The 112,582-nt window shown below is 41.9% G+C and carries 105 protein-coding genes and 1 other RNA gene; 69 read left to right on the top strand and 37 right to left on the bottom strand.

Going from position 1 to position 112,582, the window contains the following annotated elements:
* The first annotated feature begins 250 nt into the window (after window positions 1–250).
* Window positions 251–1,459 carry a hypothetical protein gene (locus tag PSU78_RS09495; RefSeq protein ID WP_300387393.1) on the top strand — a complete coding sequence of 403 codons (1,209 nt, stop codon included), beginning with the start codon at window positions 251–253 and terminating at the stop codon, window positions 1,457–1,459.
* A gap of 437 nt (window positions 1,460–1,896) precedes the next feature.
* Here PSU78_RS09495 and fabF read toward each other — a convergent pair whose 3' ends face one another.
* From fabF to PSU78_RS09510, 3 genes are all read right to left on the bottom strand, one after another.
* Window positions 1,897–3,168, bottom strand: coding sequence for a beta-ketoacyl-ACP synthase II (fabF, locus tag PSU78_RS09500; RefSeq protein ID WP_300387395.1), 1,272 nt, complete (start codon window positions 3,166–3,168; stop codon window positions 1,897–1,899).
* A 16-nt stretch (window positions 3,169–3,184) separates the two neighbouring features.
* Entirely contained in the window at window positions 3,185–4,600 is a 1,416-nt protein-coding gene (locus tag PSU78_RS09505; RefSeq protein WP_300387396.1) for a DHA2 family efflux MFS transporter permease subunit, read from the bottom strand.
* 86 nt (window positions 4,601–4,686) lie between these two features.
* Complete coding sequence (locus tag PSU78_RS09510; protein ID WP_300387398.1) at window positions 4,687–5,592, bottom strand: alpha/beta hydrolase; 906 nt, start codon at window positions 5,590–5,592, stop codon at window positions 4,687–4,689.
* Window positions 5,593–5,725: 133 nt separating this feature from the next.
* Here PSU78_RS09510 and PSU78_RS09515 point away from each other — a divergent pair, with 133 nt between their 5' ends.
* Window positions 5,726–6,331 carry a TetR/AcrR family transcriptional regulator gene (locus tag PSU78_RS09515; RefSeq protein ID WP_300387399.1) on the top strand — a complete coding sequence of 202 codons (606 nt, stop codon included), beginning with the start codon at window positions 5,726–5,728 and terminating at the stop codon, window positions 6,329–6,331.
* Between the two features lie 166 nt (window positions 6,332–6,497).
* On the opposite strand, the gene PSU78_RS09520 is transcribed toward PSU78_RS09515, so the two are convergent.
* Entirely contained in the window at window positions 6,498–7,130 is a 633-nt protein-coding gene (locus PSU78_RS09520; RefSeq protein WP_300387400.1) for an AAA family ATPase, read from the bottom strand.
* A 266-nt stretch (window positions 7,131–7,396) separates the two neighbouring features.
* Between PSU78_RS09520 and PSU78_RS09525 the strand changes: the two genes are divergently transcribed.
* The gene (locus tag PSU78_RS09525) at window positions 7,397–7,612 is read left to right on the top strand and encodes a hypothetical protein (protein ID WP_300387402.1); all 216 of its coding nucleotides are present in this window, start codon (window positions 7,397–7,399) and stop codon (window positions 7,610–7,612) included.
* Window positions 7,613–7,688: 76 nt separating this feature from the next.
* Here PSU78_RS09525 and PSU78_RS09530 read toward each other — a convergent pair whose 3' ends face one another.
* Complete coding sequence (locus PSU78_RS09530) at window positions 7,689–9,599, bottom strand: ATP-binding cassette domain-containing protein (protein WP_300387404.1); 1,911 nt, start codon at window positions 9,597–9,599, stop codon at window positions 7,689–7,691.
* Between the two features lie 253 nt (window positions 9,600–9,852).
* Here PSU78_RS09530 and PSU78_RS09535 point away from each other — a divergent pair, with 253 nt between their 5' ends.
* Together PSU78_RS09535 and PSU78_RS09540 are read left to right on the top strand one after the other, a co-directional pair.
* Window positions 9,853–10,329, top strand: coding sequence for a MarR family winged helix-turn-helix transcriptional regulator (locus PSU78_RS09535; protein ID WP_300387406.1), 477 nt, complete (start codon window positions 9,853–9,855; stop codon window positions 10,327–10,329).
* Between the two features lie 60 nt (window positions 10,330–10,389).
* A complete protein-coding gene (locus tag PSU78_RS09540) occupies window positions 10,390–11,415 on the top strand; it encodes a catalase family peroxidase (protein ID WP_300387408.1) in 1,026 nt (341 codons plus the stop codon).
* 124 nt (window positions 11,416–11,539) lie between these two features.
* Here the strand turns inward: PSU78_RS09540 and PSU78_RS09545 are convergent, their stop codons facing one another.
* Together PSU78_RS09545 and PSU78_RS09550 are read right to left on the bottom strand one after the other, a co-directional pair.
* Window positions 11,540–13,627 (bottom strand): AsmA family protein, encoded by a 2,088-nt coding sequence (locus PSU78_RS09545; protein WP_300387410.1) that lies wholly within the window; start codon window positions 13,625–13,627, stop codon window positions 11,540–11,542.
* Between the two features lie 209 nt (window positions 13,628–13,836).
* Window positions 13,837–15,876 carry a UvrD-helicase domain-containing protein gene (locus PSU78_RS09550; protein ID WP_300387412.1) on the bottom strand — a complete coding sequence of 680 codons (2,040 nt, stop codon included), beginning with the start codon at window positions 15,874–15,876 and terminating at the stop codon, window positions 13,837–13,839.
* Between the two features lie 141 nt (window positions 15,877–16,017).
* Here PSU78_RS09550 and PSU78_RS09555 point away from each other — a divergent pair, with 141 nt between their 5' ends.
* Together PSU78_RS09555 and PSU78_RS09560 are read left to right on the top strand one after the other, a co-directional pair.
* On the top strand, window positions 16,018–16,290 hold the full coding sequence (locus PSU78_RS09555) for a hypothetical protein (protein ID WP_300387414.1): 273 nt from the start codon (window positions 16,018–16,020) through the stop codon (window positions 16,288–16,290).
* Between the two features lie 80 nt (window positions 16,291–16,370).
* On the top strand, window positions 16,371–17,906 hold the full coding sequence (locus PSU78_RS09560) for a hypothetical protein (protein WP_300387416.1): 1,536 nt from the start codon (window positions 16,371–16,373) through the stop codon (window positions 17,904–17,906).
* A 220-nt stretch (window positions 17,907–18,126) separates the two neighbouring features.
* On the opposite strand, the gene PSU78_RS09565 is transcribed toward PSU78_RS09560, so the two are convergent.
* The 4 genes from PSU78_RS09565 to ylqF form a co-directional block, all read right to left on the bottom strand.
* Window positions 18,127–20,004, bottom strand: a complete 1,878-nt coding sequence (locus tag PSU78_RS09565) for a potassium transporter Kup (protein ID WP_300387418.1) — start codon at window positions 20,002–20,004, stop codon at window positions 18,127–18,129.
* Between the two features lie 232 nt (window positions 20,005–20,236).
* On the bottom strand, window positions 20,237–20,923 hold the full coding sequence (locus tag PSU78_RS09570; protein WP_300387420.1) for a winged helix-turn-helix domain-containing protein: 687 nt from the start codon (window positions 20,921–20,923) through the stop codon (window positions 20,237–20,239).
* The gene (locus tag PSU78_RS09575) at window positions 20,913–22,418 is read right to left on the bottom strand and encodes a DUF4118 domain-containing protein (RefSeq protein ID WP_300387422.1); all 1,506 of its coding nucleotides are present in this window, start codon (window positions 22,416–22,418) and stop codon (window positions 20,913–20,915) included. The genes PSU78_RS09570 and PSU78_RS09575 overlap by 11 nt, the downstream gene beginning before the upstream one ends.
* Before the next feature lie 86 nt (window positions 22,419–22,504).
* Window positions 22,505–23,449 (bottom strand): ribosome biogenesis GTPase YlqF, encoded by a 945-nt coding sequence (gene ylqF, locus PSU78_RS09580; protein ID WP_300387424.1) that lies wholly within the window; start codon window positions 23,447–23,449, stop codon window positions 22,505–22,507.
* A 239-nt stretch (window positions 23,450–23,688) separates the two neighbouring features.
* On the opposite strand from ylqF, the gene PSU78_RS09585 reads away from it, so the two are divergent.
* Window positions 23,689–24,507, top strand: coding sequence for an SAM-dependent methyltransferase (locus PSU78_RS09585; RefSeq protein ID WP_300387426.1), 819 nt, complete (start codon window positions 23,689–23,691; stop codon window positions 24,505–24,507).
* Here PSU78_RS09585 and PSU78_RS09590 read toward each other — a convergent pair.
* Genes PSU78_RS09590 through dhaL form a run of 3 tightly spaced genes read right to left on the bottom strand, consistent with a single transcriptional unit; the run spans window position 24,504 to window position 26,596 of the window.
* Window positions 24,504–24,959, bottom strand: coding sequence for a hypothetical protein (locus tag PSU78_RS09590; protein WP_300387428.1), 456 nt, complete (start codon window positions 24,957–24,959; stop codon window positions 24,504–24,506). The two genes, PSU78_RS09585 and PSU78_RS09590, sit on opposite strands and share 4 nt — an antisense overlap.
* The gene (gene dhaK, locus PSU78_RS09595) at window positions 24,947–25,951 is read right to left on the bottom strand and encodes a dihydroxyacetone kinase subunit DhaK (protein ID WP_300387430.1); all 1,005 of its coding nucleotides are present in this window, start codon (window positions 25,949–25,951) and stop codon (window positions 24,947–24,949) included. The genes PSU78_RS09590 and dhaK overlap by 13 nt, the downstream gene beginning before the upstream one ends.
* A 15-nt stretch (window positions 25,952–25,966) precedes the next feature.
* On the bottom strand, window positions 25,967–26,596 hold the full coding sequence (gene dhaL / locus PSU78_RS09600) for a dihydroxyacetone kinase subunit DhaL (protein WP_300387431.1): 630 nt from the start codon (window positions 26,594–26,596) through the stop codon (window positions 25,967–25,969).
* Between the two features lie 137 nt (window positions 26,597–26,733).
* On the opposite strand from dhaL, the gene PSU78_RS09605 reads away from it, so the two are divergent.
* Together PSU78_RS09605 and PSU78_RS09610 are read left to right on the top strand one after the other, a co-directional pair.
* Entirely contained in the window at window positions 26,734–28,095 is a 1,362-nt protein-coding gene (locus PSU78_RS09605) for an ATP-binding protein (RefSeq protein ID WP_300387433.1), read from the top strand.
* A gap of 43 nt (window positions 28,096–28,138) precedes the next feature.
* Window positions 28,139–28,777, top strand: coding sequence for a response regulator transcription factor (locus PSU78_RS09610; protein ID WP_300387435.1), 639 nt, complete (start codon window positions 28,139–28,141; stop codon window positions 28,775–28,777).
* A 64-nt stretch (window positions 28,778–28,841) separates the two neighbouring features.
* Here PSU78_RS09610 and PSU78_RS09615 read toward each other — a convergent pair whose 3' ends face one another.
* Together PSU78_RS09615 and PSU78_RS09620 are read right to left on the bottom strand one after the other, a co-directional pair.
* On the bottom strand, window positions 28,842–29,465 hold the full coding sequence (locus PSU78_RS09615; protein WP_300387436.1) for a hypothetical protein: 624 nt from the start codon (window positions 29,463–29,465) through the stop codon (window positions 28,842–28,844).
* A gap of 97 nt (window positions 29,466–29,562) precedes the next feature.
* Window positions 29,563–30,477 (bottom strand): DMT family transporter, encoded by a 915-nt coding sequence (locus tag PSU78_RS09620; RefSeq protein WP_300387578.1) that lies wholly within the window; start codon window positions 30,475–30,477, stop codon window positions 29,563–29,565.
* Between the two features lie 308 nt (window positions 30,478–30,785).
* On the opposite strand from PSU78_RS09620, the gene PSU78_RS09625 reads away from it, so the two are divergent.
* The 11 genes from PSU78_RS09625 to PSU78_RS09675 all read left to right on the top strand — a co-directional run bounded on the left by PSU78_RS09625 (window position 30,786) and on the right by PSU78_RS09675 (window position 42,401).
* Complete coding sequence (locus PSU78_RS09625; RefSeq protein WP_300387438.1) at window positions 30,786–31,967, top strand: aspartate aminotransferase family protein; 1,182 nt, start codon at window positions 30,786–30,788, stop codon at window positions 31,965–31,967.
* 44 nt (window positions 31,968–32,011) lie between these two features.
* The gene (argF, locus tag PSU78_RS09630) at window positions 32,012–32,932 is read left to right on the top strand and encodes an ornithine carbamoyltransferase (protein WP_300387440.1); all 921 of its coding nucleotides are present in this window, start codon (window positions 32,012–32,014) and stop codon (window positions 32,930–32,932) included.
* Between the two features lie 69 nt (window positions 32,933–33,001).
* Window positions 33,002–33,241 (top strand): hypothetical protein, encoded by a 240-nt coding sequence (locus PSU78_RS09635; protein WP_300387442.1) that lies wholly within the window; start codon window positions 33,002–33,004, stop codon window positions 33,239–33,241.
* A gap of 12 nt (window positions 33,242–33,253) precedes the next feature.
* Window positions 33,254–34,474 (top strand): argininosuccinate synthase, encoded by a 1,221-nt coding sequence (locus PSU78_RS09640; protein ID WP_300387444.1) that lies wholly within the window; start codon window positions 33,254–33,256, stop codon window positions 34,472–34,474.
* Between the two features lie 433 nt (window positions 34,475–34,907).
* The gene (fae, locus tag PSU78_RS09645; RefSeq protein WP_300387445.1) at window positions 34,908–35,597 is read left to right on the top strand and encodes a formaldehyde-activating enzyme; all 690 of its coding nucleotides are present in this window, start codon (window positions 34,908–34,910) and stop codon (window positions 35,595–35,597) included.
* A 103-nt stretch (window positions 35,598–35,700) separates the two neighbouring features.
* Window positions 35,701–36,594: a CheR family methyltransferase gene (locus PSU78_RS09650; RefSeq protein ID WP_300387447.1), complete on the top strand. Its 894-nt coding sequence runs from the start codon at window positions 35,701–35,703 to the stop codon at window positions 36,592–36,594.
* A complete protein-coding gene (gene cheD, locus PSU78_RS09655; RefSeq protein ID WP_300387449.1) occupies window positions 36,591–37,199 on the top strand; it encodes a chemoreceptor glutamine deamidase CheD in 609 nt (202 codons plus the stop codon). Before PSU78_RS09650 ends, cheD begins: the two co-directional genes overlap by 4 nt.
* A 64-nt stretch (window positions 37,200–37,263) precedes the next feature.
* Window positions 37,264–38,334 (top strand): chemotaxis response regulator protein-glutamate methylesterase, encoded by a 1,071-nt coding sequence (locus PSU78_RS09660; protein WP_300387451.1) that lies wholly within the window; start codon window positions 37,264–37,266, stop codon window positions 38,332–38,334.
* A 183-nt stretch (window positions 38,335–38,517) separates the two neighbouring features.
* Window positions 38,518–38,916, top strand: coding sequence for a chemotaxis response regulator CheY (gene cheY, locus PSU78_RS09665; protein ID WP_300387452.1), 399 nt, complete (start codon window positions 38,518–38,520; stop codon window positions 38,914–38,916).
* A gap of 2 nt (window positions 38,917–38,918) precedes the next feature.
* Complete coding sequence (gene cheZ, locus PSU78_RS09670) at window positions 38,919–39,593, top strand: protein phosphatase CheZ (RefSeq protein ID WP_300387454.1); 675 nt, start codon at window positions 38,919–38,921, stop codon at window positions 39,591–39,593.
* A 108-nt stretch (window positions 39,594–39,701) separates the two neighbouring features.
* Window positions 39,702–42,401 (top strand): EAL domain-containing protein, encoded by a 2,700-nt coding sequence (locus PSU78_RS09675; RefSeq protein WP_300387456.1) that lies wholly within the window; start codon window positions 39,702–39,704, stop codon window positions 42,399–42,401.
* A gap of 70 nt (window positions 42,402–42,471) precedes the next feature.
* Here the strand turns inward: PSU78_RS09675 and PSU78_RS09680 are convergent, their stop codons facing one another.
* The 3 genes from PSU78_RS09680 to PSU78_RS09690 form a co-directional block, all read right to left on the bottom strand.
* Complete coding sequence (locus tag PSU78_RS09680; protein ID WP_300387458.1) at window positions 42,472–42,894, bottom strand: DUF779 domain-containing protein; 423 nt, start codon at window positions 42,892–42,894, stop codon at window positions 42,472–42,474.
* Window positions 42,895–42,995: 101 nt separating this feature from the next.
* Entirely contained in the window at window positions 42,996–44,516 is a 1,521-nt protein-coding gene (locus PSU78_RS09685) for an aldehyde dehydrogenase family protein (protein WP_300387460.1), read from the bottom strand.
* 246 nt (window positions 44,517–44,762) lie between these two features.
* Window positions 44,763–45,365 (bottom strand): cysteine hydrolase family protein, encoded by a 603-nt coding sequence (locus PSU78_RS09690; protein WP_300387462.1) that lies wholly within the window; start codon window positions 45,363–45,365, stop codon window positions 44,763–44,765.
* A gap of 259 nt (window positions 45,366–45,624) precedes the next feature.
* Between PSU78_RS09690 and PSU78_RS09695 the strand changes: the two genes are divergently transcribed.
* A complete protein-coding gene (locus PSU78_RS09695; protein ID WP_300387464.1) occupies window positions 45,625–46,875 on the top strand; it encodes an adenylate/guanylate cyclase domain-containing protein in 1,251 nt (416 codons plus the stop codon).
* A 20-nt stretch (window positions 46,876–46,895) separates the two neighbouring features.
* Here PSU78_RS09695 and PSU78_RS09700 read toward each other — a convergent pair whose 3' ends face one another.
* From PSU78_RS09700 to PSU78_RS09730, 7 genes are all read right to left on the bottom strand, one after another.
* Window positions 46,896–47,564, bottom strand: a complete 669-nt coding sequence (locus PSU78_RS09700; protein WP_300387466.1) for a hypothetical protein — start codon at window positions 47,562–47,564, stop codon at window positions 46,896–46,898.
* A 3-nt stretch (window positions 47,565–47,567) separates the two neighbouring features.
* Window positions 47,568–48,503: a rhodanese-related sulfurtransferase gene (locus PSU78_RS09705; RefSeq protein WP_300387468.1), complete on the bottom strand. Its 936-nt coding sequence runs from the start codon at window positions 48,501–48,503 to the stop codon at window positions 47,568–47,570.
* A 68-nt stretch (window positions 48,504–48,571) separates the two neighbouring features.
* Complete coding sequence (locus PSU78_RS09710) at window positions 48,572–49,375, bottom strand: formylmethanofuran dehydrogenase subunit C (RefSeq protein WP_300387470.1); 804 nt, start codon at window positions 49,373–49,375, stop codon at window positions 48,572–48,574.
* Between the two features lie 13 nt (window positions 49,376–49,388).
* Window positions 49,389–50,297 (bottom strand): formylmethanofuran--tetrahydromethanopterin N-formyltransferase, encoded by a 909-nt coding sequence (gene fhcD, locus PSU78_RS09715; RefSeq protein ID WP_300387472.1) that lies wholly within the window; start codon window positions 50,295–50,297, stop codon window positions 49,389–49,391.
* 34 nt (window positions 50,298–50,331) lie between these two features.
* A complete protein-coding gene (locus PSU78_RS09720; RefSeq protein WP_300387473.1) occupies window positions 50,332–50,991 on the bottom strand; it encodes a pyridoxamine 5'-phosphate oxidase family protein in 660 nt (219 codons plus the stop codon).
* A 20-nt stretch (window positions 50,992–51,011) separates the two neighbouring features.
* A complete protein-coding gene (locus PSU78_RS09725) occupies window positions 51,012–52,688 on the bottom strand; it encodes a formylmethanofuran dehydrogenase subunit A (RefSeq protein ID WP_300387475.1) in 1,677 nt (558 codons plus the stop codon).
* A complete protein-coding gene (locus PSU78_RS09730; protein ID WP_300387477.1) occupies window positions 52,685–53,908 on the bottom strand; it encodes a formylmethanofuran dehydrogenase in 1,224 nt (407 codons plus the stop codon). The genes PSU78_RS09725 and PSU78_RS09730 overlap by 4 nt, the downstream gene beginning before the upstream one ends.
* A gap of 365 nt (window positions 53,909–54,273) precedes the next feature.
* Between PSU78_RS09730 and ndk the strand changes: the two genes are divergently transcribed.
* The 14 genes from ndk to PSU78_RS09800 all read left to right on the top strand — a co-directional run bounded on the left by ndk (window position 54,274) and on the right by PSU78_RS09800 (window position 66,742).
* Window positions 54,274–54,678, top strand: a complete 405-nt coding sequence (ndk, locus tag PSU78_RS09735; RefSeq protein WP_300387479.1) for a nucleoside-diphosphate kinase — start codon at window positions 54,274–54,276, stop codon at window positions 54,676–54,678.
* A 16-nt stretch (window positions 54,679–54,694) separates the two neighbouring features.
* Window positions 54,695–55,798: a 23S rRNA (adenine(2503)-C(2))-methyltransferase RlmN gene (rlmN, locus tag PSU78_RS09740; RefSeq protein WP_300387481.1), complete on the top strand. Its 1,104-nt coding sequence runs from the start codon at window positions 54,695–54,697 to the stop codon at window positions 55,796–55,798.
* Complete coding sequence (gene pilW / locus PSU78_RS09745) at window positions 55,795–56,568, top strand: type IV pilus biogenesis/stability protein PilW (RefSeq protein WP_300387482.1); 774 nt, start codon at window positions 55,795–55,797, stop codon at window positions 56,566–56,568. Before rlmN ends, pilW begins: the two co-directional genes overlap by 4 nt.
* A gap of 2 nt (window positions 56,569–56,570) precedes the next feature.
* Window positions 56,571–57,683, top strand: coding sequence for a RodZ domain-containing protein (locus tag PSU78_RS09750; RefSeq protein ID WP_300387484.1), 1,113 nt, complete (start codon window positions 56,571–56,573; stop codon window positions 57,681–57,683).
* 3 nt (window positions 57,684–57,686) lie between these two features.
* The gene (gene ispG, locus PSU78_RS09755; protein WP_300387486.1) at window positions 57,687–59,003 is read left to right on the top strand and encodes a flavodoxin-dependent (E)-4-hydroxy-3-methylbut-2-enyl-diphosphate synthase; all 1,317 of its coding nucleotides are present in this window, start codon (window positions 57,687–57,689) and stop codon (window positions 59,001–59,003) included.
* A 38-nt stretch (window positions 59,004–59,041) separates the two neighbouring features.
* On the top strand, window positions 59,042–60,352 hold the full coding sequence (gene hisS / locus PSU78_RS09760) for a histidine--tRNA ligase (RefSeq protein ID WP_300387488.1): 1,311 nt from the start codon (window positions 59,042–59,044) through the stop codon (window positions 60,350–60,352).
* An 84-nt stretch (window positions 60,353–60,436) separates the two neighbouring features.
* Window positions 60,437–61,324, top strand: a complete 888-nt coding sequence (locus PSU78_RS09765; protein ID WP_300387490.1) for an ABC transporter ATP-binding protein — start codon at window positions 60,437–60,439, stop codon at window positions 61,322–61,324.
* Window positions 61,321–62,124 (top strand): ABC transporter ATP-binding protein, encoded by an 804-nt coding sequence (locus tag PSU78_RS09770; protein ID WP_300387492.1) that lies wholly within the window; start codon window positions 61,321–61,323, stop codon window positions 62,122–62,124. The genes PSU78_RS09765 and PSU78_RS09770 overlap by 4 nt, the downstream gene beginning before the upstream one ends.
* Window positions 62,125–62,169: 45 nt before the next feature.
* A complete protein-coding gene (locus PSU78_RS09775; RefSeq protein WP_300387494.1) occupies window positions 62,170–62,793 on the top strand; it encodes a tetratricopeptide repeat protein in 624 nt (207 codons plus the stop codon).
* Between the two features lie 67 nt (window positions 62,794–62,860).
* Window positions 62,861–64,051: an outer membrane protein assembly factor BamB gene (bamB, locus tag PSU78_RS09780; RefSeq protein WP_300387496.1), complete on the top strand. Its 1,191-nt coding sequence runs from the start codon at window positions 62,861–62,863 to the stop codon at window positions 64,049–64,051.
* 82 nt (window positions 64,052–64,133) lie between these two features.
* On the top strand, window positions 64,134–65,588 hold the full coding sequence (der, locus tag PSU78_RS09785; RefSeq protein WP_300387497.1) for a ribosome biogenesis GTPase Der: 1,455 nt from the start codon (window positions 64,134–64,136) through the stop codon (window positions 65,586–65,588).
* A 56-nt stretch (window positions 65,589–65,644) separates the two neighbouring features.
* Entirely contained in the window at window positions 65,645–65,893 is a 249-nt protein-coding gene (locus PSU78_RS09790; RefSeq protein ID WP_300387498.1) for a hypothetical protein, read from the top strand.
* Between the two features lie 21 nt (window positions 65,894–65,914).
* The gene (locus PSU78_RS09795; protein ID WP_300387499.1) at window positions 65,915–66,112 is read left to right on the top strand and encodes a hypothetical protein; all 198 of its coding nucleotides are present in this window, start codon (window positions 65,915–65,917) and stop codon (window positions 66,110–66,112) included.
* A gap of 168 nt (window positions 66,113–66,280) precedes the next feature.
* The gene (locus tag PSU78_RS09800; RefSeq protein WP_300387500.1) at window positions 66,281–66,742 is read left to right on the top strand and encodes a ferritin-like domain-containing protein; all 462 of its coding nucleotides are present in this window, start codon (window positions 66,281–66,283) and stop codon (window positions 66,740–66,742) included.
* A 387-nt stretch (window positions 66,743–67,129) separates the two neighbouring features.
* Here PSU78_RS09800 and PSU78_RS09805 read toward each other — a convergent pair whose 3' ends face one another.
* Window positions 67,130–67,939 (bottom strand): outer membrane protein assembly factor BamD, encoded by an 810-nt coding sequence (locus PSU78_RS09805; protein ID WP_300387502.1) that lies wholly within the window; start codon window positions 67,937–67,939, stop codon window positions 67,130–67,132.
* A 40-nt stretch (window positions 67,940–67,979) separates the two neighbouring features.
* Between PSU78_RS09805 and rluD the strand changes: the two genes are divergently transcribed.
* Window positions 67,980–69,071, top strand: a complete 1,092-nt coding sequence (gene rluD / locus PSU78_RS09810) for a 23S rRNA pseudouridine(1911/1915/1917) synthase RluD (protein WP_300387504.1) — start codon at window positions 67,980–67,982, stop codon at window positions 69,069–69,071.
* Window positions 69,072–69,076: 5 nt separating this feature from the next.
* Window positions 69,077–69,850: a peptidoglycan editing factor PgeF gene (pgeF, locus tag PSU78_RS09815; RefSeq protein ID WP_300387506.1), complete on the top strand. Its 774-nt coding sequence runs from the start codon at window positions 69,077–69,079 to the stop codon at window positions 69,848–69,850.
* Here the strand turns inward: pgeF and ygiD are convergent.
* Window positions 69,847–70,638, bottom strand: a complete 792-nt coding sequence (gene ygiD, locus PSU78_RS09820) for a 4,5-DOPA dioxygenase extradiol (protein ID WP_300387508.1) — start codon at window positions 70,636–70,638, stop codon at window positions 69,847–69,849. The two genes, pgeF and ygiD, sit on opposite strands and share 4 nt — an antisense overlap.
* A gap of 163 nt (window positions 70,639–70,801) precedes the next feature.
* Between ygiD and PSU78_RS09825 the strand changes: the two genes are divergently transcribed.
* Window positions 70,802–71,707 carry a ZIP family metal transporter gene (locus PSU78_RS09825; protein ID WP_300387510.1) on the top strand — a complete coding sequence of 302 codons (906 nt, stop codon included), beginning with the start codon at window positions 70,802–70,804 and terminating at the stop codon, window positions 71,705–71,707.
* On the opposite strand, the gene PSU78_RS09830 is transcribed toward PSU78_RS09825, so the two are convergent.
* Entirely contained in the window at window positions 71,651–71,893 is a 243-nt protein-coding gene (locus PSU78_RS09830) for a hypothetical protein (protein ID WP_300387512.1), read from the bottom strand. The genes PSU78_RS09825 and PSU78_RS09830 overlap by 57 nt on opposite strands.
* 103 nt (window positions 71,894–71,996) lie before the next feature.
* On the opposite strand from PSU78_RS09830, the gene rimO reads away from it, so the two are divergent.
* From rimO to PSU78_RS09845, 3 genes are all read left to right on the top strand, one after another.
* Window positions 71,997–73,334, top strand: coding sequence for a 30S ribosomal protein S12 methylthiotransferase RimO (rimO, locus tag PSU78_RS09835; protein ID WP_300387514.1), 1,338 nt, complete (start codon window positions 71,997–71,999; stop codon window positions 73,332–73,334).
* 60 nt (window positions 73,335–73,394) lie between these two features.
* Complete coding sequence (locus PSU78_RS09840; RefSeq protein WP_300387516.1) at window positions 73,395–73,703, top strand: hypothetical protein; 309 nt, start codon at window positions 73,395–73,397, stop codon at window positions 73,701–73,703.
* A 335-nt stretch (window positions 73,704–74,038) separates the two neighbouring features.
* Window positions 74,039–74,269 (top strand): hypothetical protein, encoded by a 231-nt coding sequence (locus tag PSU78_RS09845; RefSeq protein WP_300387518.1) that lies wholly within the window; start codon window positions 74,039–74,041, stop codon window positions 74,267–74,269.
* Between the two features lie 158 nt (window positions 74,270–74,427).
* Here PSU78_RS09845 and PSU78_RS09850 read toward each other — a convergent pair whose 3' ends face one another.
* A complete protein-coding gene (locus PSU78_RS09850) occupies window positions 74,428–74,820 on the bottom strand; it encodes a helix-turn-helix domain-containing protein (RefSeq protein WP_300387520.1) in 393 nt (130 codons plus the stop codon).
* 186 nt (window positions 74,821–75,006) lie between these two features.
* Here PSU78_RS09850 and PSU78_RS09855 point away from each other — a divergent pair, with 186 nt between their 5' ends.
* The gene (locus PSU78_RS09855; RefSeq protein WP_300387521.1) at window positions 75,007–75,555 is read left to right on the top strand and encodes a flavodoxin family protein; all 549 of its coding nucleotides are present in this window, start codon (window positions 75,007–75,009) and stop codon (window positions 75,553–75,555) included.
* 1 nt (window position 75,556) lies between these two features.
* On the opposite strand, the gene PSU78_RS09860 is transcribed toward PSU78_RS09855, so the two are convergent.
* Together PSU78_RS09860 and PSU78_RS09865 are read right to left on the bottom strand one after the other, a co-directional pair.
* Window positions 75,557–75,880, bottom strand: coding sequence for a hypothetical protein (locus tag PSU78_RS09860; RefSeq protein ID WP_300387580.1), 324 nt, complete (start codon window positions 75,878–75,880; stop codon window positions 75,557–75,559).
* A gap of 103 nt (window positions 75,881–75,983) precedes the next feature.
* Window positions 75,984–76,604 (bottom strand): TetR family transcriptional regulator, encoded by a 621-nt coding sequence (locus PSU78_RS09865; RefSeq protein ID WP_300387523.1) that lies wholly within the window; start codon window positions 76,602–76,604, stop codon window positions 75,984–75,986.
* A gap of 302 nt (window positions 76,605–76,906) precedes the next feature.
* Here PSU78_RS09865 and PSU78_RS09870 point away from each other — a divergent pair, with 302 nt between their 5' ends.
* The 3 genes from PSU78_RS09870 (at window position 76,907) to PSU78_RS09880 (ending at window position 82,830) form a co-directional block, all read left to right on the top strand.
* The gene (locus PSU78_RS09870) at window positions 76,907–78,124 is read left to right on the top strand and encodes an efflux RND transporter periplasmic adaptor subunit (RefSeq protein WP_300387525.1); all 1,218 of its coding nucleotides are present in this window, start codon (window positions 76,907–76,909) and stop codon (window positions 78,122–78,124) included.
* Window positions 78,125–78,250: 126 nt separating this feature from the next.
* Window positions 78,251–81,376: an efflux RND transporter permease subunit gene (locus PSU78_RS09875; RefSeq protein ID WP_300387527.1), complete on the top strand. Its 3,126-nt coding sequence runs from the start codon at window positions 78,251–78,253 to the stop codon at window positions 81,374–81,376.
* 53 nt (window positions 81,377–81,429) lie between these two features.
* Window positions 81,430–82,830 (top strand): efflux transporter outer membrane subunit, encoded by a 1,401-nt coding sequence (locus PSU78_RS09880; RefSeq protein ID WP_300387529.1) that lies wholly within the window; start codon window positions 81,430–81,432, stop codon window positions 82,828–82,830.
* A 41-nt stretch (window positions 82,831–82,871) separates the two neighbouring features.
* Here the strand turns inward: PSU78_RS09880 and PSU78_RS09885 are convergent, their stop codons facing one another.
* A complete protein-coding gene (locus PSU78_RS09885) occupies window positions 82,872–84,611 on the bottom strand; it encodes a hypothetical protein (RefSeq protein WP_300387531.1) in 1,740 nt (579 codons plus the stop codon).
* Between the two features lie 222 nt (window positions 84,612–84,833).
* Here PSU78_RS09885 and gltX point away from each other — a divergent pair, with 222 nt between their 5' ends.
* The 17 genes from gltX (at window position 84,834) to PSU78_RS09970 (ending at window position 100,649) form a co-directional block, all read left to right on the top strand.
* The gene (gene gltX, locus PSU78_RS09890) at window positions 84,834–86,243 is read left to right on the top strand and encodes a glutamate--tRNA ligase (RefSeq protein ID WP_300387533.1); all 1,410 of its coding nucleotides are present in this window, start codon (window positions 84,834–84,836) and stop codon (window positions 86,241–86,243) included.
* Window positions 86,244–86,445: 202 nt separating this feature from the next.
* Window positions 86,446–86,682: an RNA chaperone Hfq gene (hfq, locus tag PSU78_RS09895; RefSeq protein ID WP_300387535.1), complete on the top strand. Its 237-nt coding sequence runs from the start codon at window positions 86,446–86,448 to the stop codon at window positions 86,680–86,682.
* Window positions 86,683–86,712: 30 nt separating this feature from the next.
* Window positions 86,713–87,840, top strand: coding sequence for a GTPase HflX (gene hflX, locus PSU78_RS09900; protein WP_300387537.1), 1,128 nt, complete (start codon window positions 86,713–86,715; stop codon window positions 87,838–87,840).
* A 105-nt stretch (window positions 87,841–87,945) separates the two neighbouring features.
* Entirely contained in the window at window positions 87,946–89,118 is a 1,173-nt protein-coding gene (gene hflK, locus PSU78_RS09905; protein WP_300387539.1) for an FtsH protease activity modulator HflK, read from the top strand.
* Between the two features lie 9 nt (window positions 89,119–89,127).
* On the top strand, window positions 89,128–90,000 hold the full coding sequence (gene hflC, locus PSU78_RS09910; protein WP_300387581.1) for a protease modulator HflC: 873 nt from the start codon (window positions 89,128–89,130) through the stop codon (window positions 89,998–90,000).
* Between the two features lie 10 nt (window positions 90,001–90,010).
* The gene (locus tag PSU78_RS09915; RefSeq protein ID WP_300387541.1) at window positions 90,011–90,196 is read left to right on the top strand and encodes a DUF2065 domain-containing protein; all 186 of its coding nucleotides are present in this window, start codon (window positions 90,011–90,013) and stop codon (window positions 90,194–90,196) included.
* Between the two features lie 79 nt (window positions 90,197–90,275).
* Complete coding sequence (locus tag PSU78_RS09920; RefSeq protein ID WP_300387543.1) at window positions 90,276–91,439, top strand: ATP phosphoribosyltransferase regulatory subunit; 1,164 nt, start codon at window positions 90,276–90,278, stop codon at window positions 91,437–91,439.
* A gap of 80 nt (window positions 91,440–91,519) precedes the next feature.
* Window positions 91,520–92,869: an adenylosuccinate synthase gene (locus PSU78_RS09925; RefSeq protein WP_300387544.1), complete on the top strand. Its 1,350-nt coding sequence runs from the start codon at window positions 91,520–91,522 to the stop codon at window positions 92,867–92,869.
* A 29-nt stretch (window positions 92,870–92,898) separates the two neighbouring features.
* Window positions 92,899–93,123 carry a hypothetical protein gene (locus PSU78_RS09930; RefSeq protein ID WP_300387546.1) on the top strand — a complete coding sequence of 75 codons (225 nt, stop codon included), beginning with the start codon at window positions 92,899–92,901 and terminating at the stop codon, window positions 93,121–93,123.
* 47 nt (window positions 93,124–93,170) lie between these two features.
* The gene (locus tag PSU78_RS09935) at window positions 93,171–93,722 is read left to right on the top strand and encodes a flavoprotein (protein WP_300387548.1); all 552 of its coding nucleotides are present in this window, start codon (window positions 93,171–93,173) and stop codon (window positions 93,720–93,722) included.
* Complete coding sequence (locus PSU78_RS09940; protein ID WP_300387550.1) at window positions 93,706–95,163, top strand: DUF6513 domain-containing protein; 1,458 nt, start codon at window positions 93,706–93,708, stop codon at window positions 95,161–95,163. Before PSU78_RS09935 ends, PSU78_RS09940 begins: the two co-directional genes overlap by 17 nt.
* On the top strand, window positions 95,153–95,728 hold the full coding sequence (locus PSU78_RS09945) for a DUF447 domain-containing protein (RefSeq protein WP_300387552.1): 576 nt from the start codon (window positions 95,153–95,155) through the stop codon (window positions 95,726–95,728). Before PSU78_RS09940 ends, PSU78_RS09945 begins: the two co-directional genes overlap by 11 nt.
* The gene (locus PSU78_RS09950; RefSeq protein WP_300387553.1) at window positions 95,725–96,480 is read left to right on the top strand and encodes a (5-formylfuran-3-yl)methyl phosphate synthase; all 756 of its coding nucleotides are present in this window, start codon (window positions 95,725–95,727) and stop codon (window positions 96,478–96,480) included. The genes PSU78_RS09945 and PSU78_RS09950 overlap by 4 nt, the downstream gene beginning before the upstream one ends.
* A 150-nt stretch (window positions 96,481–96,630) precedes the next feature.
* Complete coding sequence (locus PSU78_RS09955; RefSeq protein ID WP_300387555.1) at window positions 96,631–97,740, top strand: OmpA family protein; 1,110 nt, start codon at window positions 96,631–96,633, stop codon at window positions 97,738–97,740.
* 131 nt (window positions 97,741–97,871) lie between these two features.
* Window positions 97,872–99,197 (top strand): TRZ/ATZ family hydrolase, encoded by a 1,326-nt coding sequence (locus PSU78_RS09960; RefSeq protein WP_300387557.1) that lies wholly within the window; start codon window positions 97,872–97,874, stop codon window positions 99,195–99,197.
* A gap of 40 nt (window positions 99,198–99,237) precedes the next feature.
* The gene (gene ubiG, locus PSU78_RS09965) at window positions 99,238–99,990 is read left to right on the top strand and encodes a bifunctional 2-polyprenyl-6-hydroxyphenol methylase/3-demethylubiquinol 3-O-methyltransferase UbiG (protein ID WP_300387559.1); all 753 of its coding nucleotides are present in this window, start codon (window positions 99,238–99,240) and stop codon (window positions 99,988–99,990) included.
* Window positions 99,987–100,649 (top strand): HAD-IA family hydrolase, encoded by a 663-nt coding sequence (locus tag PSU78_RS09970; RefSeq protein WP_300387561.1) that lies wholly within the window; start codon window positions 99,987–99,989, stop codon window positions 100,647–100,649. Before ubiG ends, PSU78_RS09970 begins: the two co-directional genes overlap by 4 nt.
* 19 nt (window positions 100,650–100,668) lie before the next feature.
* Here the strand turns inward: PSU78_RS09970 and recR are convergent, their stop codons facing one another.
* From recR to ffs, 4 genes are all read right to left on the bottom strand, one after another.
* The gene (gene recR, locus PSU78_RS09975) at window positions 100,669–101,268 is read right to left on the bottom strand and encodes a recombination mediator RecR (protein ID WP_300387563.1); all 600 of its coding nucleotides are present in this window, start codon (window positions 101,266–101,268) and stop codon (window positions 100,669–100,671) included.
* Between the two features lie 51 nt (window positions 101,269–101,319).
* Window positions 101,320–101,628: a YbaB/EbfC family nucleoid-associated protein gene (locus PSU78_RS09980; RefSeq protein WP_300387564.1), complete on the bottom strand. Its 309-nt coding sequence runs from the start codon at window positions 101,626–101,628 to the stop codon at window positions 101,320–101,322.
* A gap of 54 nt (window positions 101,629–101,682) precedes the next feature.
* Window positions 101,683–103,407: a DNA polymerase III subunit gamma/tau gene (dnaX, locus tag PSU78_RS09985; RefSeq protein WP_300387566.1), complete on the bottom strand. Its 1,725-nt coding sequence runs from the start codon at window positions 103,405–103,407 to the stop codon at window positions 101,683–101,685.
* Window positions 103,408–103,517: 110 nt separating this feature from the next.
* Window positions 103,518–103,614: signal recognition particle sRNA small type (ffs, locus tag PSU78_RS09990), an RNA gene on the bottom strand.
* A gap of 201 nt (window positions 103,615–103,815) precedes the next feature.
* Here ffs and PSU78_RS09995 point away from each other — a divergent pair.
* From PSU78_RS09995 to PSU78_RS10020, 6 genes are all read left to right on the top strand, one after another.
* Entirely contained in the window at window positions 103,816–105,741 is a 1,926-nt protein-coding gene (locus tag PSU78_RS09995; RefSeq protein WP_300387568.1) for a GGDEF domain-containing protein, read from the top strand.
* A 206-nt stretch (window positions 105,742–105,947) separates the two neighbouring features.
* A complete protein-coding gene (locus tag PSU78_RS10000; RefSeq protein ID WP_300387570.1) occupies window positions 105,948–107,408 on the top strand; it encodes a PAS domain-containing sensor histidine kinase in 1,461 nt (486 codons plus the stop codon).
* Window positions 107,409–107,898: 490 nt separating this feature from the next.
* Window positions 107,899–108,546: a response regulator transcription factor gene (locus tag PSU78_RS10005; protein ID WP_300387572.1), complete on the top strand. Its 648-nt coding sequence runs from the start codon at window positions 107,899–107,901 to the stop codon at window positions 108,544–108,546.
* 369 nt (window positions 108,547–108,915) lie between these two features.
* Window positions 108,916–109,098, top strand: coding sequence for a hypothetical protein (locus tag PSU78_RS10010; protein WP_300387574.1), 183 nt, complete (start codon window positions 108,916–108,918; stop codon window positions 109,096–109,098).
* A gap of 222 nt (window positions 109,099–109,320) precedes the next feature.
* Window positions 109,321–111,951: a PAS domain S-box protein gene (locus PSU78_RS10015; RefSeq protein ID WP_300387576.1), complete on the top strand. Its 2,631-nt coding sequence runs from the start codon at window positions 109,321–109,323 to the stop codon at window positions 111,949–111,951.
* Window positions 111,952–111,967: 16 nt separating this feature from the next.
* Entirely contained in the window at window positions 111,968–112,543 is a 576-nt protein-coding gene (locus PSU78_RS10020) for a response regulator (protein ID WP_367186344.1), read from the top strand.
* Window positions 112,544–112,582 lie beyond the last annotated feature (39 nt).

The raw sequence follows: 112,582 nt of genomic DNA on the forward strand, positions 1-112,582 counted from the left end.
GCAACTGGTCACGATAGTCCGTTTTGATCGGTCACGATAGCCGTAATACGCAACACTTTTAAGTGTCAATCTATTATCTCTATAAAGCTGTATGCTAACACCCGCGCCAATTTTACTTTAATTTACATAAGAATATTATGTGTTGGCATACTGCTTGCTTTGAATCTATAGAGTGTCAAGATTAGTGGTGGCAACAAAGTAGTAAAAACAAAAATTAAGAACATTACTGAAAACATCTAAGGAGTTTAAATTGAACAACAAACCAGTCGTACGTACATCATCATCAGTTGCTTTAGCAGTTGCTGTAGCACTAAGTCAATTAATGGTAAGCAATATTGCGCAAGCGGATTCTGTACATGAGTGGGGCTATTGGGATGCCGCTACAGCAGCAGGCCCATCAAGTGGTGGAGATGCTGGCATAGGCAACATCTCGGTGCAAAACTTTAACACTGCGCAAAATAATACAGGTAAAAGCATCCCAACAGACCAAAGGCTTGTAGGTATTGATAATGGTCAGTTTGTGACTGCTAACGCTGCTGATACTGGCGGTTATGTAGGCTATACGCTTTGTTATTACAATTGCAACGGTGGTAGTGGCTATTACAATGCGACGACCGCGGGTACTATACATTTTGATGTAACTCAGGGCCCAGAACGCTTAGATGAGCACAGCCATTATGTGGGCGAGGTTTATCCTTGGTCAGATGGAAAGCCTTACTATGTTCAAGATACAAACCATTACAATGGCAAGCTGGTGGTCACCGGTACTTACGATGGTGCAGCGTTTAATATTAACGATAGTGCCCCAGACTTAAGTACCAATGTTACTTCTTATTATTGGGGAGATACTTATGGTAATTCTTATGTTAACAGTGAAAATGACAATACATCTTTTAATGCTTACCTAGGTAGTACATATAATGGTGTTGCAAATAATAACTCTTATAGTACAAGTTCAATTGGCAATAATACTAGCAACGGTCAGTATTTCTATGGTAAACCTGTTTCGGCAACACAAATTGCAGAGCAAGTGCGTTTAGGTCAAACCTATAACTTTAGCGGCGGTAGCTTTATGGGCTCTCGGGTAGCGATTGCGGTTAACTTCCAAAACGCTACTTGGAATGGTACATGGTCATCATCTAATGATTACAGTCATTACAATAATGAAACTGGATATGCAAAAGCTCAAAATGGCTTTGCAGCAGCTGGAAATATTTCTGGCAGCACACTTGCAAGCAACAGCGTAACAGGCGCAGGCGTAGCGGGTGTAGGCTTTGTAACAGGCGGCAAGGTGGATGCTACGCTTGTAGGTGTAATTAAGGGTACGGATGCCTCAGCCGCAGCGATTATTGGTAAAACAGTGGTTACAGTGCAGCAGGCCATTGGTACAAAAACTGTGGGTGATATTTTCAGCGCAACTACGGGTTTGCCTTGTAAAGGAGGCTGTAATCTGGAATAGTTAGTTAGCATTAAGTTAAACTCAGCTTTAAAAAAAGGGCCACTAGAATTAGTGGCTTTTTTTATAAGCAGTTTACTAAATATCGAAGGTGTAAACGTGAGTTCACTTTAAATGCATCTTTGCATAGGCTTTACATTGTAAGACTCTTGATTGTGCTGCCGCTTTGATAAATAGTAGGCAGAGTAAATCAACAATACCGAAATTAATGTACTTTCATTTTTCAACTTTGGGATTAGTTTGTGCCATTCGACTAATTTCCGTACAGTTATTGAAAGAACTCCAAGGGGCTAAGGGGTACCCAACTGCTGAAATTGCCTAATGCCCCATATGGAACCCGATGTGCTAATGCGTTTGGCTGCATCTTTAGCATCCTAATAAGCTAACATTTTCATTACACAAATTAACCTCAGGTACTACCTAACTTTTGATATGTTATTTCAAGAATTAAATCGTTTGAAAATCACCGAAGCATTCACTCCACCAAAACCAAATCCATTTGATAATGCATATTCAATCTTTTGAGGGAGTGGATTTTTACCGACTATCTTGAGTCCATCAGCACGTTCATCTGCCTGATCTAAATTAATCGTAGGCGGGCAGCACTGCGTTTGTATGGCTTTAATGGTAAATATCGCTTCAAGCCCACCTGCAGCACCTAGTAAATGCCCTGTTGAAGATTTAGTTGCGCTGATTGCAGGCTTTGACTGGTGAGTGCCAAAAACACGTTTGATAGCCGCCAACTCGCCCGCATCGCCTACAGGAGTAGAGGTTGCATGTGCATTAATATGGTTAATCGCATCAGGATTTAACCCTGCTTGATTGAGTGCTATAGACATAGCCCGTGCTGCTCCAGAGCCATCCTCAGGGCTTGAGGTAATATGATAGGCATCTGAGGTTGTTCCATAGCCAACTAGCTCAGCCAATGGTGTTGCACCTCTTGCCATCGCATGTTCATACGATTCAATCACCAAGATACCAGCGCCTTCGCCCATTACAAAGCCATCACGATTCACATCAAAGGGTCTGGAAGCCAACTCTGGAGAATTAAGATAATTGGTGCTGAGTGCCTTGGCCGCTGCAAAACCACCAAGACTCACTTTGTCGATACAGGCTTCTGCTCCGCCGCAAATCACAATATCGGCTTCACCTGACTGTATTAGTCTGGCTGCATCGCCAATGGCTTGAACACCTGCTGCACATGCTGTTACAGGTGCGCCAAGTGGTCCTTTAAATTGATATTTAAGCGCTACTTGACCCGCCGCAAGGTTGACTAAAAATGAGGGAATAGTAAAAGGCGATAACCTTTCAACCCCTTCTTGCTCAGTTTTTCGCACGGCATTTGCAATGGCGGGGAATCCGCCTATTCCAGAAGCAATAATGGTAGCGGTTCGCTCACTTTGCAGTGTATTTTGTGGCTTCCAGCCAGCTTGGTTGATGGCTTCTTCTGAGGCTATCAACGCAAATTGGATAAACCTATCAATTCTACGTAGCTCTTTGGGGCTAATGGTTTTTAATAAATCAACGCCAAACACAGGATCTTCTTCGCTGGACTTTACCCAGCCAGCGATAGTCACAGGGCTGCCTATAGCTAATGCATCAGGCAGTGTTGAAATGCCTGATTTACCTTCTAGCAGGTGTTTCCAAGCTAAATCAACACCCGTCCCCAAAGGGCTCACGGCGCCCATACCAGTAACAACAATTCTTTTCATATGATGATCCTTTTAATTATTTAGCTTTATCTGATAACTGTTTAGGGTGCGTGTTTATAGGTATGCACAACATCGCTGTCATCAACGCTAAAGCAATATGAATGGAATATGTAGGTTTGAAATCTGCTATTTGTAGCGGTGACTTTGCCAGTAAAAGCACGGTAATTGAGACGCCAATCACTGCGCCAATTTGGCGCACTGCATTGTTGATAGCAGAGCCTACGGCGTAGTCTTTTGGCGGTAAGCCAAAGACAGCCGCTGCGGATAACGAAGGCATTACCAAGCCCACTGAAATGCCACTCAATAGCAAACCTGGCAACCACTCGCTGATATAGTCGGGGCTTTGATCAGGGATTAACAAATACCATAATCCACTTAAGGCATAGGTTATGGCCCCAGTGATTAAAAGCGGCCTGTGACCAATTTTGGATGCAATTTTTCCCGATATTATGGCGGTTGGTACCACCATCAGTGGCCCTGGCATAATAGCGGTACCTGCCATAGTGAGGCTGTAATGCCATATATTTTTCATCCAAAAAAAGAAAGAGAAAAACATAATGGAGAATGCAATGCCAAAAGAAATGCCAGCTAGATTTGCAAATAAAAAGGTTTTATTTTTAAATAAACTGAGATCAAACAATGGCTCAGGGTTGATTTTTGCCCAAGGGATATAACTTAAAATGATGACTAGTCCCAGCACGATGATGCCAATCAATTCGGATTGACTCCAATTGGCTGACTTCATTTCAACAATGCCAAAGGCTATGGCACCAACCCCAATAATTAATTGAAGCATGCCGACTAAATCCAAGCGCATCTTTTCTCTGGGTTGTACCGACTCATGCAGAATTGTAAAACTTTGCCATATGCAAAATAAGCCAATAGGGATATTGATGAAAAATGCCCACTCCCAGCCGCCAACATCAATGATAAATGACCCAATACCAGGGCCTAACGCGGCAGCTAAAGCACCCACTGCACCCCATGCGCCCATGGCAACCATGCGTTTTTCTCTAGGGAATGCCTCTAGCACCAAAGCCAATGCTGCGGGGGTGAGTAAGCACGCGCCTATTGATTGAAATACTCTGGCGACGATTAACCAAAAAACTGAGGGCGATACGCCACATGCTAATGAGGCGGTAATAAACAGCATGGTACCGAACATAAATACTTTTTTTCTACCGTATTTATCCGCAATGCCACCCGCAGGAATCAGCATGGCCGCATAAACAATTGAATAGCCGCTCATTGCCCAAGATAAGTCAGCTGCTGACGATGAAGGGAAACTGCGCAGAATATTATTGAAACCAGCATAAAGAATGGTGGTGTCGAGTGACGACATGAAAATAGCAATGCTTGCAATGGCAAATACGCGCCATGCCGTTGGCATTTGTTTAACTGTAGGTGCATATGTTTGCGCTGTTGATTTCATGAGTTATCTCAATGCTAAATTTAAATAGTTGGTGAAACTAGCCACAGCTCATACGAGAGTGGCTATGTTAAATGCCATGTTAAATGTTAGTGATTTAAGAAAAAGTTTGCTGTGTTAACAAACGAGTCGTGATACTGAAAAATAGAACCATGGTTTGAGTCAGGGTAAAGTACTAATTGGGCATTTTTAAGATGTTTATACATGGTGATTGAACCTTCAGTCGGCAACATGGTGTCGTTATTACCAGTGACAACCAACACTGGTTGATTGATTGCTTTTAATGTGTTGAATTCAGGATCTGGTGTACTAGTAAACACAATCAGCGCTTTACCATGTGCATCAGCAATTGCTTTGCCACTCTCAGGGTCACGACCTTCTTTTCTTGCGTATACTCTAGACAAGAATTCTGCTGCCGCTTTTTTACCTACCTCAGACTGAGAGAAAAATAGATAATCTCGTGGATCTGGTGCATTTTGTCTTGAAAATGCTTCGCCCAATACTTTCATTAAATTATTTCCACCACCTTGATGAGTCGTGCCAGCTAAGATGACTTTACGCACTAATTCAGGATGTTTAGCTGCTAGTTGTTGCGCGATAAAGCCACCCATAGAGAAGCCAAGTAAATCCACTTGCTTGTAGCCTAATGCTTGAATAAATGCATAGGCATCAGTAGTCATTTGTTCAACATTATCTGCCACTACGCCATCGGTAGCGCCAACACCTCTATTGTTAAATACAATGACTGGTCGTGTCTTAGCAAATGCATTCACGACCGCAGGATCCCAAGCATCCATATTGCCAGTAAAGTGCTGCAGAAATACCAATGGCGTTCCTGACTTTGGGCCCAGCGTACGATATGAAAACTTAACGCCATTCGCTTCTATGTATTTAGTCGCAGTAGTTTCAAGCTTATCTTCAGCCAAGGCGATGCTAGGTTCTATGACAGAAAATGTCGCAGCTATTAGCATTAGTGATTTTAAGAGTTTATTCATGATTTTCTCCTTTAATTTTAATGGTATTTATTATTTAAATACCAATTGGTATTTAAATATAATTCAGTAGCGCTTGCCTTGTCAATCTTTTTTTGTAACAATTGGTATATTAATTAAATTGAAAGTATTAATAATGGAAGCTGATGTAAAAAAAATGCGAGGTCGCCCTAGGATTTTTGATCAAGATGAAGCGTTAGGTAAGGCGATGCAGATCTTCTGGAATAGAGGCTATGAAGGTGCCTCTATTGCTGAGTTGACAGAAACACTAGGTATCAATAAGCCCAGTCTTTATTCTGCATTTGGAAATAAAGAGGAGCTATTTAAAAAGGCGCTTTCTAAATACGCTGCTGGTCCAGTCTCTTTTGTGCGAGACGTTGTTAACGAACCTACTGCCCGAAAAGTGGCTGAGAGTTTTTTATTGAAAGCTGCTGAATTTTTAACTGAACCGTCTCACCCAAAAGGTTGCATGATTGTACAAGCTGCATTATCAAGTGGTGAGAGCGCAGATTTAGTCAAAGATATACTCATTAACTACAGAAATTCATATGAAAATTTATTAGCGGAGCGTTTTGAAAAAGCCAGATTAGCAGGTGATTTACCTGAAAATGCAGTAGCAAAAGATTTAGCCAAATATCTTGCGATACTACACCAAGGTATGTCAGTGCAAGCAACGAGCGGCGCAACTAAAGAAGATCTCGTAAAAGTAGTCAATATAGCCCTAAATGTTTGGCCAAAATAGGGGCAGATTAATGCAATGAATAAGACGCTGATCATTACATGCCAATATTAATTGAGAGTATTGCTCCAATGATGTGCAACATAAATTATGAGCGTGCTACAGGCCCGAAGTTGCCTGATGACATATTTTGATAATTACGGCTTAAAGACATTTAGATTAACTTGGCTTATCTTTCATTGGCAGTCGTTTCATTTACCCAATCAAGCAATGGCGCCCATTGCTCAATATCTTGAGCGACAAGTGAAGGGCGCATATCAAAAAGGCTGGCGCCTTGTTCAGCTGCTGTGGCGTACACCTGTGCGTTACGAAGATAGGTAAGTATTGGAAAACCTGTTTGTTCCATAAACTCTGCCAGTGTGGCAGCGGCATTTGTGCGGCTATTAACACGCATGCCGACTAATGCTACAAAAGTTTTGTTCTTGCGTATGGCTTTTTCTTCTGCGAGTAAATCTAAAAAATCAGTGGTAGCGCCAATGTCAAAGGCTGATGGCTGAATGGGAACGATAATGCAATCGGCTTGCTTCACTGCGTCAGATAGCTTTTCATCACGAAAACCTCCTGGGGAGTCGGTAATAATCCAATCAGGGGCTATTGATAATGGCTTGCTGCGCGGGTTACTTGTATGAATGATGGGTAACTCTGCTGCTCTACGCTGCACCCAATGAGTAGATGATTGTTGACGATCTAAATCGGATAGCAGCACTAGTCCACCTACAGAGGCGAAATAACCAGCTAGATTTGTAGCGATGGTCGTTTTACCACTACCGCCTTTTGAGTTGGCGATTAAGATATTTCTCATGCATAAGCTCCAAATTTTTGAAATTTAAGTTATCAAATCATACTGCATTTAGACCATTAATGGCTGACTTGTTTATTACGAGAGGTATACTTGAAATCCGCACACAGCCTTTATTATAGAGCTGTGAAGTTAATATGAAATCTTCATAAATATGTCACAAAAGTAAGCGGTTGGTTAATTATACTATTTTGGCTGTTGCTGTTATATTTGAGTATTAAAAATCTGGGGAGTACGACTTGAAAATTAAATACGCTAGTGAAGAATACATGGAAAAAGCAAAAAACTTATCTCAGGAAGAAGTTGAAAGATTACAAAGTAGAATGCGCACTAAGTTAACGCGTAGGGAAGAGGAAAAGAAACTTAGCTTAATAGAGGTGTTAGCGATACAGCTTGAGCTTGATGATGAGCAGTTAACCGAATGGCGTGAAAAGCGCATTGAGATGAACCAAAAAGATAAAAAAGATAAAAAATCATCAAGCTAATAATATGTTTTCAAGCAGTGACATTTTAAAAATGCCACTGCGTTGATAGCTTCAAACTCTTTATAGCATCTAAATGTTACAGATTTTTAGCGTCTAGCTCTTCCCAACGAGCAAGTGATTTTTCTAAGAAACCTTCAATTTCAATAAGTCTAGCTTGCAATGTTTTAACTAACACAGCTTGTGACTTATAGAGTTCACCATCAGCCAGTTGCTTATTGATGCTTGCTTGCTCTAACTCTAGCTTCTCAATTTCTGCTGGAATTGCCGCGAGTTCTTTTTCCTCTTTAAAACTTAGTTTTGCGCTTGGTTTAGTTTGTGTCGTGTTAGCAGGCTTAGCATTTGATTTAGCAGCTTGAGCTTGTTGTGATTTTTTCTCTTCTAAGCGCTGTTGCGTGTAACGTTGCCAATCATCATAGCCACCACCAAATTCAGTGAGCACCGCGTTGCCTTCAAAAGCAATCACTTGCGTCACGGTATTTTCTAAAAATGCACGATCATGGCTGACTAAGAATAGAGTGCCTGCAAACTCTTGTAGCAAGCTTTCGAGCAGTTCTAGCGTGTCAATATCTAAGTCATTCGTTGGCTCATCTAGGACCAATACATTGGCAGGGCGGGCAAACAAACGGGCCAGTAATAAGCGGTTACGTTCGCCACCAGACAGCGATTTTACAGGTGAGCGTGAGCGTTGTGGCGGAAATAGAAAGTCTTCTAAATAGCTAATCACATGTTTACGTTCGTTGCCGATTTCTACGAAATCTGAACCCGGGCTAATGGTATCTGCGAGTGTTGCCTCTTCATCCAACTGTTCGCGCATTTGGTCAAAATACGCGACGTTGATTTTGGTGCCACGTTCCACATTGCCGCTATCGGCTTCAATATCACCTAAAATAAGCTTGAGTAGGGTGGTTTTACCAATACCGTTCGGACCGAGTAGGCCGATTTTGTCACCACGTAAAATACGCGTGCTAAAATTGCTAATCAACGTTCTATTGCCGTAAGCTTTGCTTACATTGTCTAGTTCGGCTACCAATTTACCGCTGCGTTCACCCGCATCTAGATTCAGTTTTACATTGCCTTGGCGCTCACGACGAGCTGCTCGATCTAAGCGCAAGGCTTCTAAACGGCGTACACGGCCTTCATTTCGGGTGCGGCGCGCTTTAATGCCTTGGCGTATCCACACTTCTTCTTGCGCTAAAAACTTATCAAACTTAGCTGCGTGAACTTCTTCTACCGCGACCAACTCTTCTTTTTTAATTTGATAATCTGCAAAATTACCAACAAAGTCTGTGAGAATGCCACGGTCTAATTCAGTAATGCGCGTCGCAAGCCTATTCAAAAAGCGACGGTCATGGGTGATGAATAACACGCAACCGTTAAAGCTCAGCAATAACTCTTCAAGCCATTCAATCGCTTCTAAATCAAGGTGATTGGTTGGCTCATCCAGCAATAACACTTCAGGCTCAGCTACTAGTGCGCGGCCTAAAGCAACACGTTTACGCCAACCGCCTGATAAGGTGGACACTAGCGCATCGGCATCTAAGTTCAGGCGACTCAGCACGGTTTCAACGCGTGACTGCGCTGCCCAGCCATTTTGCGTATCTAAATCATGCTGTAGATGTTGCATTTTCGTCATCAAAGCATCAATGTCTGCATCTGGCATACCCATATCATGGGTCACTTGATGATAGTCAATAATGGTTTGTTGCAGGCCGCCCAAACCTTCAGCGACCGCTTCAAATACTGTGTGTGTGGTATCTAACTCAGGCTCTTGCGGCACATAGACTACTCGTGCGCTGGGTGAGCGCCATACGGTGCCTTCATCTAGCTTAATGGTGCCTGCGATGGCTTTTAATAAGCTGGATTTACCTGCGCCATTGCGACCAATCAGGCCTACACGCTCGCCAGCATCCAATTGAAATGAGGCTTTGTCTAAAAGTGCATGATGCCCAAAGGCGAGTGAAGCGTTATCTAATGTAATGTAAGGCATGATTCTGTTACTTTCAGTGCTGTGGTCTTTATTAAGACATTCAGGATTGTTTTGTTAAATGTGTGACGAATGCGACTGTAATTTAATCTGTGTTGCTTGAATCTATAAGATTTTCTAAATATCAGCATTATACATTGCTTGCTTATATATAAATTCAAGCTTATTTTTTAATATATCACAATTATATTGTACACAATTTAATTGTGATATATGATTTGCTTCATGGAAATTAAATGTAATGAAAAGTAAAGCAATGGAAAATATAACGTCACCTCAAGATAGCGACTCAACTGCTAAAGTTTTAAATGTAGATTTGCAACTGTGCTTTGCGCTTTATTCTGCCTCATTGAGTATGACAAAAACCTATAAACCTTTGTTAGCAAAGCTCAAGCTGACGTATCCGCAATATTTGGTGTTATTGGTGCTATGGGAAAAAGATGGTGTGACCGTTAATAGTATCGGCGAGCGATTATTTTCTGACTCTGGCACGCTAACACCATTGCTTAAGCGCTTGGAGAAGCAGGGTTTAATTCAACGTCAACGCGCAACTGAAGATGAGCGCAGAGTGATTATTACACTGACTGAGCAGGGTCAGTTATTACAAGCTCAGGCAGCAGATGTTCACACACACATTGCTTGCAGCACAGGTTGCACACTCACCGAGCTAAAAGAGCTCAATAGCCAACTCATTTTATTAAGAACTAGTTTGATTAATAAATTAGCAACATAGTCATTAGAATATATTCATTAGCTTTATACATTTCACTTTATTAAAATCTAGGAGAACATCATGAACACCAAACGCTCGTTATTAAATATCAAAGGCTTAGCACTCTCAATGCTCGTGTTGAGCATTTCAAATGCTTATGCGGAAGAAGCTAGTACAGCTGAAAGCGACAAACCTGTTGTGGAGCAGATTGTAAACACACTCACTAAATTATCAGGTGGTCCATACAAAGGTTATCGTGCTAATCATGCAAAAGGCATTGTTGTGCAAGGTGAGTTTGTCCCTGCCAAGTCAGCTGCCAGTCTAAGTAAAGCGGTGCATTTGCAAGCAAAACCTAGCCCAGTGACTGTCCGTTTTTCAGATGCCACAGGTTTACCAACCATTCCAGATGCAGATGGCAATGCTTTTCCTAAAGGCATCGCGATTCGTTTTCAGCTAGCAGATGGCGCATATACGGATATTGTGAGCATTTCTACCAACGGCTTTCCAGCCGCAAAACCTGAAGACTTTTTAGGGTTACTTAACTCAATAGCGTCGAGCGGCCCAGACGCTGCAAAACCAACACCCGTTGAACAATTTTTAGGATCACACCCAGCAGCACTGGCTTTTGTGCAAATGCCGAAGCCAGCGCCTGTTAGTTTTGCTACAGAAAGTTTTTATGGCGTAAATGCGTTTAAATTTACTAATGCAAAAGGTGAGACACAGTATGGCCGTTATCGCATTACTCCAATTAACGGCGCAGAGTTTTTAACAAAAGAACAGGCAGCTAAAGAATCGCCAAACTATTTGATGGACGAACTGCCAGTGCGTTTAAGCAAAGCCCCAGCTAAATTTAAAATTGCGGTGCAATTGGCTGATAAAGGGGATGTTGTGAACGACCCTACAGTGGTATGGCCAGAAACAAGAAAGCAAGTTGAGTTAGGAACGCTTACACTTAAAAATGTAGATGCTAATGGCGTAAAATTTGAAAAGGCGACGATGTTTAATCCGCTGGTGTTAGTGGATGGTATCGATGCTTCTGATGATCCAATATTGTTAGCTCGTCCTTCAGCTTACGCAGTGAGTTATGGTAGACGCCTAGGTCAGTAATCTTTAGGTCAATAATAATTTAGCTTAGTAGCGAGCATTTATTCGAAGTGCCATGTCAAATAAATGCTCAATTAGCCTTAATCAATTGTTATTGCTGAAGCAAGTCGCTAAGTAAGAGTTTAAGTTAAGGCTTTTCGTTAAACTCCGCCAAGCTTTGATCACAAGGTGATTTTTTGCCAGAACCAGCATCTAAAAACGGCAAAATAGCAGCGGGAGGCGCAATCAAAGCCAACGCAACACTACCTAATATACGCGCCACAATCGGTGTTTTCTCAATTGAAACATCTGGATTCTTAAAAGTACCCTTCACATGAATCGGCGAACGTACTGTGAACGGCGAAATATTTTTAGGTTTTGCTACCATGCGCAAATCCAATGCTTCTTTGGCAATATTCACATTACCATCTATTAGAATTAAGGTCACGGGTGTATCCACCAATGCCATTTTAGGCGTAGCAAGGCCATTTTTAGTACTTAAATCCATCACCGCACAGTTCATTGGTAAGGCGTTGTCTTTGGTCAGTAAAATACCTAATCCTTGCGCAATATCTAATCCAACTGCCTCAATAATTAAGTGTGAAATTGTGCCTTTATTGATAAAGATAGACACGTCGCCATCTAGTGAGCTCAGCATCTCGGCGGTTGAGTTACCTCTCCCCGTTAGTTTGGTTTTACCATTGAGCGTACCTGTGACATAAGAGGGTGGGGTTTCTTTTTTCCCTTCTGATTTCGCTTGTTTTTTCGGGTCGGTAGAGACCGTTAACCATTTTTCTACGTCAATATCTTTCCAGCGCAGATTAATATTCCACGTGGGCAACGATACGGCTTTACTTTCAGCTTTTAATACATCAGCGGTACTTGCTAATGTTGTAGCCTTCGCAAGATGTGTATCTATCGAGATTAAGCCAGCAATGCTGCCATCAGCAGTACGCGCATCGATTTTCGAGAGTGATAACTTTCCGTTTTCTAGTAGCAGATCTGCTTTTAATGGTGAAATTGGTCGCGAAAACGCATTGCCTAAGTCTACATAAGTCAGATTTACATCAATTTGCGCATCCATTTTATTCAATGAAGGCAAATCTAGCGGGCGATCAGGCAGTACTTTGCCATTGCTTGGAGTGGCCATAGACCCATCAGCATTTTTTGTACCAAAGGCGGGCGCCAAGTCAGCAAGAAAAAAATGTTTTCCGCTTATATTTCCTTTAAGTAAAGGCCTCGCTGGTCTAGGGTCATAACTAAAATTGCCGTTTAAATCACTTTTACCTACGTGGGCAGAAACTGCATTAGCAAGCCATACTTCACCATCATTTTCAAGTAAGGTATTAAGCGAGAATTTATCGGTTGTCGGTAAAACCACATTCACTAAATTACCGAGTATCGATAGCGAAGGGCCTTTAACAGACAGTTTACCTTTAACATTATGTTTGCCTAGTAAGTCAGAAACAGTACCAGCAAAATCTGCGCGCAAGGTTGAATATTCAAGCCAAGCTTTAGATGCGATGGGTGAAGCGTCGCTATCATTCGTCGCAATTGGAAGAAAACCATCTGTGATTAATTTACCTTTTATGGATTTCTTTAGCAGCTTGCCTTCTATCTCAATAGTAGAGTTAGCCACTTTATTGGATAAGCCTTCATCTGTATGAAATTTTGCAACTAGATCGACTTGTGTTTGAGGGTCAGTAATTTTCGCGGCGCCGTTTTGTACGATTAAGATTTCAATAATAGGGAAGGGACTATCTGGCTTAGTCTTATCATCACTAAACTGCCAAGTGGTAGAACCATCTTCACGGCGCAAAAGCTGGGCATCGATTTGATTAACACGTAGAGACTTAATGCGTAATTGATTAGAGTTTTTGAATTTGAATAAATCGCTATAGCGTAAATTCAGAGTGATATTTTTAGTTTCAATAAAATGGGGTATATCAAACGCTTTGGGGGCAGATATAAATAAACCACCCACCTCTAACTTAACGCCACCCAGTAACTTAAGCTTGAATGGCGCATCGATTCTTACCGTACGTTCTAATTGCTTACTTGCAAATCGCTCGACAGGCTCTTTTAAGAAAGGCCAACCCAAAACCTCGCAAACCACGATTGAAAGAATAAATAAGCCAACAAAAACTAACGAAAATTTAGCGAAAGTAAACTTTTTACTAATAACCGTTGAGTTTGAATGATTGTCTGCTACTTCTGTTTGAAGTTCATCGGTCATATTAAATACCTTTATTATTCTTAAAGTCATTGATGCAGTTTATATCGCTAAACACCACACCCTACAAGAAAATTGGGTGTGTGAGGTTTATAAGTAAATCTACATTATTACAGCACTATAAGGTCTAGTTATACTTGACTTCTAGACTTGGTACAGTCGAAATAAAGATGATATTCATGTCAGAAATGGCTTACAGCGTCACTAGACAGTTAATAGGTTTTATTGCCCAGCATGGCTTTAATATTTGCCATTTTAGATTTACCAAATTCTTTACTGGCTTCAGGATCTTTATTAAATGGGTTACCAAAATGACGCACATCATCTTTGGGTAGTTCCGCGATAAAACGGCTAGGTTCGCACATTTGCATCTCACCTGCGCGCTTGCGTTTTTTACACCATGAAATATTCAGTGATTTTTGTGCGCGGGTGATGCCCACATACATCAGACGACGCTCTTCTTCAATTTTTGTGGGGTCTGCAACGCCTAAATCTATACTTTCGCGGTGCGGCAATATGCCTTCTTCAACGCCAATTAAAAACACATGACCAAACTCCAAACCTTTAGCGGCGTGCAGGGTTGATAACTTAACTGCATCAGGTTCACCATCTTCACGGCCCTCCAACATGCTCATCAGCGATACCATTTGGGTGAGTTCTAGTAAATTTTTACCTTCGGTCTCGTTGCCAAATTCAGTACTTGCTTCCCCTTTTTTGGTTAGCCAGCCAATAAAATCCAGTACATTCTTCCATTTGCTTTCAGCAGCGCGAGGCTCATCGCTGTCATACAAAAATGCTTCATATTGTATGGTGGTGAGTAAGTCATTCAATACTTCGCCAGCTGGGTCACGCACAGCACGTTCTTGAATTTTCTGAATGTAGGTGCAAAAGTTGAGTAAGTCTTCTAATTGCTTATTGCCAATGTCATTTTGAAAGTCACCCTCAAACGCCGCAGCAAACAGTGATATTTTGTGCAAGCTGGCAAATTCGCCTAAACGTTCAAGTGTAGTGTTACCAATGCCTTTTTTCGGTGTGGTTGCCGCGCGGATGAAAGCAGGGTCATCATCTTCATTTGCTACTAAACGTAAGTAACTGATTAAATCTTTAATCTCGGTTTTATCGAAAAATGATTGACCACCTGAAATGGTGTAAGGGATTTTGTGATTACGCAGGTATTGCTCAAAGATACGCGCTTGGTGATTGCCGCGGTAAAGAATAGCGTAGTCCAAAAACTTGGTGCGGTTTTCAAACTTGTGCGCTTGCAGCTTCATAATTACAGATTCGGCTTCTGCCTCCTCGCTCATAGCGGCAGACACCTGAATTAAATCACCCGTGCCTAAATCGCTCCAAAGTTTCTTTTCAAAAAGCTTCGGGTTGTTGGCAATCACCGCGTTTGCGCCGCGCAAAATACGAATCGTAGAACGGTAATTCTGCTCTAGCTTGATGACTTTTAACTTGCTAAAGTCTTCGGTGAGTTGGCGTAAATTCTCTACGTCCGCACCGCGCCAGCCGTAAATGGCTTGGTCATCGTCACCCACAGCGGTAAATTGCCCACGTACGCCTGTTAGCATTTTCACCAGCTTATATTGGCAAGCGTTGGTATCTTGGTATTCATCAATCAGTAAATATTGTAGTTTTCGCTGCCATTTATTCAATGCAGTTTCATGTTCATCAAACAACTCAACTGGTAGTTTAATCAAGTCATCAAAATCAACCGCTTGATAAGCTTTTAATGTTTGCTGATATAGCTGATAAACCTTTGCTGCGGCGTGCGTAAGTTCCTCTTCAGCTGTGGCTTTAGCTTGATCTGGGTTAACAAAACCATTTTTCCAGTGTGAAATTTGCGATTGTGTTTTGCGTAATAATTGCTTATCCGTGGTCGCTAAAATATCTGCAAGAATTTTAAAACTATCGGATGAATCCAATATTGAAAATTGCGGTTTATAGCCAAGTAGCGAAGCTTCAGCGCGCAGCATTTGCAAACCAAGCGAGTGAAACGTTGCAATAGTTAAGCCTTTGATGTTTTTCCCTACCATGAGCTTACCCACACGTTCCTGCATCTCACGCGCAGCTTTGTTGGTAAAGGTGATGGCGGCAATTTCTTTAGGTGAATAGCCTGCTTCATCAATCAAATAACTGATTTTTTGCGTAATCACGCACGTTTTGCCGCTGCCAGCACCAGCCAACACCAGCAATGGACCATCGAGATATTTAACGGCGTCGCGCTGCGGAGAATTTAAGGAATTTAACATGCAGTGCTTTTTTGAATTTTTTGAGTGAAACTTAAGCTTTAGATTTTAACGTTTAAGGCTCTAACAAGCTATCAATTAAATGATTAAAGCATGCCATAATTACTGGCTTAAAAATAAGCACTTAAAAGCTAAAGGAATCGCATGCGATCAAGCGCAAGATCTACCAGAGCCAGTGCCGCGATTGATAGACTAAAAAAACGTAGCGGCAACGAAAATTATTCAATGTCTATGAATAGTGGCGCAATGTTTAGCTTGCTGCTAGCCACTGGCGGTGGCGACTCAACTCGTTTATGCGAGCCAATGATGATGGAAGAGTTTGTGGTGTTTGTGAATGCCTACGGCCCACAAACGCCTAAACGTGTCAGTAAGCTAGATATTGAGTTTAGTAAGCAGCTGACTAAAAAAAGCGAATAAGTATAACCATAAGGAGTTTGTCCTCATTGATTTTTTACCTTAGTGTTTTTTGTTAACCTAAAATTTGGCTGAATTAAAATATGAATAAAAACATAATATCCTTTCACCACCTATTGATAACCTTATTAACTATCTTTTGTATTTTTTTTTCGTTTAATGCCTCGGCAGATTTTAGACTAGCTATTGAAGCTTACCAGAAACGCAATAGTGAAGAGTTGTTAGCCCAAGTAGAAGATGCAGTAAAAACAAAAAACAACGATGGCTTAATGTTATTTTTTTACGCGATGAATTTAGATTCCTTTTCATCTGATTACGTTTCTGACGGTAGCAAAACAACACTTAAAGCTATTCTAACTAAATCACAAAGGAATCAATTACGTGAGTTACTGGTTCAAGCAAGCAATAACAGTAATCTAGATGTGCAATATTACTTGCGTAGGAATAGCGCTTTTTACCAAGATTTCTTTATGTTAAGTCTTGGTAAGCAAATTGAACCTTTAAAACAAGACATCAAACTTAGCAATGACGAGTTTTCAAAGGCACAGCGTCAAATTGATGATGAATATATTAAGCGTGGCAGTCAATTTACCATGTTAAATGCCTCGGCTCTTTCTTCCAGTGTGGCGCAGCATGCTGAGGCTGGCGATGCTGAAATACAAATGATGCTTGGGCTTCAATACATGAACGTCGGAAAAGACTCTGATAATGATGCTCACTATGGTTGTCAGTACCAATCAAAAGAACCTATTTGCCAAAATAAAAATGAAGTAAAAGGTAATTATTGGCTTAAGCGTGCCGCTAAAAGCTACGATACTAACATTGCCAGCGGCATTGATTTATTTGCCAGTCAAATGTGCAAATTTTTAAGCAAGAGTACAACTGATAACCAAGCCATATTAAAGCAAGCCTATTTGTGGGCATTAATGGGCATAAGTGAGCGTGATTATACTCAATCACGCTCTTGCTTACGTGAGATGAGTGAAAATGGAACATTAAAATTGGCTGCGCCACAACTTTACGCAGTTTGGGGTGACTGGAAAAAAGAAAATGAAATTTTATTAAATAAAAATAATGAGTTGCCTGATTGGATAGTTGAAATTAGAAAAGAGTTAGCACAATCTCCAATGCCAATTTTTGAATATGCTGGATTGGAAGTATATAAAGATGGGCGTGTGTTATTTGGTGTACCAAGAGCTTCTTATGGAGCCCCCTATAAAGACCTATATATGAAGGTGCCACCAAAAACCGTACAAAGATTCTTAAGTGACCTTAAAAAAACTGGATTTTATGACTGGACTGTAGCAGACTATGACCATGGTATTTGTGGCGATTTTGGCGCGTGTCACGCTATGGAAATGACTTTCAAAGTGAGAATTGGCACAGATGTCCGCCGAGTAATATTAAATATTGCCAGCCCTGGAAAATTAGAGCCATTAGATAGAAAATGGGTTGGTGTGCAGCGGATGGCGACGCTTTACACCTTAACTGAAAAATACTTCCCTACCATAAAGTTACGGTGTGAGCTTGGTAATTCGGATAAATTTAGAGAAGAGTGCTTAGCTAGGAATGCAGAATGGTTGAGCATTGCCAATGCATATCCACAAGCGAAAAATTAAAGCTTGATGATTGACCTTGTTGGCAGCTTAAGTCGCATCATCTTCATTTCATCAGAAGCCCTGTCATCAAATATATGCAGTCAAAAATGTCACTGTGGTTCTTTCCATATTCCATAAACCATCTTGGCGTTTGTGAACGCCTACGGCCCACAAACGCCTAAACGTGTCAGTAAGTTAGATATTGAACTTAGTAAGCCGCTGACTAAAAAAATGAATAAGTTTAAATATGTACTCGACTGCCTAATTCAATCACGCTATTGCTGGGAATATTGAAATATCCAACTACGCTACCTGCATTTCGCGACATTAATGCAAATAAATCATCACGCCATTTCGCCATCTTTCCACCAGGGCCAGAAATGACTGTTTCTCGGCTGATAAAGTATGAGGTGGTGAATGGGTCGATTGAAATACCGACCAAATTACTTTCTGAAAGTGTTTTAGGAATGTTGGGCGTTTCCATAAAGCCATAGTGTAATTTCACTTGCCAGAAGCCCGCGCCAATCTCTTTAATTGCTACCCGTTGTTCTTTTTCTACAGTGGGGGTGTCGGCAAACTCTACCGTGAGTATCAGATTTGTTTGATGTAACACTTGATTATGTTTTAAATTATGCATCAGCGCTTGCGGCACGGTATCTTGGTTTGCACAGAGGAATATCGCGGTACGCTCGACTCTTGCTTTGGTATCTCTAGTGATATTTTTAACAAAATCTTCAAGTTTAGGATCATCTTCGTGAATGTGTTGCAGCAAAATTTCACGACCTTGTTTCCACGTCCACATAATAGTGACTAAGCTTATGCCAAGCGCGATTGGGAACCATCCACCTTTAAAGAACTTAGCTGAGCAAGAGGTCAGTAATAGTAAGTCTAAGGCAAAGAAGGCAATGGTTGCGCTCAATGCTAGCCAAATAGGGTATTTCCAATTATGGCGTATCACAAAGTAGGTGAGTATCGTTGTAATCAGCATGGTGCCTGTCACAGCAATACCATAGGCTGAGGCAATGGCCGATGAATTTTGAAAAGCGATGGTCAGCATGATGACTGCAGCCAACAATAACCAATTGATTGCGGGTACATAAATTTGGCCTGATTCACTTGCTGAGGTATGCAATATTTGCATTCTCGGTAAAAAGCCAAGTTGTATGGCTTGCTGCGTGATGGAGTAAGTACCTGAAATAACCGCTTGAGAGGCAATGATCGTCGCCATTGTTGCCAGTATCACTACTGGCATTAACCATTCTTGTGGGAACGATAGATAGAACGGATTGCTCACGGCCGCTGGCGTTGTGAGTAGTAATGCACCTTGACCAAGATAGTTAAGCGCTAAACATGGAAAAACTAAGCATGTCCACGCAATGCGTATGGCTGGTCTACCAAAGTGCCCCATGTCGGCATAAAGCGCTTCTGCTCCAGTAATGGCTAATGTGACAGCACCTACGGCTAAAAATACGCCAGTGCCACGGTCCGCTAAAAAGTGAAACGCATAGATTGGATTCAATGCATTAAGAATCACAGGGTTTTGCAGTATGTGATGCACGCCAGTAATGCCTAATGTGACAAACCAAACGATAACAATAGGCCCAAAGAACTTACCAACCGTGTTTGTGCCATATTTTTGAACGGCAAAAAGTGAGATTAGAATGGTTAGCGCAATTGGTATCACAAATTTAGATAGCTCTGGCTTGATTAGCTCTAACCCTTCAACCGCAGAAAGTACCGAGATGGCGGGCGTGAGTATGCTATCGCCATAAAATAAGGCTGCACCAAATACGCCTAAAGCCATTAGTATTTTTTTACGATTTGGTGCGGCACTAGCACTTGAGATAGCAAGTGCCAGCAAAGCCATCACACCACCTTCACCTCGATTATCTGCGCGTAATACCAGTATGACGTATTTCAACATCACGACTAACATCAACGCCCAGAGTACGGCGGAGATGGCGCCAATGATGTTCGCTTGATTTAGCACGATTCCTGTAGCGTCGCTAAAGATGACTTGAATGGTGTACAAAGGGCTTGTTCCAATGTCGCCGTAAACTACGCCGATAGCCCCTAAAGTCAGCGCTGCCAGACTTTTGGATTTTATGTTGGTATTCATAATGTGTTTTAAATGCCTTGTATAAATGAGACAAGATCATTAAAACAGGCTGGGTGTATCAATCACATAAACAAAATTGAACTTTTGAGGTATTTGCATGAACCCAAGAATTGAGTTGGTTGTAATAAAAACCTTAAAATACTGTCATTCCCGTTTTCACCGGAGTGACGAATGATTGATAGTTTTATTAAAATAACGTGTTAAGCCGATTCGAGCAAAGCACTCACTTAATTTAAGTTGCGGTAAGTCTGTAGCCTATGCCAGCTTCGGTCAATATGTAGCGTGGCGTAGCCGGAGTTTTTTCTAAACGGGCACGTAATCTCCCCATATGGATACGCAAGTAATGGGTGTCATCGACATACTCAGCGCCCCAAACGTCAGTCAGTAATTGGCGATGTGTAAATACTTTCCCTGGTTTTGTCACTAATATGAAAAGCAATTTAAACTCGATTGGGGTTAAATGCACAGGCTGTTCATTTAATAACACGGTGGAATTGATGGTATCAATAGTTAACTCACCTACGTGATATACATCATCTCGCAATGACATCATTGCCGTGCGTTTGAGTGCTACTTTAACTCTGGCAAGCAGCTCATTCACGCCAAAAGGCTTGGCTAAGTAATCATCAGCACCATCGTTAAAACAATCTACTTTTTCTTGCTCAGCTTGGCGCGCAGAGAGTACAAGTATTGGAATATCTGAATTCAAGCGAACGTATGAAATTAACTCCCTACCATCGCCATCAGGCAGATTTAAATCCAATATCAACAATGCAGGTTTGTTTGCACTCAACAAACGCTTACCTTCAGCAATGGTGTGCGCACATAGGGTGTGGTAGCCATTAGCCTTTAAGCTAGATTGTAGAAATTGACTGATCTGCAAGTCATCTTCAATCACTAGAATATGGTTATTGGACATCAACAACACCTTCTTCTGGCGCGATAAAGCTTAAGGTGGCGCATGCACCACCGCCATCTCTATTGCTGAGGATGAAATTTGCGCCGTGTGATTTAGCGATTGCTTGCACAATAGAAAGCCCTAAACCAAAACCTTTAGCTTTAGTTGTCGTGAATTTTTTAATAGATAATAAATCTGTTTCTTCAGCAAAGCCTTTACCCCGATCTTTTACGCTAATGTTCAGCATTTTATCTACTTGACTGATTTCAATCAGTATCGGCCCATCACCTTCATAAGCTTGCTTTGCGTTATCAATTAAATTAACTAGCGCTTGAGTTAATAGGTTGGCATTACCTTTGATTAACAGTTCAGATTCACTCATGTTGACCTCAATACTGAGTGGTTCACCACGGTTTTTATACAACTCGCAGACGATGCCAACAAGCTCTTCAGGCGATTGCCAATCCATAGGAATAGGTTCAGCCGAATGAGATTCTAGGCGAATAAGCGAGAGTATATTTTCGGTAGTATTCGCTAAGTATCGGCTTTGAGAAGCAATTAGTGAGGTTAATTGTGCTGATTGCTCTGTATTCAAATTAGATTGTTGTAAGGTGGTCGCAGCACCTAATATTGAGGTGAGGGGTGTGCGCATATCGTGCGAAATTGATGCCAATAAGGCATTCTGAATTGCTTCTTCTTGAATTGCTAACTCTGCAAGCTGTGCTTTTTCACTATTGATGAGACGTTGATAAGCTTGCGAAATTTGATCTACACAAGATTTAATAGCTGAGTAGGTTTCGATACCTTCCTCATTATCGACTTTATCGACGACTAAAATAGGATCAACGCTTGGTAAGCGGCTGAAAGGTAGCAACCACTGTTTTGATTGAGTGATAGATTCAGTCCAGTAGTCAGTGTAAGGGCTAATGGGTTTGCCACTTTCTGAAACCCAATTCAATAATCGCATATCTGGCGCTGTTATTACATCCGATTGAATACTCAAGCTATAGCTGTATTTTGACTCTATTGAGTTTGCTAGCTGCGGTATGGCGATAGCGAATGGTTTATTGAATTCTTTTTGCAGTAATGTGCAAGTATCTAACAACAGATTATCAATATTGTTTGCGAGTGCTAACCGCTCGGCAAGGGTTCTGGCAAATTCTGCACGTTGAGCATTGATAAGTGCTTGTTGTGATTGAAACTTTAGCTGCTTAACCAGCGATGTAATGACGGTGGAAACGATAAGAAAGCTAACTAGACTTGTCCATGATTGTGCATGTGCAACTTCAAAGGTATAGCGTGGCTCTGTGAAAAAGTAATTAATAGCTAAAAAAGCCAGAAAGGCCGTGCTTAATGCGACAAAGAACTCACAAAAATAAGCAGCTGTGACGACTACCAGCAAATTTAACAGGGTTACCCCAGTAATGCCTAAAGAAGCGAAAAAGTTGTAATTAAAGGCAGTCACTATTGCCAATAAAACAAGCATACCCAATAACTGTAAACCCTGTTTTTGCATTTTTAGGCTCCTAATTCATACAATAAATCAGAGTTTACGGTTTATGTGTATCAATCGCATAAACATGCATGCGTAAGCGTGTTGCTTTAAATGTCCTCATCCTCATTGACTTCTGAAGCCGCATCATCCACAACATTCGGTTCAAAAGCCTGCATCATTTCACTGCGGCTTAATGGCGTTTCTAAACTAATTCTGCCAATCGCGCCGCTGCGGTAATCGGTTAAGAATGCAACTGCAGTTTTTTCCATATCCCATAAACCATCGTGGCGTTTATATGAGCGACGTTTGGCGATGGCTTCGAGTAAATCTACACCGTCCATTTTCAGCACATCTAAAAATCCACCTTCATGTTTCATGGTATCTAGTTTGTAGCGTGCATTGATCAGCGCGGGGTAAGTTTTAAGTAAGTTGTTGGCTAGGAAAGTTGCAACATCTTCATCAATCACCGCGTTACGACCAATTGCATGGCTGGCGGCAAGCATGTAGCCGTCGCTTTCATATTGAATTTTTGGCCACATCATGCCGGGCGTGTCGGTAATGCTCATAGTTTCACTAATGTCAAAGCGTTGCTGGCTTTTAGTCACTGCTGGTTCGTCGCCCACCTTAGCGACACGACGGTTAAGCAGGGCGTTCATCAGCGTTGATTTACCCACGTTAGGAATGCCCATAATCATCATGCGCAATGGCTTTAAGTGTGTGCCACGGTGCGGCGTAAGTGCCAAACAATGCTTTAGAATTTTATTGGCTTCGCCTGCTTTTTTGCACGAAAGTGCAACCGCTTTTGTATTGGGTTGGCGGTTAAAGTAATTTAACCAAGCTTCGGTGGCTTTGGGGTCTGCTAAGTCAGATTTATTGAGTATTTTTAAGTTAGGGCGCTGGCGAAACAAACGCATTTCGTTAATCACGGGATTATGGCTCGCCTCAGGCACGCGCGCATCTAGCACCTCAATCACAATGTCCATAAATTCCATTGTTTCTTCGGCTTTTTTGCGTGCTTGGGTCATGTGCCCCGGATACCATTGAATTGCCATTTAATACCTCAAAATTAAAAATGTTGTCACAATACTTCGTTACTCAATAATTTTGGTCGCTTGCATATAACCCATATGCGGCGCATCCAAAATAATTTCGCGCCTCGTCTTGTTTAAACATTTTTAATTTTCGAGGCATTAAACAATGAGATTTTTCTGCATTTTAACATTGAGTACTACAAATCAAGTTTTTATCTGAGTTTATCTTTAGTTTAGTGTTTATGGCTTAAAATACACACATGCAAATACCTGAAATAAAACCTAACCAATCCATCGAGCTACTTAAAGCGTTGCACATCTTGACGCGTGACGGGAAGCTTAACCAAGACAGTCGCCGTAAGCTCAAGCAGGTTTATCATTTGGTGAATTTTATTGAGCCATTGTTTAATGAGGTGTTAGCAAAAAATCCTAATCCAACCATGGTTGACCATGGCGCAGGTAAATCGTATCTGGGTTTTATTTTGTATGATTTATTGCTTAAACAGCATGACGCAGGGCAGGTGGTGGGTATTGAAACTCGTGCTGAGTTGGTTGAAAAATCACGCCAACTAGCCGCAGATTTGCATTTTGAGCGTATGGGTTTTCAGCATTTAAGTGTGGAAGAGTCTATTACTTCTAACACTTTGCCAGACACAGTAGATATTGTCACAGCGCTACATGCTTGTAATACCGCTACAGATGATGCGATTCAATTTGGTTTAAAGAAAAAAGCCAAATACATGGTGCTAGTGCCATGTTGTCAGGCAGAAGTGGCGGAAGTGTTACGCCAGCACAAGAATGAAAGTTTTGGCAAAACGCCTTTAAGTGAGATCTGGCGTCATCCAATTCATACACGCGAATTTGGTAGCCAAATAACCAATGTGCTGCGTTGTTTACAGCTAGAAGCCGCTGGCTATCAACTTACTGTGACTGAGCTAGTGGGTTGGGAGCACTCTATGAAAAACGAACTGATTATTGCCAAATACACTGGACAGCCACGCAAGAATGCGCAGGAGCGATTGAGCGCTATACTAAAAGAACTTAATTTAGAAGCATTAACAGATAGGTTTCTAAATTAGTTTATATCTTCTTTTATATTTTTAGCGTGAGATAAATACGCACCCAACATCGCGTAGGGTATTGTTGTTAAAAGTAGTTTAAAAACATGGCTAAGTTGCATAAATGGTAAATTAAATTTCTGGGCTGTAAGCATAGAAAGCCCAATAGTTGCTGATACTCCAAGAATTGCTACCGCCACCGCATATAAATATTCATCTTGCTTTGCTACTCGCCCAGCAACATAGCCACCTAGCAATGAAAATGCTGCATTAATTAGAAAGTTAGAGATTAAAAAATAGCCGTTAATCCAATTTATTCCTGCGCTTAAACTTGTGAAAATTACAGGTACGAGTGATACCGCTAAATAGTTATTGGCCATTGAGACTATGCCTGCCACAAATGGACCAGCTAAGAAGCCAAGAAATATAGACTTGAAGTTTATACTGATCATATTAATGCCTATTTGCCCCAACGTAACGCTGCCGTATGCACTGGGCTGTCCCAATGTTTAGTTATTTCATCATCCAACAAGCATAGCGTAATTGATGCGCCAGCCATATCAAGCGCGGTGGTGTAATTACCGACTAAAGAGTGTGAAATTTCAATGTTGTGCAAATTGAATAACTTGGCGGCAGTGTTGTAGATGAGGTAAAGCTCCATCAATGGTGTAGCGCCAAAGCCATTAACCAGCAATAAAGCTTCATGCTTGTGGTTAGGGTGTAAGTTTCTTGATTTAAAGTCTGTGATGATAGCTTCGACGCAGTCACCAATAATTTCATCTGCTGGGCGCATGGTTTCACGTCTGCGACCTGGTTCACCGTGTATGCCAACGCCCATCTCGATCTCAGACTCGCTAATATCAAAAGTAGGGCGTCCAGCCGCTGGCACTGTGCAGCTGGTAAGCGCCACACCAATACTAGCGGTGCGATTGTTAACCTTATCGCCAAGTGCCTTGCAAGCTTGTAAGGCAGCGCCCGTTTCTGCCAAACTGCCTATACATTTTTCTACAATCACCGTGCCTGCCACACCACGACGCCCAGTGGTGTAAGTGCTGTTCACTACAGCGCAATCGTCACTGGTGAGTACAGTAGCATTTTCAAAAGGCAACATTTCAGCTGCCATTTCGAAGTTCATCACATCGCCTGCGTAGTTTTTAACAATAAACAATACGCCTTTATCGGCATGCACTGCTTCAGCTGCCATAAGCATTTGGTCGGGTGTGGGAGAAGTAAAAACATGGCCTGGGCAAGCGGCGTCTAACATTCCATAACCAATGTAGCCAGCATGGAGCGGCTCGTGGCCAGAGCCGCCACCAGAGATAATAGCGACTTTGTTTGTTGCTTTGTCAGCGCGCGTTAGAAAATTGGGTTCGAGGTGAAGTTCTACTAAGTCGCTATGCGCTTTGGCGAAACCAGAAAGGCTTTCAACTAAAATATGGTCAACATTATTAATAAATTTTTTCATGTGACTTTCCCTTTTTTATTTTTCTAATATTAACTTACAAACAGCTTCTATCATTAGCTGGCAACTCTTTGCGCCTGGGTCTATATGCCCTATGGCACGTTCACCCAAGCCGGCTGCACGGCCTTTAGTGGCAATTAAGTTTTTGGTTGAGAGCATGCCTTGTTCGGCGGTGTGGATGAGCGTTGCGCATATCAACTTAACATTGCAGTTTTGTGTGGCTAACAGTACAAATTGATTTGAAACTGGAATCAGTACATCTAGCATGGTTTTTTCACTAATGCCCGCTTTGCCGCGTTGAATAATAGCTTGTACACCGCCAGCAAAAGCTGCGGCTATTTTTAAGTTTGATTCATCGCCATTTTCTTTAAGTACTTTAGCCATGCTCATGAAAAAACTAGCCAGTAATGGCCCAGAAGCCCCGCCAATAGTGCTGAGTAGCTTCATGCCGATTTTATTTAAGGCTTCATCAGGTTTTAGTGACGCTAAGTCGGTTTGCATTTCAGCCACAGTGGTCGCACCACGTTTCATGTTGATATAGTGGTCACCATCTCCAATTTCACGATCTAGCGATTCCAATGTACTTTCATTGGCTAAAATTGTTTGTTGAATCGCTAGTGCTGCTTCTATGATGAATTCGGTTTTCATATTTAGTTTGTATCAGTGGTTTGTATCAATAGTTTAGTGATTAACACTATATGGTGATTGAATTAAAGTTGTTAAACTCTACACATGTTAACTTGCCATGACAACACGACTCACTAAACTCTAATTGATTACTATTGATGAGCTTAAAATTCCGCCTAAATTTATTGATTACGCTACTATCCCTCGCCTTTATTTTGGTGGTGGGTACAATTTTAGTCAATGACACTCGAATTTCTATACGCGAACGCGTAGAAGCGGCAAGTCGCGTTACGGTGCAGTTGCTTGATACTGTCATTATTAGTTCGGCGCTTAATCCTGAGTACGGGCCAACGCATAAAGTGTTGCAGAGCTTTTTGCAATCGTTAGGTTATGTGCGCAGTAGCCACATTATGCTTTACGATATTCGAGGCAATGTGCTTTACGAATCGCCAGAATCTACTTTTAAAAGTCATGTTCACCCGCCTGAATGGTTTGTTAAATTGGTGGCGCCTAAAACTGAAACTGTAGAACGCAAAATTCGCTATGGTACTTTAGTGGTTTCATCAAGCGCGGCAGGTTCTATTCGTGAAGCTTGGGCGGGTTTTAGTCAGTTGATGTGGGTAGGTTTGATTTTTTTCGTACTGCTCAATGTCTTGGTTTATGCATTGTTAAGCCATTCTCTTAGACCAGTAAACCGTATATTGGCCTCAATTAATCGCATGGAAAAAGGTGACTTAACTACACGTTTACCTACTTTCACATTGCCTGAGTTTGATCGCATTGGTCATAGCCTCAATCGAATGGCGGAATCACTCGCTGCCGAGCGCCAGTTAGAAGAAAATCGCCAATTAACCCAGCTTATTCAAAGTCATATCGAGGATGAACGCCGTAGTTTAGCCAGAGAGTTACATGATGAGCTAGGTCAATATGTGACGGCGATTAAGACTTTTGCGGTTGCCATTGTTAATAAAACCAAAGAAAAATCACCTGATATTTCAAGCAATGCGCAAGTGATTGTGTCTGCCGCTAATCAGATTTACGATGGCATGCATAATATCGTACGCAAGCTTCGCCCCGGCGCGCTGGATAACCTCGGGCTATCTGAAACGCTGAAAGATGCTGTGCAATATTGGCAAAACCTTCATCCAGAAATGAAGATTAATCTAAGTTTGGAAGGTAATCTGGATAAGCTTGGTGAAACGCTGAATATTAATATTTATCGCATCGTACAAGAGGGTATTAATAATGCACTTAAACATGCGCAGGCAAGCATCATTGATATTAAATTGGCAGTGTTGGCCGATGTCAGTAATACTGAGGCGGCTAACATCGCGCTTACAATTAAAGATAATGGAGTTGGCATGAATATAGAAATGGTTGACCAAACCCAACACTTTGGTTTGTTAGGCATGCGCGAGCGAGTGCAGGGTTTTCACGGTAGGTTTAGCATTACTTCTGAACCGAATCAAGGAACAACCCTCTACATTAATATACCGCAAGTGTTGTCGGAACAGGCTTAGGCATTTGAAACTAAGTATTAGAAATATAAATAATGGATAAAATATGAGCTTAATCAATGTAATGTTAGTCGATGATCACGCAGTAGTGCGCATGGGGTTTAAGATGCTGCTAGAGTCAGACTCTGATATTAAAGTCATTGCCGAAGCTGAAAGCGGCGAGCAAGCTATACAACGTTTTGTTGAATTTAAGCCACATGTAGTTGTGATGGATATTACGATGCCAGGTATTGGCGGCTTAGAGGCAATTGAACGGATTTTGGCTAAAGATAGCTCTGCCAAGATTTTGGTATTGTCCGCACATGAAGATTCTGTGCATCCTAAACGCGTATTAAATGCTGGGGCGATGGGCTATTTAACTAAACGCAGTGCAGCCGAAGAGATGATTAAAGCCATTCGCGTAGTTTCCACAGGTAAAAAGTACTTAGAAGCAAGTGTTGCGCAACAAATGGCGATACAACAATTGTCGGGCGACCAAAACCCTGTTGATGTATTGTCACCGCGCGAGTTTGAAGTATTTATGGCCTTAGCCAAAGGTAAAACCACTAATGAAATTGCCGAAACTTTGTTTTTAAGTCCACGGACTGTCGGCACACATCTTTATAATATCAAACAAAAGCTTAATGCAAATAATTCGGCTGAAATCGCGCTGATCGCTATGCGCAGTGGTTTGCTGGATGCTTAGAATAAAATAGCTTAAGTAAATAAAATAGCTTAAATCCGCAGCCTAATTCTTTAGGCTATTTGGCTTAATTCACTGCGTAACGCGCCACACTCAATTGCCCAACTGTAGATAACTCAACAAGCGCCTTAGAGCCGCTGTGTAACTTACCTATTTCCGCTGGTATCAAAAACGTAATCACTTCTTGTTTGCTCAGCTTAGTGCTGCTAGTAGCACCAATGGCAATTTGGCTTTGTTGCCATTCATTTTCTGGGGGCAGTTCGGCTGAGCCTTGTTTCTTCGCTGTTTCAAGAATATGTTGCTTTTCATCGCCTATCAGCAAGCTCCACACCTCAACTTGCACTAATTTAGCTTCTTGTATTAATTGAACGGGCTTTTCTTCGTCAAAGGATGCTTGAGGTAAAGGCTCAATCTGAGGTTTAACTTCTTCGAAGCTGGCATTAATAAATGCAATGTCGTACTTATCTGGCGTTGTGCCTTGAATTGGCATTTTTTGAGCGGCAAGCTTTTGTTTTTCTTCATTAGCATCTAGTGCTGCTGCTGTAGCGCTATCAGCACCATGCATTAGCATGGATCGCACAAGTTGCTGTGCAACAGTGCCGCCCAAACAGCCGCAAAGCGTTGAAACTAACAATGCTAATGTTAGCCATCTAGCTAATGCCAACCATCTAATCATACTTTGATGTGCCATAAGACGCATGTGTTGTTAACGTGGGAGGGTTAGATTACTGCTGAATAGTGAGATTGTCCAGTTAAATAAAAGGCTAACTTATTGTTTTAATTGTTTGTTAGGCTGTTTTCTCTGCTTGATTTAAAGCCGTTTGATTAGATGTTTGAGTGGTGCGCACGCTAATCACGCCGCTGAGTATAATCAGTGCGATTGCAATCCATGCATCTAAGCTTAAATGCTCATTCCACCACAGCACGCCGAATAAACTTGCTAGCACCACTGTGACATAAGCCAAGCTTGCTACAACGAGCGTATTGCCTGTTCGGTAAGCACGTGTCATAGCTAGTTGTGCAATTGTTGCAGAAAATCCTAATCCAAGTAGAACAGGTAAATCTTGCCATTCAATTGTATGAAAGTAATCAAAAAACATCCATAAACCAGCGCCTATCGTTGAAATAAGCGTGAAATAGAAAACAGTCCGCCAATCAGGCTCATTGGCTTTGCCTAGTTGTTTGACGTGTATGTAAGCGAATGCCGCACCTATGCCTGAAAGTAAACCTATGCCGCCAGCTAACCAATCTGCACTGGTAAAATTAGGTTTAAGCAGCAGACTCACCCCAATAAAGCCAATGATGAGGCCAATAAATAATGACTTTTTAGGTTTCTCATGTAATAAAAGCGGTGTAAATATGGCCAAAAACAAAGGCGATGTATAGTTGAGTGTAATGGCCGTAGCAAGAGGCAAATGTGCAATCGCATAGAAAAATAATACAAGTGAAACAAAGCCAACCACAGCGCGTGACATTTGCTTAAACATGACAGGGGTAGCTAAAGGTAGTTTATTAGCTGCGATATAAAGCCAAATGACGATTAAACCGAATACAGAGCGATAAAATACCAACTCACTGCTGCTGAATTTTTGTGCGCCGACTTTCACCAAAGCCCCCATGATGGCAAAGCCCAGCGCAGCGACTAGCATCCATAAACTACCTAGGTTAGGTAAGGTGAAACGGCTTAAATTTGATTTGGACATGGAGTCTGACTTGGAGCCAGAATTGGGTTCAGATTTGGCTTTTATTTTTTTATGTTTTATTTTCATGTGAAGTGGCGTTATATGGGTATGTTGAAGTTAGCTAGACTTGCCAATTAAAGGGTTTTCAGATAATCTCACATATAATGTTTAATTAAAAAGTTAGATAGTAAATAATTAGAATTCTTGGATTATATTAATGCGGTTTGGGTAATATTTTTGCCACATGAAAATCCATTAGACTCAGTTTGTAACGGTGGCATTTGCCGCCGTTTTCTTTTTGAAATGTTAAGTCAGGTTTAATAAGCGATATGTCAGATCATTTAATGAATACTTATTCACGTCAGCCAGTCACCTTTACTAAAGGTGATGGCGTGTGGTTATACGATGATAAAGGCGATAAGTATTTGGACGCGCTGGCTGGGGTTGCAGTCAATGGCTTGGGTCATGCGCATCCTAAATTGGTGAAGGCGATTAGTGAACAAGCGGCCAAGCTCATTCATGTATCGAATATTTATAACATTGCTGAGCAAGAAGCATTAGCTGACAAGCTGTGTGAAATTTCAGGCATGGATAAAGTGTTTTTCTGCAACTCTGGTTGTGAAGCCAACGAAGCCAGCATTAAGTTAGCCAGACTTTATGGCCATAACAAAGGGATTGTTAACCCTGAAATTATTGTTATGGATAAGTCATTCCATGGCCGTACCATGGCAACACTTTCTGCGACGGGTAATCGCAAAGTGCAAGCAGGTTTTGAGCCGCTGGTGAGTGGGTTCGTTCGTGTGCCTTATGATGATATTGAGGCAGTTAAGCAAGTCGCTTCTCGCAACTCTAATGTTGTTGCGGTATTAGTTGAGCCAGTGCAAGGCGAGGGCGGCATTAATATTCCTAAAGATGCGAGCGGCTATTTAGAAGAGTTGCGTGCAATTTGCGATGCTCATGGTTGGCTATTGATGTTAGATGAAGTGCAAACAGGTATTGCTCGCACTGGCACTTGGTTTGCGTTCCAGCATACTACTATCAAGCCAGATGTGATGAGCCTTGCAAAAGGCCTAGGTTCAGGTGTTCCGATTGGTGCTTGTGTCGCCAGTGGTAAAGCAGCAGAAGTGTTTACTTATGGTAAACATGGTTCAACTTTTGGCGGCAACCCATTAGCAACTGCAGCAGGTCTAGCCACTTTGAATATTATCGAAGAAGAGGGTTTGCGTGAGAATGCAGAAAAAATCGGCAATCTGATTCGTGAAGGTTTTAATGCGGAATTTAGCGAGACTAAAGGTGTCGTTGTTGTGCGTAATGCTGGCATGATGATAGGCATCGAGCTAGACAGACCATGTGGCGATTTGGTGAAAATGGCACTTGCAGAAAAAATGCTCATCAATGTAACGGCTGATAAAGTGGTGCGTTTGTTACCGCCATTAGTCATGAATGAATCTGAAGCGAATGAGTTGGTGAAAAGGTTATCTACCATCATTAAGGCCTTTTTAAACAGTTAGCAGTACAATAGAATTTAAAGCAAAAACCACTGTGGTAAACCATTATGGCAATAAAACATTTTTTACAATTCAATGACTTAAATCGTGATGAGCTCGAGTATGTTTTCGAACGCGCTCACGTGATTAAAAAGCAGTTCAAAACTTATCAGCAATATTGGCCTTTGCAAGACCGTACATTAGTGATGATTTTTGAGAAAGCCAGCACGCGTACGCGCCTATCTTTTGAAGCTGGTATGCATCAACTAGGCGGTTCTGCGATTTATCTCAATACACGCGATTCGCAATTAGGCCGCGGTGAGCCAGTGGAAGATGCTGCGCAGGTGATTTCGCGCATGAGTGACATCGTGATGATTCGTACTTTTGAGCAAGAAATTATCGAACGTTTTGCTGCTAATTCTCGCGTTCCAGTGATTAACGGTTTAACCAATGAATATCACCCATGTCAAATTTTGGCAGATATTTTCACTTTTATTGAACATCGTGGTTCTATTCAAGGTAAAACAGTTGCTTGGATTGGTGACAGCAATAATGTGTGTAATACCTGGTTACAGGCTGCAGAAGTACTGGATTTCAATGTACACGTTTCTACGCCACCAGGTTACGAGGTTGAGGCTGAACGCGCTAACCTGTATGGAAACGATCATTACGAAGAGTTTGCAGATCCAATGGAGGCTGCAAAAGGTGCAGATCTAGTGACCACGGATGTGTGGACTAGCATGGGTTTTGAAGCTGAGAATGAAGAGCGTTTACGTGACTTTGCCGATTGGCAAGTCGATGGCGACATGATGCGTGTTGCAGCAAAAGATGCCTTATTTATGCATTGTTTACCAGCGCATCGCGGTGAAGAGGTTGCTGCTGATGTGATCGATGGTGCGCAGTCAGTGGTTTGGGATGAAGCGGAGAATCGCCTGCATGTGCAAAAAGCATTGATGGAATATTTGTTATTAGGTCGAGTAAGCATTTAGATGGATAAAAAGGAGAATATCCTTTCAAGCCATATACTGCCTGTATCAGCCACTATGATTGGCGTTTGTATGACAGTAATTTCTGTTATACAGCTAGCGCCTAAAAAAGCTATTTCGTCTTGGGCAGATAATTTACTAGCCATTGATAGCCTGTTTTTTCTCACCAGCATGATGTTGTCATATTGGTCAATTAGGCATAAGGATAAGCTAGTAAAAGCAGAGCTTTATGCTGACAGGTTTTTTATATTTGGTATGGTAATGATGGTGAGTGTTGGCTTTTTAATAGCGTTTGAATTATTTACGGATTAAGGATTAGAAGTAATGAGTAAAGTAAACAAAGTTGTACTAGCCTATTCAGGTGGTTTGGACACTTCGGTAATTTTGAAATGGCTGCAAGATGAGTACCAATGTGAAGTTGTTACATTTACCGCTGATTTAGGTCAGGGCGAAGAGCTAGAACCTGCACGAGCAAAAGCTAAGGCAGCGGGCGTAAAAGAAATCTATATTGATGATGTACGCGAAGAGTTCGTGCGTGATTTCGTGTTTCCAATGTTCCGCGCTAATACCGTATATGAAGGCGAATATCTATTAGGTACGTCAATTGCCCGTCCTTTAATTGCAAAACGACTCATTGAAATTGCTCGTGAAACCAATGCTGATGCTATTTCACATGGTGCAACAGGTAAAGGCAATGACCAAGTACGTTTTGAACTAGGTGCTTATGCGCTTAACCCAAACATTCAAATTATCGCTCCTTGGCGTGAGTGGGATTTACTTAGCCGTGAAAAGCTCATGGCATATGCCGAAAAACATGGCATTCCTGTCGATATGAAGCATAAACAGGGCGGCAGTCCATACAGTATGGATGCTAACTTGCTACATATTTCATACGAAGGTCGTCATTTAGAAAACCCAGCGGCAGAAGCTGAAGAGTCAATGTGGCGCTGGAGTGTTAGCCCAGAAAAGGCGCCAGATGCAGCCGAATACTTAGACATTGAATACGTGAATGGCGACCCTGTCAGTTTGAATGGTCAAGCAATGAAGTCGCATGAGCTTTTGGCGCATCTAAATACCATTGGCGGCAAACACGGTATTGGCCGTTTAGATTTAGTGGAAAATCGTTACGTGGGCATGAAATCACGTGGTTGTTACGAAACACCAGGCGGCACCATCATGCTTAAAGCCCATCGTGCGATTGAAAGCATTACCTTAGACCGTGAAGTGGCGCACTTAAAAGATGATTTAATGCCGCGTTACGCCAGCATGATTTACAACGGCTACTGGTGGAGTCCAGAGCGTGTTGCGCTGCAAACCCTGATTGACCATACACAAAGCACTGTGAATGGTTGGGTGCGCGTTAAACTTTATAAAGGTAATGTGATTGTTGTTGGGCGTGATAGTAAAACTAACTCATTATTTGACTCTACCATTGCTACTTTTGAGGATGACAAAGGCGCATACGATCAAAAAGATGCAGGCGGCTTTATTAAGCTGAATGCATTAAGGTTGCGAATTGCGGCCAATTTGAAAAATAGGCAATAAGTGAAAGGGGCAGAATCTGCCCCTTTTTTTATGTCATTAATTTTTGTAAAAGCCATTTTCAGATAGCTAGCTTTACAAATAATCTTAATAAAAGAGCCTGATTTTTATCAGGCTCTTTTTATTTGTGCAATTGTTACTCATGCAGAGTATTGTTAGATTCTTCATTATTTAGTTTTAATTGAACTTGTTTAAGCTTTCGTATAAGGGTGATTAGAGGTTGTAGATTTAAATGGTTTTTACCTGTTTATTCCAAAGATACGATTTATTAACAATCTTCATAATAGAAGATGTAAGCAACTCAATTCATTTGCTTAACTAGATATGATGAAATTTGGGCGTATTGTAGTTTTAGCTCAATTGAGGGAAGTAGATGGCAATGCTTTTTGCAATGCCAAATTTGAGCAGTAATAATTTTATATTCAGGAGAATAAAAATGGCTGTAATTGACCGTGTTTTAATTGGTGAAGCGTTAGTGATTGAAAATCGTCCAGATGGTATTGGTTTAGATCTTAAAAATGTAGCACATATTGATTTGATTATTGGCCCTCGTGGCAGTCCAGCAGAAGACGCTTTTTGTCGCACATTAACCGACCAAAAAGAAGGTGTAAATGGTTTGCTAGCGATTGTTGCGCCTAACTTAATGGTGAAACCAAACACTGTGATGTTTAACAAAGTAACCTTAAGAAACACTAAACAGTCTTTACAAATGTTTGGCCCCGCACAGCGTGGTATTTCAATGGCAGTGATGGATTGCGTGGCTGACGGTACTATTCCAGTAGAAGAAGCAGATGACGTATTTATCTGTATTGGTGTATTTATTGACCAATCAGCAGACATGGACGATCGTATTCAAGATTGGAACTATGAGGCGACTAAAATGGCAATTAAGAATGCCATCAACCGCGAACCAAAAGCTGCTGAGTTATTAAAAATTTATCAAGACACAGCACATCCATTTGCTGCAAAAAGTAAAGAAGAGCGCAACAGAAGAGCGGCTGATGCTTTAAGTGCACGTGCCATTGAACAAATGAAAAATCGTAATCCAAATATTGCAAAAGAGCCAGAGTTCGATCCTTCTGACATTGCATTAAGTGAGATGCGTGGTCGCAAGTCATCTACATAGAGTAGACGTAATTTAGCCATTGATAAGCCTGCTCAATGTATGGCAAGTGACTTGCTTGCCATACACGGGGTTAGGTTTGCTCTAAATTTAACGAAAGTTTGTGATGCTAAAAGAAAAATCAACTAAAGAAGTGCAGAATGATCGCGAGTTTGACTTTACTAACAATGATTTTAGTCGAGTTCGTAAACTCATCTATCAGCATGCTGGCATCTCACTTTCAGAAGCTAAGTCAGACATGGTGTATAGTCGAATTGGTCGTAGATTGCGCACAGTTGGTTTTGATTCATTTAAAACATATCTAGATAGCCTTGAAAATGAAAACAGCCCAGAAGAGTGGGAAGCTTTCACTAATGCACTCACAACAAACCTCACTTCATTTTTCCGTGAAGAACATCACTTTCCTATTCTTGCCGAACATCTAGTTAGCCTTAAAAAACCTATTCGAATTTGGTGCTCTGCCGCTTCAACAGGTGAAGAGCCCTATACCATTGCGATGACAGCATGCGAGGCGTTTGGCACGATGAAGCCGCCAGTAGAAATCATTGCTACAGATATTGATACCAATGTGCTTGCCACCGCTTCACGTGGCGTTTATCCGTATGAGCGAGTAAGCAAACTGTCGGATGGGCGTCGTAAACAGTTTTTCCAAAAAGGCACGGGCGCGCATGAAGGTTCAGTCCGCGTAAGGAATGAGTTGCGTAGCTTGATTACTTTCGAGCAGTTGAATTTGCTTGATGATCAATGGAGTTTAGGTGAACCATTTGATGCTATTTTTTGCAGAAATGTGATGATTTATTTTGATAAACCGACTCAAACCAAAATTTTGAGTCATTTTGTACCTTTAATGAAGCCGCATGCGATCTTGTTCGCAGGGCATTCTGAGAACTTCCTGTACGTGTCTAACGATTTCCATTTGCGCGGAAAAACTGTGTATGAATTAAACGATGGCAAAACGATTAAACGTACTTCAAATCTGGTAAAAGAAAGAATTGTATGAGTATGCTACAAGAAGAAATTTCTACCACACTCTATTTCGACCGCACATTTGACTGTAACGCAGCAAAAATATCCCCTGGTGAATATTACTATACCGACAAAGATATGGTGATTGTCACGGTATTAGGTTCTTGTGTCTCGGCCTGCATACGCGACAGCATTACTGGTATTGGCGGGATGAATCACTTTATGCTGCCTGATAGCGCTGCGGCCGATAAAGATAGCCCAGTGTCAGAATCTATGCGATATGGTACCTATGCCATGGAGGTGCTGATTAACCAATTATTACGAAATGGTGCTCGCCGCGAGAACCTGGAAGCCAAGATTTTTGGCGGCGGTAATGTACTAAAAAGCTTTACCACCATGAACGTTGGCGACCGCAACGCCATCTTTGTACGCAAATTTTTAAAAGAAGAGCGTATTCGAGTGACTAGCGAGGACTTGCTAGATATTTACCCCAGAAAAGTTTATTACTTTCCAAAAACTGGCCGAGTGTTAGTCAAAAAACTTAAAAATATGCACAACGATACATTAGTCCAACGTGAAGAGGCTTACGCAAGCAAACTTAAAGTGGCAGATGTAGGTGGTGAAATTGATTTGTTTTGATGACTCACTCATTAATGAGTAATTAATATAAGAAGAACTTCTAAAATCAAGAAGAGAAAATAAAATGAAAATACGAGTACTGGTGATTGATGATTCCGCATTAATTCGCAGCCTGTTAACTGAGATTATCAATAGTCAAGCTGATATGGAGGTGGTTGGCGCTGCGCCTGACCCAATTATTGCGCGTGAAATGATTAAACAGTTAAATCCAGATGTGCTGACTTTGGATGTCGAAATGCCAAAGATGGATGGCTTAGACTTTTTAGAAAAGTTGATGCGTCTGCGCCCAATGCCTGTAGTCATGGTTTCAACATTAACTGAGCGTGGTTCTGAAATTACCATGCGTGCACTTGAGCTTGGCGCAATAGATTTTGTGACTAAGCCTAAAATGTCTATTTCAGAGGGCATGCGCGAATATACGGATATTATTGCTGATAAGATTCGTGCGGCCTCGCAAGCAAGAATTGCGACATTACAGCGACATGTCACAACTCAAAGTAGTAGTGCTGCACCAACGCCATTGCGTAATCCATTAATCAGTAGTGAGAAGTTATTAATCATAGGTGCCTCTACAGGCGGAACAGAAGCAATTAAATCGTTCTTGTTGCAAATGCCCTCAGACTGCCCTGGTATTTTAATTACACAGCACATGCCTGCAGGCTTCACCAAATCATTCGCAAATCGCCTAGATTCTCTATGCCAGATTTCCGTCAAGGAAGCCGCAGGAGGTGAGCGTATATTGCCTGGTCACGCTTATATTGCCCCTGGCGATAGGCACTTATTGTTGGCTAGAAGTGGTGCTAACTATGTCACTCAGTTGAGTGATGAGGCACCAGTCAATCGACACAAACCATCAGTCGATGTGTTATTTGCATCCGCTGCAGAATATGCAGGTAAGAATGTGATCGGCGTGATTTTAACTGGCATGGGCAAAGATGGTGCGGTTGGTATGGCTAAAATGCGAGAGGCGGGCGCTTACAACTTTGCTCAAAATGAAGAAAGCTGCGTAGTCTACGGCATGCCTAAAGAGGCTGTTGCACATGGTGGGGTAGATGAGGTGGCACATTTGAATGATTTACCTAAGTTAGTGTTGAACTACCTAATGGCTAATAGCTCTCGCGCTTTGCGTGTGTAATGTGAGTAAGTGTGATCATGGAAATATGTAGCTAGGAAAAGCGTCGCTTTTGTGTCGCTAATCTCGAATAAAGCTTGAGATGAAGTAAGTAATAATGAATAAAGAAAGAATCAGAATAAGTCATTTAATGTATTTGAGGCTGATTTCGAATTCTATGAACGACTATTTTTTATGGAGTAATGCATGGCCAACCTAAATACAAAATTTCTTGTCGTGGATGATTTTTCAACCATGCGCAGGATCGTCAGAAATTTATTAAAAGAGCTTGGTTACACCAATGTAGATGAGGCTGAAGACGGTGCAATAGGGCTTAGTAAGCTTAAGGGTGGTGGATTCGAGTTTGTAGTGTCAGATTGGAATATGCCAAATATGGATGGCTTAACTATGCTTCAAAATATTAGAGCTGACCCTGAGCTGAAGCATTTGCCAGTGTTAATGGTGACGGCTGAAGCTAAAAAGGAAAACATTATTGCCGCTGCGCAAGCCGGTGCGAATGGTTATGTAGTTAAACCATTTACAGCTGCAACTTTGGACGAGAAGTTATCTAAAATATTTGAGAAGCTTGAAAAAGCAGGGGCTTAGTGATGAATAGCGAGTCTTTACAACAGCAAGCAACACAGCTTGAACCCATGCCAGTAGCTAACCAAGGTGACGAGATGCTAAATCGTATTGGTCATGTAACTAGGTTGCTGCATGACAGTTTGCAAGGTTTGGGTTTAGATAAAATTCTTGAACAAGTTGCGCAAGATATTCCAGATGCGCGTGATCGTTTAGCTTATGTATCACGTATGACCGAGCAGGCTGCAGAGCGTGTTCTAAATGCCACTGATTTAGCTACGCCGCTGCAAACTGAGCTAGCCAATGGAGCGTCCGCCTTAGAGATAAGCTGGAAAGAAGTGTTAGAAAAGCCTTCATTAAAAAGAGAATATAACCAGATCGCCGATGAAACTTTAGAGTTCTTAACGTTGACTGTTAAAAATACGACTGAAACCAAAGCCTTGTTAATGGATATTATGATGGCTCAGGATTTTCAGGATTTGACAGGTCAGGTTATCAAGAAAATTACAGGCTTGGCTCAAGACTTAGAAAGACAATTAGTACAAGTACTAGTAGACTTTTCCCCAGCAACGGCTAAAAAAGAGAAAGAGAATGACGATAAAGCCACATTAATGAATGGCCCACAGATTGACGCGACTGCCGTAGATGTTGTGGCAAGCCAGGAGCAAGTGGATGATTTGTTAGATAGTTTAGGGTTTTAATCGCAAAGATTACTAACATTGGTTACCTAGAATCAATTAACTAGTATTCAACTCCTAAGCATTGGTGGTTTTTCAATCTACCAATCAGAAATACTTTTGGTCAACTAAATGGCAGATAAACACTTCACGGGATTGCGCGCCAAGATGCTGTTAGTGGTGGCGGCAGGTATGGTGTTACTGTTTACGATATTGTTTACAGTAGCGCGAACAGTTCTGCTGGATGGCTATGCAAAGTTAGAATCAAATAAAACTTTAATTCAAGTCAATAGCGCCGTCACGCTATTGAGTGAGCAATCTCAGCAGTTAGAAGGTATCGTAAGTGAATACGCACATTGGGATGACACCTATCAATACATGGTGCAACCAGATGCTCGCTATATCGACTCTAACTATACGAACGAAACCTTCAATCACCTCAAAGTCAAAGCGATTCTCCTCGTTAACCCAGAAGGCGTTGCTGTATATAAACGCGGGTTCGATTTTACCAATAGCAAGCCATGGATTATTCCCAAGCTACTTGAACAAGCTATCAGCAAAGGCGGTATTTTTTTAAATCCTTATAAAGACCATATGGCTGAATTTTTCTGGACACCAGAGGGCCTTTGCATTGTCATGGCTATGGATATACAACCAAGCACCAGTAAAGGCATGAGTCACGGTACTTTAATTATGGTGCGTCATGTTGATCAAACGCTCATCGAGCATATTGAAAAAGTCATAGGTGCCAAGCTCACTATTCAACCATCGTTAAATGGTAAAGATGCTGATTTAGAGAAAAATTTAGCAATTAGTGGCACGGTTATTAAACCTTTAAATGGCACAGAGGTGGCAGGTTATACGCTGATGAAAAGTTTTAATGGGCAGGCCAATCTGATGGTATCCACTTTAAGTAGTCGTGAAATATTTGAGCAAGGAGAGTCAAGCTCTAGTTTCCTTTCGTGGTCTACTTCAATCATCGCTTTAATGCTAGCGGCCATTAGCTGGATACTAGACAGAATGGTTTTAATCCGCTTAGAACGTATGAGTGAAGACGTGGAGCGGATTAGCGATACCGCAGATATGTCGACTCGGATTAGGCAACTTAATGGTCATGATGAGCTAGCAACTTTGTCGCACGGTATTAATGGCATGTTAGACCGCATTGAAGACTCTCAATACGAACTTCAATTAGAAAAAGAGCGCGCCCAAGTGACGCTTGAAGGCATTGCCGATGCCGTCATTACTAGTAATCCAGCAGGTTACGTGCTTTATATGAACTCAGCCGCAGAGCGGCTTACAGGCATTAATTTAAGTGAAATGAAGATTAAAACTTTGCGCGTCTTATTTAAATTACTCGCTGAAGATAAAACTACGCCAGTGAGTAGTGAGTGGTTAACCGATTCATACAGCCCACAAGAAGAGGTGATATTGGAGCGTGCCGATGGTGAGGAATTTGTGATACGCAAATCGGCCTCCCCACTTTATGATAGCGATGGCCATACTTTTGCTATTGTGACGGTGCTTCACGATGTGACAATGCTTAGAACATTGTCTAATCAATTGACTTTTCAAGCTAGACATGACCAATTAACGGGTCTGATAAATCGCTATGAGTTTGACCGTAAAACGCAAGCAGCCATTGATGATACGGCTATCGCTAATCGAGTACATTGCCTTGCTTATATCGATTTAGATCAATTCAAAATAGTGAATGATACTTGCGGCCATATGGCAGGCGATGTGTTGCTAAAACAACTCACTAATCATATGAAAGCCAAGGTGCGTAGCTCCGATACGCTTGCGCGTCTTGGGGGAGATGAGTTTGCTTTATTATTAATGGGTTGCGACTTAGTCAAAGCTCAAGAAATCGTCGAAGGCTTGCTAGAAGTGGTACGAGAGTATCGTTTCACTTTTGATGATAAAGTATTCAAAATAGGCGCAAGTGTGGGCCTTACCGAAATTTCACCGCTGCATAATTTAACGTTGAGTGAGTTGCTTAGCACGGTAGACTCTGCCTGCTATACCGCTAAAGAACAAGGCGGGAATCGCATACACATATACCGCTCTGACGATTCTGATATTAAAGAACACAATAACCAACTTGAATGGGTTTCTAGAATACATTTAGGGTTAGAAAATAAACAGTTCGTTCTATATATTCAGCGTATGGCAAGCTTAACCGAAGGCGCTGAACTTCATTGTGAGCTGTTAATCCGTATGCAGGCAATGGACGGCTCATATTATCCACCAGGTTATTTTTTACCTGCTGCAGAACGCTATCACTTAATGCCTAAAATAGATTGTTGGGTAGTTGGCGAAGCGCTGGCGATTATTGCCCGCAAAGGTGCTGCTTTCCCCTATGTTTGCGCAATCAATTTATCAGGTCAAACTTTGTCTGAGGATGGCTTTTTAGAATACGTAGTTGAACAGATTAAACTACACAAAGTAGATACGAGTCGGATTTGTTTTGAAATTACCGAAACTTCCGTCATTGCTAATTTAAATAAAGCACGACAGTTTATGCATGCTTTACGCCAAATTGGCTGTCGCTTCTCACTAGATGACTTTGGCAGTGGCTTGTCTTCTTTTGCTTATCTTAAAAATCTGGAAGTCGATTTTCTTAAGATTGATGGCATGTTTGTTAAAGCCATTGTTAAAAATAAGATAGATCGTGCGATGGTTGAATCTATTAACAATGTTGGCCACGTAATGGGCTTACATACTATTGCTGAGTTTGCCGAGAATGACGAAATTATCAGTATGCTTAAAGAGATAGGCGTGGATTATGCGCAAGGCTATGGTGTTGCTAAGCCAGAGTTGTTTGAATAAAAATAGTAAATTTTACCCTCTGTTTTCTAATTTATAGCCTTTTAACCTATCTAAGCTGAGCATCCAATTATCAGAGTCCAACTCTTTTTACTGGTGGCAAGTTTGCCAACTCTTCATCTGAATACAATCGCCCGCTGGTAATAAAGGCGAAACCCGTACCGCAATCTAATGAAAATGATCCGCTAGAATTCGGAGTCGCATCCAAAATCGTATGCATATTTTCAGCAAAGGTAAAGTGACTATCGCCCATGTAAAATGTTGCATCTTGCCATTCACCCAAAATGACGTCTGAGGCGCTCGGGTTAAATTCATTCATTGGCATACAAATGGGGCCGCTTCCTTCACAGCATCCACCAGATTGCAGAAATACGATAGGACCAAACTCAGCTGTTAATCTATGAATAAGCGCTAATGCGCTAGGCGTGGCTGAAACACGTCTGGTTTTTTCGCGTTCATTCACTGTTGCAAGGCGCTCTATAGTGTCTGTATTCATATATTTAAGCTCCAAAACTTAATTGACCAGTTTCTAAATAAAAAAATAATAAAGGGCGAGTAAACTCGCCCTTTATTGTACTAAAGTGACAAGCAATTAAACTAGAAGAAGCCTAATTTATTAGGGTTATAGCTGACTAACAAGCATTTAGTTTGTTGGTAATGGTCTAACATCATTTTGTGATTTTCACGACCAATACCTGACTCTTTATAACCACCAAATGCAGCATGCGCTGGATACGCGTGGTAGCAATTTGTCCAAACACGACCAGCTTTAATACCGCGTCCCATTCTGTAGGCCACTGTGCCATTGCGAGTCCAAACGCCAGCACCAAGGCCAAAGATTGTATCGTTAGCAATCGCTAACGCTTCAGCTTCATCTTTAAAGGTTGTCACAGCAAGCACTGGGCCAAAAATTTCTTCTTGGAATACGCGCATTTTGTTATGGCCTTTAAGCAAAGTAGGCTCAATGTAATAGCCTCCAGCTAAATCACCTGTTAACACGTTGCGGTTACCGCCAATTAATACCTCAGCACCTTCTTGTTTACCAATATCAATGTAATTCATGATTTTGTTCATTTGGTCTTCTGATGCTTGTGCGCCAAGCATGGTACTTGAATCTAACGGGCTGCCTTGTTTAATGGCTTTTACACGTTCTAAGACGCGTGCAATAAATTTATCGTAAATTGATTCTTGAATAATTGCACGTGAAGGGCATGTACAAACTTCACCTTGGTTAAAGGCAAACAATACTAAACCTTCAATGGCTTTATCAAAGAATGCATCATCTTCATCCATAATATCGGCAAAGAAGATATTAGGTGATTTGCCACCTAACTCTAGTGTTGCAGGAATTAAGTTGCTCGCTGCAGCGGTTGCAATTGTTCGGCCTGTCGCGGTAGAGCCTGTAAAGCCAATTTTGGCAATACGCTTGCTATTAGCTAGCGGAGCACCAACTTCACGGCCATAACCATTCACAATATTCACAGTGCCAGGTGGTAATAAATCGCCAATCACTTCCATCAAAATTAAAATGCTGATAGGCGTAAATTCTGCTGGTTTTAATACAATACAGTTACCTGCAGCTAAAGCTGGCGCTAGTTTCCAAGCCGCCATTAGAATAGGGAAGTTCCAAGGAATAATTTGACCTACAACACCTAATGGTTCATGAAAGTGGTAGGCAACCGTATCATTGTCAACTTCACTAATACCGCCTTCCTGCGCACGAATCGCACCAGCAAAGTAGCGAAAGTGGTCAACGGTTAATGGAATGTCAGCATTCATTGTTTCGCGAATAGGCTTGCCATTATCAATGGTTTCAGCCGTTGCAATTAATTCAAGGTTAGCTTCAATGCGGTCAGCAATTTTAAGCAAAATGTTTGAGCGTTCAGTCGTCGATTTTGTACCCCAAGCATCTGCTGCTGCGTGTGCAGCATCTAAAGCTAGCTCTACATCTTCGGCACTAGAGCGTGCTACTTGCGTATAGCTCTTGCCAGTAATGGGCGAAATTACATCAAAATATTGACCTTTTACAGGAGCAACCCATTTTCCACCAATGTAATTGTCGTACTTTGCTTTATAGGGAATATTTACGCCCATACCTTTTAATATATCTAAACTCATGCTGACTCCTCTAGTTTTGCTGTAGTTAATATAGTATTTCTATCTGACAAACCGCATTGCTTTGTTACTATTTTTATTATGTCTAAAACTTAACTTAATCCACGAAAAACCCTTATAAATAAAGGGTTTGAAAGGTAAGTGCGAACTAAACAATAAACCTTAGAGGCTAGCAAATCAAGCAAAATGTTACAGATTTGTAAATATTTTTTATATGTCTTATATATTATATAAATTATATTAATGAGATTATTTTCTTAATCCATTAATGTCATCTACCACCACTGCATATAAGTCTCGCGTAGAGGCAAGCGCGCCAAGATGCACCTCGTCAGCGCTTAAGACCTTTCCATTTGTACTCAACAATGGGCGAGTTGCAGTCGCACTGGCAACAATGGTGGATGCATAACCTAAATTAAATGCACCGTGAGCTGTTGAGTTCACGCACATATGCGTCATAAAGCCAGCTAATACGATATTTTTAATATTAAGTGTTTTGAGCTCAGCATCTAAGGTGGTTTCTACAAACGCATTAGGGTAATTTTTAACAATGACTTTTTCCCCAGCAATCGGCGCAACTTCGGTAGCAATTGCGCCTATATCAGCAGAAATGTCGTAAGGCGAACCTGCTCCAGCATCATGTTGAATATGGATGACTGGAATTTTAAGATCACGTGCTAACTTAAGTAATTTTTGTGCTTCAAGAATTGCTGGCTCTACATTGGTGAGTTGCATTAAGCCACGTCGATAGGTGTTTTGAATATCAATTAAAATCAGGGCTGAATCTTTTAAATCGGCTGACTGGTAACCCATACCGGTAATATCGCGTAAAGTTTGTGACGCTGTGACCATAGTAAACTCCATGAGGAATGAAACGTTATTAACGTTAAGAGACTTGCAGAAAGGCTAAAAGTGCCATGCGCTCGTTTATTGATGCGCCGATATGCAAGTTCCCGTGATTTAAGCTGCTGAATTTAAAGATAATTGATAAGCTAAGACGGTATCTTAATTACTACAGTAGTCTAGAAATAGACCTCATCTTGAGCTATAGTAGTTGAGCTGTAGTATATTGGTATACTCTGATTAAAAATAGAAAAAACGCCATCCAAATATGACCGATATTTTAGTTGCGGCTCCATCTGTATTAACGCGAGAATTTTGGCGCAGATTCTCCGCGCCTACGCCTGAGTCACTTGGCAGATCGATTATGTCGTTACTGGTGATTGCAGAGAGTATTGTTTGTATTTTCTGGATATTTACCTTATCAAGCCTAGGTGAAGGTTACGCCATTATTGCTGCTGTGCCCTATGTATACCTTGTCATATCATACCTTAGCCTCTTTTTGTTCTACCGCCTTAAGCGCTTTGAATACTTTACGTTTACACAATTAGTTATGCTATTGGTCATGCCTTTTGTCATGCAATGGGCAATTGGTGGTTTTGCCGCCTCTAGTGGTGTGGCGATATGGGCGATATTATCACCTGTGGGTGCATTAATGATTTTAGGTACGCGTCAATCAACACCTTGGTTTTTACTTTTTATAGGCTTAGCTTTTATTTCATGGAAGTTAAATCATTATTTCGCTGGCAACGCCATGCCTATTCCAACCACAGTGAAAGATGCATTTTTCCTGATGAATATTACAGGTACGGCATCAATATTGTATGGAGTGCTGCGTTATTTTCAGGCACAAAAAGAACGCGCTATGATTTCCTTAGAGTTAGAGCAGGCAAGGTCAGAAAAACTACTACTCAACATTCTTCCCGCAGCTATTGCTGAGCGGCTAAAAGCTAATGATATGCGTATTGCTGATCATTATGAATCTGTGACTGTCATGTTTGCGGATTTAGTTAATTTCACGCAGATTTCAGAAAAAATGCCTGCTTTACAATTAATTGATTTGCTATCACAGGTATTTCTAAAGTTTGACCAACTGGCAGAAAAATATCAAGTCGAGAAAATCAAGACAATCGGCGATGCCTATATGGTTGTTTCTGGCGCGCCTGTCATGCATGCAGATCATGTGACTCGGATTGCCGAAATGGCATTTGACATGAAGGTCGTGCTACAGGAAGTAGCAGTTAAAACTGGCATAGATTTGAATATGCGCATTGGTATTCATACGGGCCCTGTGGTAGCAGGTGTGATTGGCAGCACTAAGTTTAGTTATGATTTATGGGGCGATACCGTGAATTTAGCCAGCCGAATGGAAAGTACTTGTAAACCTAACTGCATACAAGTAACGCGTGAAACACAAGCGTTGATAAAAGATGATTATGTTTTTTCAGAAAAAGCAAATGTAGATGTGAAAGGTAAGGGTTGGGTTGAAACTTACATTCTACTTGCGCGAAAGTCTAGTTAGCTGAATCGCTATTGCAGGCGTTAGTTATAGTTAGAGTCTTCATTTAGCAACATGCTTGCCGCATTTGGATTACCTGTCCAAAAGTTATAAAACTCTCGTACTACCAATAAAAACAGTTGTTTAGCTTCTACCATTTTAAAGAGTGGTAACGTTAATTCAGCCGCAGTACGGTAAGACTTATGATTTTTTATTGGTGCATCACGCAAGCGAATCACTATAATTTGAGCGAGCTTGATGCGCGTATCTACCAGTGATTGTTCTGCGCCCTGATCGCGCATAGCTTGTGCATAAGCCTTTAACGGCCAGTTTTCAGCAGTATCGAAACTTTCCGTTGCTAAGCTATCAATTAATGTTTTTAATGAGGTGGCTATTGGTTTCCATTGAATGACGGAAACATCAAAACCATAGTTTAAATTAAAGGCAGCAATGGCTTTAATGTCGTTCATCCAAAATGGATAAAATTCACGCGCGGTATTGAGGTTGGTATGCCAGTCCTCTGCTGGAATTGTTTTCAACACACTGTCGATTATTTTGCTATAAATTATCGACTCAAGCGGCTTATTTGCAAGTGATTCGGCAAGTTTATCTAAAAATAAAGAATGCTTATAAAGCACATTGGTTGTTGCGCCTTTAGCCTGTAGAAGCTTTAAATATGCGCGTATAGCCTCTTTCTCGTGAGATAGATTCATTCGTTAGTTGTTTTTCTGCTTTTCACCAATATGCATTTGGCCTCGTTGTTTGGCGAGAATCACTTGTTTTTGCCGCTCTGTCAGACTAGCCTTTTTTTCTTCAGTTAACTTGTCGTAGCAATATGGACAAGAGATGCCAGCAGTATATTGTGTGCTTTGCATTTCAGCTGGTGATAGCGGATGGCGGCAGGCGTAACATTGGTCAAACTCACCTACTTCTAAGTTGTGCTTAACGGCCACGCGCTGATCAAAGACAAAGCATTCACCTTCCCACATACTTTCAGCTTCTGGCACGGTTTCTAAGTATTTAAGTATGCCGCCTTGCAGGTGATACACTTCTTCAAAACCTTGATCCATCATATATGAAGAAGCTTTTTCGCAACGAATTCCACCTGTGCAAAACATAGCGACTTTTTTATGTTTTGTTTTGTCAAAATGCTCGGTAACGTATTCTGGAAATTCGCGGAAAGTCGTAGTTCTTGGATCAATTGCACCCTTAAATGTGCCAATATCGACCTCGTAATCATTGCGTGTATCAATCAAAATCACATCAGGATCAGAAATCAGAGCATTCCAATCTTCAGGCTTAACGTAAGTACCAACTTTTTTGGTTGGGCTCACGCCAGGTACGCCAAGCGTGACAATTTCCTTTTTGAGTTTAACCTTCATGCGGTAAAACGGATGCTCGCTAGCAAATGATTCTTTATGCTCTAAATCGACAAAATGATTTTCGAAAATTGCATCAGAACGCAAAAAATCTAGCAAGTTGTGTATGTCTTGTGGCAAGCCAGCAATCGTGCCATTAATGCCTTCTTCAGCAAGAAGTAGCGTACCTTTTATGTTGTTGCTGATACAGGCTTCTAGAATTGGCGATTGCAAAGATTTGTAATTAGGCAAACTGACAAACTTATAAAGCGCGGCGGTTAAATACTTAGACATTTTTTTTGATAATGAACTGTAATAAAACAGTATTTTATCATCAGACCGTAAAATTACTTAAATGTGCATTAAGACGAGTGAGAAACTAATAAAATCTCACCGTTGCCACTACAGGCAGCATCACCGACAAAACGCTGTACGCGTTTAGTTTCAATATTAGAAAATTGTGTTTTGAACGGTTTGAAAGATTTAAACATTAAGTTTAAAAATGGCAAAGTATGGGTACCGCAGTCTTGTATCGTTGCATGTAATTTAGGTAGCTTGGCCAGCAATAAAGTGCCTCGCTTCATATTAAAGCAGGCATATTCACCAACGCTACCTAGTACGCCTATGGTGCCAGCGATCATACGGCTGGCGCAGTAGTCACCCACATTGCCTTCAATTAGAATCAAGCCCCGACGCATTTGGTCGCCCACGCGGTCGCCAGCGTTGCCTTTAACAATGACCGTACCGCCACGCATACCTTTGCGTAGGCCTGAAGAAGCGCCACCTAGAAAATCACCTGTATTACCCTCTATTTTGAGCAAGCCGCTTACCATGTTGCATGCAGCAAAAGCTTGTGTGTTGCCTTTGCAGTGTATGGTTGCATTTTTTAAACCGAAACCTAAATATGCGCCAGCGTCACCCTCTAAAGTGATACTACCGAAGGTCATGTTCTTGCCGACATTATCAAAGTACTGGCTACTATTTTTGAATATAATGTTTTCAGTATCGTCGCCAGTAATTTCAAATAAATCAGAAACGCGTTGATTGTGTAATGAAATTGCACCTATTTGGCTGATGTTCAACCCTTTTAAAAGATCAGGTGTTAACTGCGCGCAATCGAGTGAGTGCGCTAATGGTTGTTTAAGTGTGAATGTAAGTTGTGTCATTTGGCGGGTCTCATCATAACTTATGGCCACTCATAATTTCGTGCAATTTAAAATGATGAGGGCCTAATTTCCCACCGTAATTACCAGCCGAGATGCGTTTCACACCACTTGACTCACCTAAATCACAAATGGCTTGTATGCCAACGCGCATTGATTCGGCAATATCATCAAAGCCAATGCCATCAATCACGATTTCCATCACGCTTTCGATTTCAGGCGATAACTCTGTATTGGTGGCGCCTTTTAGCGTTGGGCAAAATGCATCGTTGGTTGAGGCAAACATGGTTTTGTATTTGCTACCCACTTTAGAGCCTGAGCGCACAACGCCACCAGGGAAAGGCATAATCACGTTAGGGATTTTTTTCATCGCAGTGATAGCCGCTTCAGCTGCTGCAAGTGCTGCAGGCTGAGAGGTGGCTAAAATCAAGAAATTGCCACCGCCAATTGCGCGCACCATACCTGTAGTTTCTTCGCATAAAAATTCGCCATCCATGACTGGCACACGCCAGTAGCGTTTGGCGGAAATCAACTTAGAGGTTTGGTAACCATCACCAAAAAAGCGTAAATTTTTACCTAGATTGATTTTTTCATCGCTATCGATACCAGAGAACGCTGCGGCAGTGGGGCAGGTGAGTATGCATTGTCCCATGCGCGTTTCAAGTTGCTGCATCAATACTTTACTGCCCATAGCGAACATTAAAATGCTCACGCCCGGTCTGCCATCTGGCGTTTCATCTTCGGTCATTTCACGTTCAATACCAGCTTCTACACCGCAACCAATCACTGAGGTTGCAAAGCCTGTCATTGCGTTCGCAGCATGATATGCCCATTTTAGGTTTTGAGCCGTGATGATTACACGTGTGCCGCGCATGTTAAATGCTTCAGCAAAGGTTTCATCTATTTGTACACCGTTAATAATCATGAGTTATCTATTAAATAATTAAGCGTCTAATTGGTTAAGCATCAGGGGCGCCTGAAATAATCTTACCCACCCATTCTTCAATAGGAATAATGCCAATTTCTTTGGCTTTCATAGCATCGGTTTCAGGCAAAATATCTTGTACTAAATCTAACTGTTTCCAGCCTGCTAATGGCGTTTCACAATGTTCGCGAGGTACGTAGCGAGAATCGCGTACTTTTTCCATTTTTGGGATATATCTTGGGCAATTTTGCCAAAGTTCAGATAACTTTACTGTGACAACAAAATCAGCTTCTTTGTAGTGTGCCATCAATGCAGGGTCTTTTGAAATGCTCGCAGTGCCTTGCACGCGTAAGCGATTTGGTGTTTCAAAAGAGATAAATAGTAAACCAACATTTTGATTTGTAGTGATGTTTCCCATAGAGAAAAACATGCCGTTACCATCGTAACTTGGAAATATCAAAGTAGTCTCATCGAGTACTTTTACAAAGCCAGCATCACCACCTTTGTATGATGTGGTTGGGCGACCTTGATGGTCAATAGAAGATAAAAAGAACATATTGACGCTAGAAATAAAGCCTTTAGCACCCTCATCAAACTCAGTTCTGCAAACCAGTTCTTCTACACGGTCAGCCATGCCTCGTGTGCCAAACTCATCTTGCAGTTTGCGGTGTTGTTCTCCATACAATCTACTCATTTTGGTTTCTCGTTTTAAAATTAGTGAGAGGCTTTTTTATTTTCATGGACAATAATGCTACCGCGTCCATCATTACTGATTTCATCATCATTTATCTTAAAACTATCTAATTGCATCGTGTGATATTTGTCAAAATAGTCTTTTAAATCTTTTTCTACAGCAATGTCGAAAGAAGGTTTGGCGGTATGTGTTGCGCCCCAAACGACTTTAACCACTTTACCGTCTTTTACGACTAACTCACCATCTTTGAATACATAATCAGGTTTTGCGAACATTGCTTCACGGTCGGTTTGATCTGTGTAAACCGTAATGTCTGCACCTGCACCAATTCCTAAGTGTCCGCGGTCGTTCAAGCCGATGAGGTTGGCTGCACCTGCACGCGTCATAATGGCAATTTCGTATAAGCTGTATTCGCGGTCTAGCGAAGTTAAATTACTCATAGCTTGTGCGTCTAAATTCAGTTTGGCAAAGGCTTCGTTTCTAAAGGTTTTATCCATTAATAAACGAATCAAATGCGGATAGCTAGTAAATGGCGCGCCGTTTGGATGGTCAGTGGTTAAGAAAATGCGCCAAGGGTCTTCGACTGATAAGAATATTTCTAGTCCAATTGCCCATTGCAAAGCGTTGACGTAGTTTTGATCTTTGTATCTAAATGGCACCACGCCACAACCGGCATCACATTCAATATCCATAATGACGGATTTTTTTGGGTTGGCATGTTTTGCATTCAATTGCTGCATCATATTATCACCTGATGCGGTCACAGTTTGACCAAATAAAATCTGACCCACATCGGCAGTGATATGTTTGTTTTTATTTAATGCTTCTGAGATTTGTGCCGCGGCGGATGAAAACTTTTTATCGCCTTCTGTGCCATAACTATGAAACTGAATATGCGTAAGATGCATTGGTACGCCATCAGATGCGCTCATGGTGTCTAGCGTGGTTTGGAAGTTACCAGCCGCGCCTAAATTATTGCAATGCACATGTAAAGGCTTGGCAATGCCAAGTTGATGCACAGCGGTACTTAAGCTTTTTAATATTTCACGTGGCGTAACTTGGTAGTGGCTATTATTTTCGTCTAAATCTAATCTGCGCTGATTGAACTTGAATGCGTTAATGCCACCCGGATTCACCACCTTAATGCCGATGGATTGTGTAGCATGCAATATCCATGCTACATAATCATTAATCGCTTTTTGATCTTTTTTTGCCGTCAACATGCGTAAAAAGTAATCATCATTACCCAGCATGGCATAACCGCCTTTGTCTATCATTGGCGTATCGGCCATTTCTAGATGCGTTTGGCGTGCATTCACAGGCATGAGCGCGGGCTCAAAAGCGGCGGTGTAACCCATTTCTATGTAGCGGAAACCTGTATCGGTCGCGCTAGGTGTAGCATTATGGCTGCAACTCGGCGTGCAAATGTGCGCTTCAGGCTCAGTGTACTTTTTAGTTTCTTGATATTCTGGCAACATCATGCGAGCAATGTTGACCTTGCCGCCACCAATATGGCTATGCATATCAATTGCGCCCGCCATCACTACTTTGCCAGTTAAGTCGTAAGTTTGTGTGATTTTTTCAGTAGCGCTAGGCTTGGCAATAATCCGACCATTTTTGATATAAATATCTTGAACCACACCATCTTTGCCTGAGGTTGGATCGTAAATTCTGCCGTTTTTAAGAAGGGTAATCATGCAAGTTTCGCCTCGATTTGGCTGATGACGTCACTTAAACTTAGAAGCTCACTATTGCGTAATTTTTTAAGCGGCATAGCAACGGAGCTATCCATTCTAAACATAGTGCCAGTGTGGTCAACCCCAGGGATGCCTACTGGAATAAACACATCAGGCTGCTTTTCAAACTGCATATCAGGATGGCCGATTACAATGGTTGGTGCGTCACAAGTAGGTGGCTGATACGCATTAAACGTACTAATCCACAACAACGCATCGCAACGGTTAAGTTGATTCTTTGTAGAAAAATGATAAGCGTCATACTCAGGGTGACCATTCACGAAGCGATTTCTAGTAGGGTAGCCTGATAGCCAAGTGCTAGTATTGTTAACGCTAGAGTCGCCATCGCCAGAGTTGAGCGGTAAGCCTGCGACGCGATTAGTTTCATTCAATTTAGAAATGAGTTGGGTAATGCTTTGAACGGTGAGTTCAGCCTGTGGAAACTTTAAGGCACTAGCTGACCATACGACTACGCCATATTTGGCGGTTTTTAATTTTTCTAGAATCTGTTTAAGTGACGCGATTGTTACGCCGCCAATCAAGTCATTATCAGGCTTTTTATTCAGTGGGTTCTTAGCATTCATCAGCGCATTTAGTGCGCTCATGATTTCAGGTAGCTTCACAGTTTCTTCAGCAAGGCCTAAATACATGACTTCAGGCTTAGGCTTATTGAATAAAGTGTTGGTATTCCAAACTAATTTCTCAAAAAAACGTGGGTAACTGCTTACAATATCAGTGCCAATTGCCAAAATCACATCAGCACGATTTTTAATTTCAGTAAGCGTTGTCGTTTGCCAACCGCTATTTTGCATCGCTAAAGTGTTGCGCACAGTGCCTTCGGAGTGCATATGGTCTAGCGTGGCACTAGTTTTTTCTGCCAAGCGCATGGTTGAGCGCATGCCCTGTACTTCCGTGCCTAAGCCCGCAAACAGTGGATGATTCGCTTTACTTAGAATGTTAGCAGCAGCTTGAATTGCACTGTTTAAATCGGTAGGTTTCCCTGCTACGCTAGGCTTAGCGTAGCTTTCAGAAAAAGCTTTTTCAAAAAAGCTAATCCCTTTAACGCAAGCATTGTTGATGCTTACGGGAGAGTTTGAATTTAATACCAAATCATCGCACAGCAAACCACAAGCGGGGCAGCAATGCGTGATTGGTAAAGTTGTATTGATTGATGGTTTCATTAACTATCATTCTGCCACATTGTTACAAAATTGAAACAACAATTAAGCATGTAAATATAAGTTTGTTTTTAAAGTTAACATGAAAAGTAATATGACGAATGCCCAGCGCTTCTTTCGCAATTTAGCACGAGTAGTCTTTAATGAAGCGAAGCGGAGTCAGGGATTAGCAATTATTTAGTTGTCCTTGATTTTATTAAATTTCATAGTGGCTATGCATGCTTCTATCCTTAAATAATCAATGATTACCCTAAAGCAGATTAATGCTTTATAAAAAGATGACATGAATGATTAAATGGTGGTTTATTTAAAGTGCTAAAAATGGTATTTTATCGTTCTTTTCAATAAGTTAATTTAATGGAGTTGTTATGGCTGTTCAACGCACGCTTTCTATCATCAAACCTGATGCAGTGGCAAAAAATGTAATCGGTAAAATTCTTACGCGTTTTGAAAACGCAGGTTTAAAAATTGTTGAAGCGAAAATGGCTCAATTAACTCAAGCGCAAGCTGAAGGTTTCTATGCAGTTCACGCTGCGCGTCCATTCTTTGCCGATTTAGTAAAATTCATGATTTCAGGCCCAGTGATGATTCAAGCGCTTGAAGGCGAAAACGCTGTTCAAGTTAACCGTGACTTAATGGGTGCTACTAACCCAAAAGAAGCGGCTGCAGGTACTATTCGTGCTGATTTCGCAGAAAGCATTGATGCTAATGCAGTTCATGGTTCAGATTCAGCAGAGAATGCTGCAATTGAAATCAAATACTTTTTTGGTTAATTAGGTAAAAACAATTTTGATCAATTTGCTCAATTTCAATCAGCCACAACTGGCGCAATGGTTCGCAGAACAAGGCGAGAAGCCTTTTCGTGCCAAGCAGTTAATGCGTTGGATGCATCATTTTGGGGTGCATGATTTTGAGCAGATGACTGATATTGCCAAAGTATTACGTGAAAAGTTGGTTGTAGAAGCCGAAATCACTTTGCCAACTGTGCAGTTAGAGCAAGTGTCTAATGACGGTACGCGTAAGTGGTTGATTGGTACTGACACAGCTAATAGCATTGAAACCGTGTTTATCCCTGAGGATGATCGCGGTACTTTGTGCATTTCAAGCCAAGTAGGTTGCGCACTTGAATGCACGTTTTGTAGTACAGGCCGTCAAGGCTTTAACCGAAATTTAAGTGTTTCAGAGATTATTGGTCAGCTGGCCATTGCTAACCAGTCGCTGAGGCAAGAAAGTGGATACGATTTGCTTTCGGCAAATGATCGTATCATTAGTAATGTAGTGATGATGGGCATGGGCGAGCCATTGGCAAACTACGATAACGTAGTCACCGCCATGCAAATCATGTTGGATGATAATGCTTATGGCTTAAGCCGCCGCCGTGTAACGCTGTCCACCAGTGGTATGGTGCCAGCGATGGACAGGCTAAAGGAGGATTGCCCTGTGGCCCTTGCCGTTTCCTTGCACGCGCCTAACGATGCGTTGCGCGATGTCATTGTGCCTATCAATAAAAAATATCCACTTAAAGAGTTAATGGCAGCATGTAATCGCTATTTAGAAAAAGCACCACGTGATTTTGTTACGTTTGAATACGTGATGTTGGATGGCGTAAACGATACGGTAGAACATGCGCATCAGTTGCTAGATTTGGTAAGAAATGTGTCTTGCAAATTCAATTTAATCCCGTTTAATCCGTTTCCAAATAGTGGCTACGACACTTCTAAGGCTAGCCATATTCGAGTATTTCGCGATATTCTCATGCAGGCTGGTTACGTTGTGACCGTGCGTAAAACCCGCGGTGAGGATATTGATGCAGCTTGTGGTCAGCTAGCTGGCAAAGTATTGGATAAAACCAAACGTACAGCAAACAGAATTCCAATTGAGGTTGTTGAATGAGACCAGAGATGAAGTTAAGTGCTTTAAAATTATTGTTTACCTTGTTGGTGATTGGTTCGTTTAGTGCGGGCTGCGCTAATCAGCAGCAGCAAGAAAAAGACAATGAGAACACAAAATCTCGCGCACGCGCACACACTGATTTGGGTGCGGTGTATTTTCAGCAAAAACAATTGGAAATTGCACTAGAGGAATTTAACAGTGCGATCAAAATAGATCCAAGTTTTGCTTCAGCATACAATGGTCTGGGCTTAGTGAATGCTGAGCTTGGTAAAGATGATGTTGCCGATGCGAATTTTAGAAAATCAATTCAGTTAGAACCATCAAACTCTGAAGCGCATAACAATTATGGCAGTTTTTTGTGTGCTAGAAACAGAGTGGATGAATCTATCCCTGAGTTTTTAGCTGCGGTTAAAAATCCTCTATATGCCACGCCAGCAATGGCTTATACCAATGCAGCTATTTGTTCTATGCGCAAAAAGAATATGGCAGGAGCTGAAAATTACTTGCAACAAGCTTTGCAAATTGAGCCACTTTCGCAGGTTGCGGCCTATCAGCTGGCATTACTACAATTTAAACGTAATGATGCGGTTGCAGCTAAAAAAACTTTACAAAATGTGATGTTAAGTCGACCAAGCCCAGAGGTTTTATGGTTGGGCATTCAGGTCGAGCGTGTAGTTGGTGGAAAAGATGCCGAAGCTAGTTATGCTTTGCAATTAAGGCGCCAGTATCCAGATTCTGAACAAGCTAAGTTGTTAGAGAGTGGAAAGTAACCATGGCTGATGAAGGTATAGTAAATCTTGCAGAGACAGAAGTGATAGGTTTTGCGCCACTGGGCGAGGTCTTTTTTGAGGTAAGGAATGCCAAAAAGTTAGCATTAAAAGACGTATCTAATAATTTGCGTTTAAGTATTAAGCAAATTGAAGCTTTAGAGAGTGATAATTTCTCTAGTTTGCCTCCAGCAATGATTACCCGCGGCTTTATACGTAATTATGCGCGTTTTTTGGAATTAGATGCCGAGCCTTTGTTGGCGAGCTATCGTGCGCGTATGCCAGACGCTTCGCCCACTACGCTAAGTGTAAAAACATCTATGAACCAAGTAATGCCAGGTAAAGAGGGCTCTGCTCTACCAAAATATATGGTGCTGAGTAGTTTAGTTCTAATTGCTGTGGCTGCTTGGTTTTACTACATGAATTACATGCAAAAACCAGCACAGCAAGAAATTGAAAGTGTTGCTAGCTCAACATCAGAAACGGCCGCTCCAGAAGTTGCCGTGTTGCCAGAAGTTGCACTGCCTGCAGCTGAACGTTTAGCCCAAGCTGTCGAAGCCGAAGCCGCGCTGAGTGCACCAGCCCCAGTGGTTGGTGATATTAAAGAAGTGCCCAATCAAGTTACGCCAAATCAAGATGCGCAGAGCACCGCAGCAGCGTTACCTAAAGCTGAACAAGCGCATCAGGCGCAAGCAAATGGCTCAGTGCTTACTACACAAAATCTACAGTTGCCAAAAGATACCACTGTGGATTTCAATACATTAAAAGATAATGCAGCAAAAACAGCACCGACTGCAGTAAGTGCAAAGACTATTTCTAGTGGTGTTAAAGTACCCGAGCTCGCTAAGACTAGCCTAAAATCTGACAGTTCAATAGCTGCAATTAAAGGCGTCAATATTGCGGTAACAGAGCAAACTTGGGCACGCGTAACAGATAAGACTGGCGCGGTGGTTTATGAAAAAATGCTACAGGCAAATAGCGAAGATGGCTTCAACGGCTTGCCGCCTTTTAAAGTGCTGATTGGCAATGCCAAAGCAACCAAGCTTACTTTTTTAGGTCAAAATGTTGATTTGAGCGATAAAACTAAAAATAATGTTGCTCGCCTAACTTTGGAGTAATCATTGAGTCTTTCTTTACTTAAATCAGCACGTAACACGCTACAAGTCATGATTGGTCATGTGCCTGTAGGTGGTGGTTTGGCTGGTACTATTGCTAGCCCTGTTGTTGTGCAAAGTATGACTAATACTGATACTGCTGATGCGCAGGCCACTATTAAGCAAGTGTTTGAACTATGGCAAGCGGGTAGTGAGGTTGTTCGAATTACGGTTAACTCGCCAGAAGCCGCTGCACAAGTCGGCAATATTCGTCGCGGTTTAGATGCGTTGGGCTGCAATGTGCCGCTGGTTGGTGACTTTCATTATAATGGTCATAAATTGCTTGCCGCTTATCCTGATTGTGCTGAATCATTAGCCAAGTACCGTATCAACCCTGGTAATGTTGGTAAAGGCTCTAAGCGTGATGAGCAGTTTGCTGCAATGATTGAAGCGGCAGTACATTATAAAAAAGCGGTAAGAATTGGCGTGAACTGGGGCAGTTTAGACCAAGCTAAAATGGCGCAAATGATGGACGATAATGCTAAGTTAGCTGAGCCGTTATCTTCAGAAGCATTGATGCGTGAGGCGTTGATTCAATCAGCGCTTGAAAGTGCTGCACAAGCCGTTGAGTTAGGCTTATCGCCTAATCAAATTATCATTTCTTGCAAAGTGAGTAATGTGCAAGATTTAGTGAAAGTTTATGCTGAACTGGCAACACGTAGTGATTACCCCTTGCACTTGGGTTTGACTGAAGCGGGCATGGGGTCAAAAGGTATTGTTGCATCAACTGCTGCGCTGGCTTTGCTTTTGCAGCAAGGTATAGGCAATACGATCCGTGTTTCACTCACGCCAGAACCGAACGAATCGCGCACAAAAGAAGTCATTGTCGCGCAAGAAATTTTGCAAACCATGGGCATACGTTCTTTCACGCCACTAGTAACAGCCTGTCCAGGCTGTGGTCGCACGACTTCGACGTATTTTCAAGAGCTTGCCATGCAAATTCAAAGCTATTTGCGTAATCAAATGCCAGTCTGGCGCGGCTTGTATGCAGGTGTTGAGAACATGAACGTGGCTGTGATGGGCTGCGTAGTGAATGGTCCAGGTGAATCAAAGTTAGCCAATATTGGCATTAGTTTGCCTGGTACAGGTGAAACGCCAGTGGCTCCTGTGTTTGTCGATGGCGAAAAAACCGTCACACTCAAAGGCGATAACATCGCACAAGAGTTTCAAGCCATTGTCGAAGATTATGTACAAACGCACTATGCTGAAGGTGGCAAGCTGCATTTTAATCTGCCTCAACTAAAAGCTACGCAAAAAACAATCCCTATTCAAGCTATTAACTAAATAGCTAGCCATTTAAAAAGTCATTAAAGTATTGAACTATGGTTGATCAATCAACAAAAAACATGCAAACAAAAACTAAGGCTACAAAATTCCAAAGTATTAAAGGTTTTTACGACATATTGCCTGAAGCAACGCCTCTATGGTTTAAGCTTGAGGACACAGCCCGTCGCGTATTGGGCCAGTATGGCTATAAAAATATACGTATGCCTTTGGTAGAATCTACCGATTTATTTGTGCGTTCTGTAGGGGAGCATACCGATATTGTTGAAAAAGAAATGTACGCTTGGGAAGATGCACTTAATGGCGACAAGCTAACATTGCGTCCAGAAGGTACAGCTGGCTGCGTACGTGCGGTTGTGGAAAGCAATTTAACTTATAACGGCCCCGTCAGGCTTTGGTATAGCGGTGCTATGTTTAGGCATGAGAATGTACAAAAAGGCCGTCAACGCCAGTTTCACCAAATTGGTGTGGAAGCTTTTGGCTTTGATAGCCCACAAGTAGATGCTGAGCAAATTGTATTGTTAGCCAGACTTTGGCGAGAGCTGGGGATTGCTGATGTCGAGTTGCAAATCAATAGTATAGGCGATGCGCAAGAGCGCTTGGAGTATCGCAAAGTGCTGATAGCCTATTTTGAGCAACATGCTGATTTACTGGATGAAGATGCGAAGCGCCGCTTACACACTAATCCTTTACGCATTTTAGATACAAAAAATCCACGCATGCAAGCCATGTGTGAAGCCGCGCCAAAGTTGATTGATTCTTTAGGCGATGAAACCCGTGCGCATTTTGATGGTCTGTGTAAGTTGTTGGATGCCGCAGGCGTGGCTTACATAGTCAATGCACGATTAGTGCGCGGTTTAGACTACTACAATCGCACCGTATTTGAGTGGGTGACGACTAAGTTAGGCGCGCAGGGCACGATTGCTGGTGGTGGGCGTTATGATGCCTTGGTTGAGAGATTAGGTGGTGATGCAACGCCTGCATGTGGCTTCGGCATTGGTTTAGAGCGCGTATTCTTGTTAATGCAAGAGTATGGCCTCACAGCCGATGATGCACCAGATGTGTACTTAGTTAACGTCGGTGAGCAAGCAGAACAGATCGCGTTTAGTATTGCCGAACAATTACGTAATGCTAATGTTCAAGTGATATTACATGCGGGTGGCGGTAGTTTTAAATCGCAAATGAAAAAAGCAGACCGAAGCCAAGCTAAGTTTGCGTTAATTATTGGTGATGATGAAGTAGCAAGCAAACAAGTGACGCTAAAACCTATGTTAGCTACAGTAAAAGGTGAGCAGCAGCAATGTAGTGTTGAGCAAGTGATTGAGCATTTAACTGTGGCGCTTGCTTAGGTATTGCAAATAATAAGTACTTTGATAAAGCTTTAGATAACCACCTAGATATTCAACCATTGATATTCAACGTTGAGCGAAAAAATGACCGCTGAAATGAATGAAGCTAGTCCCTTATTACAGTTGCAGCATGTGAGCATTTCACCCAAAAAAACGCCAACGCGCTTATTGGTTAACGATGTTAGTTTTAGCATCGCTGCAGGAAAAACAACGTGTGTTGTGGGTGAGTCGGGTAGTGGAAAAAGTTTAACGGCTTTGTCCGTGATGGGCTTGCTATCTAAGCAGTTACAGTTAACTTCTGGCAAAATCATCTTTAATGATGGCGTACTAAATGATAAGAAGTCAGGCGAACAAGATTTAACCATGCTTGATGAAGCAAGCTTACGAAAAATTAGAGGCGCAAAAATCGCCATGATATTTCAAGAGCCGATGACTTCATTAAACCCAGTGCTCACGGTAGGTTATCAAATCGGTGAAAGTTTAACAACGCATTTGGGCTTAAAGGGCGATGCTTTAAAAGCTAAAATTGCCAGTTTACTAACAATGGTTGGTATACCACCAAGCCGCGCGGATAGTTATCCTGATGAGCTTTCAGGTGGTCAGCGTCAGCGCGTCATGATTGCCATGAGCATCGCTTGTGAGCCACGCTTGTTGATTGCCGATGAGCCAACTACCGCGCTAGATGTCACGGTGCAAGCGCAGATACTTAAATTGCTAGATGAACTTAAAACGCGCATGAATATGGGTATGCTGTTTATTACGCATGATTTTGGTGTGGTAGCGGATATTGCAGATAATGTGGTGGTCATGTTTAGAGGCGAGATTGTTGAATCTGGCACTAAAGATGAGGTGCTTGGTAATCCGCAGCATCCATATACCAAAGCGCTGCTTGATTGTGTACCCGATGCTGAAGGCAAAAAACCGCTCAAGCCGATAGATTATGCGTGGTTGAAAGAGGGTAAAGCCGCATGAGTAATGTTATTTTGCAAGCTAATCACCTAGTGAAAACCTACACGCAGCGTAGCGGTAAATTTGGCTTCGGCACAACCTTGGTGAAGGCTTTAGATAATGTCAGCATCAGCCTAATAGAAGGTAAAACGCTTGCCGTTGTGGGTGAATCTGGTAGCGGTAAATCCACGTTGGCACGTTGTCTGTTACAATTGCAACCCTTGGATAGTGGTGAAGTGCTTTTTGCTGGCCAAGATTTGGCGAAATTAAGTGGTAGCGATTTACGTTCAGTACGTAAAAATTTGCAAATGGTGTTTCAAGATCCATTTGCCTCGCTCAACCCGCGCATGCGAGTGGGTGAGATTGTAGGCGAAGGTTTATTGATTCATCAGCTTGGTAACGCTGCTGAACAGCAAAAAAAAGTCGTCGCGATGTTAAAGCGTGTTGGTTTAACCGAAGCTGATATGCAAAAATATCCGCATGAGTTTTCTGGCGGGCAAAGGCAGCGGGTCGGCATTGCGCGAGCCTTGGTATTGCAGCCTAAAGTAGTGGTGTGCGATGAGCCAGTGTCAGCATTGGATGTTTCAATACAAGCGCAGATTTTGTTACTGCTAAAAGAGTTGCAAGCCGAAATGGCATTGAGTTATGTATTTATTAGCCATGATTTGCGCGTAGTGCGCCATATTGCTGATGATATTGTCGTGATGAATAGCGGTAAAGTGGTAGAGCAGGGCAAAGTTGAAGATATTTATCAACATCCTCAACATGAGTATACGCAAAATCTGTTGGCGGCCATACCTGGCAAAAAAGCAGTCAATGCTTAAGGTTCGATTAAATTTATTGGTTTCAGAGAATATTAGGAAAAAGTAATGGCATACGATTTAGAAGAGCAAGAACAGATTGATGAACTAAAAGCCTGGTGGAAACAAAACGGCAAAATGATTAGTACGCTAGTTATTGGCGTGTTAGTGGCTTACTCTGCTTATCAAGGTTGGCATTATTTCCAAAGTAAACAAGCAGTTGAGGCTTCAACAGAATATCAAGAGCTTTCAATTGCTGATGAAAAAGACTTGAAATCTATACAGGCTAAATCTGCCGTATTAATGGATAAGTTTGCTGGAACGCCTTACGCAGGTCGTGCAGCGTTGTTTGCTGCTAAAGCCAATTACCAAGCGAATGATGCTAAAAGTGCGAAAGCGCAATTAGATTGGGCAATTAAAAACGCAAAAGAAACTTCAGTAAGCGCTTTAGCTAGCTTGCAATTAGCCAATATCTTAGCTGAAGAAAAAGATTTCGAAGGTGCTTTAAAGCTATTAAATGCTCCGCATGATGCAGGGTTTGATGGTTTGTTTGCTGACCTTAAAGGTGATGTTTTGGTCAGTTTAGGCAAAAGTTCAGAAGCTAAAACGGCTTATCAAGAAGCGTTAGCTAAATTGGATCAACATGGTAAATTCCGTGCGCTGACTCAGCAAAAACTGGAAGCACTAGGTTAAATTAGCCTAAGTATTTAAAGATTCGTTCTCAAGTAATCGGCGCGAGTAAATAAGCTGGAGCATTGCATTGTCTTTATATCAATTTAAAAAAGCATCATTAACCCTATTGGCTGTCACAAGCCTATTCTTGGTGACCGCATGCAGCACAATCTCAGATCTTAAAACGGATGTATCTGACAAGATTTTTGGTCGTGAGGCTGCTGATGCGCCAGATCCACTGACAGAGATAAAAGAAACAGCCGCGACTCAACTTTTATGGCAAGCTAAAGTAGGTGCGACAGAAGACTTTGATTTTTCACCAGTAGTTGAGGCTGGTTATGCTTATGCGGCCAGTGCAAACGGTGAAGTTGTTAAATTAGATGCGACGAATGGTAAACAGGTTTGGCGTGTAAACGCTGGCGAAAAATTATCAGGCGGCGTGGGTGTGGGCGGTAGTTTAGTGTTAGTCGGTACGCAAAAAGGTGTGGTTTATGCTTACGATATTGAAGGTAAGCTGCAATGGAAATCTAAACTTAGCAGTGAAATATTAAGTGCTCCAAAGTATTTTGATGGCATTGTAATTGCTCGCACGGGCGATAGCCGCATTTACGGTATTAATGCGAATGATGGTAGCCGCAAATGGGTTTATGACCGCACAAGTCCTGCACTTACCTTGCGCAGCAGCGCGGGTGTGGTGGTAGATGGTGGTGCGGTGTATGCGGGTTTTGGTGGCGGGAAGCTAATTGCAATACGTGCTGATAATGGAAAACTATTGTGGGAAGCTTCTGTCGCTCAGCCTAAAGGCGTAACTGAGATTGAACGTATTGCTGATATTACAAGCTTACCTTTTGTAGATGGGCCTTTAGTGTATGCCGTTGCTTACCAAGGCAGAATTGCAGCGGTTGATAGAATAACTGGTAGAGTGGTTTGGAACCGTGATATATCTAGCTTATCTGGGATTAGTGTAGAAGACGGCCGTATTTTTGTTTCACATGCCATAGGTTCAGTTTACTCACTTGATTACACCACAGGAAAAACTTTTTGGCGCCAAGCAGCACTTAAAAATCGCCAGTTATCGGCACCATTGCCTATGGGAAGTTTAGTTGCAGTGGGCGATGTTGAAGGCTATGTTCACTTTCTAAGTCGTGATGATGGCGCAGTCGCTTCAAGAATTAAGACCAGCAATAGTCAAGTTATGCCAATCATGGCAGCAATCAATAGTACTACCGTGTTAGCACAAACACGTGACGGCGGCATTTATGCAATTCAGATTAAATGAATGCCGCATAGCATTGCAGAAATAGAAAAATTAAGCCTTAGCCAACGCGCTATCTGGCTCAAGTAATTATTAGAAGGCTCGTATGTTACCTACCGTTGTTTTGGTTGGCCGACCCAATGTCGGCAAATCCACTTTATTTAATCGACTGACTAAAAGTCGTGACGCATTAGTCGCAGACTTGCCAGGGCTTACGCGTGACCGTCACTATGGTCGCGGCATAGGTGCGAGTCAGCCATATTTAGTGGTAGATACTGGTGGTTTTGAGCCAAACACAGATAGTGGCATTCTTAAAGCCATGGCGGTTCAAACCTTATTGGCGATTGATGAAGCTGATGTGATTATCTTTTTGGTGGATGGTCGCCAAGGCGCAACACCTCAAGATATGGACATCGCTAACCGTTTACGCAGAAGTAAGTGCCCAGTGCTACTTGCAGTGAATAAAACTGAGGGCATGAACAAAGCGGTTGTTAGTGCTGAATTCCATGAGTTAGGCTTAGGTGATCCATTATCAATTTCATCTGCACATGGCGAAGGTGTAAAAGATATTATTGACTTGGCGCTAGAGAGCTTTCATGAAGAGGAAGAAGAGCCTGAGTTAGACCAAACAGGCGACAGAATCCCCAAAGTGGCTATTGTCGGTCGTCCTAACGTAGGTAAATCTACACTTGTCAACGCATTGCTTGGTGAAGATCGTGTGATTGCGTTTGATGAGCCTGGTACAACGCGTGACTCTATCTCGATTGATTTAGAAAAAAACGGTAAACACTACACGTTGATAGATACGGCTGGTGTACGTAAGCGTGGTCGCGTGTTGGAAGCGATCGAGAAATTCTCTGTTATTAAAACCATACAGTCTATTGAAGAGGCTAATGTGGTGATTTTGGTAGTGGATGCACAAGAGGGTATTACCGAACAAGATGCTCACGTTGCTGCTTATATCTTGGATGCAGGTCGTGCATTAGTAGTCGCAATTAACAAATGGGATGGCCTGAAAGAAGAAGAGCGCGATTGGGTTAAGCGTGAGATTGACCGTAAATTGATGTTTTTAGACTTTGCGGAATTTCATTACATTTCTGCGTTGCGTAAAAAAGGGTTGCCAGAGCTGTTTAAATCAGTGGATATTGCCTTTAAAGCCGCGTTTGCTAAATTGGCTACCCCACAACTTACCCGAGTGTTAATTGATGCGCTACAGCAGCACCAGCCGCCGATTAGTAAAGGTATACGTCCTAAGTTGCGTTACGCGCATCAAGGCGGTAGCAATCCGCCAATCGTGGTGGTGCATGGTAATCATGTGGACGGAGTTAAAGACGCCTATACAAGATTCTTGGAAAAGACTTTCCGTAGAACTTTCCAGCTGTCAGGTACACCACTGCGTGTTCAGTACAAGCAAGGTAGTAATCCGTTTGCAGAAGATGAAGATAAACGTAAACCTGGTGAAGGTATAGTTAGCATGCGTCGCCGTAAAACCGCACATCGGGCTGAATTAAAAGCGAAAAAAGACGTGGAAGAAAAAGATAGAAGCGCTAAAAAACGATAACCAGATTGATGAATATCCTTTTAGTTAAGTCACGCAAGCGTTCGTGAGTATAATCTATGATCTACAAACACAGAAGTAAGGTGGCGCACCTGCCGCGCTGGCAGTCTTTGGCAACACATATTGTATTTGTGATCTGCGCAGTTTCTGGCAGTTGGTATTTGTTAGCACATGAGTTCCAAATTACCCCTATAGCCGTTGAGAATCACAGTATTCTGATGGCACATGGTGTTGCCGCTTATTTTCTTGTATTGCTATTTGGTGCCGTGATACCAACACACATCAAAGCTGGTTGGAAAAGTAGGTGAAATCGTGTTTCTGGTGGTTTTATGGTTGCTGTGATGGGCCTGTTATTAATATCGGGCTTGTTTCTATACTGTGCGGATGAAACTCGAGAGATTGCGTTGTGGACGCACTGGATTGTTGGTGGTGCTATGTTGGTCTTATTTCCATTCCACTTTATTGCTGGGCGTCGTGCAAATTATTTAGCACTCAAACGCGACAAGCATCAAAAAAAGTCATCCTAGTTTAATCAAACTGAATTAAGTAGTGCTATCAATCTATTTGTGCAACAGCAATACTGTTGAAACTAAAAATGCGAACTATTCGCAGTTCTGCAAGCTATTTTTATTTACGATACACTGTATTCCTGTGAGCTTTAAAACTCATTTTTTACTAGATTCAGGAGAATAGCAATGACTACAGAACACGACGTTTCTACGCCAGTTACAAAAGCATTAAATACAATTTTAGAGTTAGAACTCGCTGGTGTTGTGCGTTATACGCACTATGCCTTAATGGTGTTTGGCTATAACCGCATTCCTATTGTTTCTTGGCTACGTAGTCAAGCGGCAGAGTCACTAGGCCATGCAGATAAGGCTGGTGAGTTGATCACGCATTTAGGCGCTCACCCATCACTTTCTATTGGGCCGTTATTAGAAACACACAACCATGATATTGGCGATATTCTACGTGAGTCATTAGCGCATGAAACCGTTTCACTGAATGCTTATAAAGCTTTATTAAAGCTGGTTGAAGGTGATTCAGTCATGCTAGAAGAATATGCTCGTGAGATGATTTATCAAGAAGAGTTGCATCTAGGCGAAGTTGATAAAATGCTCAGAAAACCAGGTGAAATTGCTAAGTTTCAGAGTTAAATTAGCCACCACTCAAAGGTTGGGATGATTTTCTAAAGACTTGTTCTCAACTGGGAGTTCATAAGGGTCTGCTACGTAAGCAGGCCCTTTCATCAAAATAACGATTACGCAGCCAATAGCTAAAGTGCCGATAAAGAACCAAAGGCTAAATAGCACGCCTAGACACTGATAAATGATTTTTAGCTGCTCTGCATTTAAAGCGTCATTGAACAAATACAGTTTTAATATAATTGCACATGGAATGAATGCACTTATTAAAAATATTCGCGGTATTTTTTTAAGTAAAGTCCATTCCAAACCAGAAGGCGATCGAACGAATCCAGATAGTTTGTTAAAGTATCCCATACTACTTGGGCTTAAATAACTTAAATTCGTTCATTTGGACGATTATTTTGTATAGAGACTTTCCCAAAACTTCCACCAAACGCGTTCGTCAGCAGGGGCGCCACTGCCTAGCAGGGCGCTATTCGGATAGTTTGTTTCTAAAATGCGCACAGTATCCTTTTTAAGATCATCTAAGCCCATTAAGTCGTAAGCACTAATCATGGTGACTAGCGCTTGTTCAACGCCAGGAGTTTGTGGGTAGTATTCCAGCACGTATTTGCAACGATTAATAGCGGCTAGGTAAGCTTGGCGTTTCATGTAGTAATTGGCTACATCTAGTTCATGGTCTGACAAGCTATTTGCTAAATAAACCATGCGTTGCGTAGCATCTTTTATATATTTGCTGTTTGGGTAGCGTGTGACTAAATCTTTAAATGTGACAAAAGAATCACGTAGTGAGCGGGGGTCGCGATCGCTAATTTGCTGTTTAGTTAGTTTTTCAATCACGCCGCGTTCGTTAAATACAGCTAGGCCTTTTAGATAATAGGCGTAATCAACATTAGGGTGATTGGGGTGCAATTTAATGAAACGGTCAGCCGCTGCAACACATAAAACGGGGTCTTGTTTTTTGAATTGAGCGTAGGCAGTTTCAAGCTGGGCTTGGGCTGCGAAACGTCCATTGGGGTAGCGAGATTCTAGCTTGCCAAAATAGACAATGGCTTTATCATAGTCTTTATCACGCATTTTTTCGGAACCCATTTGATAAATGCGTTCCGCTGTTAAGCCTTTGGTATCATCCAATTCTGTAGGCGCACCAAATATAGCGCAACCATTCATTAACAAGGCGAACATTAAAATTAAGATATACTTCATGCCGAAACCTACTTTAAGAAATTAGTAATAATTATAACCGATGACAGACGCTACTCCACAACCACTTAATAATACTCTTACACTGACTATTTCAAACGATTTAGGCGGATTACGCTTAGATGTTGCTTTGCAACGTATGTTGCCTGAGCACTCACGTTCACGTTTACAAACTTGGATAAAAGAAGGCTTAGTCACTGTAGATAAATTGCCTAGCACCTCTAAAACCAAAGTGTGGGGCGGCGAGCATGTGATAGTGCAGGTGCAAGCCAAGCCAGAAAACTACGCCTATGTTGCAGAAGATATTCCGCTGGATATAGTGTTTGAAGATGACCATATCATGATCATCAATAAGCCTGCCGGCATGGTGGTGCATCCAGCAGCGGGTAATTGGGGTGGCACGCTGCTAAATGCTTTACTTTTTCACGCGCCGCAATTAAAAGATGTGCCGCGCGCAGGTATTGTTCACAGACTAGACAAAGACACCAGCGGCATATTAGTGGTGGCAAAAACCTTAGCTGCACAAACAAATTTAGTTCGCCAGTTGCAGGCGCGTACAGTGAAGCGTGAATATCGCGCCATTGTATGGGGTCAGTTATGGCGTAATGGCGTTGTGGACCAAGCCATTGGACGTGACCCACGTTCGCGTACCAAAATGGCGCTAAATCGTATGGGTAAACCAGCCATTACGCGTTATGAAATATTAGAACGATTTTCAGTACAAACGTATTTGCGTTGTAATTTGGAAACAGGTCGTACCCATCAAATCCGTGTACACATGCAGTCTTTAAAAGCGCCTATCGTGGGTGACCCTGTGTATGGGTTCCGTGGCATTATTCCTATCCGCGTGATGACGCAAACTTTACGTGATGAAGTTAGTCAATTCAACAGGCAAGCCTTACATGCGATTAAGCTTGGCTTAATGCATCCAGCGACTAATGAGTTTATGGAATGGCAAATTGAGCTGGCTGATGACATGAAAGCTTTGCTAGAAGCCATGCGCCACGAAGATCCACGTAATGAAGATGAAGAAGAGTTTGAGTTTAGCTCTGAGCCTTATTTGTCAGACGAGGATTATGAGGACGATGAAGACTTTGACGAAGATGATGATTTGGAACTCGAAGACGAAGAGTAAATGCCATGTCTGATTTGCATTTTCCTGATTTAAATTTCATAGTCCCAAACTGGCCTGCACCAGCCAATGTTAAGGCCTTGCAAACAACCCGCTTAGGTGGCGTTAGCCTAGCCCCTTATGCGAGTTTGAATTTAGGTGCGCATGTCAGCGATAATGCTATTGCCGTCGCCAAAAATCGCCAATTATTAAGTCCTTATTTACCTAGTGAGCCTGTTTGGGTGAATCAAGTACACGGTGTTGACGTGATAGATGCTGCACAAAGCACTTGTTTGCAAAATGCCGATGCGGCGTTTACCACTCAAGCGAACGTGGTGTGCGTCACAATGACGGCAGACTGTTTGCCTGTATTGTTGTGTGACAAGTCTGGAACTGTAGTTGCAGCTGTACATGCAGGTTGGCGCGGTTTGTGTGATGGTGCGATTGAAGCGGCTGTTAACAAACTGCCCGTTGAAAAAAGCGAGATTTTAGCTTGGCTTGGCCCTGCGATTGGCCCTGATGCTTTTGAAGTGGGTGATGAAGTCAGGCAGCAATTTATGCAGCATGATTCTCATGCTGAGCAAGCATTCAAGCCGCATGGCGATCATAAAGAAAACCAAAAGTGGCTTTGCAATATGTATTTAATCGCACAGCAACGCTTAAAAAATGTGGGCGTTAAGCAAATCTACGGCGGTAGCGTTAATGAGGATTTTTGCACTTATACCGATGAAGCGCGCTTTTTCTCATTCAGGCGAGATAATGTGACTGGTCGCATGGCTAGTTTGATTTGGTTAGATAATTAACTGCTGTAAATCACGCTACGCATACTCAAAGCACCTAAATCAAAATCTTCTGTTAGAAACTGCATGCTGTCATCAGTGTGCTTAACTGCCGCAATGTACAACAAAGGCAAGTAATGTTCATCTGTAGGCACTGCAAATCTCGCTGAATCGCCAGCCAGAGATATATCTAGTAAGGCGGCCTCATCTTCTGATACCAAAGCTTTTTTAATGTAATCGTCAAATGCAATAGTCCACTCAGCCGTTTTGCCTTGCATGTTGAGCTTGCCTAAGTTATGCACGATGTTGCCACTGCCTATCATCATTACGCCTTGTTGACGTAAGCTGGCTAATTGCTTAGCTAGCTTAAAATGTTGCGCAAAATTTAGACTCACATCTAAACTAAGTTGAAAAACTGGCACGTCCGCTTTAGGGAAAAGAGATTGTAGAACTGTCCATGCGCCATGGTCTAAACCCCAATCTAATGTACTTGTTATTTGATTGGCAGGAAATAAATCACAGACCATCTTTGCGTATTTAGGCGAGCCTGGGGCAGGGTATTGCTGAGCGAATAGCTCTGCTGGGAAACCGCCAAAATCGTGTATGGTTTGTGGGTTTTCTACTACACAAACTTGTGTGCCGCGCGTTTGCCAATGTGCGGAAATGCATAGTATTGCGTTTGGCTTAGGCAAACGCTTACCCAAAGCTAGCCATGCCTCACGATATGGATTGTCCGTTATCGCATTCATGGGGTTGCCGTGACCAATAAAAATGGCTGGCATGCGCGTAATATTTTCTTGGTTTTTCATCATGTAAAATTAATTGTGCTAATTAATTGATATATCGCATTATGTTGGGATGGTTACGGTTTTAACAAGCAATCAAATACGACTAAGGCTTTGCTTACATATATTCAGTATAATGCACACTTCGTCAGTTTGTTTAGATCACCTTTTAAGCCTTATTTGAAACGCTATGTTAAACCTAACCATCAATTCTGCACCGTTGTCTGTACTTAGTTGGATTGTTCTATCCAGCTTATTGGGTGGAGTATTGAGTGTTTGCTTGGCTGCCTTGTTTGCGCTCAACGTTCGCACCTCATGGGTGCCAATGCTCGTGAGTTATGCGATTGGTGCGATGTTGGGTGCTGTGTTTTTAGAAATTTTGCCACATGCATTTAGCATCGCTGGCAGTGTTGAAAAGGTTTCTGCAACGCTGCTAATTGGCTTACTGTTATTTTTTGTATTAGAGAAATTAGTCATTTGGCGCCACTGTCATGGCGACCATTGCGAAGTGCATGCGGTACATACTGAAGAAAATTGCCCAGTCACACATCCAGAAAAAGAAGGTGGCGCTAAATATCGCGCAGTTAACGCTCAGCAACCAACCATTTTACTTAGCGATGCTCACAGCCATTCGCACATCCACGATGGCGGCAGAAGTGGCTTAATGATTATGATAGGCGATACTTTTCATAATTTTATCGATGGTATCTTGATTGCTGCCGCATTTACGGCGGATATTAAATTAGGGGTGGTGACGGCGCTGGCGATTATCGCGCATGAAATTCCGCAAGAAGTTGGTGATTTCTTAATCTTGCTTCATTCAGGCTATACAAAAAAACAGGCTTTAATTTTTAACTTGGTTTCAAGCGTGGCGACGATGGTGGGTGGTTTGATGGCCTATTTTGCCTTGCAATATGTGCAAAGCTGGATTCCTGTTATTTTAGCTTTAGCGGCATCGAGTTTGCTGTACGTGGCAGTGGCAGATTTAATTCCAGGTTTGCACAAACGTACAGAATTAAAAGCCACCATTGCGCAAGTATTACTCATCTCGATTGGCGTTAGCACTATCTTGGCTGCTCACTTCTTCCTCGAGTAAAGATTCTTGGCGTAAAGATTGTTGATGTTTTTTAAAGCGTCTGTGGTTGACGCCTAATATCCATAATAATAATGCGCAAGGTAATAGTCCGTAGAATGTAAAGGTTAGCACACCTGCTGTGATGGTTTTTTCAGTCGCAGCCATGAGCACGGTAATGTATAGCCAAGCAATTGCAATAATGTACATATAAGTTTTTAAAAAATTAAAACATCGTCACTAATCGTCACTGTATGTCTAGACGTTTTAATTTTAGTTTCACCCTATTTAAATTAGAAATGTGAGTTTTATAATGAGTTTATCAAATCCAAAAGTTGGTTTCGTCTCTCTAGGTTGCCCTAAAGCGGGCTCAGATGCAGAGCGTATTCTCACCCAATTGCGTGCAGAAGGCTATGAAATTTCAGGCAGCTATGAAGATGCCGATTTAGTGGTAGTCAATACCTGCGGCTTTATTGATAGCGCGGTAGAAGAATCACTAGATGCCATTGGTGAGGCGATTGCCAAAAATGGCAAGGTGATTGTGACTGGCTGCTTAGGTGCGAAAAAAGGCGTGGTAGAGGCGGCGCATCCAAGCGTGCTAGCCGTGACAGGCCCGCATGCGCTTGAGGAAGTGATGACAGCTGTGCATGCTAACTTGCCAAAACTGCACGAGCCATTTATCGATTTAGTACCGCCACAAGGCATACGCCTAACCCCTAGTCATTATGCGTATTTGAAAATTTCAGAAGGCTGTAACCACCGTTGTAGTTTCTGCATTATTCCGAGTATGCGTGGCGATTTAGTTAGCCGTCCAATTGGTGAAGTGCTGAACGAAGCTGAGAACTTAGTCAAAGCAGGCGTGAGTGAGATTCTAGTCATCTCACAAGATACTTCTGCATACGGGGTCGATGTGAAATACCGTCCAGGCTTTTGGAATGGTCGCCCAGTGAAAACGCGTATGACTGAGCTTTGTCAAAGTTTGAGTGATCTAGGCGTTTGGACGCGCTTGCATTATGTTTATCCTTATCCTCATGTGGACGAAGTGATTCCCTTAATGGCAGACGGCTTGATTCTGCCTTATTTAGATGTGCCATTTCAGCACGCCAGCCCACGTATTTTAAAGGCGATGAAACGCCCAGCCCATGCAGAGAACAACCTTGCACGTATTAAAGCATGGCGTGAAATCTGCCCTGATATTACGGTAAGAAGTACCTTTATTGCAGGCTTCCCTGGTGAAACTGAGGATGACTTCCAAATGCTACTAGATTTCTTAGAAGAAGCGCAATTAGATAGAGTAGGCTGTTTTGCTTATTCTGCAGTGGATGGCGCAAAAGCGAATGAGTTGCCAGACCAAGTGCCAGAAGAAGTAAAGCAAGAGCGCTTAAGCCGCTTTATGGCAGTGCAAGAGCGTATTAGCGCGGCTAAATTACACAACAAAATCGGCAGTATTCAAACGGTGTTGGTCGATGAAATTGTGCAAGATTCTGAAGGTAATATTGAAGCGATTGGCCGCACCAAGGCCGATGCACCGGAGATTGATGGTGTGGTGTATATGGAAGATGCAGATGGTTTAACACCGGGTGATTTTGTGGAAGTTGAGATTTATAGTGCGGATGGCCATGATTTGCGCGGCGGGCCGCCGAGAGCTTAGATTGTGTTAAAAAATATTTAATAGTATCTTTCTATAATATTTTAATGTTCGAGGTTACCTATGAAGCGTTCAGCATTTAGATACTTTTCTCTGATTTTGATAGTCTTGATTATAGCTGCATGTGATAATTCCTCGTCAACTAAGCAAACGCCTGCAAATGCAGTGGGAGACACCCCAGTACGCTTCATTATTTGTGATGTTGGAGACGTTGGATGCAAGGTGTTTGCACGTTTCGATACTTTAGGTTCTTGTGAGGTTCATAAAACTTTTTCAAGTTCACTATGTGATTTTGACACAGACCCACAAAATATAAGTTGTAAAAAACAAAATGAACGGGAAAGTTCTGTTGTTACGTATTGCCTCTTATAAGTTTCTTTCTCACCTCTAGGCGAGTTACTTTATTTTGCTTGCCCAAAATAAAGTAACCAAACAAAAAGGAACCCCCTACCGCTTGTTTCCTGCGCTGCTCAGCCATATGGGTGGCAAGCGGTAACCGTAAAGGTCATCCCCATCATCACGAATTGCTCAAGCAATTGTTCTGATGTGAAAACTCGCTTCGCTCAAACAGCCGCTTACCGAAAACTCCCATAAAGCTTGCCCTGCTCGGCGCGGTAGCAGGGGATAGAAGGTCAAAAGCATGTTGTTTTGATAGTTTTATATATGCCCTGCGAGCCAATATCCATACGGGTCACAGAGCAGGTGAGTTGAAGGTCAAAGGCGGTGATGTTCACGCTATGTTGGGTGAAACTATTCCCCTTTGCGCCACGCTGAGCAACGCAGACATAAAGGTGGTTTCAGCAAGCGGCTGTTTGAGCCAAATGATTTTTTTTGGCGAGTTTCCGTTTGCTGCCTTTATGTTGAGTAGCGCAAGGGAGCCGCTAGGCCGTGGTGTTGGGGTGCCGTTTTGTTTGGTTACTTTCTTTTTAGGCAGTTAAAAGAAAGTAACTAGCTGTCGGGCTACCCCCGACATGGTTCAATCAACTACGAATGTTGTCAAAGCCACTGAATCTGACTAGGCGTAACGAATTCAAATATATGCCCTGCGAGCCAATATCCATGAGGGTTGCAGGGCAGGTGTTTTGAGTATGTTTCACTATTTCAAATTCAATTTATCGTAATCTTGTTGTGCGGCTAGCACTTCTTTAATGTTGGTTTCTGACCAAGTCTTAACCGCGTAAAGTAAGTCTTTAAGTGTGTGCCCAAGGGGTGTCAGGGCGTATTCCACTTTTGGTGGCACGGTGGCATATACTTTTCTGCTGACTAAGCCGTCGCGTTCTAAACCACGCAAGGTTTGCGTGAGCATTTTTTGTGAGATGCCGCCAATTTCACGCTGCAGATTGCTGAAGCGTTTGGTTTCGCTTTCTAGCAATATCATGACTAGCACTGTCCATTTATCTGCAATTCTATTAAGTATCAAGCGTGTTGGGCAGTCTGCATTAAATGCACAGGCTTGCTTTTGATTATCTAAGTTTTCTGATCCATCCATATATAACCTCGTTCTATATAGGTATCTAAAAAGTGCCTATATGTTCTTCTGGTGCCTACTTACTTAAAGTGACTAATGCAATTATACTGTCATCTGACAATTAAAAATATAGCCTTATGTTAGGTAAGACACAGACTTAAGGTGACTGAAATGCAATGATCACTTTGTAAATATTGGAGAATAAAAATGAGTAATGTAGTCGTGATTTACCACAGTGGTTATGGCCACACTAAGAAACAAGCTGAAGCTGTAGCTGAAGGTGCAAAGGCGGATTTAATTGCTATTAATGAAAACGGTGAAATTACCGATTCGGATTGGGCTAAATTGGATGAGGCAAAAGCTATCATTATGGGCTCACCAACTTATATGGGTTCTGTCAGCTGGCAGTTTAAAAAATTTGCGGATGCAAGCTCTAAGGCTTGGTTTACACAAAAATGGAAAAATAAGATTTTTGCTGGCTTCACTAATTCAGCCACGATGAACGGTGATAAAGCATCAACTATTCAGTATTTAATCACACTCTCAATGCAGCATTCTGGTGTTTGGGTGGGAACTGGCTTAATGCCTTCAAATGCAAAAACAGCCAAGCATGGCGATGTGAATTATGTGGGTGGTTTTTCTGGTGCGTTAATGACGACCCCTAGCGATGCTTCTGCAGATGAAGTGAACGTGGGTGATTTAGAAACGGCGAAACTACTTGGCGCACGTATTGCTGAATTTGCAGCTAAGGCTTAATTTAAGCGAATAAGTCTTGATGAATGGGAGCAGGCCGCTGGCTATCAGCGCGCTCTTCTAAAAAGTCAAAGGTAAGCGGGCAGCGTGTAGGTTTTTTAGAGGCTTTGCGGCGTTTTGGCGTTGATGCTTCTAAATCTATAAATGGTGTTTGGCTGAGGCGAATGTAACCTGAGCTTGCAAGTTTTTGTGTGGTAATTTCAAATAGGCTTAATGGATTGTCGATGTTTTGCAATGTGACTAGAGATTGATTTACTTTTATTACGTTGTACATCACAAATTTAGCAGAGGTTTGCTTACCGTAAATTTCGCCAATTTGTACTTTCACATCGCCTCCAAGCGCTGAAATAGCCACAGTTAGATGGCTCTATATTATCAGTCAGACCGATAATATAGTCATGTTTGGCGATTAACAAGTGTTTTGCTGATAATTACTGTTTTCTGCGTAAGTTAATGTGAGATTTGATGAGGTCTTTCGCTTGATGCCTAAACATAGTGCCATCCGCGTCTTTTACCCACATATGCAATAAACCGCTAAAAAATAAGTGAGTATCTAATGCCAGCGCTAGAGGTGTAAGTTTGCTTGATAGTAGGTTTTGCTGTTCTGCACGTTCGTAAGCAAGTTTAATTTTGCCTGTGATACTTGAGCAATTATTGAGAATTTGTTGTAAAACTAAAGAGAACTCGTCTACGTATTCGCATTTAATCATCATGATTTCATACGTTTGACGCATTTCAATGTTGTTATTAAGATCGTCAATGGTCACACAAAGGCTGTTTTCAATTTGAGTGAGTGGGTCAACATCGCTAGCTAGGGTCAATGAGTCATCCATGCGGTCGATGAGGGGCAGAAAAACTTGATCGCGGATAGCGTGGAAAATTTCAGTTTTGTTTTCAAAGTGCCAATAGACGGCGCCGCGAGTGACCTCTGCGTGTGCTGCAATATGCTCTAAGGTTGATCGGCTTACGCCACGTGCTAAGAATACAGCGCGAGCAGAATTAATAATGCGTTTTCGCGTAAGTTCTGCATCTTCTTTAGTTTTTCTAACCATTTAAATTGTTCTCGCCATTTAAGTGCTTACCTAATATGAATTAGGTAACCCAAATCAATTTGTTAAATATTTGTAAAATATATATACATACATTCTTGTTTGTATATAATATACATACAAACAAGAATGTAAGCAAGTAAATTTTTATAAAAAATGATAAAAATACTATATTAATCATTGGTGTAGCTGAAATTAAACCGAATACATATTTAAAAAATAGCTGAGTAGCTAATTTAATTAAGCAATCAATTAAGCCAAAAAACCAATTAAACAAAGAATTAAATTAAAAAGTGGAGCCAATAATGTTATTCAACGTCGATAAGCAACGTCCTCAAGTACATTTATTAAAAACCAAGTCATTAGCAGGTGCAGTCAAGTTGACTACAATCGCTCTACTGGTTGGTTTAGCCTTGAATGGTTGTGGTAAGAAAAATGATGCAGCTGCGCAAGCTGGTGGCGGAATGCCCCCCATGCCAGTCAGTGTGATTGAGTTAAAGGCAACCAGCGTGCCGATTAGCGCAGAATCTGTAGCACAAACTGAAGGTGCAAAAGAAGTGGAGATACGTCCACGCGTGGGTGGTATTTTGCTCAAAAAGCTATTTGAAGAAGGTGAACCTATTAAAGCGGGTCAAGCGATGTTTTTAATAGACCCAGTGCCATTTCAAATTGCACTTTCAAACGCTAAAGCGCAATTAGCACAACAGCAAACACATGTAGAGCAAACTCAGCGTGAAGCAACGCGTTTAGATGGTTTATTGGCATCACAGTCTATTAGTAAACGTGAGGCTGATAATGCGGGCTCTGACAGTAATTTGGCACGCGGAGCTTTAGCACAAGCTGAGGCAAGTGTTCGTGAAGCACAGTTAAACCTATCTTACACAACGGTAACCTCTCCTCTGTCAGGCATAGCTGGGCGCTTTGAATTCTCAGAAGGTGCATTGGTGAGTGCTAATACTAGTCTATTGACGACAGTGAGCCAAATTAGCCCAATTTGGGTGCGTTTTAGCTTGTCAGATAGTGAGTTGGCGCAGTTAGGTGGGCATTTATCGCCATCTAACGTAAAAGAAGTGGCGCTCATCATGCCAAGTGGCAAGGAATATCCTTCAAAAGGTAGTTTGAACTTTGCTGCAAGTGGCATAGATCCACAACTTGGCACACAGCAATTACGTGCGACGTTTGATAATCCTGATAAAAGCTTATTGCCAGGACAGTTCGTGCGTGTTCGTGTGACTACTGGTCACAAAGATGGCGTGTTTGTTGTGCCACAAACTTCCATTTTAACTAACGACCAAGGCAAGTTTGTTTACGTTGCGAATGATAAGAATGAAGCGACGATTAAACCGATTGTGGTTGGTAACTGGGTAGGAACAGACTGGGTGGTATTAAGTGGTCTTGAAGCTGGTGAGAAAGTAATTGTTGATAATGTCATTAAGTTGCGTCCAGGAGCTGCTGTTGCACCACATCCTGCTGGTGAAGCGCCTGCAGCACCAGCAGAGCCGTCTAAAGCTGCTGCAAAGTAAGTCAATAAATGATACTTAAATGAACAATTTTTAAGATTAAAGCTAAATGCTTGAATACTCTAACCAAATGAATGCTCAGGCAACAGAATTTAGCTAAGATTAAACCAAGTTTAAACGAGAATTAATATGACCAAATTTTTTATCACCCGGCCTATTTTTGCCAGCGTTTTATCAATCATTATTGTATTGGCAGGTTTGGCAGCGGCATTAAAACTACCAATTGCGCAGTATCCTAATATTGCCCCACCAACAGTGCTAATTACCGCAACTTATCCTGGTGCGAGTGCTGAAACATTATCTAAAACCGTAGCTGCACCAATTGAAGAACAGTTAAGCGGTGTTGAAGGTTTGCTTTACTTTAACTCAAGTGCTGACTCCAGCGGCACATTGACGATTACTGCTACATTTGAAGTAGGTACTGATGTTAATCAAGCAACGTTTAATGTAAGTAACCGCGTAAATATTGCTACGCCACGCTTGCCTGATGAAGTGCGCCGTACTGGTTTAGTGGTGCAAAAGCGGTCGAATGACATATTGATCGTGCCCATGCTGACTGATAAACAGAAGAAGTATGATCCGCTTTATTTAAGTAATTACGCAACACTCAACGTGTTAGATGAGCTTAAGCGCATTAAAGGTGTTGGAGACGCCAGTATTGTCGGCGGACAAGATTACTCTATGCGTATATGGTTGCGTCCAGACAAAATGGCGCAATTAGGCGTGACAACGACTGATATTGCCACTGCGATTCAAGCACAAAATGCACAGTATGCAGCAGGGAAAATTGGTCAAGAACCTTCACCTAGCTCGCAACAGTTGGTCTACACAGTTACCGCTAAAGGTCGTTTGATTGAGCCTAGTGAATTTGGCAATATTATTATTCGCGCTAGCGGGCCACGTGGTGTGTTGTATTTAAAAGATGTAGCACGTATTGAACTAGGTTCACAAAGCTATAACGTGCGTACGGCATTGGACGGTTTGCCAGGTGTTGGTATTCTTGTCTTCTTGCAAACAGGTGCTAATGCACTTGATACAGCACAAGCAGTTAAAGATAAAATGAACGAGCTAAAACCACGCTTTCCAAAAGGTGTGGATTGGGAAACACCTTATGACACTAGTGATTTTGTTAAATCTTCAATTGAAGAAGTGGTAAAAACATTAGCAGAAGCAATGGTGTTGGTTGTAATTGTTGTATTTATTTTCTTACAAAGCTGGCGCGCGACTTTAATTCCATTGATTGCTGTGCCTATTTCACTTATCGGTACGTTTGCAGGCTTGTGGATTTTTGGTTTTTCTATCAATACGCTAACCTTGTTTGCCATGGTGCTGTCGATTGGTATTGTGGTCGATGATGCGATTGTGGTGTTAGAGAACGTCGAGCGGCTAATGTCAGAAGAAAAACTGTCGCCGATTTCTGCCGCCATTAAATCAATGGAACAAGTATCTGGCGCTGTGATTGCAATTGTACTAGTGCTTTGTGCGGTATTCGTGCCAGTGGCATTCTTAGGTGGTATTGCAGGTGAAATGTATCGCCAGTTTGCAGTGACTGTTGCCGTTGCTGTGGTAGTTTCAGGCCTAGTTGCACTGACACTCACCCCCGCTTTATGTGCAATATTACTAAAATCTGTGCATGAAGAATCAGCATTTTTTAAACCGTTTAACCGTGGTTTTCTGAAACTAACTAATTTTTACGCAAAAACAGTGAATTTAACTTTGCATCATAAGTTTATTGGATCTCTCGTTTTTGGTGGAATTATTGTTTTAGTAGTTCTCTTACTTAGATCTGTACCTGGTAGTTTTGTACCAGCAGAGGACCAAGGCTATGTAATTGCAGCGGTTATTATGCCAGATGGAGCAACTTTAGCGAGAACGGCTAAAACAACTGAGGCTGTGCGTGCGGCAATTTCTAAAGACTCTGCAGTTGCTCATGAGTTTGCAATTTACGGACTAGATTTAATAGGCGGCGGTAACAAAACTAGTGCAGCAACCATGTTTGTTCGAATGACAGATTGGGCTGAACGTCAAACCACGGCGGAAGGTATTGTAGGCAAGCTTTTTGGTATCGGTATGCAGCAGCCAGATGGGATGGCAATTGCATTTAATCCGCCTGCGATTCGCGGTTTAGGCAACTCAGGAGGTTTTGAAGTGTATGTGCAAAGCCGAAGTGATACTGACCCTATACATTTATCAGCCGTAGTGAATAGCTTTACTGAAGCATTAAAAGCTGAAAAAGAGTTAGCCGGTATTAATACGTTTTTCCGTCCAACTGTGCCGCAGTTATTTGTTGAAGTTGATGAAGCTAAAGCTATTTCACAAGGTGTACCAGTGGCTGATATTTACGCTACTTTGCAAAGTACGATGGGTTCTCTGTATGTAAATGACTTTAATAAATCAGGCCGTACTTACCGAGTACAGTTACAAGCTGAGGCAGAATTTCGCATGAAAGCTGAAGACTTAGGTAAGGTTTATGTGCGCTCAAATGCTGGCAAAATGATACCGCTTTCAGCGTTAAGTAAAGTGAGTAACATTGTAGGTCCAGAGCTATTAGAGCGCTATAACGGTTTGCTTTCTGCCAAGGTATTAGGTGGTGGTGCGCCAGGTGTTAGTTCTGGAGAAGCGATTAAAATGGTAGAGAAAGTAGCGGCAGAAAACTTGCCAGATGGCTACCAAATTGCTTGGACAGGTCAAGCATACCAAGAAAAACGTACAGGTTCAGCGGCGATTATGGCTTTTGGCTTTGCGATTATCATGGTGTTCTTGATTCTTGCTGCGCAATTTGAAACTTGGGCATTACCATTGGCTGTGATTATGGCGGTACCATTTGCTTTAGCTGGTGCGTTGTTGGCTGTGTTGTTACGTGGCATGCCCAATGATATTTACTTTCAAATTGGTTTAATTACGCTGGTTGGTTTAGCAGCAAAAAATGCGATTTTGATTGTGGAGTTTGCCAGCCAGAAAATGGAAACAGGCATGCCTGTTGGGCAAGCTGCGCTTGAAGCCGCTAGAATGAGGTTTAGACCAATTGTCATGACATCAATGGCGTTCGTGTTAGGTATCGTACCGTTGGTGGTTGCTTCTGGTGCGGGTGCAGCAGCACGACGTTCAATGGGTACTGGCGTGTTTGGCGGTATGATATTGGCAACGTTTGTTGCGACAATATTCATTCCACTGTTCTTTACTTGGTTATCTGGCAAGCATGTGCGTCACCATGGACATGTTGAAACAGACCTCAATAAGCAGGAGACAGTGTGATGCAATATTTAACTTTGAATAACCAGAACCTTTTTAACAAGAACCTTTTTAAAATGAAACTTATTTGTTTAATAGTACCAATGGCGCTGCTTTCTGCTTGTCAATCGTTGGGGCCAGATTATTCACGCCCAAAATTGGCAGTACCTAGCCAATACTCAGAGCAGGCGGATCAGGCGCAAAGCAAAGTCTCATCGACTTGGTGGACGGCGTATCAAGATCAGCTTTTAAATGATTTGGTGAGCAAAGCCTTACAAACTAATACTGATATTAAATTGGCTGTTGCACGTATAGAAGAGGCTGACGCTTTGGCTAGGGAGATTGGCGCCGCAACACTACCTCAAGTCGATTTGAATGCAGGTGCTAATCGATCACGCGTGACTGAGCTGGGTGGTAACCCTGTGACGACTAATCCACGTAATGATTTTAAAGCAGAGTTAGGGACTTCTTTTGAGATCGATTTTTGGGGAAAACTGCGTCGTGCAAAAGAATCAGCGCGTGCACAAATACTCTCTACTCGCTATGCAAAAGATACGGTTGCGCTTTCACTATCCGGCTTGGTTGCTACTAATTATTTAACCCTACGCAGTTTAGATTCGCAAATTACGCTCACCCAAGAGAGCATGAAAAGTCGTGAAGCTAGTTTAGGTTTAACTAAACGTCGCTTAGAAGGTGGCGTTGCGTCAGCTTTAGATGTCTATCAGGCCGAAGTGGCAAGTGCAAACCTGGGCGCTCAGTATGCTGAACTCACGCGACAAAGAGCGTTGAGCTTGCATCAGCTAGCTATATTGACGGGTGAGTTAAGTTTAAATATCGCCAGTGCTGACATACAGTCGTTACCAGTTCCACCAACGCCACCAGCTGGCTTGCCTTCTAGTTTGTTAGAAGCTCGGCCAGATGTGGCTCAGGCTGAACAGCAAATGATTGCTGCAAATGCAAATATCGGCGTGGCGAAAGCGGCTTTATATCCAACCATCTCACTCACTGCTGGTTTAGGTGGCGAGTCTTTGGAGTTGGGCGATATATTAAAGTCAGCAGCACGTATCTGGACAGGTGGCGTAAGTTTGTATTTGCCGATATTTGATTCAGGTAAGCTTAACTCTAAAGTAGATCAGGCAAGTGCGAAACAAAAGCAAGCATTAGCGAGCTATGAAGGCGCTATACAAACAGCCTTCAGAGAGGTGAATGATGCCTTGGTCGATTTACGTCAAAACACTGAACGTGAAGACGCGCTGAATAAAAGCCAAATCGCAGCTAAAAAAGCGTTAGATGTGTCTGAAAACCGCTATAAATCAGGCTATTCTGCTTATTTAGATGTATTAGATGCACAACGTGTTTATAACGACTCCGCTTTATCTTACGTGCAAAGTCGTCAAGCTAGATTGGCGGCTACGGTAGGTTTGTTTAAAGCGCTGGGTGGTGGTTGGCAAGCTGAAGAGCAGACTCAAACTAAATAATACTTAGTCATCCATGTGAACGGCACTCAACTCTCATCACTTTATGAGAGTTGAGTTGCCATTTTTCTTTCTATGACTTGCGTGTAAATAACGCGTAACCAGTTTTCATGATGTTCTAAAGTTTCAGTAAACTTAACTAACATATCCGCGCCAGAAATATTGATTCTATAGGTGTCATTTTTGTTGTAATGCAGCCTAGGTATTATCAACGACTCGAGTTGCATTGAGTCATGTTGAGGAAGAGTAAACTCTCTAGGTAGATATAGGCAGGTAAAGCTAGTCTCGGCAGCACCGCTGTTAAAACCCACAGGCTCGTTGAATTCTTTTCTAGTCACAATAGGCGTATTTTTTACTGAGCTATTTTCAGCAGAGCTCTTAGCTTTAGCCGCGGCAACGCTAACGTTCTGCGCCTCTACACAAAAAGCAGTGGTGCTTAATAGCTCAATACCAATATGTAGCTCGTTACCAATCACAGGTTTTATGCTACGAATGACACCGATTTTAGTGGCGTCTTTTTGATCACTGATGGTCACGCCCATCAGCATGCCCAAGCTCAATTCACTTGCAGGCTTATTGGTGTACATGCCTAACCCTTTAGGGCATTCATCAATAATTTTAGATTGAGCTGCACCCAAGTCTAAATAAATAACATTGGGGCCGTTCTGATCTTTACTTAAAGAGTGTGTGGCCAATCGCTCGTCAAACGATTTATTACCTTGATAAGATTTACCCACACGTTGAATACGCATATTTTCATGCTGTTTGATGTGATAGCAAGTGTATTCAAAGCCATAAGTAGTGCTTGCGTATTTAGATGTTTTCGCGCGCTCAGACGATCTACGTTGACGTTTATATTCAGCACGCGACCATTCTGTTTTCAAAATTTCTAAAGTAGGTACAGCGTATTGATGACTAATAAAATCTTTCATCTCTTGTTGCTTGGGCAAGATGTTGTATTCAATCAGTGAAAGGCATAATTCAATCTTTAGATTCACACTATCAAAACACCAATAGCGATAACTCGGTAAAGGCTTGAAATTTCTAATGCGTTTTGCAGCTGCATCACTTGCAGTATCTACATAAAATAGATGTTTATTCTCATCATAGGTATTTTGAATAAGAATCTTAGGTGTCCAATACGCCAGCATATTGCTCACTAATTCAATTTGTTTACGCTGAAAACTTAGGCTTTCTAAGTTGCCCAGCATGCAAGCTTGCATGTAGGCAGAAGATAGGGTGGTGATTTCCTTCTCGGGGTAAGCTCTTACATAGCTATCAAGTATGGACTGCTTTTCAGCGACTAAATAGAGTTTAGATAATTGTAGCCAAACATTTGCTGGGGCGCTTTGATAATTATAAAAGCGCCATTTAATCATTTGCGTGGCATTGTTAATAGCGCGCGCCAACATCACAATTAAAGATTGTGGTTGGAAGGGCGCTAAATGATCAATGAGTGTGTTATAAATGAGGTAAATCTGTCTGTGATATAAAAACACCGCATTGGCAATACGCTCTTCTAAATCAACACTCAAATTATCTATATTAATATAGTGAGATGTAATTCTATCGACAATGATGTGTATTTTTTCGTCAATCGCAAATAGCGATTCTATGTGTTGCTCGTCTTTGAAAATGTCTTTTTTAGCGTCAGCGTTGAGTTGTTGTGTTGCGTGCTCAATTGCAGACACATCATCCATGCCATCTAACTCTTTGCCCCATGCAAAAGCTATTTCGGCTTTTGACGATGGTGGCTGATTAAATATTTTTCTAAAAAATTCCATTTTTGGTCTATTTTTATACTTTAATTAATGATTAAAATACGAATATGTATTAATAAAAGCAAGTAGCGTGCCAGTAGTTGCAGATTCTTTAAGTTTGAATGTCTGATGTGGGTAGTACAAATTATGTGAAATTATAGAGGATATAAACCTGATTACATAAGAGCTATTTAACATCGCATGATAAAATAACCATTTTATTGTTAATGTAAGTTACTGTTAAATATGACCGTTCGTACTCGTTTTGCTCCTAGTCCCACTGGTTTTTTGCACATTGGTGGTGCTCGTACCGCTTTATTTTCTTGGGCTTTTGCTAAAAAGCATGGCGGAGATTTTGTTCTACGTATTGAAGACACCGATGTGGCGCGTAGTACGCCAGAAGCGGTGCAAGCCATACTAGATGGTATGCAGTGGTTAGGGCTGGATTATGACGAGGGTCCTTTTTACCAAATGCAACGTATGGATCGCTATAAAGAAGTGATTCAAACTATGCTGGATGCAGGTAGTGCCTATTATTGCTATTCTAGTCGTGAAGAGCTTGACGCCTTGCGCGAGCAGCAAATGGCGAATAAACAAAAGCCACGATATGACGGAAAGTGGCGTCCAGAAGTTGGAAAGGTATTGCCTACACCGCCAGCAGGTGTGGCCCCTGCTATTCGCTTTAAAAACCCAGTAGATGGCGTAGTGGCTTGGGATGATATGGTGAAGGGTCGCATTGAAATTGCCAATACTGAACTTGATGATTTGATTATCGCCCGTGCTGACGGTACACCTACTTACAATTTCTGTGTAGTGGTTGATGACAGCGACATGGGTATTACGCAAGTGATTCGTGGTGATGATCATGTCAACAATACGCCACGTCAAATCAATATGCTCAAGGCGCTTGCTGAGTTGGATGAAAAAATCGTTGTGCCACAATATGCCCATTTGTCTATGATTTTAGGTAATGACGGGCAAAAGCTTTCTAAGCGCCACGGTGCTGTGAGTGTGATGCAATATGACGATGACGGTTATTTACCAGAAGCGGTGATTAATTACTTGGCACGATTGGGCTGGAGTCACGGTGACGAAGAGGTGTTCAGTAAACAGCAGTTTGCCGAGTGGTTCGATTTAGACCATATCACGCCATCTGCCGCGCAGTTTAATACTGAGAAATTGAATTGGCTGAATGCGCATTACATTAAGCAAGCGGATAACGCATATTTGGTTAAAGATATTACTAAGCGCTTGCATAAGCTTGGCGTTACGGTAAGTGAGCAACCAGTTTTATCTGCAGTGCTTGATTTGTATAAAGAGCGTGCGAACACTTTGAATGAGCTAGCCGCCAGCATCGCGTATTTTTATCAAAATCCTGTGATTGATGAAGTTGCCGCTGAAAAGCATTTAACGGCTGAAATAAAACCTATTTTGGCTGCCTTGGTGCAATCATTGAGTAGTATTGATTGGCAGGCGGAGGCTATTCATCATGAAATTGAAGCCGCTGTTACCAGTAACGCACTGAAATTTCCTAAAGTGGCGATGCCTTTACGTGTGATGCTGACAGGTATTGCACAATCACCAAGTATTGATCAGGTGATGGCTCTGTTGGGTAAAGATGAAGTGTTAGCTAGACTTAATTCAGCGCTTAAGTAGCGTTTAAATTTCATATGAATATAGGTGGTGGCTATTGAAATTTTAGCCAGCCACCTCATATTGAATAAGTGCTTTAGAATTTTCTGATATTTTGATAGAAAAATAGAACGAATTGCATTGTTCTAAATCTCAACAAGAGTAACATCAGTAATGTAGCTGGTGCTATGTAGTATTTATTTAACTCCAAGCAATAGGAGACATCATGATTCAAAAAGGGCAAATGTTACAAGACCCATTTCTTAACGCCTTACGTAAAGAACACGTCGCTGTATCCATCTATCTCGTTAACGGCATCAAATTACAAGGTCAGGTTGATTCTTTTGATCAATACGTGATTTTGCTTAAAAATACTGTGACTCAAATGGTCTATAAACACGCTATTTCAACCATTGTGCCAGCGCGCATGGTCAATGTTAATTTGCCAGAAGATGAAGCTTAAACAGGACTGGTAAACTCACCGTTGAAAGATATGTTTGAAAGACCAAGTGGCGGCGATGCTGCCATTATGGTGAGTGTGGATTTCGGCGATAATGACTACGAAGAAAGCTTAAATGAACTTCGTCAACTCAGCATTAGCGCAGGTTTATCTATACGCGGCACCATTGAAGGTAAGCGTGTTACACCAGATGCCAAGCTTTTTATCGGTAGCGGTAAAGCCGATGAGTTGGCGCAGATGATGCAAGCCAGTGAGTCTAATATCGCAGTGTTCAATCATGATTTATCTCCCTCGCAACAGCGCAATTTAGAGCGCTTACTGAAAGCGCGTGTGGTGGATAGAACTGGTCTAATTCTCGATATATTCAGTCAGCGTGCGCAAAGCCACGAAGGTAAGTTGCAAGTTGAATTAGCGCAGCTAGAGCATTTGTCTACGCGTTTAGTCAGAGGTTGGACGCACTTAGAGCGTCAAAAAGGTGGTATTGGTGTGCGTGGTGGGCCGGGCGAAACGCAGTTGGAGCTCGATCGTCGTTTGCTGCGTGTACGTGTTAAGCAGTTGCGTGAAAAACTCATTAAACTCAAGGCGCAGCGCGGCATGCAGCGCAGGGCGCGTAAGCGTTCTAATGTAATGACTGTGTCGCTGGTGGGCTATACCAACGCGGGTAAATCTACCGTGTTTAATCGCCTAACCAAAGCGGATATTTACGTAGCTGACCAATTATTCGCCACGCTTGATACCACCACACACAAAATTTATATTGCAGATGCTGGTTCTGTCGTACTTTCAGACACGGTTGGGTTTATTAAGCATTTGCCTCACGCCTTGGTTGAGGCGTTTGGTGCAACCCTAGAAGAGGCTGCTCAAGCCGACTTGCTTCTGCATATCGTCGATACCGCTAGTACCAATCGCGATGAGCAGATTGCACAAGTCAATAAAGTGTTATTAGAAATCGGTGCAGCGAATGTGCCTCAGATTTTAGTACACAACCAGATAGATAGAGTCGGTCTGCCGCCCTCTATCAGCCGAGATGAATATGGTAGAATCACGACCATACACGTATCTGCTAGAACGGGCGAAGGAATGGATTTGTTAAGGCTGGCCATGGCGGAACACAGCCAGCATTTGCAGAAACTAAGCACTGAAGAGAGCGCTTATGCCTAGTTTTCAGTTTTATGGCATGGAGTTGAATGCAACTTGAAATGCTTTGAATAGTCAGAGTTTTAGCTTTAAATATATTTATACGATTAAGTTTCTTTGGAGTTTTAAATGATTAAATTTCCCGGATGGTGGCAACGTAATAATGAAGGCCCACCAGATTTGGATCAAGTGATGCGTGATTTAAGCCGCAAGATTAATAATATGTTTGGCAAAGGTAGTGGTAATCAACCTAGTAGTTCGAATGGTGGAAACGTAAGCCTTCCTATTCTTCCAATTCTTGCTGTCATATTATTAATATGGTTAGCTACGGGTTTCTATATGGTGGATTCTGGCTCTAAAGGTGTCGTTCAACGTTTTGGTAAAATGACCGATGACACTACGGAACCTGGCCCGCGCTGGCATTTACCATACCCCATGGAAAAAGTGACTGTAGTAAATATGGAGCAGGTGCGCCGTTTAGAAGTGGGTTACAGAACGATGGGTGAAGGCGGTGGCGGAAAAACAAAACAGCCGCGTGAAGCTTTAATGCTGACAGAAGATGAAAACATTATTGATTTGCAATTCGCCGTGCAATATAACCTGAATAATGCCAAATACTATTTGTTCAACAATCGTGCAACGGATGATGCTGTGATGTCAGCTGCAGAGTCAGCAATTCGTGAAGTGGTTGGTAAAAATAAATTGGATGATTTATTGCAAAAAGGTTTGGCTGATACTTCTCAACGTATGCAGACGATATTAGATAGCTACAAAACAGGCGTGCATATTATCAGCGTCTCTTTACAGAGTGCACAACCACCTGAGCAGGTTCAAGAGGCATTTGAAGATGTAAACCGCGCTAATCAAGATAATCAGCGACAAGTGAATGAAGGTCAAGCATATGCAAATGACGTGATACCTAAATCACGTGGTAAAGCATCAAGACTACTAGCTGAAGCCGCAGGTTATAAACTTAAAATTGAAAGCGAAGCGCGTGGTAATGCAAGTCGCTTTGAGCAAATTTTAGCGCAATACAATAATGCACCAGATGTGACGCGTCAACGCTTGTATTTAGATGCGCAGGAGCAGATTTTATCAAGCGTTAGCAAAGTAGTGGTTGATCAAAAAGCTGGCAGCATGTTGTACTTACCCTTGGATAAATTAATGGGTTCTAATACTGCAGCTGCACCTCAACAATCTCAATCGCTACAGTCACTCAATACGCCGGCTGCGCCAGCGGTAGACCCGACAGTAGATCGCTCGCGTGATGCTTTCCGCAGTCGTGATAGAGAAAGTAGATAGGCGAAAATGATGAAAAATATAACAAGTGTTCTAATTTTAGTTTTAGTTGGTATTATCATTTTGTTCAACTCAGCTTTCATGGTTGATCAAACTGAATTTGTAGTTGTTAAGCGCCTGGGCGAAATTGTTGCCGTAAAAAAATCGCCAGGTCTTTATTTTAAGATGCCATTTATCGATGATTTAAAGACATTTGATAACCGCATTGTGACCTTGGATTGGGAAGAGCCAGCAAGATTTGTAACGAGTGAAAACAAATATATGCTTGTGGACTCATTTGTCAAATGGCGCATTATTGACCCTGCAAAATACTACGTTTCAATTAAAGAAGGCGGTGAGTCAGCCGCTGAAAATCGTCTTTCTAACGTTGTTAATGCTGGGTTACGAGCTGAATTTGGTAAGCGTACTGTGCATGATGTGATTGCAGGTGAGCGCAGTGCAGTGATGGATAGTTTACGTAAAAGTGCCGACTTAGAAGCCCGTCAAATGGGTATCGAAGTAGTTGATGTGCGCCTAAAACGTGTGGACTACTCTGAAGATATTAGTAAGTCAGTATTTGATCGAATGATTGCAGAACGTAAGCGTATTGCCAATCAGTTGCGCTCAGAGGGTTCTGCCGCGTCTGAGAAAATTCGTGCCGATGCTGACAAACAGAGCGAAGTGATTATTGCGGAAGCGTATCGCGATGCCCAAAAAACTAAGGGTGAAGGTGATGCTTTAGCTGCTTCAATTTATAATCAAGCTTATAGTAAAAATCCTGAGTTCTATGCGTTTTACCGCAGCACAGAGGCGTATAAAAATAGCTTTAAATCTAAGAGCGACGTGATGGTGTTAGATCCAGGATCTGATTTCTTCAAATACATGCGTAGCCCTGCTAAGAAATAAAGATTTCTTAATGGGAAACGCGCTATTAATGGCACTAGGCTTAATGTTGATATTAGAAGGCCTATTGCCATTATTGCTGCCACAAGCTTGGCGCGATACTTTTAAACGCATGATAGAACTCAAAGATGGTCAGTTACGTTTTATTGGGTTAATGTCGGTGATTGGCGGATTAGTGTTATTTTTGTTAAGTAAATAATGGCTGACTTAGTCATTTAGTATCAACCCCATATGTAAAAACCGTTGTAAAGACCGTAATAAAAAAGTGATGATAAAAAATGCGTAATTGGTTACTCCCAGAATATATTGAAGATGTTTTACCTGCCGAAGCCGCTCGAATAGAGATATTGCGTCGTACTTTGTTAGATTTGTTCAAAGTACATGGCTATCAATATGTGATTCCACCAATGTTGGAATATATGGAGTCATTGATTACAGGCGTAGGTCACGATTTAGATTTAGCTACTTTTAAAGTGGTGGATCAGCTGACAGGCCGTTTGATGGGCGTGCGTGCTGATATGACTCCGCAGGCTGCGCGTATCGATGCGCACTTGTTGAATCATCAAGGTATTACCCGTTTATGTTACGCAGGCAGTGTACTAAGGACTAAGCCAGATGGCCTTGCGCAGACGCGCGAGCCGCTACAGTTGGGTGCCGAGCTATATGGACATGCAGGCGTTGCTAGCGATATTGAAATTCAACGCTTACTTATCAAAGCCCTACAAGCCATAGGCATTGACCAATTGCACATAGATTTTAGTCATGTGAATATATTCGGTAGTTTGATTGAAGCTAGTCAAGTGGCGCCGCAGTTAGAGCAAGCGTTGTATGCTGCTTTGCAAAGTAAAGATCAATCTAGCGTTGCCGCACTTTCACAGCATTTAGATAAAACCACTCGCGAGGCTTTGTTGCATTTAACTGAGTTAAATGGTGATAAATCTATTCTGACCAAAGCAGAAAAAGTGTTACCTAATACGCCTGCTATTAAAGAGGCTTTGACCAGTTTAATTCAAGTGAGTACCGCGCTAGAAAATTTAAATGTAACTGTCAGCTTTGATTTAAGTGAGTTACGTGGCTATCACTATCACAGCGGTATCGTATTTGCTGCATATGCACAAGGCTACAAAGGCCCATTGGCACTTGGTGGACGTTATGATGAAGTTGGTCAAGCCTTTGGCCGCGCGCGCCCTGCGACTGGGTTTAGCTTGGACTTGCGCGGCGTAGTGACCGCCTTGCAACCAGCTAAGCCAAATATGGCCATATTTGCACCAGCTAATGATGATGCAACTTTATCTGTTAAAATTGACAGCTTGAGAGCTGATGGGCAGATTATCATTCAAGAGCTGTCTGGATTTGAGTCAAATCTTGATGAGCTGAATTGCGATAGAAAACTTGTGCATTACAGCTCTGGCTGGCACGTGGTGGCTATCGATAAAGTCTAGATTAAGCAGATAGATAGACAAGCAGCTTTTAATCAAATATTAAATTAAATATTCAAAACTAAAATTATAAAGTAAACGTTATGGCAAACAATGTAGCAACAAATCTCGCAGCAAAAAATGTCGTTGTTATCGGCACGCAATGGGGTGATGAAGGTAAAGGCAAAATAGTTGATTGGTTAACTGACCATGCGCAAGGTGTGGTGCGCTTTCAAGGCGGCCACAATGCGGGACATACATTGGTGGTAGGTCAGGGCGATGCTCAACGCATTTACAAACTTAATCTTGTGCCTTCAGGCATCGTTCGTTCTGGAATTAATTGCTATATCGGTAATGGTGTTGTACTAGATGCAGGACACTTGTTAGGTGAAATTACCGCACTTGAAAAGGACGGTTTAGAAGTTAAAAGCCGCTTAAAAGTCAGCTCTGGCTGCCCATTGATTTTAAATCATCATGTAGCCGTTGACGTTGCACGTGAAGCTAAACGTAGCGCAGATAAAAAAATTGGTACGACAGGCAAAGGTATAGGCCCAACTTACGAAGATAAGGTAGCACGCCGTGCTTTACGTGTTTATGACTTATTCTACCCAGAACGTTTTTCAGAAAAACTAAAAGAAGTGATGGATTATCATAACTTCGTACTGACTAATTATTTAGGCGCAAAAGCGGTTGATTTTAATCAACAATTTGATGCAAGTATGCAACATGCGATTGCTTTAAAACCAATGATTAGTGACATTTCTGCTGATTTATATGCAGCCAATGCACGTGGTGACAATCTATTATTTGAAGGTGCTCAAGGTACCTTGCTTGATATTGACCACGGCACTTACCCGTATGTGACTTCAAGCAACTGTATCGCAGGTCAAGCTTCAGCAGGCACAGGTGTTGGTGCCAATATGTTGCATTACGTTTTAGGTATCACCAAAGCTTACACAACGCGTGTGGGTGGCGGTCCTTTCCCAAGTGAGTTAGATATCGATACTGCAGGCGCACCTGGCACGCAAATGTCAGTCAAAGGCCAAGAAATTGGTACTGTGACTAAGCGTAAACGTCGCTGCGGTTGGTTTGATGCTGCGGCGCTACGTCGTTCAGCCATGATTAACGGCCTGACAGGCTTGTGTATCACTAAGCTAGATGTATTAGACGGCATTAAAGAGCTTAATATTTGTACGGGTTACGAGTTAGATGGTAAAAAAATTGATTTACTGCCAATCGGTGCAGATGATGTTGCTGGATGCAAACCGATTTATGAAACTGTACCAGGTTGGTCAGAGAATACTTTTGGCGTAAAGACTTGGGATGGTTTGCCGAAGAATGCACAAAACTATTTAAAACGTCTAGAAGCACTATGTGGCGTTCCAGTTGCGATTGTTTCTACAGGCCCTGAGCGTGATGAAACGATTGTGATTGAGCATCCTTTTTCTAAGTAACTTTTTTGTGAAATGGTGGAGTAGTGTAAATGGAAGTTATTGGTATATTAATATTACTGGCTTTAATATACATTGCATTAGCTTTAATGAATATTCATCGCACATTAGAAGAGTTTGTTAATAAAAATCAGTTTAACCACAACAGACTTTTTGAGGGAAATGTTAATTCGTCAGTTGGGTTAGGAAACATAATGGATGATATAAGAAAGAAGATAAATCCAAAGCCATGGGAAAAATTCAACGAACCAGAGTAACGGACAGCTTCAGGCTTGTCTGTCTTACAAACTAATAAAATCGCACCATGAATCAAATACAACAAAAACGTCTTGCATGGGCTATTACAGGCTCAGGGCATTATTTGCGCGAATCTTTAGCTGCGCTTACTACGCTAGAAAATGTTGATATTTTTCTAAGTAAAGCTGCTTCTGAAATCATTAAGCAATATGGCTTTCAGGCGCAATTAGATGCCACTGGACACAGAGTGTATCAAGATAAAACGGCAAGCAGTGTGCCGGTTGAGTTATTTTACGAAGGCAAATATCACACCTTGGTGATTGCCCCTGCTACATCCAATACCATTGCTAAAATGGCCTACGGTTTTTCAGATTCTTTAGTCACTAATTTATTTGCACAGGCTGGTAAAACGCGTGTTGCTAGTATTATATTTGCTTGTGATACTGCGCCAGAGCTTGAGTCGGAAGCGCCGCGTGACAATGTTGTTAAAGTTTATCCGCGTAAAATTGATTTAGAAAACGTGGCAAAATTGGCTGATTTTGAGGCAACACAAGTGGTGGCAGATATTGCTGCGCTTACACATGCAATTCATGTGCGCTTAAATGAAATCCGCAACTAAAGACAAAAAGCCCGCAGAAAATTTACTGTTTTTAACAGGTAAATTGGCTGAAAAAAGCCTGCATAAAATATTAGCTGAAGTCCAAAGTAATCCTAAAACTCCCCCATTCAAATATCGCATTCAGCAAATTGGCGTTTCTGTTGCCGCGCTGATGACGCCTGAATTAATAGCTCGCAGACTGAAAGAAACAGGGGATGCTGATAAGGTGATTTTACCTGGCTTATGCTTAGGTGATATTAGCCAGTTGGAGGCGCAGTATGGCGTACCTGTTGAACGTGGCCCTAATGATTTAAAAGATTTGCCGCAGTATTTTGGTCATGCAGGTGTTACGCCTGATTTAAGCCAATACGACGTTCAGATTTTTGCGGAAATAGTTGATGCGCCTTTTTTAAGTGTAGAGGACATCATTAAGAAGGCCCAGCAGTATAAGTCGCAAGGGGCCAATGTAATTGATCTAGGTTGTTTGCCTGCGGTGCCATTCTTGCACTTAACCGATACAGTCAAAGCGCTTAAAGCATTAAATTTTAAAGTTAGTGTTGACTCGCTGAATACGGATGATTTACTTACCGCAGGGCATGCGGGCGCTGATTTCTTACTAAGTCTTACAGAAAATACATTGTGGGTTGCTAAGGAAGTAGCCTCTACGCCCATTCTAATTCCAGCTAAACCGCATAGTTTGCCTTCTTTGTACCGAGCGATTGAGGCCTGTTTGAAAGCGGGTAAGCCATTTATCGCCGATGCGATTTTAGATCCGATTCACTTTGGCTTAACCAATTCAATCGTACGCTACCAAAAGTTACGTAAAAAATATCCTGATATTCAAATGATGATGGGGATTGGCAATCTGACAGAACTTACAGACGCTGATACAACAGGCATTAGCGCGCTGTTATTTGGCATTATTAGTGAGTTGAACATTAATGCAGTATTGGCCACCTCTGTAAGTGCGCATGCAGTTAATGCTGTTGCAGAAGCTGATATTGCCAGGCGTATGATGCATGCAGCAAAAAATGATGATAGGCTGCCGCGTGGCTACAGTAATGGCTTACTTGGTTTACATGATAGACGTCCATTTACCTACAGTGCTGATGAGGTAAAAGAAATAGCGGGTATGATTAAAGACCCAAGTTTTCGTATACAAGTCACTCAAAACGGCGTGCATATTTATAATCGGGACGGTATACATGAAAGCACCGATCCCTTCGCGTTGTATCCGCATCTAAAAGTGGATAATGATGCATCGCATGCGTTTTATTTAGGTGTAGAGTTGGCACGAGCGCAAATTGCATGGCAACTAAAGAAGCGTTATGTGCAGGATCAAGAGCTTGAATGGGGCGTGAATACTAAGCCGCAAGAACAAACGAATAAAACAGCGCATCGCGAAGCTTCAATTAAAGAACGAAAAGAAGCTAGTAAGAAGGCTAATCAAGATGATATTTGAAACGATTATTAGCACAGTCAATAGCCAAGGCGAGGCGCATGTTACGCCATTTGGCATACAGGTGCAGGACGGTTTAGTCGTCATCTCACCTTATAAGCCTTCAGTCACGTTAGATAATATTCTTGCTACGCAACATGCGGTGATGAATTTAACCGATGATGTACGCGTATTTGCTGGTGCTTTAACTAGGCGACAAGCTTGGTCGCTTATAGCAGCCGAGAAAATTGCCGGTTACAGACTGGCAGAGACCTTGGCACATAAAGAGCTAAAGTTAGTCAAAATTAATGAAGATGCATTACGCCCACAACTATTTTTAGAAGTGATACATGAAGTGCAGCACCAGTCATTTCTGGGTTTTAATCGAGCTCAGGCTGCAGTGATTGAGCTTGCTGTACTTGCAAGTCGCTTGAATATGTTAGCTAAAGATAAGGTGTTAGCTGAAATGCAATACTTGCAAATTGCAGTAGATAAAACCGCAGGTGAACGTGAATTACTAGCATGGACTTGGCTAACTGAAAAAGTAGAAAATTTTTACGCACAACAAGCAGGTGAGAACTTCGCATGAATGCACCTATAAACGCAACGGTAAATGCCCCTGCCTTAACCAATGCTAATACAGCGCAATTGCAAGCAACTCAGTTATTAATTAGCGTAACTACCATTGAAGAGGCGCGAATGGCCTTGGAAAATGGCGCTGATATCATTGACTTAAAAGAGCCAAGTTTGGGCGCTTTGGGGGCCTTACCTATAGCAACAATTCAAACGATTGTTGCTTATGTACAAAACACAAAAAATACAGATAGTAAACTTACCAGCGCAACTATAGGTGATTTACCGATGGAGCCAAAGTTGCTGTTAGCACATGTTACTGAGTTAGCTACAACAGGAGTGGACATCATCAAAATTGGTTTTTTCCAAACGGATGACTACCAAACATGCTTACACGCACTTAAACCATTAGCGCAAAAAGGTATGAGGCTCATGGCAGTATTTTTTGCGGAAACCACCTATCCACAGGGTTTGATTTCCGCTATTGAACATGCAGGTTTTATGGGCATTATGTTAGATACTGCAAAAAAAAATGGACTCACTTTGCTTGATTATTACCCACAAGAGCAAAGAGTGGTGTTTGCAAAGACCGTACTTGGGCATGGCCTGCAATTGGGTTTAGCTGGTTCTTTAAAGTTACAACACGTGCCATTGATTAAAGAGTTAAGTCCCAGCTATATCGGTTTTAGGGGAGGTGTTTGTGATGACAATCAACGTAATCGAGCACTTGATGCAACGAAAATAAAAGCAGTTCGTAAAATAGTGTAAATTTGTTGTAAAAAAACAACTAAAACATTTGAATAACATTGATTTGTAAACATTTATGATTGCGCTAAACGTGAGTGGTGCGTAATATCGAACTTAATGAAATTTTGATTTTGATAGACCAAAGAAGTATTTTAATTAGGAGTAAAACGAATGAAAAAAAATCTTATTAATCTTGCAGTTGCAGCAACTCTAGGCCTAGCAGCATTTGCTGCATCAGCAGAAGACATGTACCGCGGCGCTTGGTATGCTGTTCCTGGTGTTAGCTATATGAACACAGATAACGATTTAAATGCAAACAATGGGCCTGGTGTATTTTTGAAACTTGGCAAAGAATTAAGTGAAAGCTGGGATGTTCAAGGTGGATTAGGTTATAACAGAGCCACGCAAGATACTGGTGTGGCTGGTGCATCTGGTCGTTATAAACAAACTACTTTGGGCTTAGATGCTCTTTACATGTTTAGCCGTAGTAATTTCCGCCCATTTGTGTTGGCTGGCTTAGGAGTTGCACGCAATAAAGTTGATTATACTGGTACTGGTTTAGTTGGCGATGATAGCAAAACATCATGGTTAGGTAACGTTGGTCTAGGAGCACAGTACTTAATTAACGACAGTTTTGGTCTGCAGGCAGATTTGCGTGAACAATGGAGCCGTGCTCCTCTTGGCAGAACTGCAGTTGGTGCAGCTAATGATAATGGTACTATTGCTAATACATTGTTAAATTTAGGTGGTATATTCCGCTTCGGTGCTCCAGCACCTATGCCAGTAATGGCAGCAGCAGAGCCTGCACCAGCTGCAGTTGTTGAGCCAGCTCCTGCACCAGCTGCAGTTGTTGAGCCAGCTCCTGCACCTGCTCCTGTAGCATGTAAACCAAATCTTGAAACTGTAACGGTAAGTGCTGAAAAACTATTTGGCTTTGATAAAGCTAAATTACAAGATGGTGCAAAACCAGTTTTAGATGAAACAGCTGCCAAAATTAAAGCCAACCCAGAGTTGAAAATGGTTATTGTAACTGGTCATACAGATCGCATTGGTTCTACAGCTTACAACCAAAAACTTTCAGAAAAACGTGCTGCAATTGTTAAAGACTACCTAGTTTCACAAGGTGTTGATGCAGCAATTATTTCTTCTGTTGGTAAAGGTGAGTCAGATCCAGTTGAAGCATGTAAAGGTGTAACTGGCAAGAAATTAATCTCTTGCTTAGCTCCTAACCGCCGTGTTGTAATTACTGGCGAAGCTACAAAAGAATCAGGCTGTAACTAAGCTGCAATAGATAAGTCTTAATAGACTAATCAGAAAACCCCGCAATTGCGGGGTTTTTTATTGATCATTTTTTATAGATAAGTCCTCAACTTAAGTTCTGAATTTATACCTTTAATCGTTATAATAAGCGTATGAGAAAACAAGTTGACTTAGTCATAGAAGCGCGTTGGTTATGTCCAATTGTGCCCAAGAATACGCTTTTAGAATATCAATCTGTTGTGATTCAATCTGGAACAATTATTGATATTTGCGCAACATCTTCAGCTTCTGAGCTTTATCAGGCAAATGAAGTTGTACAGTTAGTGGAACATATACTAATTCCTGGATTAATTAATCTGCATACACATGCTGCAATGAGCTTAATGCGTGGTGTAGCTGATGATTTACCACTGATGACTTGGTTGAATGAGCATATTTGGCCTGCCGAGCAGGCGATATTGTCTGAGCAGTATGTGCAAGATGCTACTTTATTGGCCTGCGCTGAGATGTTAAGTGGCGGTATTACTTGTTTTAACGATATGTACTTTTACCCGCGAGCAACGTCTGTTGCGGCAAGTCAGGCGGGTATACGTGCAAATCTAGGCTTGGTGGTTTTAGAGTTTCCAACAGCCTATGCGACTGATGCTGCTGACTACTTGCAAAAAGGCTTTGATGCGCACGATAGTTGGCGTGGCAATCCATTGATTTCAACTTGCATCGCCCCGCATGCGCCTTACACAGTCTCCAATCAAACTTTTGAAACCGTACTGACCTATGCCGAGCAATTGGGGCTTGGCATACATACACATTTGCATGAAACACGCGATGAAATTGCCCAATCTCATGCGCAATTTGGCTTACGGCCATTGCAGCGATTGGCGGAGTTAGGTTTGTTAGGCCCTAATTTCCTAGCGGCACATGGTGTGCATTTACTCGATGGTGAGATAGCCATGTTGGCTGAATTTGGTTGCCATATAGCACATTGCCCAAGCTCCAATTTAAAGCTTGCAAGCGGTATAGCGCCAATATCAAAATTACTAGCTAAAGGTGTGAATGTTGGGTTAGGGTCGGATGGGGCGGCAAGTAATAATCGATTAGATATATTTGCTGAAATGCGTTTAAGTGCGTTGTTGGCAAAAGGGTTAAGCGAAGATGCAACGGTTATTCCCGCACATCAGGCGTTAGAGATGGCAACTATTAATGCCGCTAAAGCAATGGGCTTGGAAGATAAAGTTGGTTCGATTGAAATAGGTAAGTTGGCAGACTTAACTGCAGTGAAGTTGAGTGAGCCCATTATCAATCCATGTTATGACCCTATTTCACATTTGGTGTATACCTGTGGTCGCGAGCACGTGAGTCACACTTGGGTTGCCGGGGAGTTGCGCTATAGCAATGGACTTTATGCCAATATTGAACCATTAGAATTAAAAGAAATCATCAATACATGGCAACCAAAACTGCAACAGCATAAACATTAATACATAGATTTGCCGATTAAAAACAGAGGTCAGCACAGAGATGAATATAGAGTCGATTCCAGAAGTTAATCCTGAAATTAATCCAGCACAGCCAGTCAATGCAGATCATTTGGAGCTGCAAAAATTTGGTGAACTTGCGCATAAATGGTGGGATAAAAACAGTGAGTTCAAACCGCTGCATGAACTTAACCCATTGCGACTTGCTTGGATAGATGAATTAGCTAGCCTGAAAGGCAAGCGAGTGCTTGATGTCGGTTGTGGCGGTGGAATCTTATCTGAATCTATGTATTTTGAAGGTGCTGATGTTGTCGGTATTGATTTAGGTGAAAAGGCGCTCAATGTTGCAAAACTGCATCAGTTAGAGAGTGGCGCAAAAGTTGACTATCAATACATTGCCGTAGAGCAACTTGCGGCGCAACAGCCCGCCAGTTTTGATGTGGTGACCTGCATGGAGATGCTTGAGCATGTTCCTAACCCCGCTTCAATCATTGCGGCTTGTGCGCGTCTAGTAAAACCAGACGGCTCAGTGTTCTTCTCGACCATTAACCGTAATCCTAAAGCGTATTTATTTGCGGTGATTGGCGCAGAGTACTTGTTGAACTTGTTACCTAAAGGTACACATGATTATGCTAAATTTATTAAGCCTTCAGAGTTGTCTAGTTGGGCTAGGCAAGCAGATTTGAATGTCACAGCCATGCGTGGCATGAGCTACAACCCAATCACACAACATTACAGCTTAGGTGAAGATGTTTCAGTTAATTACATGGTGCACACCATTAAATCAGTAGCATGAAAACAGTTCTATTCGATTTAGACGGTACCCTAGTGGATACCGCCCATGACCTAGGCTTGGCCTTAAATATACAATTGGCACGTTATGGCAAACCTGCACTTGCTCATGATGTTATTTGGCCTATAGCCTCACATGGCTCACGCGGTTTATTGGCGCTAGGCTTTGGTATTACACCCGCAGATGTAGATTTTGAAGATAAAAAGACCGAATATTTAGATTTGTACGAAACAGTCTTTACGAGTAAACCGATATTGTTACCAGGTATCGCGGAATTGCTTGATGAGCTAGACGCGCGCGCGGTTAAATGGGGTATCGTTACTAATAAACCTCGTCGCTTCTCGGTGGATTTAACTAAAGCCGTCAATATGGGCAGTAAAAGCTTGTACGAACGTTCCGCATGCTTGGTGTGTGGTGATGATGCGTCGCAGCCTAAACCAGCACCATATACTTTGCTAATGGCTTGTGAAGAAACAGCAACACAGGCAAGTGACTGCATTTATGTGGGCGACGCTGAGCGAGATGTACAGGCGGGCAGGGCGGCTGGTATGAAAACCGTGGTGGCTTTATTTGGCTATATTGCTGAAACGGACAAACCACTTGAATGGAATGCCGATATAGTGATTAAAGCGCCTAAGGATTTATTAGAGCACTTAGACTAGTGTTGTTGGAGTTGTTGCGTTAAACAACATTGCGCCGTTCCATCATTGCCTGTGCAAGTGTGCCGCTATCCACGTATTCAATCTCTCCACCCATCGGCATGCCGCGCGCGATCCGACTAGTTTTGATACCTCGTGCTTTAAACAACTCGCTAATATAATGTGCGGTGGCTTCGCCTTCAACTGTATAGTTAGTGGCAAGAATCACCTCATTCACAATACCATCTTGCGCACGCTTAATGAGTTTGTCTAAGTGAATTTCTTTGGGCCCGATGCCATCTAGCGGCGATAGTCGACCCATTAAAACAAAGTACATGCCAGTGTAGGCGTGTGTGTTTTCCAGCATTAGCAAGTCTGTAGGCATTTCAATCACGCACAGTAAGTTTTTGTCGCGGTTATCGGCAGCGCATAACGGGCAAATTGGTTGCTCGCTAAAGGTATTACATAACTTGCAATGGTCAACGACCTCTAAGGCGGTTTCTAGTGCCGATGCTAGCGCGCCAGCGCCGTTTCTGTCTCGTTGTAAGAGATAGTAGGCCATGCGCTGCGCAGACTTTGGTCCAACACCAGGTAAACAGCGTAAGCTATCAATCAACTGTTCAAGTGCTGGAGGGTTTTTCATTATTTGCTAATCAAACGTGGTGAGTACGGTCGTTAATTACAGTTGTTAATATTAGAACGGCAGTTTCATGCCAGCAGGCATGTAGTTTGCCATGCGTGCTGAAGAAGTCGCTTCTGCTTTAGCTGTCGCATCTTTAAGCGCAATCACGAGTAAATCTTCTAAAGTTTCTTTGTCATCCATCACGCTATCATCTAAAGTCACGCGCTTGACTTCGTTTTTACAAGTCATGAGTACTTTCACTAAACCGTTAGCAGCAACTCCTTCAACATCTACATTAGCTAACTCTTCTTGCGCCTTTTGCATGTTAGCTTGCATTTGCTGGGCTTGCTTCATTAAATTGCCCATGCCACCTTTCATCATTTTGATCTCCTTAGTTCTTAGGTTAATTAATATTGTAAATAACGTTTATAATTTTTAGATTGGCTTAATTGAGTTTTGGATGATGGTTGCCCCAAACTCGTTGATTAAAGCCTGCACAAAGCCATCTTCTTCAATGGCGCTTTCAGCACCAGCTTGCGCTACAGCTTTTTCTTGTGCCACTTCTTTTGCTGGCGTATTCACACTGCCTTCTACGCTAAATTCCAAGCGGATTTTTCTGCCGAAATGTTGCTGCAAAGCAGCGCTTAATTTGTCCTGATACATTGCGCTTAGTAAGCCTTTGTCTTTATCTTGCACGGCAAAACGCATGGTATTTTCATCAAAGCTTAATAGGGCACTATTGAGTGCTAGGTTACGCGCTAGGCCAAGTTTGAGTTGGTCTAACAAGCCACGCCAATTACCATTGAATTGGATTGGCGTGCCAGTTTCAAAACTCTGCTCAGTGGAGTCTCCATTGCTTGATACTAAAGCTGGTTCTGCAACTTCTTGGATAGTTGGCGCAATTAGTTGCGGGCTATAGTTTTTTTCAAAACCAGGTGAAGATTGTTGCTCTGTAGCTTGCAAAATTGGCTGTAACGCCATTGCTGGTTTAGTTTCAACCACTGGCGCACTGATGCTAGCTGGACTTAAATTAGCTGCTATGGTGGTTTTTGTCGGCGGTCTTTTTGCTTCACTTTCACTGGGCGTAAAAGCCAGCATGCGTAATAAGCTCATGGTGAAGCCAGCAAACTCATCTGGCGCCAAGCTAATGTCACGACGACCTAATAGTGCGATTTGATAGTAAAGCTGCAATGTTTCTGGAGAAATGCGTTGAGCCAAGTCCAATAACTGATTTCGTTCAGGTAAGTCATCTGCAATGCTGTCTGGCACGGTTTGCGCAACGGCGATTTGATGCAGTAATTGTGCTAAATCATTTAAGGCAACTTCAAATGATAGGCTACGTTCTTCCATAGACTTGGCTTGCGCAATAATACTGGCGCCATCGTTAGCTAATAATGCATTGATGAGTTGATACAAATAACTTTGGTCGATTGCGCCCAACATTGCGCGCACTTCAGATTCATTAACGGTTTGACCGCCATAAGCAATGGCTTGATCGGTCAGTGATAGCGCATCGCGCATACTGCCTGCGGCAGCGCGGGCGATGAGATGCAGTGCCGTTGGTTCAAATGGAATGTTTTCTTGTCCAAGAATATTTTGCAAATGTTCAATAATCGAGGTGCCTGCCATTTGACGTAAATTGAACTGCAAACAACGCGATAATACTGTGACTGGCACTTTTTGTGGATCAGTGGTCGCAAGAATGAATTTAACGTGCGCAGGGGGTTCTTCAAGTGTTTTAAGCATGGCGTTAAATGCACTTTTTGATAGCATATGTACTTCATCGATGATGTACACTTTGAATCGGCCAGACGTAGGCGCGTATTGAGCATTATCTAGCAAATCGCGCATCGCATCGACTTGCGTATTGCTAGCCGCATCCACTTCAATGAGGTCTACAAAGCGACCTCTGTCGATTTCTGTACATGCGTCACATACGCCGCAGGGTTTAGCGGTAATGCCTTTTTCGCAATTGAGCGATTTAGCTAAAATACGCGCAACCGTGGTTTTGCCTACTCCGCGTGTGCCAGTAAATAAGTACGCGTGATGTAAACGGTTTTGTTCTAATGCATTGGTAAGCGCACGTACTACGTGATCTTGCCCAACAAGGGTTTCAAATGATTTGGGACGCCATTTACGGGCTAAGACTTGATAAGACATAGGCTCAACTTTAGCTGAAAATTTAGATTACACAATGTCATTCATACATAGCAACAACTAGATAGGCTAAAAATCTAGGTTGGCTGAAAATCCAAGTTACCTAGAAATAAAGAGGCGAGCCCTTACCCCGGCACTTGCTTAATAGTTGTGGCTGCTTGCTTCCGCACCTGACCAGATTGGCTACTTCACAATGCGGGGAGGCCCGCCAAATGTAATTTTACAATACTTTGACGCATAAACCGCAAAGCTTAGAATAATATTTTTCTAAAATAGACCGATAAAAGCATTCCTAAATTTGCATTTGATTTTTTGCATATGTTGGAAAATACTAGATATATCATTTTGGGGCTGTAATCAATTGACTTTCATTAAGTTTATTTAGAGAGAAGTTTTTTAATTAACCAAGCTATGTCTAACCCAAGTAAATCAAGCAAACCTGCACTCGTACCGCTAGATATAGCGCGTGAAACCTTTAAGCAAATGGCATTGCGACGCGTTGTTCCATCGCCAGATAATTACTTGCTTATTTACAATGAAATAGCTGGTATTACAGTTAAAGAAACTGCTGAGTCAGCTATTAGAAAAGCGCTTAAACAACTGCCTAATGAAACGACGGAGCAGAGTAAATGGATTAATCGCTGGGATAAATTATTAAAGCAGGAAAACTGGGCTGACTTGTCTACATTGTTGAACGACAGTATGGATGCGAATGTGGCGGTATCCAAGCAGTGGCCAGATGCGATTCGCGAGCTCATTCAACATTGGGATGCTAAGCAAGTTGGGCTGGATGTTACAAGGAAAAAAGAGGCGCTAGAAAAAGTGTTGATTAACTTTGGTAGTGATCCACTTTTAGCACAAAAATTGCAAGCATTGGCCAATAATTGGAAAACTTATGGCGTCTCAGATGCATCGTCTTCAAAAGGGATTGAAGTCATTGCGCAAGTTGAAGGTAAGCTACTTAGTTTAGGTGATGCTGCAGTTTTAAGCGACTCGGCTTTGGAAACCTCTGATTTGAGAGATTCAGGTTTAAACACACATAATTTAAGCACACCAAGTTTAGCATCGCCTGAGGTCCTAAATCCTGGCTATGAACCAGACCAATTTCAAGAAACATTTCGAGCATTGCAAGATATGTTAAAGCAATCACTTAATCACGGGTTAATCCCGAGATTAGATGGTTATCCAGAGCTAAAAGAAGAGGCTGAGCAGATATTTTCCATGTCTGAAAAGGCACGAAAACTAAAAGAATGGCAAGTTGTCGTTAAACAGTTTAGAGCACTGTTAGTCAGAGTTGAGTTAATTGGCGCTAATGAAGAGGGTATTAAGCAAGATTTATTAAGTTTACTTAAATTGTTGATTGATAACATCGGAGAGTTAGTTGCAGATGATCAATGGGTACGCGGGCAGGTAACCTCTGTACAAACTATTATCTCTGGTCCTCTAGATAGAGCATTAATCGTAGATGCGGAGAAAAGTCTGAAAGAAGTAATCTTCAAGCAAGGCATGCTTAAACATAGTTTGGCTGATGCTAAAAATGCATTCAAAAGTATGATTGCGACATTTGTTGACCGCCTTAGTCATATGACTAACTCGACCGATACCTATCAAAGTAAAGTAGGGCAGTATGCTGACAAGTTGGCGGAAACTGAGGATATTGCACAAATTAATACTTTGTTAGAGAGTTTAATGAAAGATACGCATACTATGCAAACCGATATTGTGCGGTCTCGTGACTCTATGATGCAGCAGAGCGCAGAGGTTGAGGTTGCGCAACAGAAAATACTGCAGTTACAGGCTGAGTTATCTCAATTAAGTGAAAAGGTGTCGATAGATCAATTAACGGGTGTACTTAATCGGCGCGGCTTAGATGAAGCGATGCTGAAAGAAATATCACGTGCAGAACGCGGTGCTAGTTCTCTATGCGTTGCCTTGCTGGATATTGATAACTTTAAACATTTTAATGATAACTATGGACATCAAGTGGGTGATACCGCCTTGCAGCACTTAGCCAAAGTGATACAAGAAACCTTGCGACCTACCGATATTGCAGCACGATTTGGTGGAGAGGAGTTCGTCATATTGTTGCCAGATACCAGTATTGATGCGGCTATTGAGACTATTTCACGATTGCAGCGTGCCTTAACCAAGCAATTCTTTTTAGGCAATAACGAGCGATTGTTAATCACTTTTAGTGCTGGCATTGCCTTGTATAGGGAAGCAGAAGAGCAAGTTACTGTGCTGAACAGAGCTGACCAGTCGATGTATCTTGCTAAAAAGTCTGGTAAAAATCGTGTAATGACTGAAGTTGATTTAGAAATAGCTCGCAAAAACTAGTGAATTTATTGTTAGCTGCTTTGTTAGAGATTAATTGAATTTACTTGTAATAAAGTTCAAGAGTAAAGTTCAAGCAAAGCCTGAGTGTTATATTGTCGGTTAAATTTTATTTAATAATTTTGTACTTAATATTAAATTTGAATTACGATGAGTGTTAACTGATGGTGTTTTTAATTGTAAATTCGTATTTGTAAAAGGTAGCTAACTTGTCTCAATTGCCAGATATCTCTTTACTTTTAGACGCCTTATTGCTGGGTGTTACAGATGAGGTATACGTTCTTAATGTATCTACTATGCAGCTTGTTTATGTGAGTGACAGCGCATTTAAGGATACTGCTTATGACCTTGAAAGCTTACAAGAGCATGATTTAGTGAGTTTGCTAGGTGTGAGTGAAAGCATGTTAAAGAGTCATGCGGAAAGCCATCGTCACCACTCTTATTTTGTTGAAATATTACAAGAGCAAACGCCTATCATTGGTAATATTAAACATCACAAGTTGCGGCTCATGGTTTTACCGTCAGCTAAAAAAATCTTTATATTAATCATTAAAAACGATGTTGCCGACATTGCTGCTGGTCTGAGTGCTGGTGAATCAGGTGCTAAGAAAGGTCTTAGTGAAAATGAAACACGCTCTCAAACTATGGTGGCTAATACACCGGGGCTAGTTTTCCAATTTCAGCTAGACAACAACGGTGAAATGAAGTTTATCCATCTGACCGATGGCTGCAAAGCGCTACTTGGCTTAACTGCGGAAGACTTAAAAGAAGACTCCAGTTTGTTATATTCCATGATGAACGCAAGAGATCGTAGCGTGTTACGCAAGCGTCTTGAGCAATCTACCACTAACCTTAGCCTAATGAACTGGGAAGGGAAAGTTTGGATTGATGGCTGGCAAGATAATAAATGGCTTGATTTGCGTGCGGTGCCTAGGGTGCTAGGCAATGGTGTGTTGCAATGGGAAGGTATTATGACCAATATCACGCAAAGCAAAAATGCAAAGCATGAAATTGAAAAGTCTCGACGTGAGCTTGTAGAATTAACTGCACATATACACAAAATTAAAGAACAAGAGCGCAGCGCAATCGCACGTGAAATTCATGATGACTTAGGTGGCAATCTGACGGCTATTAAAATGGGGCTGTCTTCTATTATTAATAAACTCTCTAAAGGTCAGGAGGTAACCATTGAGCAAGCGCAAGGTTTAGAGTCTATATTAGATAGTACTTTTGAAGCGGTACATAGAATCTCTAGTGATTTAAGGCCTAATGTTTTAGATTTAGGTATTGTTGCAGCGCTAGAGTGGCAAGCCAAAGAGTTTGAGAAACAGTTGGGCATTACATGCAAATTCACTTGTAATCAGTCAGAAATCCCTGTTTCTACAGATCAAGGAATTACCTTGTTTAGGATTTTTCAGGAATCAATGTCTAACATTGCCAAACATGCTAAGGCAACGCATGTGAATGTTGATTTGAGTGCCTTTGAGCACGACATCATCTTAACGATTAGTGATAATGGTGTGGGTATTAAGTCTAGCGATACCTTGAAATCCAATTCATTTGGATTGCGCGGCATGCGTGAGCGCGTGACGGCCTTGCACGGTACATTTGCGGTGCAACAATCTAATAAACAAGGCACGGTAATTACAATTAAGTTGCCAGTGGAGTAGTTATAAAATCACGCCCAACTTTACCCAAAAAATTAGTACAAAAAAACATATAAGTTCAATTTTCGACACACTGATGATAAATTTCGTCACTATGTTGAAATTTCGTTAACATTTTGACAGCATTCTTTTCATATACGGTTACAGTTTGAAGTACATCATTTTTTAATAGAATATCGGCTTTAAAATAATTTCACAAAATTTTTAAATTTAGATAATTAGGGCAAACCCTATGTGACACTAAGTGTTGTGCACTATTGTTAAATATCTTTTTCAAATGAGTCTAAGTCATTTCAGTATATTAATCTTAAAAGCGCTATTTTTTATGGTCATCATGGCTTGAGTTACTCAGTCATCAATCTCAAATTTCAGTTCAAATATCCAAAATCATTGACTGGCACACAGTTTGCTTATATTTAATTGCATAGGCGACTTAAAGCTAGTTTTGCGTTAAGGTCGGTCATCACCACTTAATACTTACCCGGATATCAGCATGACAAAAAGTAACAAAATCAAAGTAATTATTGCAGATGATCATGCCATTTTAAGGGCCGGACTTAAACAGATTTTGGCTGAAACAGACGATATTGAGGTGATTTCAGAGGCGGAGAATGCGGCTGAGGCAATCAAACTAGGTTGTATGCCTGAAGCGGATGTTATTTTGATGGATATTGCGATGCCAGATCGCAGTGGCATGGATGCGCTGAAATATATTAAGCATGTTAACCATCGCATAGCGGTGTTGATGCTCTCGATGTACAAAGAAGATCAATATGCTGTACGTGCCTTAAAGTCTGGTGCTGCAGGTTATGTATGTAAGCAAACGGCTTCATCAGAGTTGGTGAATGCTATTCGTACGGTTGCTAAAGGTAAAAAATACATTTCATCAGAAGTAGCAGAAATTTTAGCTAATCAGGTCGGCATGGAAACTGAAAAAGCGCCGCATGAAAGCCTTTCAGATCGTGAGTTTCAAACCATGACATTAATAGCATCAGGTTTTACTGTAGGTGAAATTGCCGAGAAACTAGCGTTATCCGTAAAAACTATCAGTATGTATCGCACTCGTATGCTTGAGAAATTGAATTTGCGCCACAATGCTGAATTAACACACTACGCGATTAAAAATCATTTGGTTGATTAGTTTTATTGAATCAGATTGACTTGTTCGGCTCACTCGAACAAATAACATCTGCATTCAAACGCAAAGTCTAAAACTTCCATATAGCAGCATTTGGCTAAACTTAATTTAGCTTAGTCTTAATCTCGCTATTTCACACATTTATCCCCCTTATTTGAGCTAATGTTCGTTATCGCACAGAACATCAGATAGTGCATTAGGTATATTAAATTGCTAGCAAGTTTAATTTAAGTTTGCCAATGATACGATAGTTAATATAGGAGCATAAGTGTGATGAAGAGAGTTAAATCTTTACTTAATGGTTTAATTGGCGTCATAGCAATATTTGCAATCACAAGCACAGTGTAACCGATAAAAAAAGGCAACACCAAATTGAAGGTTGCGGATGCGGGCCCTATGTTATTTGTGCATATGGATAATGGTATTTACAAAATTTTCAGCCAACACAATGGCGTCATGTTTACCAAAACCATAAAAGTTGTAAGCCATAAAGGCGTTAATGTGCGTCTTAACTGGAAAAGCTCTACAGCTGATGATTCTCCAGATGAAATGTAGTATTGCTAAGCCGAGTCATTAAATCGTATTGACCAGAATAAGCTCGGCTTTTCTAATTAAATACATGCTGATATACATTAAAGGTGTATAACAGTATTAAGAGATTTCAATCACTCTTTAAATTGCTTAGTCATTCCATCCACAGTTAATTCTGTTCGCTTTATATTTCAAAAGAGATTCGGTCATGTATAAAAGAGATTTAACTCTGCGTTTAGCCGCCCAATGCTAACGACAAGCGTCCTATCAAAAATCAATCAGTATCAATTGTTTTTGTTATTGGTATTGATTGCACTCGCTTTTGTTTACTTAATCTATCGACAATCACAACAAAAACTCAGAAATTTAGTCCATTTAGAAACTCAACATTTACTTGAGATTCAAGAAAGTACGAATAAGCAACTTCGGCTATTGAATGCCACGCTCCAAGATAGCGAAGAAAAGCTGACGGTTACCCTAAACTCGATTGGCGACGCCGTTATCACAACGGATGCTGATGCATGCGTCACTTTATTGAATCCGCTCGCAGAAAAGCTTACAGGTTGGACCTTAGCTGAAGCTGCTGGACGACCGATAGCCGAGATTTTTCCAATTATTAATAAAGAAACGCGTGTGGCAGCGACTATTCCAGTCATGGAAACCTTAGCACACGGCACAATACAGGGGTTGGCTAACCACACAGTATTAATTGCACGCAATGGTAGTGAGTGTGATATTGCCGATAGCTGCGCACCAATTCGCGACCGCGAAGGTCAGGTGGTTGGTACGGTATTGGTATTCCGTAATGTGAGTGAAGAGTATGCTGTTCAGCAAGCCTTGCGCGACAACACGGCGCTAATACAGACTATTTTAAATACCGTTGCCGACGGCATTATTACACTACATGCGAGTAATGGCACCATTGAAACTGTTAACCCGACAGCTCAAAAAATGTTTGGCTTTAGCGCGATAGAACTCGCAGGTTTGAATTTCAGTGTGCTGATTCCCGAGCTTGATCAAGAGCAACGCAATAGCTCACTTAAACATTACAGTCCTAGTGATGAAGCGCGCGCTGTTGGTTTAGGTCGCGAAGTCATCGGCTGGCGTAAAGATAACAAGCCGTTTCCGTTAGAAATTGCCGTCAGTGAGATGTGGCTTGGTGGTGAGCGCTACTTTACTTGTATCTTGCGTGACATCAGTGCGCGTAGGATAGCGGAGGAGGCTTTGCTGAAGGCTGGCGCATTGCAAAGCGCCATTTTTAACAGTGAAAACTTCTCTAGCATTGCGACCGATGCCAAAGGTGTGATTCAGATTTTTAATGTAGGTGCAGAGCGCATGCTGGGTTATACCGCAGATGAAGTGATGAATCAGATCACACCAGCTGAGATTTCAGATCCTGTAGAAGTGATTGCGCGTGCTAAAACATTGAGTATTGAGTTGGCTACGGCAATTACACCAGGGTTTGAGGCGCTAGTGTTTAAGGCTTCGCGTGGTATTGAGGATATTTACGAACTGACCTATATCCGTAAGGATGGCAGCCGCTTTCCAGCGGTGGTGTCGGTTACCGCGTTGCGTGATGCGCAAAGTGCCATTATTGGTTATTTACTCATCGGCACGGATAATACGGCACGTAAACAGATTGAAGCTGAACGAACAACGCTAAATGAAGCGCTACAGCTTAAGAATGTTGAGCTTGAACGAGCTACTTTTGTTGCAGAAAAAGCCAATTTAGCTAAGTCTGATTTTCTATCGAGCATGAGTCATGAGTTACGTACACCACTAGGTGCCATACTTGGCTTTGCGCAGTTAATAGAATCAGGCACGCCAGCACCGACCACTTCACAGAAAAAAAGTATAGATCAGATTCTGAAAGCAGGTTGGTATTTGCTGGAGTTAATAAACGAAGTGCTAGATCTAGCGCTGATTGAATCTGGCAAGTTGGCACTTTCATTAGAGCCAGTATTGCTGGCTGATGTCATGCACGAGTGCGAAGCCATGATAGAACCGCAGGCACAAAGTAGAGATATTAAGGTCATATTTACGCGCCGTGAGTTTCCCTATTGGGTGAAATGTGATCGTACACGGGTTAAGCAAATCGTCATAAATTTGCTTTCTAACGCCATTAAGTACAATAAGGTAAATGGCACTGTAACAGTAGAATGCAGCATAACGCCTTATGATACTGTGCGCATCAGCGTGCAAGACACTGGTGCAGGTCTGACGAGCGAAGAACTTACACAGCTTTTCCAGCCATTTAATCGACTGGGTCAGAATGCTGAAGAAGAGGGTACGGGCATTGGTTTGGTGGTGTGCAAGCGCTTGATTGATCTAATGAAAGGTAAGATTGGCGTAGAAAGTGTTGTCGGTAAAGGAAGCACGTTTTGGATTGAGCTAGAACAAACGAGTCAATCGGAGCTAGATACTCAATATCAGCTGAAACTACCAACACCGCAACAGCCTCATCGCGATGGGCTGTTGTATAAGTTACTTTACGTAGAAGATAACCCAGCGAATCTTATGTTGGTTGAAGACATCATTGCACGACTACCTGATATTCGTTTATTTAGCGCAAACAATGCCATTCAAGGTGTTAAGCTGGCTCGAGAGGAGTTGCCAGATGTCATTTTAATGGATATTAACTTACCAGGCTTTAGTGGATTTGATGCCTTTGAGATGCTCTCGGATGACCCGCTTACCTCACATATTCCAGTGGTCGCATTGAGTGCTAATGCCATGCCTCGTGATATAGAAAAAGGTCTACATGCTGGATTCTTTCGCTACCTGACTAAGCCGATTAACGTGAAAGAGTTCATGGAAACAATGGATTTGGCACTGAAATTTGCAAAAACAAAGCAAGCGCTACTATCAAAGCCGTAAGTGAAAAAGGATATGTATGATGATTGAACGAGAAATTCTTGATGCCAATATTCTGATTGTAGATGATCAGGAAGCCAATATTAGCTTGCTAGAGCAGCTGCTATCAGAAACAGGCTACACCTCAGTAACCTCTACCAAAAATCCTGAAAAGGTATTTGAGATGCATCGTATCAACCGCTACGATTTAATTTTACTAGACTTGCAAATGCCTATCATGGATGGATTTGAAGTCATGAAAGCGCTCAAAGTCAATCCTGAGGACGCTTACCTACCCGTGCTAGTGCTTACCGCGCAGCCTAATCATAAGTTACGTGCTTTGCAAGCGGGGGCAAAGGATTTTGTCAGCAAGCCATTTGATTTGGTAGAAGTGAAAACGCGTATTCATAATATGCTTGAAGTGCGTCTGCTATACAAAAAGCTTGAGAATTACAACAAGGTACTTGAGCAAACCGTGCTTGAACGCACGGCTGAGTTACGTGAAAGCGAAGCGCGCTATCGCAGCCTCACCGAGCTGGCCTCAGACTGGTATTGGGAGCAGGATGAAAATATGAACTTTACCAAGATTTATGGACCAGTGAGTGACCCCTGTTGAATAAAGTGGACACTACCACTTCAGACAAGCTCTTCCTGT

The sequence above is a fragment of the Methylotenera sp. genome (assembly GCF_029945705.1).
Lineage (GTDB): Bacteria > Pseudomonadota > Gammaproteobacteria > Burkholderiales > Methylophilaceae > Methylotenera.

Bases quoted from the DNA above. Each gene is read 5' to 3' on its own strand.
- PSU78_RS09970 (WP_300387561.1), top strand. From the start codon at position 99,987: ATGAAAACAGTTCTATTCGATTTAGACGGTACCCTAGTGGATACCGCC.
- PSU78_RS09930 (WP_300387546.1), top strand. From the start codon at position 92,899: ATGGAAGTTATTGGTATATTAATATTACTGGCTTTAATATACATTGCA.
- PSU78_RS09790 (WP_300387498.1), top strand. From the start codon at position 65,645: ATGATCTACAAACACAGAAGTAAGGTGGCGCACCTGCCGCGCTGGCAG.
- PSU78_RS09515 (WP_300387399.1), top strand. From the start codon at position 5,726: ATGGAAGCTGATGTAAAAAAAATGCGAGGTCGCCCTAGGATTTTTGAT.
- PSU78_RS09830 (WP_300387512.1), bottom strand. From the start codon at position 71,893: ATGTACATTATTGCAATTGCTTGGCTATACATTACCGTGCTCATGGCT.
- PSU78_RS09685 (WP_300387460.1), bottom strand. From the start codon at position 44,516: ATGAGTTTAGATATATTAAAAGGTATGGGCGTAAATATTCCCTATAAA.
- PSU78_RS09680 (WP_300387458.1), bottom strand. From the start codon at position 42,894: ATGAATACAGACACTATAGAGCGCCTTGCAACAGTGAATGAACGCGAA.
- PSU78_RS09555 (WP_300387414.1), top strand. From the start codon at position 16,018: ATGCGATCAAGCGCAAGATCTACCAGAGCCAGTGCCGCGATTGATAGA.
- ndk (WP_300387479.1), top strand. From the start codon at position 54,274: ATGGCTGTTCAACGCACGCTTTCTATCATCAAACCTGATGCAGTGGCA.
- PSU78_RS09690 (WP_300387462.1), bottom strand. From the start codon at position 45,365: ATGGTCACAGCGTCACAAACTTTACGCGATATTACCGGTATGGGTTAC.
- PSU78_RS09980 (WP_300387564.1), bottom strand. From the start codon at position 101,628: ATGATGAAAGGTGGCATGGGCAATTTAATGAAGCAAGCCCAGCAAATG.
- cheY (WP_300387452.1), top strand. From the start codon at position 38,518: ATGGCCAACCTAAATACAAAATTTCTTGTCGTGGATGATTTTTCAACC.
- dhaK (WP_300387430.1), bottom strand. From the start codon at position 25,951: ATGAAAAAATTTATTAATAATGTTGACCATATTTTAGTTGAAAGCCTT.
- PSU78_RS09620 (WP_300387578.1), bottom strand. From the start codon at position 30,477: ATGTCCAAATCAAATTTAAGCCGTTTCACCTTACCTAACCTAGGTAGT.
- PSU78_RS09945 (WP_300387552.1), top strand. From the start codon at position 95,153: ATGATATTTGAAACGATTATTAGCACAGTCAATAGCCAAGGCGAGGCG.
- PSU78_RS09805 (WP_300387502.1), bottom strand. From the start codon at position 67,939: ATGAAGTATATCTTAATTTTAATGTTCGCCTTGTTAATGAATGGTTGC.
- PSU78_RS09825 (WP_300387510.1), top strand. From the start codon at position 70,802: ATGTTAAACCTAACCATCAATTCTGCACCGTTGTCTGTACTTAGTTGG.
- PSU78_RS09950 (WP_300387553.1), top strand. From the start codon at position 95,725: ATGAATGCACCTATAAACGCAACGGTAAATGCCCCTGCCTTAACCAAT.
- PSU78_RS09535 (WP_300387406.1), top strand. From the start codon at position 9,853: ATGGAAAATATAACGTCACCTCAAGATAGCGACTCAACTGCTAAAGTT.
- PSU78_RS09560 (WP_300387416.1), top strand. From the start codon at position 16,371: ATGAATAAAAACATAATATCCTTTCACCACCTATTGATAACCTTATTA.
- PSU78_RS09650 (WP_300387447.1), top strand. From the start codon at position 35,701: ATGCTAAAAGAAAAATCAACTAAAGAAGTGCAGAATGATCGCGAGTTT.
- PSU78_RS09675 (WP_300387456.1), top strand. From the start codon at position 39,702: ATGGCAGATAAACACTTCACGGGATTGCGCGCCAAGATGCTGTTAGTG.
- PSU78_RS09585 (WP_300387426.1), top strand. From the start codon at position 23,689: ATGCAAATACCTGAAATAAAACCTAACCAATCCATCGAGCTACTTAAA.
- PSU78_RS09920 (WP_300387543.1), top strand. From the start codon at position 90,276: ATGCGTAATTGGTTACTCCCAGAATATATTGAAGATGTTTTACCTGCC.
- PSU78_RS09885 (WP_300387531.1), bottom strand. From the start codon at position 84,611: ATGGAATTTTTTAGAAAAATATTTAATCAGCCACCATCGTCAAAAGCC.
- ubiG (WP_300387559.1), top strand. From the start codon at position 99,238: ATGAATATAGAGTCGATTCCAGAAGTTAATCCTGAAATTAATCCAGCA.
- PSU78_RS09640 (WP_300387444.1), top strand. From the start codon at position 33,254: ATGAGTAAAGTAAACAAAGTTGTACTAGCCTATTCAGGTGGTTTGGAC.
- PSU78_RS09915 (WP_300387541.1), top strand. From the start codon at position 90,011: ATGGGAAACGCGCTATTAATGGCACTAGGCTTAATGTTGATATTAGAA.
- PSU78_RS09610 (WP_300387435.1), top strand. From the start codon at position 28,139: ATGAGCTTAATCAATGTAATGTTAGTCGATGATCACGCAGTAGTGCGC.
- PSU78_RS09775 (WP_300387494.1), top strand. From the start codon at position 62,170: ATGGCATACGATTTAGAAGAGCAAGAACAGATTGATGAACTAAAAGCC.
- PSU78_RS09530 (WP_300387404.1), bottom strand. From the start codon at position 9,599: ATGCCTTACATTACATTAGATAACGCTTCACTCGCCTTTGGGCATCAT.
- PSU78_RS09550 (WP_300387412.1), bottom strand. From the start codon at position 15,876: ATGTTAAATTCCTTAAATTCTCCGCAGCGCGACGCCGTTAAATATCTC.
- PSU78_RS09720 (WP_300387473.1), bottom strand. From the start codon at position 50,991: ATGAGTAGATTGTATGGAGAACAACACCGCAAACTGCAAGATGAGTTT.
- PSU78_RS09750 (WP_300387484.1), top strand. From the start codon at position 56,571: ATGGCTGATGAAGGTATAGTAAATCTTGCAGAGACAGAAGTGATAGGT.
- PSU78_RS09850 (WP_300387520.1), bottom strand. From the start codon at position 74,820: ATGGATGGATCAGAAAACTTAGATAATCAAAAGCAAGCCTGTGCATTT.
- PSU78_RS09700 (WP_300387466.1), bottom strand. From the start codon at position 47,564: ATGAATCTATCTCACGAGAAAGAGGCTATACGCGCATATTTAAAGCTT.
- fae (WP_300387445.1), top strand. From the start codon at position 34,908: ATGGCTGTAATTGACCGTGTTTTAATTGGTGAAGCGTTAGTGATTGAA.
- PSU78_RS09935 (WP_300387548.1), top strand. From the start codon at position 93,171: ATGAATCAAATACAACAAAAACGTCTTGCATGGGCTATTACAGGCTCA.
- PSU78_RS09840 (WP_300387516.1), top strand. From the start codon at position 73,395: ATGAAGCGTTCAGCATTTAGATACTTTTCTCTGATTTTGATAGTCTTG.
- PSU78_RS09520 (WP_300387400.1), bottom strand. From the start codon at position 7,130: ATGAGAAATATCTTAATCGCCAACTCAAAAGGCGGTAGTGGTAAAACG.
- PSU78_RS09705 (WP_300387468.1), bottom strand. From the start codon at position 48,503: ATGTCTAAGTATTTAACCGCCGCGCTTTATAAGTTTGTCAGTTTGCCT.
- fhcD (WP_300387472.1), bottom strand. From the start codon at position 50,297: ATGATTATTAACGGTGTACAAATAGATGAAACCTTTGCTGAAGCATTT.
- PSU78_RS09855 (WP_300387521.1), top strand. From the start codon at position 75,007: ATGAGTAATGTAGTCGTGATTTACCACAGTGGTTATGGCCACACTAAG.
- ygiD (WP_300387508.1), bottom strand. From the start codon at position 70,638: ATGATGAAAAACCAAGAAAATATTACGCGCATGCCAGCCATTTTTATT.
- PSU78_RS09545 (WP_300387410.1), bottom strand. From the start codon at position 13,627: ATGACCGATGAACTTCAAACAGAAGTAGCAGACAATCATTCAAACTCA.
- rimO (WP_300387514.1), top strand. From the start codon at position 71,997: ATGAGTTTATCAAATCCAAAAGTTGGTTTCGTCTCTCTAGGTTGCCCT.
- PSU78_RS09565 (WP_300387418.1), bottom strand. From the start codon at position 20,004: ATGAATACCAACATAAAATCCAAAAGTCTGGCAGCGCTGACTTTAGGG.
- gltX (WP_300387533.1), top strand. From the start codon at position 84,834: ATGACCGTTCGTACTCGTTTTGCTCCTAGTCCCACTGGTTTTTTGCAC.
- PSU78_RS09800 (WP_300387500.1), top strand. From the start codon at position 66,281: ATGACTACAGAACACGACGTTTCTACGCCAGTTACAAAAGCATTAAAT.
- PSU78_RS09510 (WP_300387398.1), bottom strand. From the start codon at position 5,592: ATGAATAAACTCTTAAAATCACTAATGCTAATAGCTGCGACATTTTCT.
- rluD (WP_300387504.1), top strand. From the start codon at position 67,980: ATGACAGACGCTACTCCACAACCACTTAATAATACTCTTACACTGACT.
- PSU78_RS10020 (WP_367186344.1), top strand. From the start codon at position 111,968: ATGATGATTGAACGAGAAATTCTTGATGCCAATATTCTGATTGTAGAT.
- PSU78_RS09505 (WP_300387396.1), bottom strand. From the start codon at position 4,600: ATGAAATCAACAGCGCAAACATATGCACCTACAGTTAAACAAATGCCA.
- der (WP_300387497.1), top strand. From the start codon at position 64,134: ATGTTACCTACCGTTGTTTTGGTTGGCCGACCCAATGTCGGCAAATCC.
- PSU78_RS09865 (WP_300387523.1), bottom strand. From the start codon at position 76,604: ATGGTTAGAAAAACTAAAGAAGATGCAGAACTTACGCGAAAACGCATT.
- PSU78_RS09955 (WP_300387555.1), top strand. From the start codon at position 96,631: ATGAAAAAAAATCTTATTAATCTTGCAGTTGCAGCAACTCTAGGCCTA.
- pilW (WP_300387482.1), top strand. From the start codon at position 55,795: ATGAGACCAGAGATGAAGTTAAGTGCTTTAAAATTATTGTTTACCTTG.
- ylqF (WP_300387424.1), bottom strand. From the start codon at position 23,449: ATGGCAATTCAATGGTATCCGGGGCACATGACCCAAGCACGCAAAAAA.
- cheZ (WP_300387454.1), top strand. From the start codon at position 38,919: ATGAATAGCGAGTCTTTACAACAGCAAGCAACACAGCTTGAACCCATG.
- PSU78_RS09660 (WP_300387451.1), top strand. From the start codon at position 37,264: ATGAAAATACGAGTACTGGTGATTGATGATTCCGCATTAATTCGCAGC.
- PSU78_RS09925 (WP_300387544.1), top strand. From the start codon at position 91,520: ATGGCAAACAATGTAGCAACAAATCTCGCAGCAAAAAATGTCGTTGTT.
- PSU78_RS09635 (WP_300387442.1), top strand. From the start codon at position 33,002: ATGACAGTAATTTCTGTTATACAGCTAGCGCCTAAAAAAGCTATTTCG.
- PSU78_RS09570 (WP_300387420.1), bottom strand. From the start codon at position 20,923: ATGTCCAATAACCATATTCTAGTGATTGAAGATGACTTGCAGATCAGT.
- PSU78_RS09795 (WP_300387499.1), top strand. From the start codon at position 65,915: ATGGTTGCTGTGATGGGCCTGTTATTAATATCGGGCTTGTTTCTATAC.
- hflX (WP_300387537.1), top strand. From the start codon at position 86,713: ATGTTTGAAAGACCAAGTGGCGGCGATGCTGCCATTATGGTGAGTGTG.
- dnaX (WP_300387566.1), bottom strand. From the start codon at position 103,407: ATGTCTTATCAAGTCTTAGCCCGTAAATGGCGTCCCAAATCATTTGAA.
- PSU78_RS09575 (WP_300387422.1), bottom strand. From the start codon at position 22,418: ATGCAAAAACAGGGTTTACAGTTATTGGGTATGCTTGTTTTATTGGCA.
- PSU78_RS09725 (WP_300387475.1), bottom strand. From the start codon at position 52,688: ATGATTACCCTTCTTAAAAACGGCAGAATTTACGATCCAACCTCAGGC.
- PSU78_RS09730 (WP_300387477.1), bottom strand. From the start codon at position 53,908: ATGAAACCATCAATCAATACAACTTTACCAATCACGCATTGCTGCCCC.
- hisS (WP_300387488.1), top strand. From the start codon at position 59,042: ATGGTTGATCAATCAACAAAAAACATGCAAACAAAAACTAAGGCTACA.
- PSU78_RS09540 (WP_300387408.1), top strand. From the start codon at position 10,390: ATGAACACCAAACGCTCGTTATTAAATATCAAAGGCTTAGCACTCTCA.
- hflK (WP_300387539.1), top strand. From the start codon at position 87,946: ATGATTAAATTTCCCGGATGGTGGCAACGTAATAATGAAGGCCCACCA.
- PSU78_RS09615 (WP_300387436.1), bottom strand. From the start codon at position 29,465: ATGGCACATCAAAGTATGATTAGATGGTTGGCATTAGCTAGATGGCTA.
- PSU78_RS09770 (WP_300387492.1), top strand. From the start codon at position 61,321: ATGAGTAATGTTATTTTGCAAGCTAATCACCTAGTGAAAACCTACACG.
- argF (WP_300387440.1), top strand. From the start codon at position 32,012: ATGGCAATAAAACATTTTTTACAATTCAATGACTTAAATCGTGATGAG.
- PSU78_RS10015 (WP_300387576.1), top strand. From the start codon at position 109,321: ATGCTAACGACAAGCGTCCTATCAAAAATCAATCAGTATCAATTGTTT.
- PSU78_RS09875 (WP_300387527.1), top strand. From the start codon at position 78,251: ATGACCAAATTTTTTATCACCCGGCCTATTTTTGCCAGCGTTTTATCA.
- fabF (WP_300387395.1), bottom strand. From the start codon at position 3,168: ATGAAAAGAATTGTTGTTACTGGTATGGGCGCCGTGAGCCCTTTGGGG.
- PSU78_RS09960 (WP_300387557.1), top strand. From the start codon at position 97,872: ATGAGAAAACAAGTTGACTTAGTCATAGAAGCGCGTTGGTTATGTCCA.
- PSU78_RS09605 (WP_300387433.1), top strand. From the start codon at position 26,734: ATGAGCTTAAAATTCCGCCTAAATTTATTGATTACGCTACTATCCCTC.
- PSU78_RS09695 (WP_300387464.1), top strand. From the start codon at position 45,625: ATGACCGATATTTTAGTTGCGGCTCCATCTGTATTAACGCGAGAATTT.
- PSU78_RS09995 (WP_300387568.1), top strand. From the start codon at position 103,816: ATGTCTAACCCAAGTAAATCAAGCAAACCTGCACTCGTACCGCTAGAT.
- PSU78_RS09870 (WP_300387525.1), top strand. From the start codon at position 76,907: ATGTTATTCAACGTCGATAAGCAACGTCCTCAAGTACATTTATTAAAA.
- PSU78_RS09710 (WP_300387470.1), bottom strand. From the start codon at position 49,375: ATGACACAACTTACATTCACACTTAAACAACCATTAGCGCACTCACTC.
- PSU78_RS10005 (WP_300387572.1), top strand. From the start codon at position 107,899: ATGACAAAAAGTAACAAAATCAAAGTAATTATTGCAGATGATCATGCC.
- pgeF (WP_300387506.1), top strand. From the start codon at position 69,077: ATGTCTGATTTGCATTTTCCTGATTTAAATTTCATAGTCCCAAACTGG.
- recR (WP_300387563.1), bottom strand. From the start codon at position 101,268: ATGAAAAACCCTCCAGCACTTGAACAGTTGATTGATAGCTTACGCTGT.
- PSU78_RS09940 (WP_300387550.1), top strand. From the start codon at position 93,706: ATGAAATCCGCAACTAAAGACAAAAAGCCCGCAGAAAATTTACTGTTT.
- PSU78_RS09525 (WP_300387402.1), top strand. From the start codon at position 7,397: ATGGAAAAAGCAAAAAACTTATCTCAGGAAGAAGTTGAAAGATTACAA.
- PSU78_RS09880 (WP_300387529.1), top strand. From the start codon at position 81,430: ATGAAACTTATTTGTTTAATAGTACCAATGGCGCTGCTTTCTGCTTGT.
- PSU78_RS09765 (WP_300387490.1), top strand. From the start codon at position 60,437: ATGACCGCTGAAATGAATGAAGCTAGTCCCTTATTACAGTTGCAGCAT.
- PSU78_RS09625 (WP_300387438.1), top strand. From the start codon at position 30,786: ATGTCAGATCATTTAATGAATACTTATTCACGTCAGCCAGTCACCTTT.
- hfq (WP_300387535.1), top strand. From the start codon at position 86,446: ATGATTCAAAAAGGGCAAATGTTACAAGACCCATTTCTTAACGCCTTA.
- cheD (WP_300387449.1), top strand. From the start codon at position 36,591: ATGAGTATGCTACAAGAAGAAATTTCTACCACACTCTATTTCGACCGC.
- dhaL (WP_300387431.1), bottom strand. From the start codon at position 26,596: ATGAAAACCGAATTCATCATAGAAGCAGCACTAGCGATTCAACAAACA.
- hflC (WP_300387581.1), top strand. From the start codon at position 89,128: ATGAAAAATATAACAAGTGTTCTAATTTTAGTTTTAGTTGGTATTATC.